General features: G+C 31.9%; 87 protein-coding genes and 18 pseudogenes. 34 read left to right on the plus strand and 71 right to left on the minus strand.

The annotated features are described in order from the left end of the window. The 29 genes and pseudogenes from IGJ11_RS13195 to IGJ11_RS13335 form a co-directional block, all read right to left on the minus strand. Nucleotides 1-197 (minus strand): hypothetical protein (locus IGJ11_RS13195; protein WP_438772584.1); only part of this gene is annotated, 197 nt, incomplete at its 3' end. A 21-nt stretch (nucleotides 198-218) separates the two neighbouring features. Next, complete coding sequence (gene ssb / locus IGJ11_RS13200) at nucleotides 219-701, minus strand: single-stranded DNA-binding protein (RefSeq protein WP_438772585.1); 483 nt, start codon at nucleotides 699-701, stop codon at nucleotides 219-221. A 2-nt stretch (nucleotides 702-703) separates the two neighbouring features. Continuing rightward, nucleotides 704-1603 (minus strand): annotated as a pseudogene (locus IGJ11_RS13205) (nucleotidyl transferase AbiEii/AbiGii toxin family protein). 12 nt (nucleotides 1604-1615) lie between these two features. Further along, entirely contained in the window at nucleotides 1616-2212 is a 597-nt protein-coding gene (locus IGJ11_RS13210) for a type IV toxin-antitoxin system AbiEi family antitoxin domain-containing protein (protein WP_438772587.1), read from the minus strand. 80 nt (nucleotides 2213-2292) lie between these two features. Continuing rightward, nucleotides 2293-2442 carry a hypothetical protein gene (locus IGJ11_RS13215; protein ID WP_251844873.1) on the minus strand — a complete coding sequence of 50 codons (150 nt, stop codon included), beginning with the start codon at nucleotides 2440-2442 and terminating at the stop codon, nucleotides 2293-2295. A gap of 20 nt (nucleotides 2443-2462) precedes the next feature. Beyond that, nucleotides 2463-4667 (minus strand): DNA topoisomerase 3, encoded by a 2205-nt coding sequence (locus IGJ11_RS13220; protein WP_438772588.1) that lies wholly within the window; start codon nucleotides 4665-4667, stop codon nucleotides 2463-2465. Between the two features lie 10 nt (nucleotides 4668-4677). Then, nucleotides 4678-6138: a toprim domain-containing protein gene (locus IGJ11_RS13225; RefSeq protein WP_438772589.1), complete on the minus strand. Its 1461-nt coding sequence runs from the start codon at nucleotides 6136-6138 to the stop codon at nucleotides 4678-4680. A gap of 58 nt (nucleotides 6139-6196) precedes the next feature. Further along, nucleotides 6197-6517, minus strand: a pseudogene (locus IGJ11_RS13230) (hypothetical protein); the annotation flags it as partial. 319 nt (nucleotides 6518-6836) lie between these two features. Next, on the minus strand, nucleotides 6837-9209 hold the full coding sequence (locus tag IGJ11_RS13235; RefSeq protein ID WP_438772590.1) for an ArdC-like ssDNA-binding domain-containing protein: 2373 nt from the start codon (nucleotides 9207-9209) through the stop codon (nucleotides 6837-6839). 12 nt (nucleotides 9210-9221) lie between these two features. Further along, a complete protein-coding gene (locus tag IGJ11_RS13240) occupies nucleotides 9222-9416 on the minus strand; it encodes a hypothetical protein (protein ID WP_438772591.1) in 195 nt (64 codons plus the stop codon). Nucleotides 9417-9566: 150 nt separating this feature from the next. Continuing rightward, complete coding sequence (locus IGJ11_RS13245) at nucleotides 9567-9902, minus strand: hypothetical protein (RefSeq protein WP_438772592.1); 336 nt, start codon at nucleotides 9900-9902, stop codon at nucleotides 9567-9569. Between the two features lie 11 nt (nucleotides 9903-9913). Further along, entirely contained in the window at nucleotides 9914-11506 is a 1593-nt protein-coding gene (gene mobP2, locus IGJ11_RS13250; RefSeq protein ID WP_438772593.1) for a MobP2 family relaxase, read from the minus strand. 19 nt (nucleotides 11507-11525) lie between these two features. Next, entirely contained in the window at nucleotides 11526-11948 is a 423-nt protein-coding gene (locus IGJ11_RS13255; protein ID WP_438772595.1) for a hypothetical protein, read from the minus strand. Between the two features lie 22 nt (nucleotides 11949-11970). Next, complete coding sequence (locus IGJ11_RS13260; RefSeq protein ID WP_438772710.1) at nucleotides 11971-12246, minus strand: hypothetical protein; 276 nt, start codon at nucleotides 12244-12246, stop codon at nucleotides 11971-11973. A gap of 420 nt (nucleotides 12247-12666) precedes the next feature. Further along, complete coding sequence (locus IGJ11_RS13265) at nucleotides 12667-12897, minus strand: hypothetical protein (protein ID WP_438772597.1); 231 nt, start codon at nucleotides 12895-12897, stop codon at nucleotides 12667-12669. 18 nt (nucleotides 12898-12915) lie between these two features. Further along, nucleotides 12916-13722: a hypothetical protein gene (locus tag IGJ11_RS13270; RefSeq protein WP_438772598.1), complete on the minus strand. Its 807-nt coding sequence runs from the start codon at nucleotides 13720-13722 to the stop codon at nucleotides 12916-12918. A gap of 10 nt (nucleotides 13723-13732) precedes the next feature. Then, nucleotides 13733-14377, minus strand: coding sequence for a hypothetical protein (locus IGJ11_RS13275; RefSeq protein ID WP_438772599.1), 645 nt, complete (start codon nucleotides 14375-14377; stop codon nucleotides 13733-13735). Nucleotides 14378-14391: 14 nt separating this feature from the next. Next, entirely contained in the window at nucleotides 14392-15588 is a 1197-nt protein-coding gene (locus tag IGJ11_RS13280; RefSeq protein ID WP_438772601.1) for a glucosaminidase domain-containing protein, read from the minus strand. A gap of 72 nt (nucleotides 15589-15660) precedes the next feature. After that, on the minus strand, nucleotides 15661-15996 hold the full coding sequence (locus IGJ11_RS13285) for a type II toxin-antitoxin system PemK/MazF family toxin (RefSeq protein WP_174123815.1): 336 nt from the start codon (nucleotides 15994-15996) through the stop codon (nucleotides 15661-15663). Further along, a complete protein-coding gene (locus IGJ11_RS13290; RefSeq protein ID WP_438772603.1) occupies nucleotides 15996-16259 on the minus strand; it encodes an AbrB/MazE/SpoVT family DNA-binding domain-containing protein in 264 nt (87 codons plus the stop codon). The genes IGJ11_RS13285 and IGJ11_RS13290 overlap by 1 nt, the downstream gene beginning before the upstream one ends. Nucleotides 16260-16317: 58 nt before the next feature. Continuing rightward, nucleotides 16318-18342 carry a VirB4 family type IV secretion system protein gene (locus tag IGJ11_RS13295; RefSeq protein ID WP_438772605.1) on the minus strand — a complete coding sequence of 675 codons (2025 nt, stop codon included), beginning with the start codon at nucleotides 18340-18342 and terminating at the stop codon, nucleotides 16318-16320. Nucleotides 18343-18363: 21 nt separating this feature from the next. Then, nucleotides 18364-18957 carry a hypothetical protein gene (locus IGJ11_RS13300; RefSeq protein WP_438772606.1) on the minus strand — a complete coding sequence of 198 codons (594 nt, stop codon included), beginning with the start codon at nucleotides 18955-18957 and terminating at the stop codon, nucleotides 18364-18366. After that, nucleotides 18958-19290: a hypothetical protein gene (locus tag IGJ11_RS13305; RefSeq protein WP_438772607.1), complete on the minus strand. Its 333-nt coding sequence runs from the start codon at nucleotides 19288-19290 to the stop codon at nucleotides 18958-18960. Nucleotides 19291-19340: 50 nt separating this feature from the next. Then, nucleotides 19341-21698, minus strand: coding sequence for a pLS20_p028 family conjugation system transmembrane protein (locus IGJ11_RS13310; protein ID WP_438772609.1), 2358 nt, complete (start codon nucleotides 21696-21698; stop codon nucleotides 19341-19343). Then, nucleotides 21695-24304 carry a VirD4-like conjugal transfer protein, CD1115 family gene (locus tag IGJ11_RS13315; RefSeq protein WP_438772610.1) on the minus strand — a complete coding sequence of 870 codons (2610 nt, stop codon included), beginning with the start codon at nucleotides 24302-24304 and terminating at the stop codon, nucleotides 21695-21697. The genes IGJ11_RS13310 and IGJ11_RS13315 overlap by 4 nt, the downstream gene beginning before the upstream one ends. After that, complete coding sequence (locus IGJ11_RS13320) at nucleotides 24304-26367, minus strand: hypothetical protein (RefSeq protein ID WP_438772611.1); 2064 nt, start codon at nucleotides 26365-26367, stop codon at nucleotides 24304-24306. Before IGJ11_RS13320 ends, IGJ11_RS13315 begins: the two co-directional genes overlap by 1 nt. A gap of 68 nt (nucleotides 26368-26435) precedes the next feature. Continuing rightward, nucleotides 26436-26738, minus strand: a complete 303-nt coding sequence (locus IGJ11_RS13325) for a hypothetical protein (protein WP_002302862.1) — start codon at nucleotides 26736-26738, stop codon at nucleotides 26436-26438. A gap of 23 nt (nucleotides 26739-26761) precedes the next feature. Continuing rightward, on the minus strand, nucleotides 26762-27004 hold the full coding sequence (locus IGJ11_RS13330; protein WP_438772612.1) for a DUF5415 family protein: 243 nt from the start codon (nucleotides 27002-27004) through the stop codon (nucleotides 26762-26764). Then, entirely contained in the window at nucleotides 27001-27468 is a 468-nt protein-coding gene (locus tag IGJ11_RS13335; RefSeq protein ID WP_438772613.1) for a hypothetical protein, read from the minus strand. Before IGJ11_RS13335 ends, IGJ11_RS13330 begins: the two co-directional genes overlap by 4 nt. Before the next feature lie 187 nt (nucleotides 27469-27655). Here IGJ11_RS13335 and IGJ11_RS13340 point away from each other — a divergent pair, with 187 nt between their 5' ends. After that, nucleotides 27656-27865, plus strand: coding sequence for a hypothetical protein (locus IGJ11_RS13340; RefSeq protein WP_002311538.1), 210 nt, complete (start codon nucleotides 27656-27658; stop codon nucleotides 27863-27865). A gap of 119 nt (nucleotides 27866-27984) precedes the next feature. Continuing rightward, nucleotides 27985-30042 (plus strand): CAP domain-containing protein, encoded by a 2058-nt coding sequence (locus IGJ11_RS13345; protein WP_438772615.1) that lies wholly within the window; start codon nucleotides 27985-27987, stop codon nucleotides 30040-30042. A gap of 35 nt (nucleotides 30043-30077) precedes the next feature. Here IGJ11_RS13345 and IGJ11_RS13350 read toward each other — a convergent pair whose 3' ends face one another. From IGJ11_RS13350 to IGJ11_RS13400, 11 genes and pseudogenes are all read right to left on the minus strand, one after another. After that, a complete protein-coding gene (locus tag IGJ11_RS13350) occupies nucleotides 30078-32147 on the minus strand; it encodes an isopeptide-forming domain-containing fimbrial protein (RefSeq protein WP_438772617.1) in 2070 nt (689 codons plus the stop codon). Then, nucleotides 32144-32404, minus strand: a complete 261-nt coding sequence (locus IGJ11_RS13355; RefSeq protein WP_438772619.1) for a hypothetical protein — start codon at nucleotides 32402-32404, stop codon at nucleotides 32144-32146. Before IGJ11_RS13355 ends, IGJ11_RS13350 begins: the two co-directional genes overlap by 4 nt. 12 nt (nucleotides 32405-32416) lie before the next feature. Beyond that, nucleotides 32417-33178: a pilin N-terminal domain-containing protein gene (locus IGJ11_RS13360; protein WP_438772621.1), complete on the minus strand. Its 762-nt coding sequence runs from the start codon at nucleotides 33176-33178 to the stop codon at nucleotides 32417-32419. 16 nt (nucleotides 33179-33194) lie between these two features. Then, on the minus strand, nucleotides 33195-33941 hold the full coding sequence (locus IGJ11_RS13365) for a class C sortase (protein WP_438772623.1): 747 nt from the start codon (nucleotides 33939-33941) through the stop codon (nucleotides 33195-33197). 14 nt (nucleotides 33942-33955) lie between these two features. Continuing rightward, complete coding sequence (locus tag IGJ11_RS13370; RefSeq protein WP_438772625.1) at nucleotides 33956-35932, minus strand: pilin N-terminal domain-containing protein; 1977 nt, start codon at nucleotides 35930-35932, stop codon at nucleotides 33956-33958. A 52-nt stretch (nucleotides 35933-35984) separates the two neighbouring features. Then, the gene (locus tag IGJ11_RS13375) at nucleotides 35985-36656 is read right to left on the minus strand and encodes a class A sortase (protein ID WP_438772626.1); all 672 of its coding nucleotides are present in this window, start codon (nucleotides 36654-36656) and stop codon (nucleotides 35985-35987) included. Nucleotides 36657-36736: 80 nt separating this feature from the next. Further along, complete coding sequence (locus tag IGJ11_RS13380; protein ID WP_438772628.1) at nucleotides 36737-36976, minus strand: hypothetical protein; 240 nt, start codon at nucleotides 36974-36976, stop codon at nucleotides 36737-36739. Nucleotides 36977-37371: 395 nt separating this feature from the next. After that, entirely contained in the window at nucleotides 37372-37551 is a 180-nt protein-coding gene (locus IGJ11_RS13385; protein WP_438772630.1) for a hypothetical protein, read from the minus strand. 731 nt (nucleotides 37552-38282) lie between these two features. Beyond that, nucleotides 38283-38615 carry a type IV conjugative transfer system protein TraE gene (gene traE, locus IGJ11_RS13390; RefSeq protein WP_438772631.1) on the minus strand — a complete coding sequence of 111 codons (333 nt, stop codon included), beginning with the start codon at nucleotides 38613-38615 and terminating at the stop codon, nucleotides 38283-38285. Nucleotides 38616-39395: 780 nt separating this feature from the next. Beyond that, nucleotides 39396-40442 carry a replication initiator protein A gene (locus IGJ11_RS13395; RefSeq protein WP_438772632.1) on the minus strand — a complete coding sequence of 349 codons (1047 nt, stop codon included), beginning with the start codon at nucleotides 40440-40442 and terminating at the stop codon, nucleotides 39396-39398. 1182 nt (nucleotides 40443-41624) lie between these two features. Next, nucleotides 41625-41829: pseudogene (locus tag IGJ11_RS13400) on the minus strand (zinc ribbon domain-containing protein); the annotation flags it as partial. Nucleotides 41830-41855: 26 nt separating this feature from the next. Here IGJ11_RS13400 and IGJ11_RS13405 point away from each other — a divergent pair. The 7 genes from IGJ11_RS13405 (at nucleotide 41856) to IGJ11_RS13435 (ending at nucleotide 47878) form a co-directional block, all read left to right on the plus strand. Then, nucleotides 41856-41990 carry an addiction module toxin RelE gene (locus IGJ11_RS13405; RefSeq protein ID WP_438772712.1) on the plus strand — a complete coding sequence of 45 codons (135 nt, stop codon included), beginning with the start codon at nucleotides 41856-41858 and terminating at the stop codon, nucleotides 41988-41990. Nucleotides 41991-42245: 255 nt separating this feature from the next. After that, complete coding sequence (locus IGJ11_RS13410; RefSeq protein ID WP_438772634.1) at nucleotides 42246-42500, plus strand: AbrB/MazE/SpoVT family DNA-binding domain-containing protein; 255 nt, start codon at nucleotides 42246-42248, stop codon at nucleotides 42498-42500. Next, nucleotides 42501-42818 carry a type II toxin-antitoxin system RelE/ParE family toxin gene (locus IGJ11_RS13415; protein ID WP_438772636.1) on the plus strand — a complete coding sequence of 106 codons (318 nt, stop codon included), beginning with the start codon at nucleotides 42501-42503 and terminating at the stop codon, nucleotides 42816-42818. It abuts the gene before it with no gap. Between the two features lie 758 nt (nucleotides 42819-43576). Then, the gene (locus tag IGJ11_RS13420; protein WP_438772638.1) at nucleotides 43577-44431 is read left to right on the plus strand and encodes a ParA family protein; all 855 of its coding nucleotides are present in this window, start codon (nucleotides 43577-43579) and stop codon (nucleotides 44429-44431) included. Nucleotides 44432-44434: 3 nt separating this feature from the next. Further along, on the plus strand, nucleotides 44435-44983 hold the full coding sequence (locus IGJ11_RS13425) for a hypothetical protein (protein WP_438772640.1): 549 nt from the start codon (nucleotides 44435-44437) through the stop codon (nucleotides 44981-44983). 945 nt (nucleotides 44984-45928) lie between these two features. After that, the gene (locus IGJ11_RS13430; protein ID WP_438772641.1) at nucleotides 45929-46477 is read left to right on the plus strand and encodes a hypothetical protein; all 549 of its coding nucleotides are present in this window, start codon (nucleotides 45929-45931) and stop codon (nucleotides 46475-46477) included. A 990-nt stretch (nucleotides 46478-47467) separates the two neighbouring features. Next, nucleotides 47468-47878 carry an Ohr family peroxiredoxin gene (locus IGJ11_RS13435; protein ID WP_438772643.1) on the plus strand — a complete coding sequence of 137 codons (411 nt, stop codon included), beginning with the start codon at nucleotides 47468-47470 and terminating at the stop codon, nucleotides 47876-47878. Between the two features lie 91 nt (nucleotides 47879-47969). On the opposite strand, the gene IGJ11_RS13440 is transcribed toward IGJ11_RS13435, so the two are convergent. After that, nucleotides 47970-49424, minus strand: coding sequence for a helix-turn-helix domain-containing protein (locus tag IGJ11_RS13440; RefSeq protein ID WP_438772645.1), 1455 nt, complete (start codon nucleotides 49422-49424; stop codon nucleotides 47970-47972). A gap of 638 nt (nucleotides 49425-50062) precedes the next feature. Here IGJ11_RS13440 and IGJ11_RS13445 point away from each other — a divergent pair. From IGJ11_RS13445 to IGJ11_RS13485, 9 genes and pseudogenes are all read left to right on the plus strand, one after another. Next, complete coding sequence (locus IGJ11_RS13445; protein WP_438772647.1) at nucleotides 50063-50779, plus strand: WxL domain-containing protein; 717 nt, start codon at nucleotides 50063-50065, stop codon at nucleotides 50777-50779. A 172-nt stretch (nucleotides 50780-50951) separates the two neighbouring features. Continuing rightward, nucleotides 50952-51917 (plus strand): DUF916 and DUF3324 domain-containing protein, encoded by a 966-nt coding sequence (locus IGJ11_RS13450; protein WP_438772649.1) that lies wholly within the window; start codon nucleotides 50952-50954, stop codon nucleotides 51915-51917. An 18-nt stretch (nucleotides 51918-51935) separates the two neighbouring features. Beyond that, a complete protein-coding gene (locus tag IGJ11_RS13455; RefSeq protein ID WP_438772651.1) occupies nucleotides 51936-52145 on the plus strand; it encodes a hypothetical protein in 210 nt (69 codons plus the stop codon). Nucleotides 52146-52397: 252 nt separating this feature from the next. Further along, the gene (locus tag IGJ11_RS13460; protein WP_438772652.1) at nucleotides 52398-53816 is read left to right on the plus strand and encodes a helix-turn-helix domain-containing protein; all 1419 of its coding nucleotides are present in this window, start codon (nucleotides 52398-52400) and stop codon (nucleotides 53814-53816) included. Between the two features lie 515 nt (nucleotides 53817-54331). Beyond that, nucleotides 54332-54688: an LPXTG cell wall anchor domain-containing protein gene (locus IGJ11_RS13465; protein WP_438772653.1), complete on the plus strand. Its 357-nt coding sequence runs from the start codon at nucleotides 54332-54334 to the stop codon at nucleotides 54686-54688. Nucleotides 54689-54793: 105 nt separating this feature from the next. Continuing rightward, a complete protein-coding gene (locus tag IGJ11_RS13470; RefSeq protein ID WP_438772655.1) occupies nucleotides 54794-54985 on the plus strand; it encodes a hypothetical protein in 192 nt (63 codons plus the stop codon). A gap of 42 nt (nucleotides 54986-55027) precedes the next feature. Then, nucleotides 55028-55261 (plus strand): hypothetical protein, encoded by a 234-nt coding sequence (locus IGJ11_RS13475; protein ID WP_438772657.1) that lies wholly within the window; start codon nucleotides 55028-55030, stop codon nucleotides 55259-55261. A gap of 3 nt (nucleotides 55262-55264) precedes the next feature. Then, nucleotides 55265-56737 carry a BspA family leucine-rich repeat surface protein gene (locus IGJ11_RS13480; RefSeq protein ID WP_438772659.1) on the plus strand — a complete coding sequence of 491 codons (1473 nt, stop codon included), beginning with the start codon at nucleotides 55265-55267 and terminating at the stop codon, nucleotides 56735-56737. A gap of 259 nt (nucleotides 56738-56996) precedes the next feature. After that, nucleotides 56997-57141: pseudogene (locus tag IGJ11_RS13485) on the plus strand (IS200/IS605 family transposase); the annotation flags it as partial. Nucleotides 57142-57312: 171 nt separating this feature from the next. On the opposite strand, the pseudogene IGJ11_RS13490 reads toward IGJ11_RS13485, so the two are convergent. Continuing rightward, nucleotides 57313-57417 (minus strand): annotated as a pseudogene (locus IGJ11_RS13490) (IS3 family transposase); the annotation flags it as partial. Between the two features lie 284 nt (nucleotides 57418-57701). On the opposite strand from IGJ11_RS13490, the gene IGJ11_RS13495 reads away from it, so the two are divergent. Then, complete coding sequence (locus IGJ11_RS13495) at nucleotides 57702-61736, plus strand: toxin Cry1Ac domain D-VI-related protein (RefSeq protein WP_438772661.1); 4035 nt, start codon at nucleotides 57702-57704, stop codon at nucleotides 61734-61736. 1051 nt (nucleotides 61737-62787) lie between these two features. On the opposite strand, the gene IGJ11_RS13500 is transcribed toward IGJ11_RS13495, so the two are convergent. From IGJ11_RS13500 to IGJ11_RS13510, 3 genes are all read right to left on the minus strand, one after another. Further along, a complete protein-coding gene (locus tag IGJ11_RS13500; RefSeq protein WP_438772663.1) occupies nucleotides 62788-63045 on the minus strand; it encodes a hypothetical protein in 258 nt (85 codons plus the stop codon). A gap of 93 nt (nucleotides 63046-63138) precedes the next feature. Beyond that, nucleotides 63139-65628, minus strand: coding sequence for a phosphatidylglycerol lysyltransferase domain-containing protein (locus IGJ11_RS13505; protein WP_438772665.1), 2490 nt, complete (start codon nucleotides 65626-65628; stop codon nucleotides 63139-63141). A 1189-nt stretch (nucleotides 65629-66817) separates the two neighbouring features. Continuing rightward, nucleotides 66818-67132: a transposase gene (locus IGJ11_RS13510; RefSeq protein WP_438772667.1), complete on the minus strand. Its 315-nt coding sequence runs from the start codon at nucleotides 67130-67132 to the stop codon at nucleotides 66818-66820. A gap of 505 nt (nucleotides 67133-67637) precedes the next feature. Between IGJ11_RS13510 and IGJ11_RS13515 the strand changes: the two genes are divergently transcribed. The 5 genes from IGJ11_RS13515 (at nucleotide 67638) to IGJ11_RS13535 (ending at nucleotide 70158) form a co-directional block, all read left to right on the plus strand. Beyond that, nucleotides 67638-67862: a hypothetical protein gene (locus IGJ11_RS13515; protein WP_438772668.1), complete on the plus strand. Its 225-nt coding sequence runs from the start codon at nucleotides 67638-67640 to the stop codon at nucleotides 67860-67862. Nucleotides 67863-68058: 196 nt separating this feature from the next. Next, the gene (locus IGJ11_RS13520) at nucleotides 68059-68328 is read left to right on the plus strand and encodes a hypothetical protein (protein WP_438772670.1); all 270 of its coding nucleotides are present in this window, start codon (nucleotides 68059-68061) and stop codon (nucleotides 68326-68328) included. Between the two features lie 341 nt (nucleotides 68329-68669). After that, nucleotides 68670-68849, plus strand: coding sequence for a hypothetical protein (locus IGJ11_RS13525; protein ID WP_438772671.1), 180 nt, complete (start codon nucleotides 68670-68672; stop codon nucleotides 68847-68849). Between the two features lie 35 nt (nucleotides 68850-68884). Then, nucleotides 68885-69301, plus strand: a complete 417-nt coding sequence (locus IGJ11_RS13530) for a hypothetical protein (protein WP_438772673.1) — start codon at nucleotides 68885-68887, stop codon at nucleotides 69299-69301. A gap of 791 nt (nucleotides 69302-70092) precedes the next feature. Beyond that, on the plus strand, nucleotides 70093-70158 hold the full coding sequence (locus IGJ11_RS13535) for a transposase (RefSeq protein ID WP_438772714.1): 66 nt from the start codon (nucleotides 70093-70095) through the stop codon (nucleotides 70156-70158). A gap of 859 nt (nucleotides 70159-71017) precedes the next feature. Here IGJ11_RS13535 and IGJ11_RS13540 read toward each other — a convergent pair. Then, a pseudogene (locus tag IGJ11_RS13540) lies at nucleotides 71018-71548 on the minus strand (transposase); the annotation flags it as partial. Between the two features lie 272 nt (nucleotides 71549-71820). Beyond that, a complete protein-coding gene (locus IGJ11_RS13545; protein WP_438772675.1) occupies nucleotides 71821-72318 on the minus strand; it encodes a hypothetical protein in 498 nt (165 codons plus the stop codon). A gap of 901 nt (nucleotides 72319-73219) precedes the next feature. Here IGJ11_RS13545 and IGJ11_RS13550 point away from each other — a divergent pair. After that, nucleotides 73220-75355: a BspA family leucine-rich repeat surface protein gene (locus IGJ11_RS13550; protein WP_438772676.1), complete on the plus strand. Its 2136-nt coding sequence runs from the start codon at nucleotides 73220-73222 to the stop codon at nucleotides 75353-75355. A 690-nt stretch (nucleotides 75356-76045) separates the two neighbouring features. On the opposite strand, the gene xerS is transcribed toward IGJ11_RS13550, so the two are convergent. Next, nucleotides 76046-77131, minus strand: coding sequence for a tyrosine recombinase XerS (xerS, locus tag IGJ11_RS13555; protein WP_438772678.1), 1086 nt, complete (start codon nucleotides 77129-77131; stop codon nucleotides 76046-76048). Nucleotides 77132-79206: 2075 nt separating this feature from the next. Between xerS and IGJ11_RS13560 the strand changes: the two genes are divergently transcribed. Further along, nucleotides 79207-80385, plus strand: coding sequence for a nucleotide sugar dehydrogenase (locus IGJ11_RS13560; protein WP_438772680.1), 1179 nt, complete (start codon nucleotides 79207-79209; stop codon nucleotides 80383-80385). A 31-nt stretch (nucleotides 80386-80416) separates the two neighbouring features. Next, nucleotides 80417-81610: a glycosyltransferase gene (locus IGJ11_RS13565; protein WP_438772682.1), complete on the plus strand. Its 1194-nt coding sequence runs from the start codon at nucleotides 80417-80419 to the stop codon at nucleotides 81608-81610. A 140-nt stretch (nucleotides 81611-81750) separates the two neighbouring features. Here the strand turns inward: IGJ11_RS13565 and tnpA (IGJ11_RS13570) are convergent. From tnpA (IGJ11_RS13570) to mazE, 3 genes and pseudogenes are all read right to left on the minus strand, one after another. Continuing rightward, a pseudogene (gene tnpA / locus IGJ11_RS13570) lies at nucleotides 81751-82068 on the minus strand (IS200/IS605 family transposase); the annotation flags it as partial. A gap of 232 nt (nucleotides 82069-82300) precedes the next feature. Further along, nucleotides 82301-82642, minus strand: a complete 342-nt coding sequence (locus tag IGJ11_RS13575) for a type II toxin-antitoxin system PemK/MazF family toxin (protein WP_438772684.1) — start codon at nucleotides 82640-82642, stop codon at nucleotides 82301-82303. Continuing rightward, complete coding sequence (gene mazE / locus IGJ11_RS13580) at nucleotides 82642-82872, minus strand: type II toxin-antitoxin system PemI/MazE family antitoxin (protein ID WP_438772686.1); 231 nt, start codon at nucleotides 82870-82872, stop codon at nucleotides 82642-82644. Before mazE ends, IGJ11_RS13575 begins: the two co-directional genes overlap by 1 nt. Nucleotides 82873-83113: 241 nt before the next feature. Here mazE and IGJ11_RS13585 point away from each other — a divergent pair, with 241 nt between their 5' ends. The 3 genes and pseudogenes from IGJ11_RS13585 to IGJ11_RS13595 all read left to right on the plus strand — a co-directional run. Beyond that, on the plus strand, nucleotides 83114-83686 hold the full coding sequence (locus IGJ11_RS13585) for a recombinase family protein (protein ID WP_438772688.1): 573 nt from the start codon (nucleotides 83114-83116) through the stop codon (nucleotides 83684-83686). Nucleotides 83687-83725: 39 nt separating this feature from the next. Beyond that, on the plus strand, nucleotides 83726-83920 hold the full coding sequence (locus tag IGJ11_RS13590) for a helix-turn-helix domain-containing protein (RefSeq protein ID WP_438772690.1): 195 nt from the start codon (nucleotides 83726-83728) through the stop codon (nucleotides 83918-83920). An 18-nt stretch (nucleotides 83921-83938) separates the two neighbouring features. After that, a pseudogene (locus IGJ11_RS13595) lies at nucleotides 83939-84742 on the plus strand (transposase); the annotation flags it as partial. 164 nt (nucleotides 84743-84906) lie between these two features. Here IGJ11_RS13595 and epx read toward each other — a convergent pair. Next, nucleotides 84907-85914 carry an enterococcus pore-forming toxin Epx gene (epx, locus tag IGJ11_RS13600; RefSeq protein ID WP_438772692.1) on the minus strand — a complete coding sequence of 336 codons (1008 nt, stop codon included), beginning with the start codon at nucleotides 85912-85914 and terminating at the stop codon, nucleotides 84907-84909. Between the two features lie 175 nt (nucleotides 85915-86089). Between epx and IGJ11_RS13605 the strand changes: the two are divergent. Continuing rightward, nucleotides 86090-86786, plus strand: a pseudogene (locus IGJ11_RS13605) (transposase); the annotation flags it as partial. Nucleotides 86787-86835: 49 nt separating this feature from the next. On the opposite strand, the pseudogene IGJ11_RS13610 reads toward IGJ11_RS13605, so the two are convergent. Beyond that, nucleotides 86836-87181, minus strand: a pseudogene (locus IGJ11_RS13610) (C39 family peptidase); the annotation flags it as partial. A 24-nt stretch (nucleotides 87182-87205) separates the two neighbouring features. Here IGJ11_RS13610 and IGJ11_RS13615 point away from each other — a divergent pair. After that, nucleotides 87206-87322, plus strand: a pseudogene (locus tag IGJ11_RS13615) (transposase); the annotation flags it as partial. Here IGJ11_RS13615 and IGJ11_RS13620 read toward each other — a convergent pair. The 13 genes and pseudogenes from IGJ11_RS13620 to IGJ11_RS13680 all read right to left on the minus strand — a co-directional run bounded on the left by IGJ11_RS13620 (nucleotide 87311) and on the right by IGJ11_RS13680 (nucleotide 97364). Then, nucleotides 87311-87939: pseudogene (locus tag IGJ11_RS13620) on the minus strand (recombinase family protein). The pseudogenes IGJ11_RS13615 and IGJ11_RS13620 overlap by 12 nt on opposite strands. Before the next feature lie 80 nt (nucleotides 87940-88019). Next, a pseudogene (gene tnpA, locus IGJ11_RS13625) lies at nucleotides 88020-88494 on the minus strand (IS200/IS605 family transposase). A gap of 299 nt (nucleotides 88495-88793) precedes the next feature. Beyond that, nucleotides 88794-89108 carry a DMT family transporter gene (locus tag IGJ11_RS13630; RefSeq protein ID WP_010719551.1) on the minus strand — a complete coding sequence of 105 codons (315 nt, stop codon included), beginning with the start codon at nucleotides 89106-89108 and terminating at the stop codon, nucleotides 88794-88796. Nucleotides 89109-89111: 3 nt separating this feature from the next. After that, nucleotides 89112-89441 carry a DMT family transporter gene (locus IGJ11_RS13635; protein ID WP_438772694.1) on the minus strand — a complete coding sequence of 110 codons (330 nt, stop codon included), beginning with the start codon at nucleotides 89439-89441 and terminating at the stop codon, nucleotides 89112-89114. A 209-nt stretch (nucleotides 89442-89650) separates the two neighbouring features. Further along, nucleotides 89651-91267 carry a hypothetical protein gene (locus tag IGJ11_RS13640; RefSeq protein WP_438772696.1) on the minus strand — a complete coding sequence of 539 codons (1617 nt, stop codon included), beginning with the start codon at nucleotides 91265-91267 and terminating at the stop codon, nucleotides 89651-89653. Nucleotides 91268-91738: 471 nt separating this feature from the next. Continuing rightward, the gene (locus IGJ11_RS13645; protein WP_438772698.1) at nucleotides 91739-91939 is read right to left on the minus strand and encodes a hypothetical protein; all 201 of its coding nucleotides are present in this window, start codon (nucleotides 91937-91939) and stop codon (nucleotides 91739-91741) included. A 166-nt stretch (nucleotides 91940-92105) separates the two neighbouring features. Next, a pseudogene (locus tag IGJ11_RS13650) lies at nucleotides 92106-92812 on the minus strand (hypothetical protein). Continuing rightward, nucleotides 92805-93239 (minus strand): annotated as a pseudogene (locus IGJ11_RS13655) (hypothetical protein). Before IGJ11_RS13655 ends, IGJ11_RS13650 begins: the two co-directional pseudogenes overlap by 8 nt. A gap of 4 nt (nucleotides 93240-93243) precedes the next feature. Then, the gene (locus tag IGJ11_RS13660) at nucleotides 93244-93444 is read right to left on the minus strand and encodes a DNA helicase UvrA (protein ID WP_438772716.1); all 201 of its coding nucleotides are present in this window, start codon (nucleotides 93442-93444) and stop codon (nucleotides 93244-93246) included. 400 nt (nucleotides 93445-93844) lie between these two features. Then, nucleotides 93845-94107: pseudogene (locus IGJ11_RS13665) on the minus strand (hypothetical protein). A gap of 365 nt (nucleotides 94108-94472) precedes the next feature. Beyond that, nucleotides 94473-94715: pseudogene (locus IGJ11_RS13670) on the minus strand (single-stranded DNA-binding protein); the annotation flags it as partial. 963 nt (nucleotides 94716-95678) lie between these two features. Continuing rightward, entirely contained in the window at nucleotides 95679-95783 is a 105-nt protein-coding gene (locus IGJ11_RS13675; protein WP_438772700.1) for a DUF3789 domain-containing protein, read from the minus strand. Nucleotides 95784-95837: 54 nt separating this feature from the next. Beyond that, the gene (locus IGJ11_RS13680) at nucleotides 95838-97364 is read right to left on the minus strand and encodes a peptidoglycan DD-metalloendopeptidase family protein (protein ID WP_438772702.1); all 1527 of its coding nucleotides are present in this window, start codon (nucleotides 97362-97364) and stop codon (nucleotides 95838-95840) included. 475 nt (nucleotides 97365-97839) lie between these two features. Between IGJ11_RS13680 and IGJ11_RS13685 the strand changes: the two are divergent. Continuing rightward, nucleotides 97840-98633, plus strand: a pseudogene (locus IGJ11_RS13685) (glycosyltransferase family 2 protein); the annotation flags it as partial. Nucleotides 98634-98847: 214 nt separating this feature from the next. On the opposite strand, the gene IGJ11_RS13690 reads toward IGJ11_RS13685, so the two are convergent. The 5 genes from IGJ11_RS13690 to IGJ11_RS13710 all read right to left on the minus strand — a co-directional run bounded on the left by IGJ11_RS13690 (nucleotide 98848) and on the right by IGJ11_RS13710 (nucleotide 101256). Further along, a complete protein-coding gene (locus IGJ11_RS13690) occupies nucleotides 98848-99048 on the minus strand; it encodes a hypothetical protein (protein WP_438772704.1) in 201 nt (66 codons plus the stop codon). 164 nt (nucleotides 99049-99212) lie between these two features. Continuing rightward, entirely contained in the window at nucleotides 99213-99920 is a 708-nt protein-coding gene (locus IGJ11_RS13695) for a hypothetical protein (protein ID WP_438772706.1), read from the minus strand. After that, entirely contained in the window at nucleotides 99913-100350 is a 438-nt protein-coding gene (locus IGJ11_RS13700) for a hypothetical protein (RefSeq protein ID WP_438772708.1), read from the minus strand. The genes IGJ11_RS13695 and IGJ11_RS13700 overlap by 8 nt, the downstream gene beginning before the upstream one ends. A gap of 4 nt (nucleotides 100351-100354) precedes the next feature. Beyond that, on the minus strand, nucleotides 100355-100555 hold the full coding sequence (locus IGJ11_RS13705) for a DNA helicase UvrA (protein ID WP_081123580.1): 201 nt from the start codon (nucleotides 100553-100555) through the stop codon (nucleotides 100355-100357). Between the two features lie 440 nt (nucleotides 100556-100995). After that, nucleotides 100996-101256 (minus strand): hypothetical protein, encoded by a 261-nt coding sequence (locus IGJ11_RS13710; RefSeq protein ID WP_207414733.1) that lies wholly within the window; start codon nucleotides 101254-101256, stop codon nucleotides 100996-100998. Nucleotides 101257-101410: 154 nt separating this feature from the next. On the opposite strand from IGJ11_RS13710, the gene IGJ11_RS13715 reads away from it, so the two are divergent. Further along, nucleotides 101411-101533 (plus strand): putative holin-like toxin, encoded by a 123-nt coding sequence (locus tag IGJ11_RS13715; RefSeq protein ID WP_002295624.1) that lies wholly within the window; start codon nucleotides 101411-101413, stop codon nucleotides 101531-101533. The last annotated feature ends 219 nt before the right edge of the window (nucleotides 101534-101752 follow it).

The following is a 101752-nucleotide window of genomic DNA, read 5'->3' on the forward strand; positions in this document are numbered from 1 at the left end:
GTCAATCGCCAAAATGAATTATCCTTTTCTGCTCTTTTTAGAAGATAAGAACAGACAAGATACACGAATACAAGAAATAGTGATCCTTTCGCAATTTTATTTACCAAAGGATTTTCAGTGATACCCAAAGAAATACCGTCTATAAATGCAATAACGGGTATCAATAGATCCATCGTCAGACTAATATTTTTTGCCATGCTTACTCCTTCTTCCTCGAACTAAAACGGTAGATCATCATCGCTAATATCAATTATTTGTCCATCAAATGGATTTTTTGAATCATTAAAATCGCTATTATTATTAAGTGTTTCACGTTGTTCAATAGTGTTTGCTCCTGGTTTAAATTGAGATTGGTCCTGGTGCGCACGGGTTTCTGTCGCTGCTTTGCTTTCTAACAATTGGAAATTATCGACCACAACTTCAGTCACGTAAACACGCTGCCCTTGCTGGTTGTCATAAGTCCGCGTTTGAATTCGTCCCACAACGCCGATCAAGCTACCTTTTTTAGCTAATGTCGTCATCGTTTCTGCTGGTTTGCGCCAAATCACACAGTTAATAAAATCAGCTTCTCGATTGCCACTTTGATTGGTAAAATTACGGTTAACGGCTAGGGTAAATGTAGCCACTGCTGTACCACTTGCGGTATAACGTAAATCGGGATCTTTGGTTAACCGTCCTACTAAAGTTACATTATTGATCATTTTTATCCCTCCATTTCTTGATCCAGATGTTGGTGTTTTTGATAAGCTAGTTTTCGCTCTTTTTCTTCGACGTGAATCACTTTTTTCATCAAATTACTGATCGAATTCATTGTCTCTTCGTACGTGATCGATGTAGCATAAGGATTGCTTTTTTGATATTTCTTCCAAGTATCTTTTAATTCGTGACTATTTTTCAGTACATCCATATCCTTTTCGTAGTAAGTCTTTAACGGATCAGTTTTTCCGCGACGTGTAAATGTATTTCTCACACTATCTTTCAAGGTCTTCTCATCGATCTTCTCCATTTTAGGAATGGTATAGAGATCATAAAAATCTTTTCCTCTCGAATTATCTGTTAAAAAATCAAAGGTTGCACTTAATTTTTCGGCAATAATTTGTTCTGTAGGATAAGATTCCAAGGGAATCGTTCGATCTTCAAACATCAATTTATGACTGTGAGTGATCGTTGCAGGATAGATCGAGTCACCTGTAGTCACATCTACCTTAAAATCTGGCCGCATGTTTTCCAAATGTGCTAGCACACGTAAACTAAACCCTGGATAGTAATCGGCTTCTCTTGTTTCTTTCATTCCTTAAATCTCAAATTGAATGCCTTCTTTCGTCGGTGTAGAGAAAATATCGTTTAGAACCGTTGTCAATGTTTCTTTGGTTACTTTCATTTCCCGTAAAGTCGTATCAATATCTTTAGTCGTCCGATTTTCAATGCCATACTTTGAGCCAATTAAGAAGCCGCCTTTTAACACAAAATGTTCACGATAGGGAGACTCTGAGATTTTTTCCAAGAATTTTTCCATCATAAAATGTCTTAAAACGAGCTGCGGATCAACTTCTTTTTCTCTCGAAATATTCTTCACTTTTGCTTTTAACTGCGTAGGTGTCATGTTTCTTCTCCTTTAATTTAAAGCCATAATATAAGAGCGCATCGTTTTGTCTGTTGGCAAAATTCGTCGATACTCATTCAATTTTCTAAGATTTTTTCTGTCCGACTCCATGTAGTTTTTGATTGCCTTTACTTTGATTTCATCCTCAACGTTATACCAAGGATTCCAAATATCACACAAGGTTCTTTCTGGATCATAGGCTATAACAGGATTCCCATAACAACTTTTTATTTCAACCTTACCTAGTTCATACCATTCCGTTTTTGTATAGTGTAGTTCAACTGCAAATTCCTTCAACCCTTTTTCAGAAACGTGATAACCGTAAGGTGCGGTTAAATCAATCTGTCTAGGGATCATATATGTTAAATCATACAAATCTAACGCGGTAATATGTGAAATAATGCCGCGCTCATATTTCTTTTGTGCCATAAACAATTCATCAGGAAATTGACCAGGCAAGGTGAAAAAACCTGGATACTCCCGATCCAGCTCCCCTTGATCTACCATACGTTTGATCGTTACAGGAGAAATGCCCACTTTTTTGGCATCCTTTAAAGCCAATGTTCCGTGGAATTCTTCTAGCAGCTTATAAACCATTGCTTTTGTCATTTTCTCCCTCCTTTGTATACGTATAAACTTATAAATACAGTGTAACATAAGTTTATACGTATACAACAGACAGAAAGATTTTATCGATCTAATTCAAGTTCTTTTTGAATCCGTTGTTGGTTCTTTAATTGTTGCAGTCTTCGTTTACTGGCACGCATTTTCTCCTGTTCTGAACGGATTTTTGCCTTTTGATTTTCGATTTCTTGTTCTTTATACGTCGTATTTCTCATCGTTCTTCCCCCCGTCAATTCTAACTAGTTTTACGCTTTGCTTTTCTTTTGTAGTTGGCCTTTTCTTTTTTAGAAAACTCAAAGCCTGTTGTGAAGTCTTCTTTTAAAACAATCGTTGCTTCAAACGAACCCTTATGACCTTTTAACCCTTTCACTGGTTGGCTTGTTCGACCATTTTGAATGATTTCCTTCAGCTGTGTCGCTGTGAGTTTCTTTTTGGCAATTGTTGTCCATAATTTAAAATCACAGGCTTCAGACGTGCAAGTCGCCACCTTTTGATAAAGTATGACTTCTTGTTCCTGGCATTTTGGACAAATTCCTAAATGACGCGCCGCTTCTTGCTTTTCACTGGCTGCTTTCACCTCTTGTAACGTTGCTCCAAAATCAGTGGCTTGGATTTGTCCTGGGACGACTTCCAACAAGTGAGAGACAAATTTTTGGATATTAGCTAGAAAAGTAGCTTGTGTCCCTTTTTGCTCGCCAATCTTTAATAGGTAACTTTCCCATTTTGCGGTCATCTCGGCGCTCGTAAGCAGCGGCTCTTTTTCTACGGCCTGACAAAGCAAAATTCCTTTATTCGACACCACAAGCTTATTTTTCTCTACCTTGATATATTCCTTTTGTTTCAAAGTTTCAATAATATTGGCACGTGTCGCTTCTGTACCGATTCCTTCTACTTCTTTCAATATGCTTTGTGCTTCTTCGCTATCCACGGTTTTCCCAGCTGTTTTCATCGCAGTGATCAACGTGCCCTCCGTATAAGGTTGTGGTGGCTTCGTTTCTTTTTCAATGACTTGTAAATCTACTGTCACCGTTTCTCCTTTTGTCACTTTAGGAAGGAGTGGCTCTTCATCCTTCTCTTTTCTGTCGTTCTCTTTGCTAAATAATTTCTTCCAACCTAGATCGATCGGTACTTTTCCGACTGCCTTTAGCTGAAGCTGTTGAACTTGTGTTAAGATTGTTGTTTCTTCATAGGTATATTTTTCCGCAAACATCGCCACGGTCGTTTTTAAAACTTGTTCATAAATAGCCTGCTGCAGTGGACTTAGTTGTTCAAAATCCACTGCTGTCATAACCGTTTTTGTAGGAATGATCGCGTAATGTTCCTGGACTTTCTTGTTGTTCACATACCGACTATTCGGTGTATGAATAGGAATAGGAATCGCTTCGGCTTTTAAAAAATGCTTGTATTCATCTAAGTGATCCAACAGATACGCATATTCTCCTTCTGTAATATAAGGGGTATCCGTTCGCGGATAGCTTAGATATTTTCCTTCATACAACCCTTGCATGGCTTCTAAAGTATCTTTGGCACTAACTTTCATGAGTTGATTCATTTTAGACTGAAGGCTCGATAAAGAAAAAAGACGTGGGCTAGCCGCACTTTTTTTCTCTGTTTCAACTTGAAGGATCGTACCTGGTTGCTTTCCTAATTGAACACCTTTTTCTTTTAAATAGGCTTCAAATGCTTCTTGCGTCGCTTGAGTTTCATTCGGATCAAGCTTCGCATCAAATAAGCCATTTTGAGCGATTACTTGGGCTTTTCCTTCAAAATAAGGTTCTTTCTTGAAATTTCTAATCTTTTCCTGCAACTGATAAATCATGTAAAGCGTTGGAGTTTGGACTCTACCTAAGGAAAAACTTCCTGGTATGCCTTTTTGCCGCAAGAGTAAACTATACAGTGGGCTGCCGTTCATCCCAATTAACCAATCGGCGATCTGACGTGCTTGTGCTTCTTCAAATTTGTGATAGGTCTCTTCTGCGTTTCTTAATTGCTGGAATCCTTGATAAATAGCTTCTTTTTCTAAGGAGTTGATCCAAAGTCTTTTAAAGGTTTTTCCTTGATTGGCGCCTGCTTGTCGAATGATCGTCCAAGCTATCAGTTCCCCTTCACGATCGCTATCTGTCGCAATAATAATGGTGTCGGCCGATTGAAGTTGCTGCTTCACTACGTTAAATTGCTTTTTCTTATCTTTAGGAACATGATAGCGATAATGTGTAGGGAAAATAGGCAAATGTTCTAATGACCATTGTTTCCAATTTTCATCGTACATATCTGGCGAATCTAACTCGACTAAATGACCAAAGCCATAGGTGATCACAGTTTCACCAGGAAACAATCGATCATGAATCTCAAAATACCCGTCTTTTCGGGTGGCTTTAGAGAAGCTATCGGCATAAGCCTTAGCTTGTGACGGCTTTTCTGCTAAAATGACAGTTTTCATCGTACTTCCTTCACTCCCTTTCTTGTTGCCTGCTTTGCTGAAACAACATGGCACGTTTTTGCTTTCTGATTTCTTGTTGCTGGATCTCATGCTTCAATTGATCGTTCCAATCTTTTTTCACTTCAGGTACAAATTCATGTTCATGATTTTTATAACCTTTATAGTATTTTTCTGCTTTATAAGAGAAAAGAATCTGAGCATTAATATCTCCTTTTTTTTGATAAAAACGATCAAAATCGTACGTACCATCCACGCGTTCACAAGCTTTTAATTCTTTTGCGACTTTTCTACAAATATCTTTTAAGTTAATGGCTTCTATTGAATCGTTAACAGAAAGCTGCTGACCAAAAGACGCCTTTACTTTGTGAGCGGAAACCAGTTGGTTCGTTAATTGTAGATTGTTTTCTGTCTTGTGTATGGCCATAATCGCTTCTGGTGTAACCTTTTCTTCTTTTGCTACTTCTTCATAAATGACTTTGTATTCTTTAGGCACTTGCCAATCATTAGCGATTCCTCTTTCACAACGTACTTTCTGATTTGTAAATGGATCAACCGCTCCCATTAATTGTTCTTTTTCGTAGAAAATATGTCCTGCACGGTCATTATCCACACAAATCTCGATGGATTGAGGAAAGGCTTGTTTCTGACTAAGTTCAGAAACAGCTTCTCCAAAATAATGACTTATTACGTTGTGTTTTAAGCCTTCCATAGAAACTAACCAGGTATTTTGCAACTTCTCACGATTTAACGCTGCATAACTAAGCATATCAATACTACTTTCAAAGAATTTTAAGTTTTTCGGATCACCAATTTTTAAATTGAATCCATGATTCGCTGTTGAGTTCTTATCAATATGTTTATACGTTCCTCTTTCACCGAACCGCTCAAAGTCTATCTTCGTTCCTTGATAACTTGCTCCAACCGTTTCTTTTGTTTGTGGGTCTTTCCATAAAAAAGCAACCGCATGATCTAAACGATCGTCTCGAACTAAGAAATTTTGCCGTTCATGTTTTGGTTTTAATTCAGCAATCAATCCTGCTTTTTCTGCATAATCAATGAGCCAATCTGGCAGTTTTCGTTCTTCCTTCAGATAATTTCTTCCTTTTTCTGTAAGTGGCTGATAATCAACGGGGTGATCTTTGTACTTTTCTGTCTCAAAATGAAGATTGTCTACTCGTTCGAACTTATCTTCATTTTTCAGAATAAATCTTGTTGCTGCTTTAAAACGTTCTTTTTTATCTGTGATTGATGAATCAACAAAAAATAGATCTGCTAGTTTAATAATATCTCCATGAATATTACGACTATTCCAGTTAAAAAATTGCTTTTTCCGATCAAAAACAAAAGAAGAGTGATCTTCTAACCGATAGTCTCGTCCTTTATTAACCACAGCTAAACCATTGTTACGAGCAAAATCCACGATATCGATTTGTTTACATCGATCAATGAGACTCATTTTTTTCTTGGTCATTTCCAAACCTCCTGAAAGAAAAAAAGACTATCTGATTTTTCAGATAGTCTTTCTTGTTTTATACGCGTTCTTTTTGTGACAATTGTTGTTCATGATAAATGGCGTTTTTTCGTTGAGCTACTTCTGACACCATTTCAATCGGAAAACGAAATTGAGTTCCTAATGCAAATTCTTCTGAAGGTAATGCGGTTTGAATCTCTTTCCCATAACTTTTTCCTTTTAAAATCACTTGATTATTTCTGGTGTCTTCCATAAATTCTGCTTCTTTTAAGCATAGAGAGTTACTGCTTTTTGTTTCGTTCACTTCCCCATTATTAACATCAATCCATAATTTATCAGAAGTGATAAATGGTTTTAAATCTAATTGTTGCTCTTTATTTATTTCTATTACTTCTTTTTCCCATTCTGCTTTTAACTCTGACATTGATTGATCATTATCATCTAATGGTTTCCACTCTTGATCAACGGGATCTTTATACTCTAATCCAAATGGATTTAGAGAATATTGATAGAAATGTTCTCCTGTTGGAGATTTTAAATATCCGTCTCCATTTTCTTCATTACTGTACCATTCCCAGCCTTCTAATTCTTTTGCTTGTGCTGGTGTAACTTTTATTAAATCTGTTTCATTCAATTCCATTTTATTCAATTCCTTCCTATCATTTAAACTATTCTTGTATTTGTTGATGCATACATCATTAAACTCTTTCTACATTTTTCAATTCTTGAACATGGTACATTTTGTTTTTTCTTTGTTCGACATCTGCTAAAGTTTCTTGTGAGAAACGAAATTGTGTACCTAACGCAAATTCTTCTGAAGATAATGCGGTTTGGATCTCTTTTCCGTAACTTTTTCCTTTCAAAATCACTTGATTATGCTGCGGATCTTCAATAAACGCTGCGTCCTTCAAGTGTAACGTTCGACCCGTATCTTCTTCCATGACTTTCCCGTCTTTCTTATCGATCCAAAGTGAACCAACAGACACAATATTTTTTGGTTCTACTGGTTCTACAGTATTTTTATGACCCTGCTTTACTTCTGTTAGTTGGATCTCTGGTTCTCTTTCTCTGTATTGATTGATTTCAGTAGAAATAGTTTGAATGAATTCATTTGCGACACGACTGACATCATTCATGATTTTCCCACGTTCCGCGGCTTCCTTATCATCCAAAGTCTGACCATTCTTCGTCCATGTCGCAATATAAGGAATAGCTTTCTCAGACGTGTCCATTCCAAAGTGCTTGCACACAATATAAGAAGTCATTTCCGCCTGCAGTTCTTTGGTTGCGGTATCTAATTCTGAAAATTTGTGCATTCTGACATGCGCTAATTCGTGAATACTTGTAGCTAAATGCTGCGTAGGAGTATTTCTAGTATTCATGACAATTTCTTCTTGGCCAGTAAATTCGTTATGAACATACGCTCCATGCGCTTGTCCTAATTCTCTTTGATAGACTTCACTCTCTGTCATATCTCGAATTTGTATCCCAATATTGTTGGCTACCGCTTGAATCCCAGCTTGAAGTTCTGACTGCCCTTGTTTATCCAATTGAAAATCAAAGACACGGTTCGGGAAGATTTTCGGATAGTCTTCAGGTTTCAACTGTGTTTGTGTGATATCAAACACTTTTTCAATCGTGTAGTAAGGTTTTTTGATCACTTCGATTTGACCACTTTCGATTCGTTTTTTGTCTTCTGGTGTAGCCTCTGTTTCTCGAACAAAGCCACGTCCTTTATCATAAAATCCTTTGACCGTTTTTCTGACAAAGATCTTGTTACCTTGTTCCCCTTTTTTGATATAGATTCCTTCTTTTTTCAACGCGGCACGACCTAAACAAGCCGTTGCTCCTGGAAATTGTTCCTCGATCAATAATTGATTTCTAAAGGATCGTTCTGGAAAGCGGGACATAAAGTTCAAAAGTTCTTTAACGTCTTCAGGAGAATGGGTATGCTTTTTCACTGCATCCAGCGCCTGTTGTGAAAGTGATTTGACTTCTTTCTTAATCTCTTCTGCCGATCGTTTTTGATATCCCTTTTGTTTTGTTTTTGTTTCTTTCAACTGCATTTGTTCTTTCGAAACAGGTTCATTTTTAACCGATTGTTTTTGTTCTTTCTCAGGTGCTTGTTCGCACAATTTTGCTAACTCTAAATAGATGGGTTGATTACTGTTGACGCCATCCCCTAGATCCATTCGGATCTGATCTACTACTTCTCCGTTCTTCACTTCTTCAAAATAGAATTTATAATAACCTGCTTCTGCGGCGTATTGGTTATCCAATGTTTTGAGTTGATCGATCAATTCTAATGTGACGATTTCCCCACCATAACTTTTCAATCCTTTTTCTGGATCATTTTCGTTGAATTCTACTCGATAAAAATGATCGTTTTCTTTCTCCTTCAAAGAATCAGTTGGTGCAGCCTCTTCAAGTAATTCACGAACAGCTGCTTTTTCCTCTTCCGACGTGGCTTGGTATTTTTTAGATTCCTCAAATCCCCCATTTTCATTCAGTTCTAAAGCGACTTTTCGATAGCCTTTCAGAAAATATATGGTGGGATTCTTTTTCCATTGCGTCACTCGTCCACTATCAATGATCGCTTGTACTTCAGGGAGAATGTTTTCTTTTCCTTTTTCTGATTTTTCTTTCAGCTGTTCTAATGTTTCCAATTTCCGTTGATATTTTCGGATCGTAGCGGCTGAAAAAGTCGATTCACCTTTTTCAAAGCGTTCGATCTCTTCTTTGATTCTTGGAATATTATCGATCGTCATATCCAGTCCGCCATACTTGTTATAGCCCATTTCCTTTAGCTCTTCTTGTCTTTCAAGTTTCTCTACCTGTTTTTCTTGTTGCTTGATCTCTTCTCTAAGACTTTGGACTTTATTTTCGATTCGTTCTTGCTGGTTAAACCATGAACGGCCATTCCTCTTGTCGTTCATTGGTTGACCATTAGTCTTTCTTTGGTGTTCAAACATCTTTTCAATTTGTTCGTTTAATTCATTTTGTAACCGTACTAATTTTCTTTTGGATTTTCCCAAACGACTATTGTCTAGTGGTTCTTTTTCTTCTGCCATGTTCGTTTCCTCCTAAACAAATGGATAATCTTCTGCCGCATCGACGAACGTCTTCGTAGTCAGATTTAACGTTAAAATATCGCCATTTTGATAAGCTTTTGCAGCTTTGTCTGTGACTACAAAAGCTTTACCTGTTTGAATTTCTGTCACAAAAGCGAGATTGTCTCTGCTTTTTTCAACAACGACACCAATCATTGAATGAGCCATTTCTTCTTCCTCCTTTCCCTTTGGAATCTCACTTTCTTTTGATATAATAAATTTGGAAATCGCATCACTCAGTGAACTGTCGGAAAACAATTCACTGAAAAAAGAGTCTTGAACAAATTATGTTCAGGACTCTTTACTTCTTTTATTCAATTAACATTCAGTGAGTGAGATGGACGCTTTAATGCTTTTACATGGGAAGTTGTTGATTCCCTCTTCATTCATTTCCCAAGTAGTATAATAAGGAACTAAATTCCCTTCATACTCTTGAATAATAAAATATTTTTCACCGTTCACATGATTACAACAGTACACGCCAGTAGCTGGGTACTCAACGACTAAAAATTGATCTGGATCAAACTGTTCGTTTCTCAACATTTCTCTTATTTGAAACAAATGTTCTTTTTCTAAACAATCGGGAAGTTGTTCGATTTGGTCTTCTTTTAGTGATCCTTCTATGACTTTCCATTGATCTAAATATTGTTTCATTTCTCTTCCTCCTACTGTCTTTCTTGTTCCATTTGAATTCTTCGTTGTTGCTCTTCGTATGCTTTACTTGCATGGTATTTTTCTTCATGTGCATTAATTGTTCGATTTAATTGACGCAAGCTTCGCTGCGTGACAACTCTTTGTTGGAATTGTTTCCTACGCTTTACGAATTCTTCGTAACTATACTTGTATTCATTTGTTGGCAACTGTTTGAGTGTTCGAAAGGATCGTTCGTTGTAAATAGATTGCATCTGATCGACACTTTCTATTAATGGTTTTATTTGACTATCCTGTCTCTTCAGTTCTGTTAAAATCGCATTTCCTGTGCGCTTTTTTAAATCAAAGAGGGTATTTTTTTCTGCATCCTTTGATTCTCTCTTACTTTCCCCATAAAGACTTTTTGCTTCCTCTTTCAATGCTTTTGAAATCTGTATATATTCTTGATATTCAGGTTCTTTTGTTAATACATATTGGGTGAACTCATCGAGTTTCTCTCTTGTGTATGGTGAAAGTTTGGTTCGATTTTCATCCCCATAATTCCATTCAGAACGTTTGTCAGGTAAAGTTTTATATACTTCACTTAATAAGTTCATTGCGTGTCGATCATACCGTGCTGGCTCTTTTATCACTTTGGTTAAGGTGTTACGCAAATCACTTTTCCGCGTCAATAAATTTCGTTTCTCCATACCAATCATTCGATCCTTTTCATAAGAGAAACGTTCTAATTCATGAACATAATTGGTCTTCATTGCGTCTAATGTTGCTTGCCTTCTCTTACCTTTCGGTACGATATAACTCACACCATTTTCAATCTCAGTGTAAGGTTTACGCGTATTTTCTTTTTCAACAACTGCAAAATGAGTATGGATATGCTTCGTGTTCCGATGAATTGTTGCCATCCAGTAACCTGTTTCATTCAATTGCTCTTTCTCGAATAATGTCTCCATCATTTTTCTTCCTGCTACTTTCAAACCTTCTTCATCTAAGGTATCTGTTTTGGGATCGTACAAGCCCATTTTTTCAAGATATGAATTGTCGTGAGAGACAACATCTTGATAAATGATTGAGCCTTTTTGTTGCCCTCTTTGAAAGATTTGCTTGATCTCTTTAAGATCATTTCCTTTTACTTCGTCTGAAGCTATAGAAAAAACTCCAGGAAGTTTTCCTGAAGCTTTTTGGTGGGGTTCTGTTTGATATTTTTTCATTGCTTGGTTCAAGCGTTGGTATTCTTTTTGTTCACTATGCGTCAGTTCTTTCTTTTGTTCTAACGCATAGTGACGGGTCATATAAGAAAGATATTTGGTAAAATCTTGTTCCTCTAACTTGTCAAAATTGATTCCATGTTCCATCAACGATTGAGCTTCATTCGACGTTTCACTGAATTCTTTACCCATCTTACTCTCCGAAAAAGTTTCTCCTTCAGGGATATAAAAATCCTCTAAAGCATTCTTGATTCGACGCAGTTCCTGTTCTTCTTCGGGCGTACGTCTTTCCATTTCTTCTAATGCTTTTTCTCTTGTCATATAATCAATGTACGTTGAAAAAGATTTTTTATTGGGCAAGGTAAATTGACAAGTAAGAATGACTGCAGGCGATTTATTCATCATATTCCCCTTCTACTTTTTATCTTTTTAAAATTTTCGTTGGATCAAATGGATCTACTCTGGCATGAACAGATTCATCCACGGGTTTCTTTAACTTAGGAGAATATTTTTTGGTTTGATTGGATTTAATTTTCCCTTCCACACGTTCTTTTGCTTCTTGATAAACCGTTGAATTTGTACCAATTAAAATCCCTGTATCTTTCAAATGAAGATCTGCAAATTCTGCCATAATTTCAGTCATAGTAGATATTTCTTTACTCATACTATTTAATTTTGCTTGATTTGCATTTACTTTTTTATTTATTTCTGGATCATAATTCATACATAAAAATCGAACAGCTTCACTATAGTTTTTAACCTCTGCATGAGTAGAAATAATTTCATCCAGTACATCGATTTGTGTTTGGTAAAAGTAAATGTGTTTATCTATAACCTTTGCCATATCAAAATTCACTTCCTCTATTTTATTCTATTAAGATTTCTAAAATACGATTATTTTGGTCAACATATTCTTCTAATATCTTTGTGTTGTAGCTTTGAATTTTTGAAAACTTTTCTAATAATTGGTCAAATTTTTCTTGTTTATATTCCATCAAAGGACGATCAAAATCGTTTTCGACGAGCAACTTTAGATAATCATTACGACTCCATTTATTTCCTGTTCGATTGCTTAGTTCTTTACACCTTTGATCAATTTCTGTTATATATTTTGGATCAATGTTTCTTAAAATTAAATCCATCATTCATTAGGATAGCGAAAAGGAGCCTATCCTTTTCGCTATCCTATTACCCTCCTTTTACTATCCTAAGCTATCCTTTTACTATCCCAAATTAGATAATTTTGATATCAGATTTTTTTCTTAGAAACGTGGTAGGCACAGCCTACCTATCACCTTTTTTTAAAAGGTGATATCACGTTTCCTTATGCTCTTTAAAAAATAAGAAAAAACTTACTGTTAAATTATTTTTAAGGAATAGCTTCAACAATTTTTTTGATTACATCAAGTTCTTGTTTATCTGGTAATGAATCATATTTTCCGTAGCATTGTACCACTTCATAAATTCCATACTTTCGTTTCTCTATTTCAACTGTATAGGTGATATAGCTGAATCATAATATTTTTTGACATACTTTTTTCATACGGCATCCTCCTTAATTTTTATTTATCGTCAGCTATAAAATATTTTTTTGCTGCTAAATAGAGTGCTTCAAAAGATCTGAATTTTAAGGTGTCCAAATTCTTTCTACCATTCTTCAATTCAGATATTGTCGTATTAGATAAATTCACTTCTCGACATACTTCTTTGGCTTTTACAACTTTGAGATAGGCTTTAATTAATACTTTCTGCTCAGCGAAAGTATCTTTGCCGACCAAGTTCGTTCGCTTCATTTCTTTCCACCCGTTTTTCTAAATATTTTCTTTTTTAATACGATCAATTTTTTCTTGAAGTTTTTGAATGTTCTCTTCTTGATCTTTCATTTGCGTTTTCGATGTTTCAATTTCTTGCTGGTAACCATTAATTTTGTTCTCGGTATTTTCCTGATCATCTGTGACTTGATAAGGCAATTGATCTTTTAGTTTCTTCACTAATTCTTCATTCAAATCGATGGTTGCTTGTAAGGATTCAATCTGTTGTTGTGCTGCTTTTTGTTCTTTCTTGTATCCTTTCACTTTGTAATTGATCGCATGTTGTTCATAATCATTATCTTTCACTCGATCTTTGACCTTATCTTCGTGAATATAATAGATCAGATCTTGTGGTTCTTGCATATCCACCTTTGGATCAATTTTTTCGGGAATAATGGTTAAGCGCATAGCGATATATTCTTCTGGTACATTCGTTAACTTCACTACAAAATAATCATCGGACACCTTGATCACTTTTGCTTTTATTGCTTGATAATCGCCTTTTGCTGTCTTTACTTCTACCCGATAATTAAAATTAGCGAGTTCTTTTAACAAGCTTTGATCCTCATCGTCGATCGCAAATTCAAAAACTAATTGTTGATTCGCTCCTTTTTCTTTTGAAACCATTGTCAATTCTTTCGTATTTAAAAATACGTTCGTACTTACTTCATCTGGTACATCTAATTTCTTATGCGTATAAATCGGACTAGCAAGGATTAAAAAGCCGAGAATCATAAAGATTCCCAGCCATTGAAGATAACTTTTTCGTCTTCTAAAACGTTCTCTTGACTTTTTTTTCTTACTCATTTTTCTCCTCCTATCTAGTGAAATAACTAAAGTCTGTGACTTTCCATTGCCCATCGACCTGTTTTTCAGTGACAGTCAGCCCACCTTTTATTTTTTGTGGTTTAACATCTTTAAATTGAGGATTAGCGATCGTATAGTCAACAAAAATCACAAAATTTTGTTCACCGTTTTCGCTGCTTGTTTGAGCGTAAGTTTGTACGTCACCTAATGTAAAGGAGTAACTTCCGTAATCATCATGTTGGTGATCATCGTCTTCAGGACTTAATTTGTCGATCACTTCTTGGGTTGCGACATCTTTTAGTTTTTCCGTCAATTCATTTCTGCTTAATGATTTATCAATGGCCAATTGCCCAAACGTTTCAGCTGTTTTTCTTTGCGCTTCAGTTACTTCCTCTTTTACTTTTATGCCATCTTGTTGCTTCAGCTGATCGATTTCTTGGGTTTTCTCATGAATGGTTTGATTTAACTTGTCAATCTTCGCCTGTGCCTCAGAGGAATTTTTTTTGAGCCTCTCAGACGCGTTTTTAGCTACTTCTTCCATTTTATAGGTATTTGTTGTCTGTTCTTCTTTCAGCTGCCAAAACAATGCGATATTGCCGATTAAACTAATACTAATTGCACTTGTTAAGATGATTTTTAACGTTTTATTTTCCATTTTTTTCTCCTGATCTATTTTTTGCTGCTATTCAAAAATGGTAATGGATCGATCCACGTACCATCATCAATGAATGCGTGACCTTGTGCTTGACGCCAATCCATTCGCGTAAATCCTAAATGTAAGTGTTCCGTATCTCTAATTGCAATTACTTGACCAACTTTCACTTGATCTCCAACCTTTACACGAGAATTTCCTGTACTATTCGCAAATTCTTGGTACACCATGTTCAAACCGTCGTAATTAATCACAATCACACACGTACCTAAACCTGAAATACCAGGATTACCAACGTACACCACTTTTCCTCCATGCACCGCGTGAATTTCACTTCCTGGATGATCAACTGAACCAAAATCTAATCCGTCATGGAAACCATTTGGTCGGAACTCTCCCCCTGGATTCGTTCCAAATAATTGCCCACCACTAAAGGAATTTTTATCTAAACTGCTACCAGGGAATGGGTTCGTCCACTCACCAGTTATTGTTCCGTTATTATTACCACCTTCACCCCAATGTTTGATCGCAAATTCATCATATTCTGTTAATTTATTTTTATTAATAATAGACATACAATTTTTATAATACGCACTATCTTCAGTAATCCCTGCAGCTGCATAACCACCTCGTCCTAAGATCAACAAGCTTGCGCCAGGGCTTTTATTTCCTACACAAGCATTGAAATTTGATTGTGTGGCTACCATAAATCCGTAATATGAGAAGGCTGCTTTAGAGTTAGGAAACTTCATGTACCAACCACCTTCAATACCACCAATTCCTCGTGCAGTTCCTTTTGGAAATAAACAGCCATCGAACCAAGTAATCCCAAAATAATTGAGATCGTTTCTTGCGGACACCGATGTGCCAAACGCTGATTCATAACCGTATTGAGAGAGGATTACACTTGGTAATAATTTATATTTCACGGCTGCACCTACAGCGTATTGTGCGATTTCATCTGAAAATTGACCTCTTCCTTTGATTTCTTTATAAATGGGTAATCCTTCCGAATATTCTCCTGTAAAAGCTTCGCCACCGCTACTTGAATCAGAATTATCAATAGAACCCGCCGCAAGTATTAGAAAAAGGGTCACAAACACTGTGATCAAAATAGTAATCAAACCTGCAGAAGTACCAAACAGCCATAAAAATAAGCGCCGCTTCGCACGACGCTTCAAATGTTCCATAACTATATTTGTATCGTTTTCCATATAGTCAGTACTCCTAACTTTTTAATTTTAAACAACAAAAAAGCGAAGAAATGATACTTATTCTTCGCTCTTTTAATAAAATAATTTAATTTTTTCAATACATTCTTCTAAAATTTCTTTTGGTGCAGCTTCCACGAACTGAAATCCTCTACTCTCAATGTCAATCATTCGATGGTGTTCCAAAAGAATTTGTCCTTTAATTTTTTGCGTGCCATTCAAATCAACATGTACAGGAAAAGGTTTCGCTTTTGTTGTTATCGGTGCCACACCAATCATATAGTTCAAATATTTATTAGGTTTAGACAAAATAATACACGGTCGCTTTCCTCGTTGTTCATGTCCTTTGGTAGGATTTAAATCAATATACACAAGATCTCCTTGCGATAAATCTTGATAATTCTTTTTCATTAAATGATCTCCCTACCTTGCAGATGTCCCCATTCATATTTGTCTTCTTTTCCTAAGGGTTCTCCTTCATAATTGGCGAACAATTCATCTAAAGTTTCTGGCTTTTTATTTTTAGGAGTTAAAACGATTTTCCCTTCTGTTACTACCATTTCGAATTTTAAATTTTCAGGATTAGATTCTCCTAGCACTGACAATTCTTCTCTTCCAAAACGAATACCTTGTGAATTTCCCCATTTTTTCATTTCGATTTCTTTTACTAACATGGAATCCCTCCTTTTATCACATACAAGTATATACTTGTATAAACAAAAATACAAGAAGTTACTTTCCTCCATCAAACAATTTTAATTGACGTTTATTCGGACTAAAATGAACACGAATGGTTTCATTTGAGCCAAAATTGATCACAGCGTCTCCTTGATTTTGTTGAGGAATGGATTCTAGTTCTGAATTCGTCATTGATTTCCCCACTAACCCTTCTATATGACGTAAAATAGATTCGTCCATACGCATAAAGATTTTCGTAGAAGAAAATTCAAAGACTTTCTTCAGTTTCGAGAAATTATCAGAAGACATATTTTCTGGTACCATTTCTTGTGGGGATTGTGTAGCTAAAACAGTCATTGCTTCTACTTTACGCATTTCTCGTTGAAAATTTGTGACATAGTTTACTGTTTCAATAAAATCTGGATTAATCGCATTATGACACTCATCAATCATGGCCAAAAAGCGTTTGAAGTCTTGTTCTTCCATTTGTTTTTCTTTAATTAAGCGTCGCTGTCTTCTTCCTTGAATCAATGCCTGATTCCAAATCAATGTCATAGCCATGTACATTTGGCATTGTTGTACCCCGCGATCCAAACCTGTAATAGAGTCAATATCAAAGAAGACCAACTGTTGTTGGTCAAGATGTCGAATCGTACTATGACCATCAAAGATCATGCCATACGTCTCACATAAGGATTCCACAATGGATTCCATTTCTTCTTTACGATTCTTTTTCTCTTGGGAAGCACCTGGTAGTTCCAATTGTTCCAAAAAGGCTAAAAATTCTTTGAACGTCGGATAAGCTTCTGGATCTTTCCCTGTCACTTGTGCCTCAGTATTTGAACGCGCATTCGAGGAAGTAAAGCCACGTGGTACTGTTCCGTATTCTTCATAAAAACGGTTCAAGTAAGTCTTAAATTCTGCTTTCATCGTTCCTTTCAACTGAGGACTCACTAACTGTACCTGATAGACCACTTTATCTAAGTGTGTTTGATAGGACGCTGCTTCATTGATCTTCAAATCTTTGACTGAGCCATTATCATACAGACTAGAAGCTTCATCATACGTCCGTGTGGCAAATATTTCTAAAGGATTGATCATTCCGTCAGACCCATCTAAACGCACCATAATGCCGTTATATTCCTTTAAGAAAGGAATAAAATCTTTCCCCTTTTCAAAGCCCCAAATAAAGTCTCCTGCAGCTAAATGGGCTTCCGCAATCATTTTAAGAACCGTCGATTTACCAGCCCCCATCATTCCTAGAAGCAACGTATTGGTAGACAGACGTATACTATTTTTATAGGTGGCATTCCAAACAAACGGACCACCTGTCATGGTTTCACCATATTGTGTACCTCCTGGATCTTTTAGCGTCTGATGGTGGAAAGGGAATCCACCACCAATATTTAACGCTGGCAGTGATTGGCCTTTGATATTTCCAAACCATTCGGCTTGTTCATCGAACATGGTGAACATCGATTGCCAATCTCTTTTGGTTTTATGCAAATAAGTCACTGCACGGTAATCCATTCCTTTTAAATTTTCTATCAACTCCTGCGCTCGTTCATCTACTTCCTGAATTGTATTTCCGTAAACATGTACTCTCACTTTGACTTGTTTAGAAATTTCACCATTTGAGGTCAATTTTCGAGCATACTCTGATAATTCTAGGTATTCTTCCGCACTTTTATTTCGGTCAGTTGCTTTTCGTTCATTATCTGATCGATCATTTAACTCATCTAATGCACGATTGATTTGATCAATCACTTTTTGCTTTTCATCTGTAATAACATCGAGTGTTGATACAGTGTGAGGATTGTTCATCAGGTTGGCTAACCAAAAAAGAGTTGGATTTTTTGTGTAATGGTAAACGGTCACGCATCGTGAGTAACCATTGCCATAAGTCACATATTCTTCATCAAAATTTAACCCACCTTGTGGCATCACTCGCTTTAAAAAATCTAAATCATAACCTTTGGATTTTAAAATCTCTATTTCACGATTGCCAAGTTGTTTTAATGGATCAATCACCTTTTGGTTACTTTGCGGTGAAAGAACTGTTTTTATCACATCTAGCATGAATCATTTCCTCCATCTTTTTTATTCGTCATTCATGTTGTTCATTCGATAAAGAATTTTGATTAATTCTTTTTTGTAGAGTGGTTTTAACCCTAATATGCCACTGGATCGCATTAACTGACGGTTTCTAGTTTGTAAATCCTTGATTGTCTTTCCTTCAATAACGAAAAAGAAGCTTAAGTCAGGACGTTCTTGTTCTGCCCGTTTCAATTCCTGGATTTCTTCGACTAATTTCTTTTCATATTTTCTTAACCGTTGTAGATTTCTTCCTAAGGACTGTTCCATACGATTTTTATCTAATAATTGCCGCTTTTGCACGATTTGTTCCGTTAGATCCGTCTCTGTGGTCAAACTAACTAACTTAATTGTTGGCACATACGTACGCATGACGGTGGTCAACTGATTCATTCGTTCCAGTTTCTCTTGTTCATTTAATCCTTCCACGTCGGTTGAAACTACACGATAATAACGTTGATAATGATCTTCTTTGGTAATTAAGACGCCCTCTTCTGTACAAGATTTATAAGGAAATAAATCCAAGATTGATCGTTCTTCGGGTTTTCCAAACTGCAAGATGGATTTCTTATCAACTGAATTTTGTCCTTTGACTCGCATTTATTCGTCCTCCTTATACGTACCATGATAATTTCGATTAGGGTCTAACGCATGATAGTGATTCTTATCCGTAAAGAAAATAGACTCGATAATCGCAAAAATTTGTCGTTGACCTGGATTATTATAGGGTCGCCAAACAATCACTAGAGCTATCGCAATCCATAAGCCATAATTCAAGATTGCAAAAAGGAGCGGTAGTTGGACAAGATTATTGACCATTTTCGCCCAAAAAAAGCAGCCACCAAGCGTTAATAGATCTAAAAAGAAAAAAGCGAAGAACTTCCATTCTCCACTAAATCTTGGAGGATTTTTCATGTTAATATATTTATCCATAAATAGTTTCTCCTTTTCATATAAAGAAAAAGGCCTAACTCGTAGGCCTTTTATGGTTTGATATCCTTCAATAGTTGTTCTTTCAATTCATTATTCCTATTTTTGGTTTCTCTTGTCACATTTATTTTTGTTGGTGCAGTAAATGCCACGTTTGCTGGTTTGTAACCTGTATGAACTTTTTGAATAGGTTGTGGAGCGGCTTCTCCTGAAACGATATTTTGAACGGACGGATTCCCTGTCTCACCACTTTCAGATAAATTATAAGAAACAGTTGTTAGATTCCCGTTTTCAGGTAATCGACTTGGCTTCATTTGAACAGTACCTGCAGTTGATTGATGAACAAAGCTTTGATCATTCTCCTTGAATTGATTCAAACGACTATCTTTCATTGGTAAATTTTGTGTCTTAGGCAAACCAATTTTCTTTGATTTTTCAGTTCCAACTTCGATTCCATTATCATTTGGCAGATCGATGGAATCATCATCCGTTTGTACTTCTTGATTTCGTTTTGGTAAATCTGAAATACGCTTTTCATTTTCAGAATTAATGTTAGATTTATAACGATATTGTTCTGGATCTGTTTTTGGTAATTGACCATTTTGTTCTTCTTCTGAACTTTCGTTAGATTGCAACCCATCTTGGTGATCTTTGGCTGAAGGAATCGCTACGCCTTCTTTGTTTTCTGTTGTATTTGCCTTGACTGCTGCATTGACTTGTCCTTCACCATACGCATCTTTTAGTCCTTCTTTGACTTCTGAAGCTTTTTCTTTTTGTTTTTCTAGTGCTTCGGATGGATTCTTCACAGTTTCAGCCAATTCTTTAGCTCTCGTGCCGTCTAATTTCTCTTCTAAGGTATCTTTGGCTTTTTCTGTAAGATCTTCAGCTGTTCCTTTTAACCCACGTTCATTAACGTAACCAAGACCTTCTGCGGCTTTAGAAACACCATTTTTCGCTTTCCCGAACATTTCGGAAACTGTTTTCTTACTATTAGGTACAGTTGTAGCTTTATCATCTGATTGTTCTTCCCCGTTATCAGGGTTAACATCTTTTCGATTGCCAAATCCATTTTTCCGAATATCATTTAAATTGCTTAAACCACTCTTACCAGCACTTGCAAGGTTTTTAGCTCCGCTACCCACATTTTTCGCAATATTTCCTAAGGCAAACATGCTAAGAAGAGAATTGCTACCGTTTTTCAGGCTCGTATCAACGCCGAAAATCTTCGTAACAGATTGAGATCCTTTGAATAATGCAATGGTTAACACAATTAAAGCAACAACATACAAAAATCCGTTGATCTTTCCTGCCGCATGTAAATCACCGATACCCGAAAGCATCAATGTATAGATTCTTAATTCTAAAATCGTAAACGCCAATAACAAGAAGGACTGAGAAATATCTTCTATCGCACTTTTCATCCGTTGTCCTGTTTCAAAGTCCGTTGACGCGGCAATCACTAAATAGAATTTTTTAAATACCAGCTCAATAATGCAAGTAACAATCGTAAATAATATAAATAAATAGGCCACCGCCAAAGAAGATTCACCAGCTAAAATAATTCCTGGTTTACTAATGTATCGACGATAACCTGAAGTATAGACATATTTTGCTAAGCCTTCATCATTAATTTTAACAGGAATTTCTTTTCCATTATCATCCAATTCCAGTCGGTATTGTAACGCTCTTAACCGATCCTTTTGTATATCTGATAACCCACTTTTATCGTTATCCGCCATCTCAGCGGCTTGATCAGGAGTAATAATCCCATTGATATTCGCTGTTTTAAAATTTTTCGCTGTTAAAGCATTTCTTTTATCTGTTGGTAGGGATTCTACTTTATTCGGATCAGTTGCTAGTAATGTACTTACATCGATCACATTATTTTGAATAATTTGAAAAGCGGGTGAGCTAGTTTTATCTGCTTTATTTGCTGCAGTTACGTCCCCATAGAAGTTTTTACTGATATTTAGCCCTTCATCGATTAAAGAACTACCACCAAAAATCAAAATCATGGCCATAAATAAATTGACCAAGATATTTTTTGGTTTTGGTGGGTGCTTACTCATGAAAAATTTTAAACCTAAATAGATTAACGTGACGACACAGAAAAGACCTAAAACTTTACTAATTAAGCTCTGAAACAATTCATTAACACCAGCGGCTTTCAATATGTCCTTTAAGTCAAAACTCTGATAAATTGTTTTTTCTAGCAATGTATTAAGATTATATAATCCTTTAATCAATCCCCATAAAAAAGTATTACAAATCCAACTGAACACATCTTGATATTGCAGATAATGACTATACTCTTGTAATACTTTCGTTACGACTTTTGGATTTGCATCACCTTCTCCAAACAAGCCAGACCACCAGTCGGTAATACCAGAAAAAATTCCTCCAATAATCATTCTTTCACCACCTTTTCAGCTTCTAACAAAAGTCGTTTCCTTATAACCTCTGTAATTTCTTCATTTTGACGCAATTTTTCAAGGTATTCTTGCAAACGATCTATTTGCTTCTCTTCATAAAATTGAATAAGTAACTTTTGTGCTGTTGAGTTGTCTAAAGATTGAACGATTTTAATAAAAATGTTTTCTTTAGCTTCCTCTTCTATTTGATCGTGCATATTGTGATAGAGTCGACGTGCATAGATATCAGGTAAAAAATAATCGTAATCAATTTGCAAGGCCTTAAGATCCAAGTCCGCATGTGTACAATGTATGTCTATATCATTGATATCCCACGATGGATTGAAATCTTCAATATATTGATAAGCATAAGGAAGATTCGTTTCCCCATGATTAAAAATAGGATACGGACGTATTTTATGACCTTTTAAATCTTGTCGTTTTAAAGGGGCAAGTACAATCGTTTCACCTTCTAAAAATGTAGATATTCTTTCAGGCGTTAAGATACGATCTGAATCAACATTGCGATTGATATGAGTATTCATACCTAATGAATTGATGGTACTGTTCTCTTGTTCAACCGTCTTATTCCCCACTTTTTTAGAAAATTCTTCAATCGTATTATCGTCTGTGGACATAATATAGATATGTGTTTGGCAATTTTCTTTGATAATCGCTGCATTTTGTTCCCCATACTTCGCATAAAGTTGCTGATAGGACTGAATAAACAGATCCCACAACATGTTTCGACCAGCTGTGACTGTCATGATTCCTTCCATATTATCCATGGGGGGCATATTCCCAAATTCATCTAAAATAAAATGAATTCTGCGGTGGCATTTATCTCCTTTAGTTTTGACACATTGTGTAGATAATTCTTTATATAGCTGACTAAGAAAGATGCTAACAATGATATGGTTAGATGGATCATAATCAGGCGTTAACATAAAAATAGCCATGGGTTTATCGGTATAGTGCATCCGAATAGATTCTACTAATAAGTTACTTTTATCTTCATCTAATGTTAGAACTGCTTCTTTTTCTAATTCTGGCAAATGGGTCTCTCCTCGTTTTTTTCGATAAACAATATTTCCCTCTTCGTCTTTCAATACTCTTTGAGAAAACTCATACCAGGACACATATTCTTTTCCTTGATGGTCATATTTTAAACAAACACAATCACCTTGTTTTAAATGACAATCAAAGTTGATTTCACAAAAACCTCTATAACCAACTTTTACTCGTTCTTCATGAAATTTTTTGCCTTTATGATAAAATTCCACTACGATTCGTTGATTTAAAAGACTTTCATGTAATTTCAAATCCAAATATTTGGGAAAACCAATGGACTTGTAATCAATCGTTGATTGAGAAGTCATTTTGGCTATTTTCGTCAGTGTAAATGGATTTAGTCCTGTGATCGCTGTTGATAGAATATTGCCTTTTGCTTTATCAGAACCAATTTTTGTTGCCCCATATTGTTTCTTTGCTATGTTTCCAGGTGGTAACTGATTCATGAATTCATCTAAAGCATTGAGTTGCTTGAATTCATTCTCAGGATCTTGATAATTAAAACCACCAATCTCAGAAAGAAGCTCAACGAGATTATTAGGTGTTAATTTGGAGTAATCCCCTGTTTGATCTGCTTGTTCTAACAATGCAAAAATAAGCGCATTGACAGCTTTCTGCGCATTTTCGTTAAAGTATTTGTTGTCTGAAGCATTGGCATCATAATAAATCGTATTCGTGAAAGTATTGGTTAACTGTGTTGCTGTGTCTATGTCTCCTCGTTTCCAGTATTTCACAATGAGTGCCAATGGATTATCACTCATTGACTGTAACGGATCAGTGATATTAAAAGCATAAACATCATAACCTCTGGCTTCTAGCTCATCTTTGCTAGCTACATACAATTCAGTTTTTGGATCGTTAACAACCATTGAACTTTGTCTTTCTGCACGCGACAAATTGTCAATGGTTGCTAAAACTTCTATCTGTCCTTTCCCTGAACGGGAAGTACCAACAATACAAGTATTTACTGTATCCGTCTGAATATACCAGTACTTTTTATAATGAGTAATTGGTATTCCGCCATAACCAGGAAAACCTCCCTTTGATTCTGGTATTTGTGGATAAATTTGTTGGATTTCCTTTAACGTTTTTAATCGGTTATCTCCTTTTTGCCCGTCTGCCAATGGACGAAACCACATGTCCATTTTTAGCCCCAACAATACTGCTGGAACCACACAAACTGTTGAAATTACTAAACGTGTACCCAAACTAGTTGTAGAAGTAAACGGATTCCAAAAACCTGTAGAATCGAATTGAAAAACCTTTGGTACTTCATCTAGTTGGAATATATTTATACCTTGTAAGCTTCCCTTAACAATTTCCAAACGGTTAAAAACTTCTGGTACTCTTGTTACTAGATACTCTAAAGGAAGATATACAAGCCCACTATAAAAAAATTTCTGTGTTACTCGTTTATCATGTTTTTCTGGTAGTTCTTCTCCTGAAGGAGTGTAGCGATAAAAATGTGATAAATATTTCTTTTTTTCTAAATTAAAATGTTTGTCTTTTCGTCTCGTTTTTTCTCGAACACGCATTATTTCACCTCATTTGATTTTGAACTTTCGGAGGAGTTTGATTGTGTCGTTAAATCGCTTGATCCTTCTTTACTTTTACTAGAATCACTATCTTTATTGCTTTCCTTACTTGAATCTAGTGTTGACTGATTGGTACGATTCAATAATTCTTCTAATTGTTGTTCATACTCTTTTCTTGCTTGTTCCTGGGCTTCTTCCTTGATTGACGCCGTTGTGGCTACAGAATCATCCTGTGAAGATCGATTGATATGATTAAAAGCAAATACTGTTCCTCCACCTAGAAGCAAGCTTAAACTTGCAATACATCCCACCATCCATCCGTTAAAGGAACGCTGTGGTGAAGGAGTTAGATTTGTTTGATTGTTCACTGGCGTTTGAATAGCAGCTACTGAAGGCGTTGGTTGAGGTTGTGCTAGATAATTTAACTGTGCTTGTCGCAATGTATCCATTTGTTCTTGACGTTCCTTACGAGCAGCTGCTTCTTTTTCCTTTTCTTGCTCTAACCGTTGTTTTTCTATCACCATTTTTTGTTCAGCAAGATCCTGTTCCCGTTTTTTTAGCTCTAATTGTTCGCGCTCTTTTTCTTTTTGTCGTTGTTTTTCTTCTTTTTCTTTCAATTCTTGTTGTTGAATTGCATACTCTTTTTTCCATTTTGGAATTTGTGCTTGTAACTCTTGCTGAATCTGCTCGTGCTTTTCCATAAGAACTTCAGCCGTTGTTTGATAAAGTTTAGTCAGTTGTTCATTTAATTCTTTGCTAATTTTTAGCTTATCTGTACGTAAACCTTGATAAAATTCTTCTTTTCTTTCTCTTATACGTTCTTTTAACAAGTTTTCTTTTTCTTTCGATAACGCTTCTTGATTCGTCTTAGTAAAATTATTGATCTTTTCGACACATAAAGAATACGCATTTTCCCGTTTCTTTTCATACCGCTCTTTAATTTTTTGTACTTCTTCTTCGACCACTCGCTCTTCTTCTTTAGTTAATTCCTCTTTGGATTTTTCCCAATTAGACGACTGTTCCGTCGCATACTCATTAATTTCTTGATCTGTTTCCTGTTGACGTTCTTCAAAAGTGGCTAATAAATCTTCTTGTGCAAGCTCATGCCAATTTGTTGATTGAACAGACTCTAACTGTTCTAAAAGTGTACCTTTACCCTGTGAGATTAATTCTTCTTTACTCTCTAAAAATGCTTGATAGGTTTGAGGTAATTGATATTTCGAATAAAGTTCATTTAAAAATAATTTGTTTTTTTCTTTCATCCATTCATGTTCTGGAGGATATTGATCCAAAATATAATCAAATCCAGTTGCCCTTTGTATCTCTGTTTCGTTTTTCTCTACTTCTTCACTAATAACTGGTTTAATATACTCATGAGAATCCACTTCAGTCCATGTTGGTTCTTCTTTAGCTTCACCTGGGTCAACTTCTACTTCAGCCGTCTCTTCATCCTCCATTGTTTCCTCAAAGAGATCTCCATCCAATTGATCCATCACCTCGTTTTCCTCCTCAAATATCGATTCCTGAGTCGGAATGCCAGCCTGTTCGCCAACATTCACTGTCTCTTTTTCTTTTGGTTCATCTTTTGGAAAAATTGGCCGTTCCCATGGTACTTCTTCGTTTACTTCGACTTCACTCACTTGATTCACTTTTCTTTGATCGTTCTCTAGCTCTTCTTCTAACACTTGTAGCAGTTTTTCGTTTCGATAAGACTCTTCCACACTCATGTTTTCATCCGTTTCTTTAAACACATCAAGACGGATTAAATCCATTAATGTAGGATAGAAACCTTCTGATATTTGATAATCCAGCGGGCCAAAAACATATTCTGTACCAGCTTTCTCTATTTTTCCTTCTGTGTCATGTAACGTAAGGATCAAATTAACAGAAGACTGATTGTCTTGTTCCAGTACTTCCCCTAACACATGTAACTGTTCTTCCGTTTCAATGACAGAATATTTAATTGCTTTTGGTAAAAAAGAAGTACGCTTTCCTACTTCCCTCGTTGCTTTTTTTATTAACTCTTTATCTTTTTTGGTATTGCCTGCAATCGTAAAGTACATGAATATTCTCCTTTCATAAAAAAAGAGTAAAAAGTAGATTTGTACTTTTTACTCCTTCATTTTGTTTTTTACAGACCTTGCGGAGTTTGTCCAAACATGCCAAATAATGAAACCACAATAGAAGCAGCAGCTAAAATAACTCCTACCCCCATCAATACATAACCGACGTGCATCTTCCCGTTTTCAGCTCCTCTTCGCCCAAAGAAGAAGAAAATACCTCCAAGAACAATAGAGGCAACGGCCGCAACAGCAGCAAAAATCATCAGATTGTTTTTTAAACTAGTGGCTGCACCTTGTAATGCTCTAAAAATATCAACCGCAGCTACTACTTTCGGTTGTGTTAAAAAATTCATTGTAATTGATTCAAACATAAGATTGTTCGCTCCTTTTAATTTTAATGTTTAATAATTTCATCGAATACAAGTTTTTCACGTTCACGTTGATAGATATATCCTTCTAGTTCCTTATCTTTTCCTCGCAACAGATCAAATTGTGCTTTTTCAAGAACTTCTTGTTTCCACTGTGTTTCAGAAACACCACGACGTTCTAAGATTTTAGACGCAGCTTTTTCAAATGGCGTTTTCGCTTTTGCCACTGTGATTCCTCCTTTAGGACAAATAAAAAGACTAGTAATCACTCACTAGTCTTTTGTAATTTGTATTTATTTGATTGTGATCCATCATGAATTAATTTCTCTTTTGTTCGTTTTTCATCCTTACTAGATCCAAGAAAAACAATTTTTTTTACGCCATCCTTCTCATAAGGAACAACAATAAATAAAGAATCAGGTTTATTTATAAATTGTCTTATGTCTGCAGAATCTATTATTTTGTATCTTTCTAAACCTTCATAGTCTTTTTGTCTCTTAACTGTTATTTGTACAGGATCTGGATGCCATACACTTTCAGAATATTCCCAAGTAGTATCGTCTATAATTTTTAAATTATGAACAAGCCCACCTACTTCTTCTTTCCAAACAGTACCTGGTTGCAATAAACTATTATCTTCTTTAGCTTCAGATTTCTTGTTACTTGAACATCCACTTAAAATAATAAAAAAAATTGCAAATATAGCGACAAACCATAGTTGCTTTTTCTTCATTTTATTCCTTCTTTCGTTGTTTATTTTTAGTATATCAAATAACGAAAGTAGCAACAAACCACATTTTGATACACGGAGAACGGATACTCATAATATTCCACCTTTCTATAGAGTCTTTTTCTCTTGATATTGTGATTTATTACAAAAAAGAGCTATAATAAAGAAAAACTCAAGAGGGAGCATTTCAATGTACGCTGATAAAAAGAAAATCGAATGGTTGCTGTTTGATAGTGGTAAATCAGTTCGTTCTATATCTATAGAATCTGGCGTACCTTTAACTACGGTCAGTGATCTCGCAAATAAGCGCTCTAGTATAGACAATATGAGATTCATCAATGCTATAAAATTAAATAAATTAGCTGAAGAAACCATCGATACTAACGCTTCAACTAAGTAACAAATTAAGAAAAGCCTCATGTACTTCTGGCTTTTCTTAATTTTTTTATTGACTATATCGGTTTACCGATATATAATGGTTTTGTAATCGATTTTAACTAATTTTTAGGAGTTGAAAACATGAAATTATTAAACCAAAAAACTGTTATAGCTATTGGAACATTTGCTGCCACACTTGCTCTTGCTGGATCTGTTGACGCTGCTTCAACTAACGTCATGTATCGCCTTTATAATCCAAATAACCATGAACATTTCTACACCTCTAGCAAAAAAGAACGCGATCACCTAGTAAAAATCAAGTGGGGTAATTATGAAGGCCCCGCTTGGGAAGCACCGACTAGCGGTGGCTACCTTGTCTATCGTTTATACAATAAAGGCCTTCGTGATCATCACTACACAGCTAGTTGGGATGAAGTGAAATGGTTGACCAAAAATTACGGTTGGACTTATGAGGGACCTGCATGGCGTTCTGCCGAAAAAAATAATAAACCGATCTACCGCCTTTTCCTTCCTGGTGTAAAATCTGGTTCACATCATTACACAGCCAGTTGGAAAGAAGTAAAATGGTTAACCAAAGACTACGGTTGGAAATACGAAGGAATCGGTTGGTATGGCGCTGACAACTCTACACCCAAAGTGAATAAATCAGCTTTAGAAGCCCTTTATACGAGCGTTAAAGGAACTAAAAAAGGTGACTATACCGACAATACCTGGAACGCATTTCAAACTGCTTTAAACAATGCTAATAAAGTATTAAATGACTCTAAAGCGACTCAAAAACAAGTGGATAGTGCCAAAAATACATTAGATTCTGCTTACAAGGGATTAAAGAAAAAACCAGCTCATACTGTGAACAAAACAGAATTACAAGCCTTGTACAACCAAGTAAAATCAACTGCTAAAGGAGATTTTACAGAAGGATCTTGGAATAATTTTCAGACTGCTTTATCCAATGCCAAAAAAATACTAGACAATTCTAAGGCTTCTCAAACACAAGTGAACAATGCTAAAAATAATCTTGATTCTGCATTTAAAGACTTGCAACACAAACCTAAACCTTCAGACTATGCCGTAACAGTTCGTCATATGAATCGACAAACTGGAACGCTGCTAAAAGAAGAACATCTCTCAGTAAAAGCTGGTACAAGTTACACTGCAAAAGCTAGAACCGACTTGACTAACTTTGAAGCACCACAGTACCAAGTAAACGGGAATGAAACACAAACACAAACGATTAACACAAATACCACGTTTACTTTTTACTATGATGAAGTCTTTCTAGTTGAAGTGAAAGCTCGTCCAAATAAAGTCTCTGATGCTGATCCAAATATCCAGGAACTCTATAATTACAGTAAGAGTTATCCTGTCGTTTATGGACAAAGCATCACAATTGAAGCACCTACTTTCACTGATTTTGTTCTTGATCCTAGAGAAAGTTCCAGCAACACTGTGACTTTAAAAAACGTTACAAGAAATCAAGGAATCAATTTTGCCTATACTCATCAATACAACGTAACTGTGAACCATATAAACGTTGACACAAACACTGTTTTATCTACTGAAACACAAACGGTTTACGAGGGAGATAGTTTCTCTACTTCTTGGAAAAATATGACCGATCAAAACTACTTCTTGTGTAGAAATGACGATTCATCTGTTACCGTTGATAAAAATGGACAACGTGTAATCAATAATGTTGACCAAAATCGAACGATCACTTTTAAATACAAAAATATCTCATTAAGCGATTTAAACAACTATGTGCGTCAAAAAGAACTTGTTTGGTTAAATAACTACCGTCAACAAAATGGCGTTACCCCAATGCAATTCAATAATATCGTTCAACAAGCTGCAGATATTCGTGCAAAAGAATTACAAGTAAGCTTCAGTCATTATCGTCCTGGCGGCGGTACTTTCCAAGATCTCTTAGAAAGTTTAGGCTGCTACGGTGCCAAAGGAGAAAATATCAATAGTTTCTACCTTTACGTTGACGATATCCTTTCAGATACAGGAGCAGTGAATGCCATGATTATGTGGAAAGATAGTCCTGCTCATAACGCAAACTTGCTTTACAACAATCAAAGCATCGTTGGTCTATCCCATGCTTATAAAGTTTCTGCAGACGGATCACTTTCTTCAGACAACGTATTTATTAGTGCTAATCCAATTTTCAAATAGAAAAACAAGGCTGAAAATCAGCCTTGTTTTTTTGCTTAATTGATCTTAAGAATTACATAACTAAAAGTAGCTAACACAAGTAATAGTAAGCTGACCACTAAAGTTGTTACTAAATGTGTAGAACCTGTTTTAGGAACAATGACTTGTGGCAAGTTAGGATCAACACCAATTGTCACTACATTCGTTTTATTTGAAACATTATCTACTGATACTAACGCTTGGTTATCAATATTTTTTTCTGATTGTAATGGGGTTTTAGCTGTAAATATCAGTTGAATTTCTCGTCCATCTAAAAGATTATTACTTAAGAAGTCAGCGGAAGCTTCCCACTTCAGCGTTCTTGAATTGCTATCATAGGTTAGTGTGCCTTCAGAAGTAATATCTTTTCCTGTACTCTTATCGATCACTTGCGCAGAACCTTCTTTATACGACAAACGAGCTTCAATTGGATCTTGAATACTAAATTGCTTGTAGTGTTCTGACGCAGAGTCTACGCCTTTTGTGTGCCATTTTTGTGTAACTAGATATTGTACTTCAGAGCCCGCGTTTAAAGGAGCTGTCGGCGTACCCTTCTTACCGTCATTTCGTCCGTTTACATCCTTTCCATTTTGTTGTACTTCTTTCACTGGAATTTTAGGGAAATAAACAGTAATAATATTTGTATCCTTTTCTACTTTATTAATGATCGACGTTCCCTGATTTTTGGCTACACTATTTTGATTGGCCAATTCATTGACTTTTACATTGATCACTAATTCGTAAGTTTCGCCGTTATACTTCATTCGATTTTTTAATGTATCAGTTTTCGCTACATATTTTACCTGGTGTTTTGTTTTGTCATAGGTCACTTCACCAGAGATATCGAACTTTTTATTTGAACCACATTCTACATGTGCATCGATGTAATCTACTTCTTTTGGTAAATTATCAATTAATTCAAATCGATCATAAACTGCTAGTAAGTCCACTCCCAATCGGTTTACCTTTTGCTTGATTCGATATTGAATCGTTTCTCCTACTTGCAACATTTTGTCGTTCACATTATTTCCATTTTTATCTATCCCTGTTTTTTCAGGTTGATCAGGAACAACACTAAAGATTGTTGCAGATGATAAACTTGACCATGTAGCAAAATTTCCACCTACAACAAATAAAGGATTCGATCCTTTTATTCGGAAAGATACTGTCGCTTGATTGAACTTTTCACTTCCTAATTCATCATAATGATCATTCCAATAAAGCCCTTTATCAAATGGAGCCTTGTTATTTCCACCAACTACAGTCAAATTATTGTAATAGGATTTCTGTTCAGTTAACACGGTATCTTTCGTTACATACCAATCAGAATTATTCATACCATGATAGTAAGCGTATTCCCCTCTTTGGGTATTATTTGAATTCTTCGCAATTGGATTTAAAGAATTAAAGCTAATAAACGTATCTCCATCAAATATTACTGGTGAACCGTCATCATGTGTAACTACTAGTTGTACGTTCATTTGTGAAGCATGATAATGAAACCCACTATATAGATTATCTGAGATATAAAATAGTAGTCTTTTTTTGCTTTTACTAATTGAACTATTCGCATTATTAAACGCTGCTTTATAAGGATTACCTAAAGTAGCAAAAGGAAATTCATCAGATAACAGTTTAATATCAGAAAAAACAAGCTTTACATTAACTTTTTCTCCTTTATAGGTTGCAATTTTTCCGTAATCTGCTTCAATTCGAGTTTTTGAGGTCACATTATCAATAATTAATGAAGTTTGTCCATAATTCTTTTGAAAAGAAGGATAACGCGTGTTTAGAGCAACATTATTATCAGTTAAATAGTTGATATTACCCCAAGCACTGCCCTGATTTGCTGCTAAATGCTTTTTCTGAACAGATCCTGAATCATAGACTTTGATTGTTGTGTTAGCATTCGGTACATCTTTTGGAATAATAAAATTATTCTTTACGTTCTGGATTGGATTTGACGGATCGACAATAACTTTTTCAGCAAAGGTATTGGTTGTTTTTAACCCAAACAATACACTTAACATCATCATTACGGGAAAAACATATTTTAACCGTCTTGTCCACGAATGTTTAAAATTCATCCCTTCATCCCTTCTTTTTTATAAATGACTAGTGAAATTCCGACAATAACGATCAAGTTGATCGTAAAAAATAATGGACGCCTAATGAGTTTTTCCATGATATCTAGTGGCATAGAAGCAGCTGGTATGCTTAAGATCTTCATTAGGTATGGTTGATATGTTGGCAAAATAGATAGTTGAGAAAATAATAAACCGCAGTACAAAAAGACTGTGGTTAAACAAGAAAGATTGAATAATAATAGTTTGATCAGTTTCATCTTATGTCTTCCTTAATCTCTAGAAAATATGTGAGTAATAAAATCCACACAATTCTCAAAGAAATTTTTCTTTATGCCAGTAGAAACAATTTTTTTCACCTCTTCTTTAGGTTGTGAAGCTTCTGATTTGGGATAGATCCACACATCCTTTAAGAATTCACCATTTTTATCAGAAACAGGTGTTAATAGCAAAATACCCTCACTATTAGAAATATTTTTAGGACTGGATTCATTGACAATATAATAAGCTTGTTTCTGATTGGCCTGTACTTCTACCGAGAATTCAAACACACCTGTTTGTTGATCAATTGTCTTTGTTTCTCCATTAGAAACTAGCTTCAATTGATCACTGGATAACTTTTTTACTCGATCTCTCAATTGAGATTCAATTTGATCCGTTGAGAGATCCTTAACATCCATCTTTTGTAAAATGTCCGATACATCATAAACAGAAAACTTCGCACCATTTATTCCTTCTTGTTTTTCAAGCTTTTGTCCCTGGTTGTCTAATTGTTCGGAAGAAATAATCTTTTGAACGTGAATGGTCTGTTTGACTACTTGACCGTCTTCAGCAATTTTCGGTTCTTCTGAAGAATCAACTGTTGACGAATCGACGGCTTCATCGCTGCTTTGATTTGTGCTACTATCTGACATTCGCACCGTTTGTTCTGTGCTATCTGTACTTTCTTGTTTGTCTGCAAACGTCAAGTGTGTATAGGCAGTAAAAGAAAAAAGAGCAGCTGCACAAACAAATAACCATTTTCTATTCCTCATGCTGGTTAACCTCCTTTTATTTTTTCTTATGGTAGACGAAAATTGAACCACTAATTACAAGTAAAATAAAAATAGCCCCACCAAAGAGCCATTTACTAGAAAGAATTTTCTTTTTCTCATGCTTCAATTCAGATTGATTGAAAGTTACTCGTTTACCATAAACAAGAAAACGGTGGGTGTTGATTCCTTTAGGCGTACATGTCATTAGCGTTACTCGATCTTCATTGGGATTTGGTTCTAAATAAGTGACAAAATTTCTTTGTAGTTCATCTTTTTGCACTTCCTCAATCCGATCGATTTGATAAGCGTGTTGCTCACCATCAACTTTTATATAAAACTTTTCTCCTTTTTTTACTAAAGGTAAATCATCAAAAAGGCTGTCTTTATACAGTCCGCTATGTCCTGCAATTAAAGGATTCTTACCCTTTCCTCCTGTAATATCACCAGTTCCTTCCGTAATCCCTACACCATTTTCTAAAATTTTGTTAGACGTCCCATTATAAATTGGTAATTTCAGAGAAATACTAGGTATAGAGAGTATTCCAATTGGATCACCTAGCTCTAGTTTAGCAACGTCTAAAGAAGAATCAGCTTCTGCTGCCGTTCCTGTTCGATCGATTGCGGCAATCTGCTGATTTTGCTGGTATCTTGCTACGCTCGCCTCAGCAGGTATCAAAAGTAAGACACCTGCAGCTGATAGTAACCAGAAAGCAATGATCCACTTCCCCATGATTCGCCTTTTTTTAGGCTTCCTGATAATCATTGGTTTTGATCCTTTTAAGCTTTCTTCTTAAAGTAAACAACTGCAGAAAGTGCCCCTACTCCTAGCAACAAGCAAGAGATCAATATATACATATGGAAACCATTGCTACCAGTCATTGGTACGGAAGCTTTTTGATTGTTTTTGATCGTGATTCGGTTTTCTTCTTTGTATGAATCTTTGTCTACTTTGAAAGAGATCTCTTTCGTTAATTTTTGATAGTTTTCAGGCGCTTTTGTTTCTTCCAGTGAATATTCACCTGCAGCTAAACCTTTGATTTCAAATTGACCTTCTTTGTCTGATTTTAGGATCGTTGCATTTGCTACATCGTCTACCCATATTACTTCTTTGATACCGTCTTTATCCGTATCAACTAATCCGCCATAATATTTTCCTTCTGCGTTTTTAGCAGCAAATTCTGCGCCTTCAAGCGGGGTTGATTTGATACCAGTTCCAAACAATCCGCTATCGACTTTTAAGAATTTTGCGCCATAAGTTACAACGTCTGCTTTTGTTTTCTCATGGTGTTCTTCCTGGTTAAATGGATTATTGTTATAGACAAAATCAACGCTATTGGTTAATGGATTGGCAACAGCTGCGCTGTCATTTACATACATGTTATAAGTCATTTGAAGATCTTGGCCGTGTAAACTTGCGACAGTATCACTTACTTGACCATTATTCACGATAAAATCGATCACAAAGCCGTTTTCTGAATTTTGGATCTTATAATCTGTATTTTCTTTTAATACCACTGATCCATCTTTGTTTGTTACTTTGATATTTGCTTTAGCAGCAACATAAGAAAGTCCTTTTCCTGCTGTATCCCTCCATTTAAATACACTGTAAGGAGAAGTTTCACTTTTTACACCGTTTACTGTGATACCGTCTACTCCACCTGCAATGTCTGTTGGAATGTGAATCGTTCCTTGATAATTTACTGCGTCACCAATTTGGAAAGAATGTTCTTGTCCTGTTCCATTTGTTACTGTTTTATCGATCACTGGTGCTTTATAGTTTACGTAGGAAGCTTTTAAATCACTTATCACACCGTCATTTGTAATCTCAAAGGTTAACTTATTGTGTTCGTCGTTTCGAGCATCAGCGCCCAATAAATACTGATTAGCAGTAGGTTCTTTATCTGACCCAACTACAACTTCCGAAGGAACTTCCACAAAATAGTATTTTCCTAACGTCAAATCAGTCGCAGTCAATTTTCCTTGATCATCCGATACAAGATCTCCTAATTTTGTTCCTTTTCCAGGTTCACCCTTGTATAACTCAAATTTTGCCCCTTTTAAAGGTGTTTGTTTGCTTTGAGCTGTGCCATCGTCACCAAATTTCGTTAATTCAAAACTCAACTTAGAGACAATGTTCTTAGGATACAAATGAATATCCTTTAAATATCCTGATCCTGTATTGTCTGTCATTGGTGCAAGCACAACCATTGGTTTTGCTTTCTGTGTAACTAATCCAGCAGCAGATTTACTTTCATAAATCACATAAACATTTCCCTTAGAATTGACATAGGCTGGTTGATCAGCAAAAGTAATCTCGCCATTTTCATCTACAGCTGAAGTAATTTTGTTGGTTGCATTCTTGACGTACTCACTGTTAGATCCCTTGTTTTCTACATCTTTAACGATTTCGTCCACTTTCGCGTTGGTTAGATCAGAATCTTCAGTCGGTAATACTTGATCCGTAATATTTCCTAACGTAAACTCAACATCACCATAATCTACTTTATTGTATTTCGTTACACCTGTAGGATATTGATCACGCGTATAACCATCGTTTTTGATCCCGTCAATATCAACATTCAATTGCGTTCCTTGATCGTACATTAATTTATGAACCGTGATATTGACCTTCTCTGGTGGCGTTTTTTGCGTGACATCTTCTGCATGTGCTTGATACCCCTGAAAGCAGCTTGCAATGATTCCTAACATTCCAACAAGCATTCCAGCTTTTTTTACATACCGATTTATTGCCATTTTTTACTCTCCTTATTTCATATTTCAACGACTCGCGCTGATTAAAACCTTGTTATTGTAGCTCTCCCTGTACCACGTATCTTTCTTTTCCTTGTGACGTATAAACACAAGTAAACAACGTTAATAAAGGGTTCTCTCCTTTCTTCGGTAAAGACAAGAAAGAGTTTTCTTCAGGAATACCATCAATTAATTTAAAGTACTCAGGTACGATAAATTTACGCGTTACCTTGTAACGATAGATGCCATCGTTACTAACTAAGTTCATCACCTCCCCTAATGACAACTTTTGAATATCAGAAAACAAAACACCTGGCATTTCCATGTTATGACCTGCTAGAACATAGTTTCCTTTGCCCATTTCAGCATCTTCATAAAAATAAGTAGCTGCTCCAAGACTCAAAGTATATTGATTTGCCCCTTTAAAAATCGGCAATACTAAACCAAGTGCAGGGATATGAATTTTTGCAAATACTTGTTTATTGATACCCATTTCAATTGCTCCTTTTTGTATGGACAATATTTGCTCCAAAGACATATCATTATTGACGTTCGTTTCATCGTCCTTATAACTCTTCGCATGTGCATTGATTTGATCTACGGGTATCTTTTTTTCTATATTTTGCTTAAACACCTCTCCTTCATGTTTTTGATAGCTAACATAGCCACACACACTGCAAAAGACGATTAAAGTAACTCCTAAAAAAACAAATAACCATTTTTTCATCCATCTACCTCCTTTCGAACAGAAAAACTTTTCCTCACTTCCGTAGAAAAAGTTTTAAAAATGAAGTTTATTAATTAATGTTATGAAACTTCTAATAATAGTTGGCAACTAGAACCTTTTTTTACATAAGTTCGTCTCAACTGTTCAAAGTTTTTCATTGAACCTAATAAACAGGCTTTCTCTTTTCCTATTATCTGCATATCATTGATATATTGCATGACAGATAGTCTTCTAAGGTATTTTTGTTTCATCGTTTTTAGCAACTTTTCTTCCATTTCTTTCGACACTTTTTTTCTATCTTCGATTTCTTTATCATTCATGAGTTTTCCTACTTTCCTTGTTTTTTACAAAAATAAAAAAGCCTATGACAACATACGCTTTATACCTCACTCTTATACTTTCATTTCACTACTGATCGAACAGGTTTCAATTCTTTAATTCCATTTTGTATTTGCCAATAATCCAAGTCTTTTCTCAACGTTGATTATTGAATTGATTCAGTGTCTTCATTTTTTCTCTCCTTATGAATTGCTTCACACAATCATTCGTTCTTTCCTTGTTTTTTGTTGATATATATGGATAACTGCATTTGCTAACTCGAATTGTCGTTGTTTCCAATTTTTTGAATCTCGGCACCAGTTCACGAATTCACTACTCATATAAAAATAGGAGCTATCAAAAATTTCTTCAAACATTGTTGCCAGTTCAGCTTCATCTAACTCAGCTGTAACAAATACAAATCTGAAAATATCATTCCTTTTGAAAGATATTTTGCAAAATAATCGATTCTTTCTTGTACAAAACTCGGCATTTCAGCTTCAGTTAATTCCTTTTCATACTCTTTACTCAACCGAAATTTAGTTAGAGAAACTGTCCTACTTGTATTTATTTTCATATCTTCATATCTCCAATCCAATTAAAATAGTTTTCTTTTACTTTTCGTATTATTTTCCATCTTGTACAAAATATTTTTTCAATGTTTCAACTAAACTTTCGTATAGCGATTTAAATGATTCATTCGCTATTAAGTCAATATTTTCTAAATTAGTGAAGTGCTCTTTGAGTTCTTCATTTAGTCTACAGTGAATATTTTTATCGCTTTTCGTTCACTCAAAAATATATAAAATAAATCAACTCGTTTATGGCGTCCGAAACGAGAAACCCTAGTAGAAAACGGTAAATGCTCGATTGATCCAAATATCAACGTCCTCGCAAGTATCTACATGTGCTGCAGCACACGACACAATTCCTTGTGCATCCTCTCCATTACGAGAAGACCTACTCCTTATTCCATGAGTTTGCGTCAAAGCCTAAACCCCTTAGTAGCTGCTCTGATTAGTTTAGGCGCTATTCAAACTTGTCTAACTTCTAAATTCCCTTTTGTTTACTCTGCGCATCTAATTTACACAAATTCATTTCACCACTATCCAAACAAAAGCATTTACTCGACTGACCAATTTTTTACGTTATCAATCGCAAAAACCTACCCCGTCACTTCCCAAAGAAGTTGTTGATAGATAAAGTCTACTCATTGTTTTTTTAGTGATTCTAAGTTCGTCTAGAAGTCTCGACAATATTTTCAAGCAAGCGAAAAACGATAAAATACAAGTTATGAGAATGGGCAAGTCAGCTGATCAAACGCCCCATCCCTTTTGCGGTACACCGCAAGACCCCATTTTTCCTTCGACCAATCAATACACCATTTTGGTCATAAACATGTTTGATTCTTGGATATAGCTCTTTTAAAGCAATAGGATCTTTTAAGATTACTTGTTTTCGTTTCCCAATGTAATAAATCATTTCTTCTGAGACTTTGTCTTTCTGAATTACATATTTCTTACACTGCACTACAGTTTTGCTTTGACCTGTTGATAGTTTCTTAGTGATTTTTTCTGTAGCGGTACACCGTTTACCGTAGTGACAAATATCTTCGATACTCAAAATTCCTGTATATGCCATAATTTAATCCTTCCACTTTCTTAAATTTTTTCTGTTATTTTAAAAAAACAAAGAATTGATTTTCGTTCTTGACAAACAAAAAAGAGGGAACGCATCCAAACATGCGTTCCCTCTAAATTCAGCGTTTATCATACAGCAAAGAGACCCTTGGACTTTTTTCTAACCTATGACCTGACATAGATCCATCGTAATATCACGTATTTTTAACCTTAATGCTGCCAAAAAAAGTGGTATCACTTTTGAATATCTGTTATACTAAGTCCGTTGCGGATCATACCGTAACACTGAAAGGTAAACGCATTAAGATGACGACTTAATGCCACCTGTGGACGTCGACGAAGGTTACCAGCCTTCCGAGTCTCACAGGGCCTTTCTTTTTTTGTATTTTCAATTATCCCAATGTATCGTCCAAAAGTGCAGAACGAAAATCAATTCATCACAAGCATAGCAGACAATTAAATTTAAAACAACTAAAATTATACAAAAAAATGTAAATGAATATTGTTAGTACTGCTTGAAAAGAAGTAATATCGGGCTTTTCAGCTTGAGGAAATAAGTAAATTACCTCTTTTCATAAATTATTATAACTCAAAAAAAAACGCATGCAAACACTAGTTCCCTATTTTTGGCCAAAAAATCGTCTTAAAATCTAACGATTATGAAGTTAAAATCTACGTTTGGGATTATTATCATAAACTTTTAATTTTGATAATCCTTAATTACAATTATTACTTTGTAACATTTGTAATTCAATTAAAAACATAAAAAATTTCTAATTTATTATAGAGAATCTAACCAGTTTTCCGTGCTAACTGGTGGTATCCCTTCAAAAGTTGCTTTTTGTTCTTTTGCAAGTTTTGCAGCAATAGCTTTCTCAGCAAACCAATTTTTAACATAAACAAAAATCAGATTCTGCAAATTATTTACTTTTTCAGTTTTTTGTTTTTGATAAGCTTTTAATAAAGTCATATATATTCCTTTGTCAGCATCGATTCCGTAAGATTCAATTTCTTCATAAACGACAACTACTTGTTCTGATTCCTCAGCTTTGCGTTTTGCATTGTGTATGGTTATGACAGTTTGTTGTGCTTCTTCGTAGGTATTGGAAAATGTTTTTATCAAGCTTAATACCCTTTCTGGTACAAAGGTGTTTATGCTATCCTCTTTCATGATACCGACGAAGTTATCTAGCAAAATTTGATTTTGTAATTGGTCAGTTTTAGTGTCTATTAAGTGTCTATTAGTGTCTAATATATTATTATTAAGTTCTGGTATGATTTTCATACCCTCTGATTTATCAACGTTTTGACACGGTATGATTTTCATACCATCTTGAGTCCCAAGGGATTTAGCCTCTGATTTTTCTTCTGGTGAGGGTATGATTTTCATACCCTCTGATTTATCAACGTTTTCTTTATTTTCTCTATCAAATTTTTCGAGCAAGTAAATATCATTTTCTGAGACTTTTAATTCTGCTAGATATAATCTATTAGGATTATTTTTCCCTAACTGTTTGTTAAATCCCATCTGCTTTTGTAATAATAAACCAAAGGATTCCAACTCTTTTTTGATTGCTATTGCTTTTTGTTTTTGGCAGTTTAATACGTTGCATAATTCATTTGTCGTATAAGTAAAATAAACATTACCTTCTTCATCTATTTGTCTCTTACTAATCGCGATCTCTAATCTTGCTTTTAAAAGCATATAGGCAATCTTAGTTGAATCTTTCATTTTTTTGTATTCATTAGAAACAATAAAGACTTTTGGAAATTGATAAAATAATTCGTTGTAAATCCTATCTGCTTTAAAAAAATTAAATTCAGTCATTGTAGATCCTCTACTTTCACGTTGGATTATTTATGTAAAATTTCCTACTCTTTTCGAAAATAGCAAAGATAAACAAAAAATGCAAACGCATTAAAACTATTTTTTTATTAAGTACTACCATAAATCAGGAATAAAATTAATTATGTACTACCTACAAACCCATTAAGAACTACTTTAAATAAATATTATTTATAATTAAATACTACCAGAAGAATATATGAATAAAATTTAGTTTGAAAATTAATGATGATTAAGTACTACCAGTATTAAAGAAAAAATGAATTAAGAACTACCTAATGTATATGAAACATACTACCGATAATAACAATATATACTACTAATAAATGGTAGTATATATTGTTATTATTTCTATAAAACAAGGCTTTAAGTTAGAAAACAATAGATTATGTACTACTAAAAAATACAATAAGTACTACCAATGTCAGATATATATGATGATTATATACTACCATTAAAATTAACTTATTCAATTACATACTACTGTATTAATCTAAAAAAAAATATTTTGAAGTAGTTACATACTACCTTTTAAATAATATACTATCATTAAACTTCAATTATATACTACCTATGTTTCTATTATGTGCTACCGTTATGGGAATAAGATAATAAAAAAATACTACCAAATTACTATTAAATACTACTTAAAACATAAAAAATAAACACTACCGAAATTAGGTAGTGTTTAATAAGAAAATTTGTACAAGTTATAAAAAAATTAGTCTTAATTTTTTTATGTACATATTTATTAATTGTATACTACTTTATTTAAGTAGTACATAATTAATGGATAAAACTATATGGATGTATTTTGTCTAGCTAATGAGTTGCATATGTTTATATAAAGGTGTTTAGCATAATTTAGTTGGAGTTAATAGAATTGAATAACTATTTTTTTAGATTATTTAAGTAGCTCTTAAATATGGTAGTACTTAAATAGTTTAAGGTAGTATATAATTAAGAATTAATATATATCTTCTTTTATAACAGAAGGGGAGGGGCCTAGGTTAGCTACCCTCACTTAGCTAAACCTAACGTTTTTTAACGCTTGAAGTGAAAGCTTCTTGGGAAGAGAACAGCCTTGATAGTTTATTCTTCACTAACAGCGGTGTCTCTTATTGACCAAGCTATCCCTGTAGTTGCTACGGTACTTGATTTTATCTAAGCTAATGATTGTATCCTTAAACCTTCGGTCAAGACATTGATACTAGCGTTGATATCTCGATCTTGATGGGTGTGACAAATGAGAAGTTCATTCTCGAATGTCGAGCGGTTTCTTGCCGTTTTTGTGTCCACATTCTGAACAAATTTGACTAGATGGAAACCACTTATCTATCTTAACAATCTCACGTCCGTACCAGTCAGCTTATTATTATCAATTACTTGTCTACGATATTCAGTTACGAGATTCAAGAAAATAAAGTTATTCCAGTATGGTTACGTGGAACACATAACCATTTTTATGAATTAGCAGAGAGCACTCGCGACTTTATTCGTTTAGATGAATCGGCTTCGGTTGAATTATAACTTTAGCTAGATCAATCAACCGACATATGTTAAATCTATATATAATAAAAATACTTAATTAAATGGATGTTAACGGAAGTGTATGGTGAGTAGTTTACTAATGTTTTGATAGCGTTTTTATATGTTTTCAGCGTTCTAAGTGGCTTATTTAATCAAATAATAATATGGACTGAGATCCCTTAAATAGCACCGTTGGCAATTGATGTTATAACGTGTTATAATCTGTTCGTCAAAAGCTAAGAGGAGCGTGATAACATGGGAAAAGAACTAAAGGTTAGAAAGATCGGCAATAGCGTGGGAGTGATCCTTCCAAGCTCTCTTGGTTTAAAAAACGGAGACACTATCCAAGCCAAACAAGAAGGCAACTTATTTATATTAGACACCACTCAAATAGCAAAAGAACACGATCGAAAATTAATTGAAGAAAGTTTTCAGGACTTTGAGAAAGGTTTAATAGTTTCAGAAATTGAAATGGTAAAAGCTTTCGGAAAATACGGCTGGAGTGAATAGATGGAAGAATATACGCTAGTTTATTCTAAAAGTTTTCAGACTAGTCTTGAAACGATAATAGAAGAATGGGAAAATGAGCTTACTCTTTCTCCAGTCAGCATAAAAAGATTTGTAGGTGCGATTCAGAAGGCTTTAGAACTAACCAAAAATTTTCCAACTATGCATGGGGAAGTTTCCGGAATCTATGGAATGAATATTCCCACATATCGGATCGTGATCGGCAAAAGCTATGCCTTATTTTATCGGATCGACCCTGAGAAAAAAGAGATACTTGTAGGACGTATTTTCCAATCTAAACAAATGAAACTAGAATTTTAATATAGAAGTCCTTGGGCGCTGGTAAAGTGATTCTAAGGGCTTCTTTTTTGATCAATGGAAAAGAAGAAGCCCTTCGTAACGGCTCCAAAGGCTCTAAGCGTCGCATACGGTATTGTGGATGGAAGCTAATAAAAAAATGATATGGTTCCAGCGCTTAGGGATCCCCAGATCGTTCTTGTTATGCTCTCATTCATTTTTTTACTGAAAGCTCCAAAAATCGCAATAGAAGGGCTCAAACTTTTCTTATGAGAGACACATAGAGACTATGAGCCAGGAAAGAATATGGTAGTGGCCGATGGGGTACTAAAAAATAAAGGGATCTTATAGTTCATTTTATTTAAATGTAAGCTGATCTTTTTATTTATGGGATCCAGTTGCTACTTTTTTACAAGCTAGCTGGTTCGTCCAATTTAGGGTGGATGAATTAGTAAATCATGTGGTAAATATTATTTACTGGAAATGGCTCAACAGTATATTAAAATATACACTAAATAGCGTCATTACTTTGAAGGACGCTATATAATAATATATTTCTTCTTTTTCTTATTCATGTAGTTTGACATATTGTCTATAGTTCTTTTTATATAAGAAATGTAAGACGAGAAATAAGTACATCGGTTCTCTTTTTTAGTTATGTACTACTTTTCGCCTATTAATTATAAGGTAGTACATATTTTCTTTTTTTACGGTAGTAAATAAAAATAAATATGTTATAATAGTATCAAATATAATATTAGTAAAAGAAAAGAGGTAAGAATGTGGTAGCGAAGAAATATGTGATTGGTAATTTTAAAGGTGGCGTAGGTAAAAGTACGTGCGCGCAAATGCTAGGGTTTGAGTCAGCAGTTAATGAAGGAAAAAGAACCTTGATAATTGACTTGGATATGCAAGGAAATACTTCTGATGTAATGAACTTAACACATATGAATTTTACTAATGAAGAAGGAGGTGGAGAAGGGGAACCAATTGTTTACGAAAATACTGTGACTGACGTGCTGATAAATAATCTTCCCCCTAAAGAAGCAATCTATAAAGTGGTTAATAATCTTTATATACTTCCAGCAGATATGTCTTTTGAAATGTATGATGATTGGATCAAAGAACAATATAACGACTCATTGTCCCAATTCAATTATATGAAAGCAAAACTAGAACCATTATTTGATGAGTTTGATGTCATTTATTTAGATGTTCCACCTTCAATCTCTGTATATAGTAAATCAGCAATGTATATTGCTGACTGGGCAATCGTTGTTTTACAGACCCAAGTAAAATCGATGAGAAATGCTATGCAATACTTAGAGTATATGGACTTTTTTGTAAAAGAGTTTGATACGAATTTGTATGTTGCTGGCGTGATTCCGTTTATGTTAGAAAGTGGCGATGCAGTTGATCAAGAAATGTATAAACAGGCTCAAGAGATTTATGGAGAACATCTGATTAAAAATGTCGTACTTAAAAATGCTCGTTTAAAACGATATGATGGTTCAGGTATTACGATGGAGAAGACAAAGAAAGGTCTTTTAAAACAGTGGGATCGAAAAAGTCATGAACTATTTATCAGTATTTTAAAAGAACTGGAAGAACACGAGAATTGGTATACGGAGGTGTAGTAATTGGCTGACATCAAAGGACTTGATATTTTTGGTAATAATAAAGGGCTTGCTAAAATAAAAAAAGAAGCAGATGCAAAGAAAATGCAGCAAAGAATTACTCCAACTGAAACTATGCAATCGGAATCACATCAAATACAAGAAATAAAAACTTCATCAAATATTGAAAGACAAAGTAGAGGAAGAACAAGAAAAGTTGGTGCACCAATCAGAAAATTTGATAAAGTTTATTCCACAAAACATCCTTTAAAATTGTCTACTTTGTTGAATGCTACTTCCAGAGTTTTAGTAGAGAAATATGAAACAAATATGACGAGAGATGAGTTGTTGAGAAAAGCTCTGGATGAATATATCAAGCAAAACTTTACACAAGAAGACAAACAGGACTTATTTAATGATGTGATGAAAGAATTAGATTTGTTTAGAGAGAAGTATCCAATTGTTCCAGAACTTGACGACCACGGGGAAATAGTAAGGACGACAGTTCAAATCAAGAAAGATACGGAGGAGTCTATTCGGAAATGTTGGGGAATGAATAATAAAATTAGATAGAATATATAAAGTACTACCTTTTTTAGGTAGTGCTTTATTTGTTTCTAATATTTGAAATTACATATTTATATTGAAAATTAGAGATATGTGAAATAATTATAAATTACCTAAAAAAGTAAGAAGAAATGAGATTGTGAAATAAAGTTACTACGGTCTAATATAGATTGGTCAATGTGATGATAACAGATACTAATACTACCATTTATTATTTGAGAAACAGAAGATCATCGGATGAGTAAGATTATTATATTTTTGTTAATAATACATACAAATATTTAGTGGTAAAATATTTATTTTTAGTAGTATGTAAATGTTAATTATATAATATAAAACTAATACGTTTAATTTTTCTATTTTTTTGTTGCTATTAGTTTTTAATATTTATTTTTTAGATATGATAAAAAAAATAAAATTTTATAAATACTGACGTTATGTAAAATAGTTACTATAAATGCTGACTTGATTTTGTGACATGTTAAATTGGACAAACCCTTAATTAATATGTCTTTTGAAATGCACCAGGAGTGGATCAAAAATCAATATAATGATTAACTTTTACAATTCAAATATAAGTAAGAAAAAATAGGACATCACTTTATTAGTTTTATGTTATTAGATGTTCCACCTTGTATCTCTGTATATAGTAAATCAGCAATGTACGTCGCTGATTGGTTAATCGTTGCCTTGAAGATTCAAGTAAAATTAAAGATAAATTCGATGTAAGTATATATGGTCTTTTATGGAAAAGAATTCGCTACAAATTTATATGCTGTTGAGGTAATACTTTTCATAGTAGAAAAATCGGGACACAGTAAATATATAAACAGGCCCATGAGATTTATGGTGAACATCAAATTCAAAACAATGTGAAAAAGCAATAAACTATTTATTAGTATTTTAAAAGAACTGGAATAACATGACAATGGATATGCTGAGGTGGAATAATTGGCTGATATCAAAAGGTTGGATATTTTGGGAAGCAACCAAGGGCTTGCAAAAATAAAAAAAAAAGCAGAAACGAATAAAAAGCAACGAACAACTACTTCAATCAGAAGTAAACAATTGGAAGTGCATCAAGTACAAGAAATAAGAATTTCCTCAACTACTGAAAGACATAGTAGGAGAAGAACAAAAAAAATTGGAGCGCCAATTAGAAAATTTGATAAAGTATATTCTACTAAGCATCCTTTAAAATTGTCAGCTTTACTAAACGCCACGTCCAAAGTTTTAGTAGAAAAGTATGAGACAAATATGACAAGAGATGAATTGCTGAGAAAAGCTTTAGATGAATATATCAAAATGAATTTAACTCAAGAAGATAAATTGGATTTATTTAATGATGTAACTGAAGAATTAGAAATATTTAGAAAGCAGTATCCCATTATTTCTGAATTAAGCGATCATGGGGAAATAATAAGATCTACAAGTCAGATTAAGCAAGACACTGAAGAAACCATATGCAATAGTTGGGGAATGAATCATAAAAATAGATAGTTTTATAATTAAAAAATGAATATTCCATTTTAAGATCTGTTTATAAGGAAAAAATAGGTACTTTCTTTTTAAGAACCAAAATTATTTTTTTAAATTAATTTATAAATATTTATTATTTTTAAGGTAATATTATTTATTAAATTTTCAAATAATGATGAAATCATATGATGGTTGTTTTATCACTTACAATTGATGTAGAAACAAAATGAGATAGTAAAGTCTTCTCATTTTAACCTCCAAAATTAAAATATTTAAATGGACTGTTTTCAATATGATCCATTTCACTTTTTTTAAATATTTTTTATCTTCCTAGCCCAACTAATACAGTTATTTGATTATTTTCCAAAAAATTCAATTTTTTTCGGTAAAAAACTGATTTAAGAACATCCAAAAGCTGGATAATACAGAACTGTTTAAAAATTTTTTTATATTAGATATGTTTTTAATATATTTATTTAATTTTTTTGTCTGTTAAATTATTTTTTAAACAATTTTATTGATAGAGTCAGTAGATGTTCTATAATCGATTATTCATCCATTAATAAAGGCTTTTTGTCAAATTAAAATAATAATAATTCAGTTTCGTACAAACAAAAAATGTAAATTATATGATAGTTATGAAGTCCTATAACGTAGAAAAATTATTATTTAGAATTTTAAGATGCTGTACAAGGGGTAGCCGAAGAGATAGTCAAGCTAAAGGAAGAGACAGCAGAGATGATTTCTGTTTTAAAAATAAACGTTATAGAAATAATTCAGATATTCGAAAGTAAAAGATAAAAATGGATTTTTAGATAAGACAGTTCTTATTTTTGAACATCTATTAAAATTTAGAAGCAGTGACCAACTAGTAAGATAAGCGATTGATATTAGAATAATAAGTATTTATATATTTTTATTGAAAGTCCACAAAAATAAAAAAATCAAATGAATGAAAAATAATTTAAAATAAAATTACTCTATTCTATAAAAAGGAAAGGAATTTCTATTATGAAAAAGATTTATTCTACTTCAATTATCAATAAAAATGGGAGATCAGGTAGTACATTTTTGCCTTCAGGCAAAAAATTTATGGACATTGTTTCTCCGGGGGAAAGATTAGATCAAAACATATCGAACCCGGAGCAATTATTTGCTGCAGCTTACAGCGCATGTTTTAATCAAGCGGTCAAAGCATGTTTAGAAAAAAATAATTTGATGAATAAAAGTGAAGTAAAATGTACCGTTGATTTATTTCAATTAGAAGATGGAACATTTACTTTAGGAATTACTTTAGCAATTAATATCGTGGGATTAAATGAAATAGAATCTCGCGATATTATCAAAGAAGCAGATAGAATTTGCCCTTATTCTCGCGCATTGAAAGGACAAGTATCTATTGATATAAATCTTATCAAATAAATATAATTTAGACTACCCAAATAGTTTTTTTCTTTATTTTAAAAAGTGATATTTGGGTAAGTCTATTTATGTTTTTGATATTTAACTTAATTTATAATGAAAGGTTTAAAGAAAGGTGTTCTATAATTGAGCTAATTTTTTTTAAATCTGTTTGTGAACCTAAATTTGAGATAAAAAAGTATTTATCAGTATCCAAGGTATCATTATATTTTACATTAGTAATAATCAAATCATATTCTTGCTTGGAAGAATATTCATCTATGTGTACAGATTGATTACTGTAAAATAGTTCATTTAACCTTGTTGAAAAAGCATTAGCTAAAAAGGGGGAAGTATCCAATAAGAGTGCAATATTTATATTTTTGCGATTGTATTTTTTCAGTGTAAAAATGAGTGAATAAAGAATATATTTGAAGTAATTTAATTGAAATGAATTAAATTCTTTCTCCAGTACAGGTTCATTTCTTAGAATATTAGCTACTATTTTTTCTTCAAATGGTGTTTTGTATTGATCTAAATAAGAGTTCAATGTAATCCTATCGATGGAAAAAATAGTTCCTTTAAAGAATAATAATTTTCCTAAAAGATAGAATAAACTAGTATGAATTTTATCATATAAGCTATCCATATGAAATCTTTTTTGTAATAAAATCAATACTTTAGAAACTAATAGGTTACGTTTATCATTAATGTGTACAGAATAGAGATTAATTGTTGCACTATCAAGTATTTTAAAACTGTTAAAAAAAAGAAAAGTAATATAAGCAACATTGTCTATTTCTTCACAAGCAATTTCTTTCCAATATTTTTTAAAAAATATTTTCAAATCTTGAAATAATTTTGTATCTTGAACGTTGGGGATATAAGAAAAAGAGAGCCTATTAATAATATTTTGATTTAGTCTTTTTTTCTTTTCTCTCAGCAATACTAACCATAATGCTAATTTTTTTTGTTCAATAGGTCCGATATTTTCTTTATATGTTTCTAATATAAAGTTATTTATGTCGTAATTGGTAATATCTTCCGATTTATATAAAGGATTAGAATCGGTACCCCAATAAAATAAAAAATAAAAATACAGATATTGAAAGATATTTCCTTCTATCTTCCCGTTACGTATACGTAAATCAAATTCTTTTAAAAAATTATTGCACTGAGTAATTAAAATATTTAATGAAGTGGCGCTAATATTCATGTTATCAGCTATAGAAGCTCTCGATAAATAAGGTTGCTTATATAGCATATCTATTAATTTATATTTATCAGAGTTAATAAAAAAGTAATAAGTTAAGTGATCAACTGGAGTGTTAGGAATATTTTGAAAACAAATATCATGAGTTTTACTGATTAATGATAAATCTTCTTCCGGATAATAATTTTTTAAATAGTCATTGGTTCGTTCAACTATTTTTTTTAATGTAGGATAAGAAATTCCTAGTTTTTTACAGATTGTATTTTTATCTAATTTATAATTATTTATGTATAGTATCCTAAGTAAAAGATACTCCTTTTCTGTTTGATAATCTAAAAGTTGTTCTTTAAACATAGTTGTCTACCTTTCTACATAATTAGCGAATAACATTTTAACAAGATGTTTTCTTTTTTTAAAGTTTTTTTTTAAACTTTTTTTAAATAATATAAAAACATGCTAAACACCTCCATTACCTAATTTTAATTAATCATATAATAAAGGTGTTTAGCATGCTTTATAAGTAAAAATAATTTTTTATTATATTCAACCACTTTCTATTTTGATATTGTAATGTTATTCGTAAATGTGATTGTAAAGTAAGGACCTATAGTATTCGTTGTCCATATGATCATTTCAATCTTTTTATTGTTGGTATTTTTATAGGATGAAATGTTATGTAAATCTCCCACTTGTTTAATCGTATCTTTTTTAATTAAATAATCATTTATTTGATTTCTTTTGCAGAAATTTTTTAATATTTAATAAATGTGATATTTCCTGTTATTATTATCGTTAATAAATAATCCTCCTACCAAGCAGTTGATAAGGATGTTTTTTCGATTTTTATAATTAAAATATTTCATTTTTATAAAAAAAAAAAAAGAGCAAGTAGCTCTTAAAAATATTATGCTTTAAATTGAATTTAGCAAGTAATTAAATTTTAATTACTTTTAAATTCCTAAAAATATATCTTATACAAAGGAATGATAAACATGAAAAAACAAGCTTTACTAGCCGCTGTTGCACTAGTAGCACCGGTTATGTTAGGGACTGGTGTATCTGCAGCTTCTACTACAGCACCAGCAGCCAACGCTAACTCTGCAAGTACGACAATGAGTGCTACTTTTACAGCCCCAACTAATGGTGGTACGAACCCAACTCCACCTAGTCCGACAACACCTGGTGGTAATCCTTCACAACCAGGAAACACCCCACTAAATCCTACCGGATCTTTTGGTATTGCTTATGTACCGGCTTCTTTTAATTTTGGTTCATCAGCAATTAGTGGATCAGGGGAATTAAACGTCCAAACTACTGTTGCTAACGGTAGAACATACAATGTTGGTGTAAAAAATAATACACACAGTAGCGATGGTTGGACTTTAAATGCTAATCTTACGGGAGATTTGGCACAAAAATATGGTGCAAAAATCAAAACACAAACAACACTTAATAGTGTTAAAGTGAATAATGGAAATAATTCTTTGACTAACGTACCAACAAATACTGTTACGAATACTGCTAACTACGCTATTACTGCAAATCAAACACCGGTTATGCAAATTGCATCCAATAAAGTTTTAGCAGGGACATTTGACCTTAATTTAGGTAGTTCAGTTACCTTAAATATTCCTGATTCTTCTACGTTGAAGGCAGGTACTTATAATGGAACAGTTAATTGGAATTTGGCAACGGTACCTACACCTTAAATATAATATATGCCAAAATAATAGAAAAAACAGGAATAAGTTCCTGTTTTTTCTATTATTTATCATAATTTGCAAAATGATAATAAGGGGAATATTAATGTTGAAGAAAAAATTATCAAGATGTTTATTGCTACTTACTATAGTATTTTCTTTTACACAAAGTAACATAGTATTGGCAGAAGATAAAGTTAATGAAACTGTAGGAGGTTTCTCAATTGAAGGAATTCCCAATTCTAATCAATTGGATAAAAACTCTAGTTACTTTTATTTAAAAGAAGAACCAAACACTACAGACAAGTTGACTATCAAATTAAACAATAGTTCAAATAAAGATAAAGTATTGGATATTAAAGTAGTAGATGCTAATACCAATAGCAATGGTATCATAGACTATACAGGAAGTTTAAAGAATAATAAGGCATTGAAATTGCCACTGACATCAATGGTAAAACCCAAAGAAAAAGAAGTGACTGTTCCTAAAAATAGTTCTGTAGAAACGAAGTTAACTGTAAGTATGCCAGCAGAAAAATTTTCTGGGGTAGTTTTAGGTGGAGTTGTTGTGTCTGAGAAAAAAGATAAAGAAAAACTAAAAGAAGGAACTGTAGGAAATGAGTATAGTTATACAATAGGAATTGTTCTAACCAATGAGAATAAAGTGGAATTATTCAAAAATATTTCAGTGGAACTAGAAAAAGTAGGTCCGGTACTATCTGCAGGAAAAAAAGTAGTTCAAGCTGATATTTTAAATCCGAATCCTTATGTTTTTTCTAAAGCAGAAGTAACAGGAACGGTTTATGAAGAAGGTAGCTCAACAAAATTAAAAGAAAGCACAATGCAAAATGTATCAATTGCACCATATTCTACTTTGCCATTCCAACTAGACTGGCAAAAAGAAGATTTAAAACCAGGAAATTATGTATTTAAATGTTCGGTGAAAACAGCTGAAAATACATGGAATTTTGAAAAGAAATTTGAAATAAAAAATAATGAAGCAAAAGAAATCAACACAGAATCTGTGTTTAAAGTAATTTTACCTAATTGGTTCAAGTACAGCAGTGCTGGTCTCATCGGTGTCATTATTGCAGGAACAGTATATGTTTATATTCGATCATCTAATCGTAAAAGTAAGAAAAATTAAAAAAAGGGGGATTTGATTATGTATATGTGGAGTATCGTTACGATAGGATTAGGTTTTATTTTCTTAGGTATCAATATTTACTTTTTACTTCAAGATTATAAATGGGTTATAACAAATAATGGGAAATTTAAATATTTAGGTTATAATTGGCTTTTGATTATTTTAAGCTTAATTTTATTTATTTTAGGAATAAGTTCTATTTTCATGATTAATAATCAATTACAGTGAACATAAGAAATTAAATTAAGGCTTTTTATCGTGGAAATATCCAGATAGGAAGTCTTATTTTTATAGTTATAGTACTTTTTTATCTTATCTTATATTTATTTAGATTATATATAAGTTTTTATTAAAATAGTTGAAATTGAGATAAATAATTTAAGTAATAGATTTCTTTTTTTTGTTTGAAATAAAAAAAAAATAATTTTTCTATAGTCTGATTGTTTGTTATCTTCAAAACTACATGGGGGGATATTACAAATGATGAAACTTATTTATGAAAAGTCTTCATTTTATAAAACAGAAATTATAAGGCTAGTTGTTGAAAGAGGTGGCAGGATGACTAAAAATAGAATTATTGAAGAGTTAAGTATCTCTAATGCTACAGCCAATAAATATTTACATGAGTTAAGTAACGAATTGTCGGATAATGCATTGATCATTACAGATAATATTATCATTTTTAACGTAAAGAAATGTTCACTTTATGATGTTCAAAAATACTATTTTTCACAAGGAGTAGTAAAAGATGTGTTGACTTACTGTTTTTTTTATTCTAACGTTACTTTTGAACGTTTGGCTGGAGAACTCTATATTAGTCATTCGAAGTTGTTTAACATTCTTAAATTTATGGACAAAGAATTGAAACACATAGGTGTGTCTATTCGTAGAAGACCATATATTAAATTAGAAGGTAATTTTGAGTCAATTATGGTTATCTATAATTTATACTTACAAACAGAAAAATCGCCATTCGAAAAGTCTTTTTCTAAATTAAATGTTACTAATTTAAGAAATACAGTAATCAATTTTTTAGATTCTTATGATTTTAAAATTGAACATTTTGTTGTAGAAGAACTATGCTTATGGGTATTAACTGTAAGTGATCGTTTTTATTTAGAAAAAATCTGTTTTACGGAGAAGAAACTAGCATATGATAAATTTATCAACTTAAATAGTCCTCTACTTAATCGAATTAAAGAATATTTTTCTCCACTTAGCGAAAAATATTTTGATCGAAATGGTTGCTTATTGATTCTTATTTTTTTGATATTTAATATGACAAGTCTTCATTTTGCAAATGCTGAAGTTGAAAAGAAATTTTTTGCAAATGAACTGATTGAAGATTATCAATATCAATCCTTTATTTTGTCCATACTTATGAAAGAACCTTACAATATTTCTTCTAGTTCTCTTGAAGTACTATCTGTAAAGATTGAAGGGAGTATCCATTTCTCTAGTCTTTTATATCCATATTATTACTTTTCTAGATCGATATTAACCCCTAAATTAAATCGATCTGATTATTTAAAAAAAATAAAAAAAGCGTTAAAACAAGATTTTAAAGACTTATTTAATACGAATAATTTACAAAAAGAATGGATTTATGAATTATTAGCATATGTCGCTCTTTCTTTTCAAAAATCATACGTGGAAAATACCAATATAAATATTGGGGTTTATTCAATTAGAGGGGGAATATTCGAGTCACAATATTGCTGTGAAATAAAAAAAGCAATTAATATTGTACCTTATTATGAATTACAAGGTAAAAAAGCAGATATATTAATAGTCGACGATATTGAATTGTTAAATAATACTACTAGTTATGAAAAATATCTAATTGTAGGAGATGCGAGATACAAAAATGATAAGGAAAAATTTCTTCTTTTCCCATAAATGAACGATCAGTTAATATATTAAAAAATGTATTCTATTATTAATTTATTAAAGTACATGAATGATGTAAACATACTATAATAAAGTAAAGGTAGTTATATAAATTTACTATCTTGAGTGCTCTTTAATTATTATCTCTCTGTTTTATTCTATTCTATACGGTTTATAGTATAGTAGAAAGCGTATAAAATGAGATTTACTCGTTTTATACGCTTTTTTAAAGAAAAAATCTAAGGGAAAATTTTCTAACTATTAAATAATGAATAATTTTATAATTTTGTAAGTTAGTAAGATTTACTAGTTTTGATGTCTATTTAAGCTTTATGATATGTGGCTTCCTTACTTGATTTGAAATACCATAAGTCCGGTTACTAACATTAATTGAAGACTTTGCTAAATTATTTTTTTTAATAAATAAAAAAATAAAAGTTATCTAAAATGTATAGTTACTATAATATAAAAGAGAAATTATGATATCCATTGTCACATAAATATATATTGAAAGGAGCTTTCATATGCAAAAAACGAGGTTAAAACGACATTTAAATAAGTTGGTAGTAGCAACCTTACCGTGTATTTTTAGTTTGACTTCATTGCCTGCATGGGCTGATACCTCTCAATCTACTGCAGTTACTGTCACGTTTATTCGGCATATCACGTCAGAAAGTTTACCTGGACGGGAGGATGTACAGCAACAGCAACAGGACAATTTAGCAATTTCCTATGTTAATCCTAAAAAACAGGTTGTTGAAAATCGATTACCTCAAACTGGGAGTACTAGGAATTATCTAGTAATTGGAATCGGGACTAGCCTGATAACTTTGGCCTTTACAGGTATATTCAAAAATAGAAAAGAGGAAAACATAGAATGAATAGAACAAGATTTAAATTTATTTGTTCATGTTTAGTAGGAACTGTATTAGTTGTTAATATTTCTTCTTTTTCTCTCTTATTTGTTTCTGCTGATGAACAAACAGATGGAATCTGAACGTTCAGATTCTTCTACAGTAGAATCTAGTTCTGTACATTCTGAAGAAAGTAATATTCACAACGATAAAAGTTCAGACAACAACCAGACTTCATCTTTTGAAATAAAAGAAAAGGCAAAAAATTCATTTCCTGAAGCTTTATCTCAAGGTCGGAAAGAACAGATTAATCAGTCTTACTAAGCTGAAAATTCAAGTAGTAATGTTTTAGTAGATGGTACATGGATGAGTCCGCAACAAGGAGATGTATGGTTACAAAATTTTGATTATGGGGTGGATAACAATATAGGAGGCGTTTCCTATATTCGTCTTTTAAAATACAAAGGAACTAGTCCAAATGTAGTTATTCCTGGAATAATAAATACTACTCATGGTGGTATACGTAGAATTAGTGTTAACAATTTAAATGCTAATAATACTACTAACTACCTATTTAGAGATCGATTACAAACTCTATAGAGCGTGAAATTTTTAGAAGGTAATTGGAATGGACAAAATTATAAAGTAGGAATCCATACAGGTGTTGGTGCTGCTCTGGCGTTTAGAGGAGCAAGTAATTTGAAAAATATTTCTTTGGCTGGACTTGATTTTTCGCCGACAAATTTCCCAGATCCAAATTCTAATGGTTATAAGAAAACAATAACAGATACTTCTTATATGTTTCAAAATTGCCCTAAGTTAACTAGTATACAATTTCCCAATATGTCTACTAATGTTTCAAACGCTAATTATATGTTTATGAGTTGTACATCCCTTAACAACAATGGTTTAATTAATATTGAAAAATTTTTTAGCTCAAGTTTAATAACAACTCAAGGCATGTTTTATAATTGTAAGTCGTTGACAACTGTTCCGGATATTGTTACTAGCAATGTAACTAATATGCTGGATATGTTTTCTGATTGCTCTTCTTTAAATAATTTTGATAGTACTAAAATGAAAAATTTTTCTACATCTAGTGCTACTAATATGCAAGGAATGTTTAGGAATTCTCCAAATGTACAAATTTTTGATGCATCTAATTTGAGAGTAATGGCTGCGACAAATATGAATAGTATGTTTTCATGTTCTAAAACAGCCTCTCTTTTGATAGTCGCACCAGACAATTCAGGTTCTTCATTATATAACTATAATGATCAAGCAATACAAGGGAATAGAACACCTTATCCATTCCCTGAACTAAACGCTGATGGTGGAACCTTTGAAGGAAATGTCTCTCAAAGAAATTATTTTAATAGATGTACGTATTATCAAAAAGACATGCAAATGAGCAATATTAATTCTTTTTTAAACAATAATATACCTACTAAAACAGGTACGATCTTTGTTCGCTGGGAACCTAGTATCAACGTAAATTCTTTATTAGACGCTGCAAGAAATAAGTTAGTATATAAAGCGATTTGGAAAATTAATCCTAATATATCTCCTGATAATCAAAAAGTAAATAGTAAGGGCGTATTAGGGTTCTCATATGTACCTACTGAATTTTATATTGCTAATGCTGTTTTAAACAATAATGAGCAACAGTCATTTCCATTCCAGAAAATAGATTCTTTAGACGTCGGTGTGCGTGATCAAACTAATACAAATACATCTTGGAGAGTATGTGCACAACTAAAATGGGGCTCTGCTAATATTCCAAGTGGCGCATATATTCAAATAGGAAAGCAAGCTAAAGTTACTCAGAACACAAATAATGGCTCTACTTATAATCCAAGTACTAACTTAGTAGCAGTTTCTAATCCTGTAGGAATTCCGAATGCAATAATTACTACTTCGTCTACAATTATAATGTCAAACAATGGAACAACGACACTAAATGGTGTTTATGATTTAGATTTAGGAAATATCTCTCTTGTTTTACCAGAACCTCAAAAAGTATCAGTTGGTTCTTATACAGCCACGGTAACTTGGAGTTTAGTTACTGCACCATAATTTTTGTATTTATAATATTAATAATATTTATTAAATCTATGTGTAAATAGAAATGAATATAGTGCCTAACTGATTTTACATTTATTTTATGTATTTTTGGTTTTTTTTGCGTGTACTAAGTAGCTTTAGCGATAAAAATTTAGCGTATACTAGATGGCATTGTGAGTATTGTATAGTTTCTAGCTTGAATTATCATTCAGATATTAAGGAAGTTTTGTGGAAAATGAAAGAAGCTGTACTTATTGAATTTTATGCAATCTTAATTCATGAAAAAACATGATAATTTGAAATATAAGTATGAAAATAAATGTTTTTGGTTCTCAAAATACTATATAAGTACAGTTGGATTAAATCAAAAAACATTTGAAAACAGAAAGCAGACAATCGAATTGGAGGTAGTATGAACAATAGCTAATTAAATAATTAAAATAAATCGAGTAGTGAGCTGACGTAGAAAGTTAAAAAGTTAACAGCCTTTAGAAATAGAATTTTTGAATAAAAAAATTTTATTTTTTAACGATTTCAAACGATATTTTTAATCAACAGTTATGCTGTTTTATTTGTTTATTATTTTAGTTATAGATATAGCTGTCGATTGGTATTTTTAGCTCCTCAAAGCTGTTATAAATTTTTTTGTGGAAAATTTCTTGTTTTAATAAACTGAAAAAATTCTCTATAAGATAATCAAAGTAAAAGCTGGTCACTTGTTTTATCTATCAAAGCATATGAAATGTTTTTTAGGCAAATTTTATTTTTTGTTACTCTTATGCTTTATCTTATTAGGGGCGATTGAGAAAGGGCAATAATTTTTCAAATTTTTTAATTACTTTTCTTTTTTAGCGTATCATATCAATTTAGTAAGTTGTGTAAAATATATTATAGTTGTTAAAAAAAAAATTATACAATAATGAAATTATTTTATAATCTATTATCATAAAATAAACTTAAAGGAAGGAAAATAAAAATGGATGAAAAAATAGAAAATAATAAAATAAAAAAAATAAAAAAACAATTTTTGACTACTTCGGTTGCTAGCATGATGTTGTTTTCTGGTGTGACTGGAACCGGAACAGCATTAAGTTATGCTGCTGAAAGAGACACTACTAGTCAAAAACATAAGGAATCTGCTTTAACATCTTACACATATGATAGTGTTAATAATGAAATAAATAATTTATATGATGGCCATGGTTTATTAAAAAGTTACGTTACTCAAGATACACTTGATGCTATTCAGAAAAAGATTTATTCATTAAATGGACAAAGCGTAACTTTACAAAATAAATTAAACAGTGTTCAAAAATTATTGCAAGAATTGCAAATTAAAACAACGAGTGGACAAATTGTCGCACAATTAGATGTAACACCTGCTGAAGGGAATTCTATTAACGCCTTTATTAAAACATTTGCAGCAACAATTAATAGTACTAATTCTCCAATTGGTAGTATTGAAGTTAGTCGTATTGTTAATGGTCAAGAAAAAATTCTATTTCAAAAAGATTATGTTTCAGGGACATATACCTCTACTAATGAAAAAATTCCTGTAGATATTAAAATAGGAGACAAAATAACAATAACTACGCATGATATTCCATTGACAGTAAACAAAATGATTAATTTACCAAATAAACTAAGCAGTCGATATACTTTTAAAGTTGATGAAAACAAACAATTAGTTCCTACTTATTCTGATTATGATATTGTAAAAAAAACAGTAGACAGTTTTTTTAATGGAGATTCTCCTAGACCGTTTGTAGCGCAATCTCAAATTTCTATTGCAAGAAAAAATGTAGAATCTCTACCAAATAGTTCGGAAAAAGAAAATTTATTAGCTAAAATTCAAAGACTGCAAGAAGTTAATGGGCAAGATGCACAACTAGTGGAAATTACAGGATTGATGAACAACTTGTTTGATGGTAAAGTACCTAGACAGGGAAATACACAAAATGAAATTACCGAAGCAAAAAGAAAAATTGAAAAACTACCTGATAACCAAGAAAAGGTAAACTTACTAAGTAGAATAGATTATGCACAACGTGTTTTTGATGAAAATTCTGCTGTTCAAGCAGTCAATAATCTATTTAACGGGGATACTCCTAAAGACAGTAACACTCAAGAACAAATAAATGAAGCTAGTAAAAAAGTTGAATTGCTTTCAAATAGTGCACAAAAAACAGATTTATTAAATAAAATAAAAAAAGCTCAAACAGAATTAGATAAATTAAACAAAAAGAAAGAAGCTGTTCAAGCTGTAGATAACTTGTTTAGTGGAGATACTCCAAAAACAAATAATACAGCAGATATGTTTAATAATGCTGTTAATTTAGTAAGTACTCTTTCTGAAGAAGATGCTAAACCATTAAAAGTTAAACTGTCTAAAGCTTTTCTTGAGTTATCTACTTATAAACAGGTGATTAACACAACGCCTTATCCATCAAATAACGAAAAAGCTGGTATTATGATGGGGCAAGGGCACGATAGACAAGACCTAGGGATTCAAATCCAAAAAGATGCAACGATTACAATTAGGCAAATAAATCCCAAATTCCATGGTAATTTAAAATTAAGACTATTAACAAATGATTCTCGTACAGAATCCTCTATTGATTTTTCTCAAACAAATGTTACTTTGAAAGCAATAGATCTAGCTACTCCTTTTATTGATACACCATACAATCAAGAGAACGGTGAAAAACCAACGATTGAATTTTCAGTAAATGGTCAAAAATTACTGTTACCAAAATTTAATAAGCAAACTTCTATGGATGATTTTATAAATACTTGGAATCAAACAAATGGGTATGCTTTAATTCAAGGTGATAGATTTCAAACATTCTTACCTAACTTGAATAAAAATGCAGCATTAAGTATGGATTTAAATAAATTAATTGATCTCTACGACAATGATATTATTGGATTTTATAATGAACTGATTGGATTATCTGATAATGACAAAAATCCTTTGAACTGTTCTTCGAATAGGAGATATTTTTATAAAGCTGATAAACATGGAGCAGGTGCTTTGTACTATGGAGGATCATGGGCAGCTCAAACTAGTGACTCAGCTTCGGCTTGGTTATCTGATGGATGGGGTGCACTTCACGAAACCGGACATGGTTATCAAGGAAAGTTCATGAGTCGTGGAATGAATACTGGTGAAGTTTGGAATAACATATATGGAGTTATCTATCAATACAAAAAACTCGGAAAACAAAAAGCAGATGAACAAGGATGGTTATATGGTGGTCATAAAAATGCTTTTGAGCAAACTATGATAAACATTATAAATGGAAATAATCCACAATACCAAACACTAGATGTAAGAAAACAACTATTTATTTTATCTCTTATGATAGATAAAGCAGGTGATGAAGGATTAAAAAACTTTTATATAAAATATCGAAAGTTAGCTAATCAGCCAGGCTTCAATGCTGATAACCACCCTCTTCCAAATTTATTAGTTTCTAACCTAGGTGAAATTAACAAATTTGATTTCTCCGCTATTTTATCATCTTGGGGACTAAATGTATCAAATGATATTAAAAATCAAGCAAAAAATAACGGTTTTGTTCCAGTTGCACATTTGGCACAAGTAGTACCCGAGAATAAGCTTACTGAAGCAGTATCAAAACTAACTAAAAATAATCGTTTAAGTTCTGCTTTATCTTTAGTTACAAATGAAGAATTAAAACCATTGAACCTAACAAGCAACGTTACATTGAAGTTTAAAGATGGTAACTTGTTCGAAGGCATGAAATTGCGTATTTTAGATGGAAATAAACTTTATAAAGAAATTACTTTAGGTAGCGATCCAGTTACGATCAACAACATGCCAAATGGTGTATACTCTCTTGAATTGGGAACAGACACTGGTTATATCCAAAAACCATATCTTTTTGTGAAAGACAATGGTACAGTAACTATTTCACTAAATAACTATCTCAAAGAAGCCACAGAAGCTGTTGACCACTTATTCCAAGACAATGATCATTCGAAAATCAAGACAAATCTGATGCAAAAAGATATTGATCAAGCCAAGAAAAAAGTAACGGCTTTACCAAACAGTAGCCAAAAAGATAACTTATTGACACGATTAAATAATGCTTTTGATCAATTGCAAGAGTTTACTTTCAAAGGATTAGGAAACTTCCATTTTGCTTCCTTTGACGTAGCAAATGGCGTAGCAACCGTACGTACAATAGCTGGTACTCCGCATAGTTACTTCCATGATCGTTATGCAAGTATCACTATTTCACGTAATAATGAAACGATTTATCAAAAAGAATACATTGGTGATCGTCATTATGATGATAGCACGGATACGATCAATTTGAATGAGGGCGACATAGTTACTGTGACACACCGAGAAGCAAATGATATTCGCTTAACAGTTAACCACAACACTTTAAAAAATAATACAAGCGGAACATATGAGTATATCGTCAAAAATGGGCAATTAATGATTAACTATGTAGGAATAGCAACTGCTGCTGTTAATTCATTATTCCAAAACCAAGATCAAATAAAGCCAACGATTATGCAAAAAGACATTGATGATGCAAAAATAAAAGTAAATGACGTTCCGGATAGTCAAGAAAAACAACGATTATTAGATAAAGTGGATAAAGCTTACAATTCTTTACAAGAAATCACTTTTAAAGGGTACTGTAATAACACTTTTGCTACTTTAGATGTGGCTGACAGTGTAGCAACTGTGAGAACGAATGCCGTAACACCACACACATACTTCACAAATGTATATGCAAGTATATCAATAAGTAGGGATGGTAAAGATATTTATAAGCAAGATTATGTAGGAAATAAAAAATATTCAGCTAAAGTAGAGACAATAAACCTTCAAGAAGGGGATATCGTTACTATTACACACAAAGAAGCCAATGATACTCGATTAGTAGTTAACCATCGAGATTTAAAAAATAATACATCAGGTACTTATAGATACATGGTGACAAATGGAAAATTAATTTTAACTAAATAATTCTTTTATCTATTCAAGATAAAATTTCTTGGTTTTTCATTACTATTAATCTACTGTACTAACTATATCGTGTATAAATTAATTAACTGCTAAATATAACCTTTTTGTCAACGGACTAATAAGGGGTATCTATAAACATCAAAGTTAGTATGATTTGCTAGCTTTGATGTTTTTTATACGTCTCTAATTAAGGGATTGATTAGAAAAATTTTCATTTAAGTATTGATGAAATTGCAAAAGATATAAGCCATTTTTTGTGATATATATGTAATGATTCTTTAGTATTGCATTATAATACTTGTTTTATGCTAGCTGAATCCCTGTTTTGTTTTTTGAGAACGGTTTCCGAGGTTGTAATGATAAGATATTTTGATTTCATAAGAGAATGAGAGTGGATGATCAACTATTTCACTTTCTGTTAAATATAACCATTGAAAATTTTGATATTGATTGAATGTAGTGTAATCTAATATGTCTTCTGTTTTTAGAAGTAATTTATGTAAAAATTTTTATTGTCATTGTGTATTATCTTTTTTATTCAGTTGTTTCATCACGTATTTTTGAGCAATGTCGGAAAACTTGTTCAGTTGTTATAAAATATGGAAGTGATCAGTGATGGTTTTTACATAAAAAATATGGATCTGCTATAAAGTTCTATAATTTATAGATTATAAATATAGTGAAATAATGTCGTATTAATTATGATAGCTCACTATATTATGAATTTCACTAGCTATAATAGGGGACTAGGGATCTTTTGTCATATCAACAGAAAATCCGTCTAATATTATTAAGTGAGATTAGTTAACAACGTAAAAAGAGGAAACGTCGAAACGTTTCCTCAAGGTAACTTTATTAAAACAGTACTATTTGATAATGAGCCAGTGATTTAGATTAGATTTTCAAGTGTATGCATTTCCCCCCATACTAAATATTGAAGAGTCAGAATATTTAATATATTAAGATTCGTTACAATGCAAAGCGTATACTGAAAAATTTTATTGATGATGTATTCTTTTTTGTGATAATTGAATATTTAGGATAAATTTGTTCACTTACATATAAATAATGTTTTGAGATTACCGTTAGAGTCTCTATAGTAATTAATTGTTATAGTTTTTTGTCGGGATAAAAAAGCTCTGCATAAAGCATACTCTGATTCTCCTGTTTTCTTTCCCAAATTGTTGGTCACAGTGCCTAAAGGTCTTTTTATTGTTTTTTCGATTAATTCATAAGTAATTATTTCATTTTGTTCCATCAAATTAGTTATTATGGAAAATAAGAAACAACTATTTTTTTCTTCATACATAATCTTTACCTTCTTATATACATAAAAAATGTTATTTTTTTAATAAGATAACCAATTCTCTAAAATACAGTGAGATATAAGCTAACTAATTTTCTATGGTTTACTGGAATGAATTAGTTTATAACATGAGTATAAATTGAGAAATAATGGAACTTTACGATTATATATTAAATATTTGGAACTCCAGGATGGTTTATATTTTTCTTTATAATTTCGTAATCCACGAAAAGAATATAAATAATTAGTGTTAGAATATATGCTTGTTATAACAGTATTTTTTAGATTTATATTATTTTCATGTGAATTAGAGAAAGGAGCCATTCCTATATTAAATATTAGGTATCCTTCATCTTTAGCCCACAAGATTGTTTTTAAATAGAGTGCATCCATGGCAGCAAGATTGTATGAATTGTCCCATCTGATTAGGTCAATTGAAATTGTTTCATCATTATATGTTGGCATAATAGAAACAAAACCAATTATGTGATCTTGTTCGTCTTTTAAAATACCAATTGGAGCTTTATTTAAATAACTTTTTTCAAAATTACCAACTGAAAAAGACATTTCTTTTTTTGTATCAAGCCACTTATCAGATACTTCTTGTAGTTCTCGTAATAACTCTGTCGAATAAGGAGGATAAACAATTTGAAATTTATAATGGAATTTATCTAGTTGGTTTAAGGTAGCTCGAAATCCTCGTTTCTTTTTACCAGATAAAGAAAATGTAGTTAAATCAATTGTTCCTTCTTCTCCTAATTTAAATATTTTACAACCTAAATCGTTGAAGTATTCTAAATAGTTTGTAGAAGTTTGATAAAAAATTATTTCTTTCCCTTTTTGATTAGCGGCAAGAAGTAGTTTTTTTAGATATGGAAATATATTTTTTTTGTTACCTAAAGGATCTCCTAATACAAAAATAGTATGTGGTGTTTCCTGAAAAATAATTCCTACTTCATATTGATTATCGAAAGATACCTGATTATCTTCCAATAGAGCTAAATGAGCTAAATTATTTCCATCTATTTTAGAAAACACTTTTAAGGTTTCTTCTTTAGTTAAAATATTTAGGTCTAATGTAAGTTGAGAACGTAGACTTTGTCTATTTAAATATGAAAAAACTATACAAATAAGTAAAGCTATAAAAGTACATAAGATTTGATAATTTTGCATAAATTTCATGTTTACGATGATTGTGTCAAATATCAGATAATATATCATTATCCATGTCACTTTTTCCGTAATGCTCTTTTTTATAACAGTTACTTCAGTAATTTTTTTCAAAAATGCCCATGCAATCCATAAAAATAAGACTAAAATAATTCCCAGTAATAATCTATATTGATAGAAGAGATATACCTCACCTGCAGATAAGAAAAATAATTTTATACGAAGTAAATTATAAGTTTCTTTTGATCCTACAATAATACCCATACTATCTGTGAAAATTAGGGTACTACAACACAAAGTTAGCAATACTACGAAGTATAAATAGATGCTTTGTTCATTGCCAATAAGTAAGAGAAGAGAATCACTTATAAAGTAAAATGAAATAAATGAAAAGATAATAACAGTTAACGATCTTCCTAATTGTTTGATTTGCTGTTGTGTAATCGAAAATACTATTGTACCGATTTCTTTGGATAATATAGTTATTTGACTCTCTTTTGCAGTATTCAACAAAGTATGCTGTAATTCACTAACTGATAATACTAGGCCAATAGCAAATGGTACAAAATAATAAGAAATACGATATAAAACAAGTGCCGAAACAATTAAACTTTTTTCAATATTTAGCTCTTGTGTAACACCTAATAAAAAGATAAGATCAAAAGCACCTAATCCTCCAGGAACCATACTGATAATTCCGGCAATTGTCGCTATAATAAAAATACTTTCCATATCTATGAAACTTATGTTAATATTCATAAATTTCATAGCTGTGTACATAACAATTCCTGATGTTAGATAGTCAGTAGAAGATACTATAACCAATTTTAACCCTAACCATTTGGCATCAATAATTGGCGGTTTAATAGTAATATATATAAGATAAATAGGCAATAAAATAACTAATATAAACAAAAATATTTTAAGTGAAATGTTATTTTTTAATAGATTATCATTATTGAAAATATTGCATACTACTAGTAAAGACAGTAAACCTACTCCAGAGATTGTAGATATCATCAATAATGAGATTGCTTTTTTTAATTTACTTTTTTCATTGTTATTGATGTATAATTTATAAAAATTATATCGAATATTTGCTCCGATAATACCTCCAAATCCTAAGAGAACATTAAAAGAATTAGCTATCCAGCTAATTTTCATCAGTTTGGAGAGAGATAGATGAACAGTCTTAAATTCTTTTATGATTATGAAATCATACATACATAATATCAAGATACAAAAACAACCAATTAAAAATACTCCCGCAGTATGTGTTAAAGGTTTAGATCCTAAAATTTTGATTAATTCACGCCAATTTATAGAAGAAATTTCATTTCTCAACTTAAAAAATGTAAATAAAAAAATTGACGATGCAAATAAAAATTTAAAAATATTTGAATTGATAAACTTCATTATAAATTATTCTCCTTATTATCCATTGATTATTGGAAGAATTTGAAAAATTTATTAATCATGATACCGCTATATTAATTTAAATTATAGAAATAATTGAGCGTGACTTTCATAATAAAATAATCAATATGATTTTTCAAAACATTAATAGATTCTATAAAACTTCCTATATAGTTATAAAGAATATAGTCATACAGCCTGAAAGTTAAAATTTCAGTGAACTTTGCTAGGTGTATAAACAAATTTTATTAATAAATACTCAAATTAAATAAAAAAGTGTTGGTATTCGTAGATGGTAAACTGCAGAAACCATGAAAATTTTTATGGGTTTTAATGTGTTAACATGCAGGAAAACATTATAAGTGGTTAAATTCTTTGTTTGCTATTTAAGTTATTAAATAACCATAATAATAATAATATAAAATGGCGGTCAGCTATTTTTTTATATTATGTTTATCTTAAAAATTATAATTCAATAAAGAGATACTAGTTTTTATAGATAGCATGAACATATATGGAATTAAATATCTACGAACTAATTAAAGATCAATATTTCAAGGAGGTAAAAGAAATATTTGGTTAAGAAGGAAAGTTAGTTGCACTGATTTCATAAAAGAAATTAATCCTAGTAACTGGAATAGCGATAGACATGGATAAATCAATGGTGAAGTAGAAGAAGGAATACATGGAGTATTAGAGTTAGAATAAACAAAAAGATGAATATATGTATGAATTAGATGAAAAGTTTTAGATTTTCGATACAGCTCTTTTTTATTTGTTTTTTTATCAAATGATGTTGGTAAAGAGAAATCTTAGAATAACAAAGAAAATAGTACATGGATTATTTTTGATAAGCTTGCAAATTCAAAATATAAATTTGGCAATCGACACTTTTGGATAGGTTGTTTAAACATTCTAGTGGTCCGTTTGACTAAATGTAGTAGAAGGCATTTTGGATTTATGGCAGAAACTTTTTAAATGTATGCATAGGTTTCATGTAGTTGGCTGATTTCTCTGGTTAAACAGTCCGTGAATGCTCTATTTTATTTAATGCATAAAGAATACCTTGGTATAATTATAACTGATAACTCTTCTCTCAAGTTGGGACAAGTAGCTAACAGTCGATCGATAATCTCATTTTTAGTCAAATAATCTTTGAAATTAGCATGATAAACCTGTTTTTCATTGTTCAACTTTCCTTCTTCTGTTTGTAGCAATAATCAAGACTATATTGGCATTGAGAAGTATTTTTAAGCCATGCATTAGATTCCTTCACTCGGTGGTTAAAAAAAGTTCTTCCTATATGTTGGACAATATGGAAACGATCAATAAGCAACTGAGTATTTAGGAAAAGATTTTTTATCAATGAAACATACCTATCAATAATAATGAATTCAACGGATTTTCGATTCGCTATGGAAAGCCGAGAAAAATAGAGTTCTAAATAAGGTAATAGTCGATTTTCGACAATATCTAATATTTCATGCGTTTGTCCTTTCGTCATAATAAAAATTGTGACACTTAAACGTAGAATGGTTACTTAATGCATAATCCTAGAGGGGATTACACAAAGACAGTGTGAACATTCTTCTGGCGTGTACTAAGGTAAGAGACATCAAACATTCATTTAGATATTTAGAAAGATAAGCAAAAAAAGCAGAGGCTATACTTAATGATTTAGTTCCTACTGAAAGAGGACTAGTAAGTGTTCAAAATGTAATTCAACAAAAATAATTGATGAGATATTTCATAAGAGTGAAGTATATTAAAGTTCTGATTATTTTTAGTATTTACTAGATCAAGTAAAACCATTAAACCAGTATTTTGGAATGTAGAATGAAAAATATAGCCTATCATAAATCCTATTTTAAAATGCTTGAGTTCTATAAATAATCAAACGAATTTTTTATTTATATTTTGAATGAAAAAACAAAGTAAGAACATAGTCTAATTTATTTATAAAATATTAAATGTACAAAATAAATTAACAAAAAGGATGTGTACATTTTATGAAAAAAGGATTTGCAGTATTTTTAGGGATGGCTTTCATATGTTTATCACTTGTAGGGTGCAGTAGCAATTCTAAAGATAAAGATACTGAAATTAAGACAAATGTGACGGAAAGTGTGGAGTTTAGAGGTGGTGATGGTAAATCAACAAGCAAGAATACCAATGACTCAACCAAATCTTCAGCTTCTTCTACTAATGAAACAAAAAACAGTTCATCAAAATAGATAATTTTTTGTAAAAAATTAAAAGAAAACAAGGATTGTTATTAGTAATTAATGTTTGTAACAATCCTTGTTTTTTATTTTAAAATCATACTAATAAAATATTAAGGATAAAAATGTGAAATTGAGTAAAACTGAAAAAATATACTGTGTGTTAATTATACTTATAAGCATAATCTTGTTGGTTTCATTACCAACAATGTCTTTAGATAATTATAAAATAGAAATTGAACATAATACAAATATAATGAATAATATTAAAAAAAGAGAGAAGAGAATAAATCAAAAAAGATTAAAATATGAAAGTGAAACAAATGAAGGATATAAAGAAGAAACTTTATATTCTACTCATAAGAAAATAAAGCGAAACACAAAAAAATTATTTAATACGACCATAAATAAGTTCGTTCCAAATTCAATTTTAAATTTTTTTTATTACCTTATGAAATTTTTAAAAGAATCGTTATAAAAATTTAGTGTGTACTAATATGGTGGATAGATGTCAATAAAGTAGACATAAAAAGAGTAAATACTTAAAGATTTTCAAAATAAATGTATTAAATAAAGTAGTTAAGGTAGCCATTTGGTTTCTATTTTAAATCACTTTTAATGAGTAGTGAGTATTTTTATTATTTACTTTATCATATTTTAGTGAATATGTAACTAATGCTAAAATAAAATTTATATTCACTTAATTTTTTTACCCATATGAAATTTTTAGATGATTATATATGAAATTTTTATGATAATTTTTTACTATAAAATTTTATGTTTAGATATTTGAGTTATTATTCAAAAAAGGGGAATGTAATGAGTAGCAATAAAGAGAATAAAAAAGAAATTATGAAAAAAATTTCTATATTGACATTTGATGAGCATTGGATGAAAGACATAAATAAAGTTAAAGAAGTACAAAAGTTAAGTAAAATACTCATGACGAGGAAAGACAATATAGGGAATTGGAAAATATACCGAAATCGTATCATTTAATTTGAATTTATTTATGATAAGGAGAAAATAAATTAATGGAATGGTTAAATAATAATCAAATAGAGAAAAAAATACGTCAAGTAAGGAATGAAAATTTTGGAAATGAATGTAGCTGGATTGTAGATCAAAATATACAATATATATTAAGTAAAATATCTATACTAAGAGATAAAGGTAAGAATCTATTTATGAAAGAAAATCAAAATTTAATGATTATAATACCTAAATTACTAAAAATTGAAGCAAAAGTTTTAAATTTAGTAGAAATAGCATCATATGAAAAATTTCAAAGTGAAAGAGATGCCGAAAATTATTTGATCAGAGAATCAAAATTTTCTTATGTCGATTATCTTAGGGATATAGACTATGTAGCAGAAGAGTTTGAAGATATTAGTTTTTTAGCCAAATTTTGTGTCCAGGAAAAAAAGAGAAAAATATCCAGAGCATATTAAAAAATATAAAGATTGAAGAGCTTAACTGAATATATGACTATTCTCAACAAAAGCCTACTATATAGTAAATATGTAAGAATATATATATAAAGCATTGATGTTACATAGTTAACTAACAGTAAGGCAGTTACAAGTTACATGTATTTTTTATTAACAGCAATATTAATAGATTTTGGATATCCATATGTTTCAATTAATTTATATGATAAATTTAATTAAAAAAATATGTTGATAGCTAAGGTTGTAGACTATGGAAGTTTAGTTAGAACAACAATAATCATATGTATTATCATAGTTACTTTATTGTTGTGCTCTATTCTTTAATTATGAAGACGTCAAACGATATGTTTCATTTCATAAGGAGATTGCATTAGTATTATGCATATTTTTTATGATGTAAGTAAATGTTTTCTATTACCATTTGTGAATAGAAAGTTCACACAAATTTTTATAATTTATAGAAGAAACAAATGATGTCCGTTATTTTATTTTTAGTTTTCTGCAGTTTTTTTATAATATATATAAAATTCTCATGAAGTTGGATCAAGGGCTTAAAAAAGTTTTATTGATCTAATTTTTTTGTTTCACTCGCAAGGAATGCAAACAAAAATCGCGAAGTTTTATTTGTTGACGAATTAACTTTAATGATAAAAGTTTAGTATATACTAGATAAAGTATCATATAGTTTTTATCCTAAAGTATCTGCGAAAAGTGATTTGTGGAAAGTTATCGGATAGATATTAATAGAATTATGTGAAATGAAATATGTCAAAAACATTGAAGTTCACCTCATGCCTGACCATATCCATATGTTAGCGAGAATATCACCAAAAATCAGTGTTTCTAGTTTCATGTGATATTTAAAACACGAAGTGAACCCTTAACCTATGAAAAAAATACGAATTTGAAATGTAAATATGAGAATAAAAGTGTTTAGTCTAAATGGCACTATGTAAGTATGATTGGTTAAATTACAAGATAATTGATGTTCGAGAAATAAACAAACAAAGAGTACGTAGAACCATTTAAATAATTAAAAATAAATAAAACTGTGATCGGTTGGAGGTCATTTAAATATCCACTTATTTTCACTGGTGGATATTTACTCTTCTTTATTTTTGTTTTTTATCTATAGAATTGTTCAAAAAAGGTGTGCTCCGTTCCACTGGAAAACGACTTAAGTTTATTGAGAGTCAATAATCCTGTATTTAGCTTAAGAAAAAAGTGTTGTTGTTTGTTTATTTATTGAAGAACAAGTTACATATATAACTTGTACTTATAATGATTTTAAAGACACCAAGCCCCTAATTCTTAATCATGTTACATCTGCTTCAATTCAAACATTGCATAAAAGATTGGCTATCGTTACAGAATTAACTTTATATAAAGATATCCCAAAATCCAGAATAAAAAATTCTATATACAATATTATCAAAATAATCTTTACCGAAGCACTTATTAATAAAATGGGCTAATGTATACTAGAATATTTCTTTAAAAAAACGTATTTAAAAATCTAATTATTTACAGAGAACGGAGAAATTATGGATTTAAACTATGAATCGTTTAAAGAATAGTCATCTGAATTCGAGTTAATAAAGCACTTTTTAAGTGTATAGCCTCAAAAAGTCAATAACGGTTCTTTGTCAAATGATATTGGTAAAGAGAAATCTTAGAATAATTTGCAGAAAGAAGAAAAACTTCTTTCTGTTCTTTTTATTTGGTTAAAATAGTTTTACTGTGCCGAATCACAATCAGTCGTTTGAAATGATAAACATTTCGAAACCCATAAACATTGCGTTTTAATACTTTGATATGGTTGTTTAAACATTCTAGTGGTCCGTTTGAATAACTGTAGCAGAGGGCTTTTTGGATCTGTGGCAGAAACTATTTAAATGTTCGCAAAGTTGTCACATAAGTTTCAGGTAGCTGGCTGACTTCTCTGGATAAACAGTCCTCAAATAGTGAATGATTTACTTCTTGGTATAATTGATAGCCTTGTTGCAGGTTGGGACAGGTGACTAGCAGTCAATCGACAATCTTGCTTTCAGTTAAATAATCTTTAAAACTGGCACGCCAAACCCTTTTTTCGTCGTTCAACTTTCCCTCTTCTTTTTGTAGGAGTTTCCAATAACGTTTCATTTTTTTTCCAAGCCCATGTTGGGATTGAGAAGCACTTTTAAGTCTTGACTTGGTTTCCTTTACTCGGTGGTTTAAAAAAGTTCTTCCTATATGTTGGATAATGTGGATACTCTTCGGGCGTGTATTGAAGAGTATCTTTGTAAATCAAGCAAATTTGCCCTTTATATCTTTCTTTAGTTAAACAATTTTCCTCGAAATAGATAGTTAGGTCTAGAATATTTAGGGTATCTTTGATAAGCTGAATATAAGACATCTTGAATCCTCCTATGAATTGGTTTGTCAAATTAATTCTAAAGGATTTCAGGGTGTCTTTTCTATGCTTTTACATCATAAAAAAGATGTTGGTGAATTTCACCAACATCAAAAAGTATAGAGCCTCAATAACGAGTTTTTTTAATACGATATGATTCGTCATAAGAAAGATCTAGGTGGTTATAATAAATAATTTGAAATGGCTGTTTAGCAAAAAAAATTTTTTTAAAACCAATCAATATAGTTAAATCGGAAGTAGGAGAAGGAAGATTTCTTGCTGTTTTTTTAGTTAATTTGACAGGAGAATTAGAATCTATAATCAAATAATAATACTCAGATTCTTTAATTTTTTGTACCGTGAAGTTTTTATGATGATAAGCTAAAAAACTATGATAAATTACATCAAAGTTTTTACTTTGAGAATAATAATAGAAAATTACTCCAAAAAATACAGGAAAAACAAATAAAATAAAAATAGTTTTATCTAAAATAAAAAACAGAATGCATAAAGCTAGTAATATCCCCAAACAAATAGCTATTTGTTTTCGATAATAAGTGATGTATATATTTTTCATAGTTCTCTGATAATAATTGAAATCTTGTTCTACATTAAGAGACTGCATAGGATTGTTCCTCCAATTAATTGCTAATCTTAATTTTTACATTTCATTATAGTATATAATAAAAAAGATGTTCGTTTTTTTATTGACTGATTAAACAAATTATAAAAATATTTTATTTAATAGATTAAGTAGAATATTTTTTTATATAATCAGTAATATACAGCGGATCTAATTTAATAATAAATTAATTCGATTTTTTATTCCGAAAAGTGGATATCGATATTAACAAATATTTTTTTAGCGATGGCAATATATTTACTGCTTAAGAAGCTGAAAGCTGGCTTGAGGAGGACTTTTAGTTCTCTTTCAATATATGTCAAGAGAACGCTAAATAATGATCAACACCTTTTACTTATATCGACAAATGATCTGGAGCTTATAACAGTTATCTAATTTTTTAGTGGCCAATATTTCAAGAGTATAGGTGGCTTTTGACTAATAAAAAATCACTGAATCAACTAGGTTGTAATTGGCTATTCATCATAGCTAGTTTACTATTATTTATATTAGATATTAGGAATCAGCTCTCTTTTTATGATAAATAATTTAGTAGTCTTAAATTTATAAGTGATAGGAAGAAACTAAGATTTTTTATCTAGTAAGGGGAAAGATAGAAAGTCTTAGTTTTTTAAACGTTTAATAACGGAATATAAGAAAAACACTTTTTTTTTAGTGAAAAATAAAAAAAAAGTTTTATCGAAGGGCGTTATTTGATATCTTCAAAATTATATAGGGAGGGTAGAGATAAAAATGTTAAAGTAATCATCTTTTTATAAATCCCAAATTATACAATTGACGGCAGTGTCTGTTACTTCTATCAATTATATGGTTTCTAGTTTAGGTTCAAGTCTGGTAACCTTAGTTTTTATATGACTGGAAAAAAGAAAAGGAGAGAAAATAAATGAACAGAACGAAATATAAAGTGGTCTCTATTTTTTTAGTAAGTACGATGGTTGTTGCTACTATTTGTTCTTTTGCTACCTTTTATGCACATGCAGATGATGATCACACGAATGTATTGCAAGAACAAATCCAAAAAAGTAAGGAGCAAGTCAAAAAAGACGATGCTCTGAATATTGTTTCTAACTCGTCTCTTACTACTGACACACAGAAAATAACTAATTCAACCAATTATACAAGTACTAATGACGATCAGTTACAAAATGAACTCACCTCTTCATCAGAAGACACAACTGCAGAGAAAAGTAGTGCAGAATCAACTGAATCTTTACCTCAAGTTCGAAGAGAACGGATGAATCAGTCCTACTTAGCTAAAAATTCAAGTAGTAATGTTTTAGTAGATGGTACATGGATGAATGCACAACAAGGAGAAGTATGGTTAAATAATTTTGATTATTATTTAGATCGTAATGTGGGAGGCGTTTCCTATGTTCGTCTTTTAAGGTACAAAGGGAATAGTCCTTTAGTAGTTATTCCTGGAATAATAAATACTAGAGGAGGGATACGGAGAGTTAGTGTCAACAACTTAAATGCGAATAATACTAAGGATTACCTATTTAGAGATCGATTACAAACTATACAGAGCGTGAAATTTGTAGAAGGTAACTGGAATGGAACAAATTACAAAGTAGGGGTTCATACAGGTAGCGGTGCTGCTTTGGCATTTAGAGGAGCAAGTAATTTACAAACAGTTTCTTTGGTTGGGCTGGATTTTTCGCCGACAAATTCTCCAGATCTAAATTCTGGTGGTTATAAGCAAACAATAACAGATACTTCTTATATGTTTCAAAATTGCCCTAAATTAACTAGTATACAATTTCCTGATTTGTCTACTAAAGTTTCAAACGCTAATTATATGTTTCAAAATTGTACATCCGTAAATAATACAGGATTAGTGAATATTACTAATTTTTTTAGTACCAGTCTCAAATCTACAACTGGAATGTTTTATAATACAGCTTTGACTTCTGCACCTAATATTACGATGGAGAATGTAACAGATATGAGTTCTATGTTTCAAAATTGTAATAATTTGACTTCATTTGACGTGTCGAATTTATCTAATTTTAGAATATTGGGTGTAAAAACAATGAAAAATTTATTTAAAAATTGTCCAAAATTGAAATTGGTTAATTTTTCTAAAATAGTGTATGCAGGTGGGGGGACAATTGGCACAATTGATACGACAAATATGTTTTATACTTCCGTTGAGACACCTTTAATATTAGTAGTTCCAGAGTTCCCACCCTCTTTGAAGTTTAATAACTACAATTTTAATGGAGATAATCGAACGGTTAATCAATATCCGATGTTAAATGCCAATGGTGGAACTTTTTCATCTTCGAATAAGGAAACGTTAAGTTATTTTACCTCTTGTGCTGTAAATAGTACACAATTGGATATGAATATATTTAATAGTTGGTTAAATAAACAAGTTCCTAAAAAAACAGGAACGACTTTTCTTCGGTGGAATACGAATACAACGGCACAAACTGTTGTAGATTTAGTGAAACAACAAGCGATATATTCAGCAGAGTGGATTCAAATGCCTAAGACAGCAACTGATAATCGGGTGTTAAATACGCAGGAACCATTAGCTATTGCTTATCTACCTAATGTATTTACTACAGGAAATCAACCAATTCCTTTAAAAAATAGCGGACAACAAATGGTTCCGTTTGTAAAAAGTAGTACGCTTAATATTGGAATACGAGACCAAAGAAAATCAAATACTGCTTGGAATTTAACTGCTCAATTGGTCGGAAATCCTTCCAATTTTCCAGCAGAAGCCTATTTGCAAGTTGGCAACCAAGCAAGAGTGACGCTTAATATCAACAATGGAACTACTTATAATCCCAATTTAGACTTAAAACCGGTGAATAGTCCGGTAGAAAACTCAAATGCAAAGATTACTACTACTCCTACTACCATCATGTCTAAAAATAGTTCAACTGAGTTAAACGGTGTTTATGATTTGAATCTAGGAAACATATCACTTGTGTTACCAAATTCTCAAAATGTTGCGGTCGGTAATTATTCAACAACAGTTTCTTGGAATCTAGTTACTGCTCCTTAATGTATGAAATAAGATTGATTCTTTTTGCTGAAATGATAATTATCGATTGGATAAATATAGTTAGATTACTGCTATTAATAGTAATAAAAAATTTGAAAAGATATCAATTGAGTAACTTCACTCTAATTGAGGAAACGTATTTTGCATCAAAAAGAGAAGGAATCTTTTGAAATTTGATGAGAGAAATAAAAATTGTTTCGATGTTGATTGTCACCTAGATAGACATCCTTCAAGCATCGAGTGGCTCCGGTGATACTTGAACACCGTTTATTCGGTTTTACACTTACAAAATAGCTTGGGATAATTTTTATCCCAAGCTATTTATTCTCAAATTAATTTTAGTTAAGTAATTACTTTTTTAACTTATATTATATTGTGTGCATCAAGAGATAACAAATTCATTCATGATAAGAAATATTTAGTATCAATTGCTCCAACGATCCATAAATTAGTATCCAAATTGTCTTGATGATATAAACTACCATTGTACTTTTACTTTCCATATAATTCTTCAATACTCAATATATATATTATCTTTCTTTTTTCTTGAGAAAATATTTCTATTAGAAATCATCCGTTAATTCTTTTTTTCTCAATCTATTTCAACAATCTCTATATTCTGCTTTTTCAAAATCTTACTATCTCTCTTGAATGTATTAAAAATTATTTTCGTTTTCATATATAATTTTATTATAAAGAATTTAATGCATCAATTGTAGCTGCATTATCTATATGGGTATATAAAGTTGTTGTATTGGTACTGGAATGTCCCAATTGTTGTGCAGTTAATACCAATGAATTTGTTTGTTGATAGAGTCTAGTAGCTAACGTATGGCGTAATTTATGTGGGCTAACTTGAACTCTGAAACCTTTTGAATATTTTGCTACTATCCGTTCGATTGCAATACCAGATATACGTTTGGCTTCTCCTTGGTAAATTGCTAAAAATAATGCTTTTTCGTTTTCTGTTACTTTATATCGTTCTTTACGAATAGCTAGATAGTTAGCTAAATATTCCATTGCAAATGCTGCTATATTGACCGCGTCTCTCTTATTTCCTTTTCTAGTTACTACCACATTATTCTTATCTAAAGATAGCTCCTCTAAATTAATGTTTACAACCTCGGAGAGCCTCAATCCCGCCCCTAAAATCAATGCATTAATCGCAAGGTCTCTTTCTACATCTCGTTGGTAATAGATCAGAGCTCGTTTACTCAAATTATTTTTATATTCATTAGCAATATAATCGAGATAATTTTGTGTATCTTCGTCTAGAAATAATTTTTTCTCAATAGCATTTGCACGTGCAGCTAAAGTAGTTTTATCTGTGATAGTTGCTACTTGATTCATAGGATTATCGTCTAAATAAGGTTTTCCTAGAGGGTTATTGGAACTTTTCGAAAGATATTTAAATAGAACTTTCAATGCTGTAATATTTCTATTGATAGTAGAAGTGGATAGTCCTAAATTATTATTATCTTTGAGTTTAGATTTTGTTGTATCTTTTTTGACATTTTCTTTTGAGCGGCGTTTCAAGTGAGATTTGTACAAATTTAAATCATAAGCTGTCAATTGTCTTATTGATGTGATAGAAGTGTCAGAAACAATAGACTCACTTAGAATCCAATCATAAAATAGTTTATAATTTTTTAGGTATTCTAAAGTGGTAAGAGGTGATTGATCTTTATCCTCACGATCTTGAACAAAATCTTGTATATAATCGGGCATATTAAGTATAATTGTATCTATTTTTTGATATATTTCTGTATTTTTCATGCTATTCATCCTTTCAATAAATAGGGAAGAGGAGTACCTCTGCAATTGGACTATACCAATAATAGGGGGTGTTTGTCAATTGGTATACTATATTTTTTTGAAAAACATATAATATATAAGGTTATATATAATTATTTAAAATAAATGGTATATATAAATAGGTGAAGGAATAGTAGTTTGTATTCTAAAAATTTTTTATCTTAACTCTATAGAAAGAACGATTTTTCTATATAGTTAGACACAAGAGAGCGTATTCTTGATTTAATATTAACAATAGTATATACGGTATATGTAAAGAGAATAGAAGAAGAGAGAAGACTGTGCAATTAAACAAATAAAATTCCGAGAAGTGGAGAATTTAGTAGTATTAACAATTTCAAAGGCGGTTCTTAATAAAAATGGGTACATCCTGGAGATACAATTTTTTTAGATTTTTAGATGAAGAAAAACTTCAAGCAGAAATTCAAAAAAAAAATATTAATTGATAAGATGGATATAGCCATATCTCAAGCATCAACAAAGTACGATCGTTCTTTTCAATAACTTGTTGATAAATGATTATTCCTTTTTTCATAAAAGTGGTAATGATAATTCGTCTATTATCTATTAATTGTATTTTTTAGTAAATATGTTATAATCGTTTTAACGAAAAGGTGATTCATGATACACCAAAAACCACTAGCTGGCGGGCTAGTGGTTTTCTTTTACGTTCTATTCAGATTAACGGGTAGGCTTACTGTCTTTTTTGGCAATAATTTTGCAATCAAGCCATTTACAGATGTAATGTGCGGTTACTTCTGCTACGATTGCAAAAAACATATCGAAAAGGTAATTCATAATACAACCTCCTCCCCTTGCCAGAATAGGCCGGGGTAGCAGACAGCATAAATATTATATCATAACGGAAAATTTCATTTTAGTACATTTCTCTATATATAGTGATAAATCATCACAATAAACAATAAAACATGCCATGACTAAACGAAAAGCTCTTATTAAACCCAGTATAGCTTGTAAAACATCTAAGTATATAGAAAACGTAAATTTTCTATATAGTTATTCGATACCCAACTATGAAAAATAATATTATCTCTTTCAATTTTCATCTAATATACTAATCATATTTCTTGCGCAGAGTATATTCATATATTAACACTGTATTCGCATCATCTTCTTCCTTTAAGTTCAAAATACGAATATATTTTATTATTCAAACGTTTATATTTTTTTCCAAAACAGTAAAATATTTTAATTATCCTACAAGTTGCATATATTCTTTCGGATTTAAATTCATAACCTTGATGCAGTAATCCTAATTATATATCATATTCGAACTGTTTTTCTTCATAAGATTAACTAAACATTGTTCCATTTTTTTCATTAGTATTTTATATAAGTCCTTTCAAAAACACTAACTATCTAAGATAAGTAATGTAGTTAATAATCTTTATTAAAAAAAACTATTAACTACAAAAATACTATGTTTTAGATTAATATCATTTTTAAATTTTCCAAGATGATCCAGATTTATCATCATTTGTAGCGTTAGGAGCATATTTTATAGAACTGTCATCAGAAGAAAAATTCTATGTGTAACTTCCATCCCCTTCTAAAGTTTCACCTGATTTAATCTCTCCTACAAAATTTTCTATAAACCCAGTATTTCTTGCTTTTTATCTTAATTCACGATTTCAAAATCTCCTACACTTATACCAATAGATTGATTTATATTGTTTTTAAATCCATAATGAATGGTAATATATTCATTATTCCCATATTATTTTTGGTGGCTTTATTTATTTTAACACTAAGTCATTTAGAATATCAGAAATAACTTTTAAACTAATGCTATCTCTTTCATCACTACTTGTTATGCTACCTTTTGCATTAGTGTCAGTAATACTTACCTTTTTCTTTTTCTACAATAAAAAACTGTAGAATAAAAAAATTTTTATTATATATAAATAAGTATTTTTTTTATTTATGAAACAAAATAAACATAAAAATATTATAAATTATTTATTAATATATAATGATTTATAACATTTTACAAAAATAATCATAGGAGATTAAAGATGAATAACATATCAGTGATCGGATTAGGTTATGTAGGGTTATCCAATGCTCTTTTATTAAGTCAAAAAGATAACGTGTTTGCATATGATCTAGATAAATCTAAAATAAAAAAGTTAAAAGAAAAAGAATCATATATAGAAGACCCTTTATTTACCAAATATTTAAAAAAAAATGATCTAAATATTGAATTTACTAGTGTATTTAATGAAGCTATAGTTTCTTCAGAATATTCTATAGTGTGTGTTCCTACTAACTTCTCAGAGGAACTTCAATGTTTTGATACTTCTATTTTGGAAAATGTTATAAAAAAAATTGTTACTTTTAATAAAGAAATAAAAGTAATAATAAAATCGACAGTTCCAGTTGGATTTACTTCAAGAATGAGAAAAGAGTTATGTACTGATAATATAGTGTTTTGTCCAGAATTTTTAAGAGAAGGTAATGCTTTGAAAGATAGCTTATACCCTTCCAGAATTATAGTTGGTGATATTAGCAATTTAGGAAGAGATATATTTAATTTATTTCAAAGGAATTGCTTAAAATCTAATTTGGCAATTTCTTATGTTAGCTCTATGGAAGCAGAAGCAATAAAGTTGTTTTCTAACACTTACTTGGCTCTAAGAATTGCTTTTTTTAATGAACTAGACACTTTTTCCGAGATAAATAAGTTAAATAGTAAAAATATTATTGAGGGATTAGGGTTAGATAATCGAATAGGTAATTATTATAATAATCCTTCTTTTGGATATGGGGGGTACTGTTTACCTAAAGATACTAAACAATTAAATAAGAATTATGAAGGAATACCTAACAATTTAATAAGCTCTATTATAGAATCTAATGATACTCGAAAAAGGTTTTTAGCAGAGCAAGTATTAAAATATCATCCTAGGACAGTGGGAATTTATAGATTAATTATGAAACAAGGGTCTGATAATTTTCGAGAAGCGTCAATAACTGATATTATGGACTATTTAAAAATGTTAAATAAAGATATAGAAATTATTATCTATGAGCCTAAGATAAAAAATCAAACTATGTATCACAATACCCAAATAATCAATAATTTCGAAAAATTCAAAAAAAAATCTGATATTATTCTAGCAAATAGAGTGGATAATAATTTATCAGATATTATGACCAAAGTCTATACTAGAGATATTTTCCATAATAATTAAGGAAATAAATAGAAGGAGGAGAGTAGAAAAAATGCAGCTGTGGATTAAATTATTTTTAGTGATATACGGATTATTATCTATAACGCATTTATTAATACAAATTTTTAGGAGTGAAAAACACTATATTAATACCAACAAAAATAGTAAGAATGATGATTTAAAAGAATACATTAATGTATCGGTAATTCTTCCTATATATAATGAAAAAAAGGAAATTGTTAATAAAGTTATTCACTCAATCTTAAGACAAAAGAAAGTAAATTTAGAACTGATTATCATCGATGATAAATCTGATAATAGACAAGAACTATTTGAAAATGTTTATTCTTATTATGAACATAAACCATTTGTAAATATACTCTATCCTAAAAATAACATAGGTAAAAGGCATTGTCAAAAATTAGGATTTGATATAGCTTCTGGAGACTATATAGTTACTATTGATTCTGATACAATTTTAAAGGATGAATTATCAATTTATAAATTATCTAAAGGGTTTATCAAGGATAAAATGATTGGAGGCATCACAGGAAATGTGGAAGTTGAAAATAAATCACTAAATTTATTAACTAAGCTAATTTCTTACAGATATTGGATGGCTTTTAATCAAGAGAGAGAAGCTCAAAGTCTTAGCGGTGTAGTTATGTGTTGTTCAGGACCTTTTTCAATATATAAAAAAAATATTATTGATAAAATCAAACATAAATATACTACACAAAGATTTTTGGGAGTAAATTGCACATATGGAGATGATAGACATCTCACAAATTTAATACTCGCAGAAGGATATAAAACTATTTATGATAATACTGCTACAGCATACACCTATGTTCCAGAGAATATAAGAACATATATTAAACAGCAAATTAGATGGAATAAAAGTTTTTATAGAGAGATGTTATGGACTTTTAAATTTTCTTTGGAAAAACCTTTTTATTTATTATATGATTTATTAATGCAACTGATATTACCTATTATGTTGCTTTTTGCAATATTAATTTTATTTTTCCAGTTTTTTTTAACAATGAATTTTAGTATTTTAATAAATTATTTTATTATTTTAGTATTAGTTGCGCTTGTTAGAATTATTTATTCAATATATAGAACCAAAGATGTAGGATTTTTAACGTTTATTATATATGGTTTTATTCATATAAGTATATTGTTGCCTGTTAGAATATATGCAATATGCAATTTAAAAGATAATAAATGGGGTACTAGATAAACTATAAATTCTTCATTTAGAAAAATTTTTAATGCCTTTTTATATAAACATATTTATTTTAAGCAATAGTCCTTCTTTTCAATCTAAAAGAAAAAACAAATTTTTTACATTCAATGAAAAATTTGTTTTTTTTCTACCCCAAAATGGAGATTCCCAAACTTATATTTTAAATTCGCATGTTTGTCAAAAATCATTAACGCACTTTTTCCTTTTAGATAGTCCATAAAACTGGGCACATTTATTTTTGATGGAATACTCAATAACAGATGAACGTGATCTGGCATCATATGTCCTTCTAATATTTCCACCCCCTTATATTTACATAACCGTTTAATAATCTCTTGAATGCTTGCTCGATATTGATTATAGATGATTTTTCTTCTATACTTTGCTGTGAATACAATGTGGTATTTACATAGCCACTTTGTATTGGCTAAACGATTTGCTTTATTAGCCATTTCCTATCCCTTCCTTTCCTGAACAATCATATTTTAACGATATGAAGGGATTTTTGATAGAACCATTTATTCCCCACCCGCATAGCAGCTGGTTTTATGTTTCACTCGCTTTGCGAGTGAAACTAAGTCTAAAGACAATTTGTATCAAAATATTATTTACTAAAATATAAATAATTTATGTTATAAAAAAAAAATTAAATTTATTTTTCAAAACTAATTAAACTTATGATGCTTAAAATACATACTGAATAATCTGCTCGATTTTAGCCACATCTTGTAAGGGTAAATTTTCTACCTTTTTGAGTTTTCTGTTCTTGATATCGAGGGAGTTTAATTGAGAAATAAGTACTTGTCCCTTTGTATCTAAATCTTCAGGAAGAGAATAACGCGTCGGTAGCTTTTTTATAGTAGAAGTAATGGGACAAATTACTGCAACCATGGTTTTACGATTAAATTCAGATCGAGATACAACTAGTCCTATTCTTCTTTTTTGAATGTCTTTTCCTGTAGAAGTATCAAAATCAATCCAAACGATATCTCCTTTTCTAGGAATATATTTTCTTTCTTCTAACATTATAAAATTTCTCTCCCTTCAGGAGTTAAATATTCCCATTCATCTTTTTCATAATACTCCGCTTCTTCTCCTCCACTAAACGGATCTTCAATTTTAGGAACTAATATGATTGTCCCATCATCAGAATATACAACAATGTATTCTTGATTATCTGAAGGTTTTTTACCATTATCAGATGGTAGTGTAATTACTACAGAACTTCCTTGTAATCTAGATTTTGTAATAAGCATATAAACACCTCTTTTTATTTATATTACTATACAACACTAAGTAACGCAAAGTTTTACAAAACATTTATTAGTAGATATTAAGTGTCCATAAAATGACCCGTTTCTGAACACTTTGATTTTTGTCTTTATTTTTCAAAAAAACAGTTCATTTCGTGTTCATAAACCCATGCCAAAATCTATGTTCAATTAAACTATGCGGATAAAGTTATGTTACAATATATTTTAGTTAGGAGTGATTTTTTTGAAAATAGGATACGCCAGAGTATCTACAGGTTTACAAAATTTAGATTTACAAGAAGACAGCCTAAATAAATTTGGCTGTGAAAAAATTTTTACCGATCATATGAGTGGGGCAAAAAGTAATCGACCAGGATTAGAAATGGCGATCGATTATGTTCGCTCTGGAGATACACTGGTTGTTTGGCGTTTAGATCGTTTAGGTCGAAATATGGAAGATTTGATTGCAATCGTTAATCGACTGAATGAACGTGGTGTGAGTTTTCATAGTCTTCAAGAAAATATTACGATGGATAAATCAAGTTCTACAGGACAACTTATGTTTCATTTGTTTGCGGCATTTGCAGAATTTGAGCGTAATTTGATCTTGGAACGATCTGCAGCAGGACGAGAAGCGGCTCGAGCAAGAGGGCGCTTTGGAGGACGTCCTGAAAAATTAAAAGCACAAGACTTAGAATTATTAAAGACACTAGTTGATAGTGGAACACCCATTAAAACTATTGCCGAACGTTGGAATGTTTCTCGAACAACGATTTATCGTTATTTAGATAAAATGGACGAAAAAGATGGAAAATAAACGCTCACTAGTTTTTCAGAATAGCAAAGAATAGATGCGATGAAAAAATATAAAATTATTGAGCCTTATCTTAATAAACAAGAAACGATAAAAGAAATAGCTATAAAAAATAAAGTACCTACTCGTACACTCTATCGCTGGGTACAAAAATATAAACATGATGGTCTAGTTGGTTTAGTTAGGAAGACACGAACTGATTTCGAGCAAATTAAGGTTCCAGAAAAAGTTCGATAAAAAATAGAAGAATTTGATTTACCAAAGTCTTCTAATAGGATTCTACCTCGGGTTTTGATGGTCGATGAATTTCGTTCTCACACTTGCATGGAGGATAAGATGAACTTTATTTGTGCAGATGGCGAGTCAGGCAAACTAATTAATATTTTACCGACACGCAAATTACCTTATTTAACCAACTATTTTCTAAACTGTACCAATCCCGAAGCTGTAGAATACCTAGTGACAGACATGAACGACGTCTACTTCCAGCTCACCAAACGCGTTCTACCAAATGCGAAACTTGTGATTGATCGTTTATGAATCAGGCATTCAATGATCTTCGTATCCGTGAAATGAAAGAGCTGCGTGAAGTTGGTTACTCTCGTGAAGCCGAAAAACTGAAAAAGAACTGGCGTTTTCTCTTAAAAAATCGTGAAAATATTAATCATTATGAGTACAAAACCTGGCGAAGTTTCCAAACACCTAAATACCCACTTCTCACTGAAGCAATGATGATTGATCGATTACTTGCTTTTTACACACCGCTGAAAGAGGCATATACAGTTTTTCACGAGTTGACAGAACAAAGATTCTATCTTATTCTCCTTATTAAAAGAACTTCCAGAAACGCTGGATGACCGCTTTCGAGCGAAACTTCAAAACCTTCTGTCTTATGAAGAAGGAATTACTAATGCACTGATTTACCCTTACTCTAATGGAAAAATAGAAGTAAAGAATACCCATATAAATACAATCAAACGTGTAGTTTACGGATTTAAATCATTTGAGAACATGAAAATTAGGATCTTTTTGATCAATCAATTAATCAATGTGAAATAACAAAAAATCTGAGACAGAATGGGATTCATTCTGACCCAGATTTGATTTTATACCACTCATCATTCCTTATTGTCAAAGAGCCACTTTTCTTTTATGATTAGTAATCAGTCAAATTAATAATACTAAATACAATAAAAATAACTATTCATCCTATAGATTTTTAATTATCCGAGAAATCTTATAGTATGCTTTTGCCAGTCAATTTCAAATGTCAAACAAACATCTGAAGACCAATCAAGATTACTTTGATCTAAATAGTTTCTTCCATACCAATTAAATCCTGACCATGTCTCACTATATGTTTCGGATTTTCTTGACAAATATACTTTAATATGTGATTTTTTGGTATCTTTAGGAGCTTTAAGAACTAATCCATAACTAGGTGAAAAACCTCCAGTGATTAATTGGGAAAGTTGATAATCAGGAGTAAAGTTCTTCTTAACATCATACATATAACGACCGACCATAAACATTTCATTACCATAAGTAATGTTCCAACTGTCTCTTGTATAACCATTCCTGGTCTCAGTAAAAGTAGTTTTCCATGAAGCAGTATTAGTTGTGCCAGTAGTTTTAACTGTTTCATAATCTGGTTGCTGATAAGAAATTGTTTTTGTAAAAGCTGCATTAGCATCTACATTAGCACCTGGAGTTTTTCCTTCCACTTTTACACCGCCTCCTATACCATAAGTAATTGACTCTGAAACTTCCTTGTTTCTTATTGAATTTACAGGAGTCGAATCAGAAATTTTTACCTTGTTATCTGGAGAAATATTTCTAATTGTGGTTGTATATTGATATGGCCACAACATCGATCCGTACCACGAATTTCCTGGAGGAAAATTAAATTTCCTACCTGAAGGAATAAACCCATTTACAGAAAGTACTGTAGTTGCTTGACTTGAATACTTATCATTGAAAAATGTTCCATTTACTGATACAGAAGAATTATTAGAAGCTGTTGCAGAATCAGATGAATTGTAACTTTCAATTTGTCTATTTTTTACAGTAATAGTTGTTTTTATATTACCATTTTCATCTGTTTCTGTAGTAGTTGTTCCTAAAATATTATCTTCGTTAAAATCTGCAAATACTGGTACACCAAATGACAAATTAACTAAAAAACTCAAAATAAATACTTTTTTACATAGGATTTTGCTTCTTTGTAACATCTATATCACCTCTTATTTTTCTTTTAGTATCAATCTTATTATATATTTATATATATATTTTTTTATTTGATAGCGTAAAATATTTTGTGTAAATAGATATTTAGGATAGAAAAAAAGAAAGCCCATTCTGTAAAATTAATGTTACCACACAGAAATTTTATAGGAGGACTTTCTCATACCCAATTTTACTATAGAAATTATGGAGATACTAATCAATAAAGGCAATTTAGATGATTTATTTCGGCATTACCTAGAATTAGCTATTAACACATTGTTACAAGCAGAGTTAACTGCTTTTCTTGATTATGAAAAATATGATTGTGCCGGCTTTAATTCAGGCAATTCTCGTAATGGGAATTATTCACGTTCATTCAAAACAGAATATGGAGAATTAAATTTAGTCATTTCTAGAGACCGAAACGGAGAGTTTTCTCAACAAACATTACCTGCTTATAAAAGAACCAATGATAATTTAGAAACAATCATCATTCAGTTATTTCAAAAAGATATCACTATGTCTGAAATCTCTGAATTGATTGAAAAAATGTATGGTCATTACTATACACCACAAACTATCTCAAACATGAGCAAAATTATTTATGAAGATGTCATAGCTTTCAAAGAAAATTAGAATCAAAATACTCGGTCATTTTTAATGTTGCATTCATATTTCTAGAAATATTGCCTATAAAGTTCGTGTTAGTGACCGAAAAGAAATCTGTGATGATTTTAAATTAATTTATCAAGCAAGTTCAAAAGAAGAGGCAAGTAATCAAATTAACTTTATGATAGATAAATGGAAAAAGCAGTATTCACGAGTGGTTAAGTTACTCATGAATCCTGCCATATTAACGTTTTACAATTTTCTACCTTAAATTATATGAACGATTTATTCAATTAATTTGATTGAAGGCTTTAACAAAATTTTTGTCCCCAAGTAGTCAGTGAGGCAGGATAGATAGCAGAATACGTCCATGAATTTTCGACAAATGGACTGCCGAAAAATCCATTATTGGAATTGCCATTTGGTGACTTAGATATCATATTTAAGAATTGTCTCAAACTCCAGTTTGTCAACTTTCCTTTATATTGCAAAGCCTGCAAGAGAGAAGCTCCTTCACAACCACTAGGCGCACCTAAAACGTACTGATTGTAGTTTTTCATTTTCATCCAGCGTATAATGATACCAATCAACTTTTTTATTGTACAGATGACTTACTGGAATCCCATTCGCTCCTTTGTATGAATACCAACCAATTCCCTCATAAATTCCAACCGATTCTTCTCAAATGACAGTTTAAACAATCATATCAAAGTATTAAAACGCAATGCTTATGGCTTTCGCAGCTTTTATGATTTCAAACGACGAATCATGATTCGTCATGGCAAAACTTTTTTAACTAAATAAACAGAACAGAAAGAGTTTTTCTTCTTTTGCTTGTTTTTTTATTCTTTTCAGTGTAGATAATGAAATATTGGTTTTCTGCTCCACTACCCTCATGCTATTTGCTTCCATTAATTCTAATGCATGTTTTTATCGATCATTCAGAATCCTTCTCGGACGTCCTTAACGATAATTTTTATTATTCGCTTTATGCCATTGTTTTCCTTCTTGTGTTCGAGTCGCAATCAAGTCCCTTTCAAATTGTGCAAAGCTACCAAGCATGTTCATCATCAATGTTTGCATGGAATCATTTTGGTTTGGTTCAAAAGTTAATGCATTATCTAAAAATGTAATTGTTACTCCTGCACTGTTTAGATTTGAAATAAACTTGTTTAGGTCAACGATACTTCTTGCTAAGCGATCAATTTTCGTTACTAAAACTTGATCCCCACTTTTTACAGTAGAAAGTAATTCTTCTAACTCTTTTCTTCCTTATTTTTTGGTTCCCGTATATTTTTCACTAAATATTTTTTCTGCTCTAGCATTTTCTAGTTTTTGAATCTGTGTTTTGTAATCTTGATTACTAGTACTTACTCTCGAATATCCATAAATTGCAAAATTCCACCCACCTTTCTGGACATAAGTTTCTGACACCAGTTAAATCTAAGTATATCAAGAAAAAATCAAAACCACATTTACTCGCTGCTTCTCAAAGAAGCTCTTAATGCTTCTTACGATTTTTTTCTCCAGTAAACGGATCACTGCTTCAAACAATGTAAGCTGATCTGCTACGTGGTCTTCTCGTAATTGATTACGAATATATTCTGCAATTTTTTTCTTGTTTCGTCCTACCGTGTCCACATAATATCCTCTACACCAAAACTTTCTATTTCCATAACGATATTTAAGTTCTGCATATCTATCAAAAATCATTAAACTACTTTTTCCTTTTAAGTAACCTAAAAATTGAAAGACCTTATTTTTGGTGGGATACTGACTAACATATGTATATGATCTGGACAAGCATTTGCTTCTAAAATCTCAACGCCCTTTCTTTCACATAATTCACGTATAATCTCTCCAATACTTGCTTTGTATTTGCTATAAATGATTTGGCGGCAATATCTCGGAGCGAATACTATATGATACTTACATTTCCAAACAGTGTGTGCTAAACTTTCTGTAGCCTTTTTCATAAAAAGGTACCTCCTAAATTTTTTGATATGGTGGTCGGGAAACCTACTTCACCTTATCAGTTTAGGAGGCTTTTTTATACCTCGCTGGAAGCTTTCCGGGACCACCTGCATAGCAGGTGGTTTTCAAAACGCACAATAAAAGGGTCAAAACTTTTTAAGTTTTTGACCCTTTTATAAGAATGTAGACTATTTTTCAAATTTTTATGTGACAAATATTGAGAAAAATTTTTGCCATATATAAAGAAAAGTTACAAGGTATATCCCGTTGGTCATAAATGGCAATAGATTCTTCAATTTAATTAGCTAACTAGTTTTAGGCCAATCACAGAAAACAAAATAATAATCATGGAAGTAAATTGTAGCCAGTTCATTTTTTCTTTAAATAAAAATACTCCAAGGATCATTGAACCAATGGAACCAAAAGCTACCCAAATACTATAGCTAACCCCAGCTTCTAATGTATTCATTGAATGCGATAAAAGTAGTAAACTAGAGGCTGCAGAAATGATAGTTATAATACTCCAATTTATTTTTTTAAATCCGTGTGAATTTTTAAGAGAAAAGACCATTATGATCTCTGCTATTCCTGCTAGTATAAGATAAAGTATATCCACAGATTATTCCCCCTTTGTTGTGATTTTTAGACCCAAAATCCCTATAACTAATAATGCAGAAAACAATATTTTTTGCACAGATACACTTTCTTTCAGAAATAAAATACCCAAAATGATTGTTCCGACTGCACCTATTCCAGTAAACACTGTATATGCTGCTCCAGTGGGTAAGCTTTCCATACCTTTAGCAAATAAATAAAAGCTAATAACAACGAGCAAAATCGTCAAAATGGAATAGAAAAAATGATGGAAATTCTCTGATTTTTTTAAACAAAGTACCCAAAAAATTTCTAAAAAACCTTCGAAGATAACGTAAAACCATTTTTTCTCCATTTCGTACCTCCTTAAGAAAAATTAGATATCAGAATACAAAAAAGGGATTGGATAAGAGTAATCTTATCCAATCCCTTAGAATCCTCCGATATTCGAAAAAAATTGTAATATATTTTTCTATTAATGTAAACAAGGTATTTCATCTAGTCTCGAAAAATCAAGTAAAGTATGACCTGTTGAACTCTAAGATACTCCTTTGAAGATATACGTCATTTTTTATTTTTTTCATAAAGAACATATTTCAAAATATGTCCCTCACGATCCTGGACATGAACAGCAATCGGGTGATAGTTCAAGTGTAACCATGGTGTTCCAAACTTATTTACATCTTCGTTTAGTTTGAGACCAGCAACTATATAATCAGTTTTCTTTTCTTCTACATATTTATTTTGTTGATCCATACTCTCTGGATAAACTTTGTATGGGATATTTATATTCATAAAATACTTAACATTTGGAACAATATTGGGTATTACTGAAAATCCATAATCAATAAACTGGTAATTTAACAGAGTTACATTTTTCTTTCTCTTTAAATACTGAGCAAACTCTAGCTGCGCTGGAACTTTAGCATTTGGATTTGTATTTTCAGCATTTTTTATTTGGATACTTGGCCGATCAGTAAAAAATCGCATATCTCTAAAAGTATCATTTGAATTAATCATTAATATAATCCCCAAAATAATACCACCTGATATTATAAAATTAGTTAAAATAGGCCTTTGAAATTTATATCTATTCATTAAGTCTCTCAAAAAAACAAAAAATCCTAAAAATCCAACTAGTAATACGACTAAATCCAGAAGAATATAGTACTTCAATGGTATACCACCATAGAAAATAAAAAAGTTAGTACATACGAATATAAATACACATAATACTTTAAAAACACTTTGTTTAAAGACTGCCTTTGTAAATAAAAGATAGCCAGATCCTACCATTAAGATAGCTATAATAATTTTGTTTGGCCATATTAATGTAGTAAATATCTTTATTGTATTAAAAAAACGACTAACTATATTCATATTATTTCCTTGATCAACTAATTTTGGATATAACATCATATTAAACTTGAAATAAACAAAATACATTTCATGTAAAGTATGGTTAACTAAAAAATACAGAATAATTGGAATACTAACTACTAAAAAACCTAGTAAACTACAAATCACTGCTTTAAGTACTTGGCAATAATCTTTCTTTATTAGATAATATATTGCAAAAAAAATAAAAAAACCTATCCAAGGACTAATCAACGTATACTTTATCCAAAATACACATCCCATAAGCAAACCTTGAATAAAAAATTGTTTACCTTTTATTTTTTCATCAGTATTAGAGATAGATATAATCAAATATAAGAGTCCAAGTACAAAAGGAAAAACAAATTCTTCTGCGCTATCTCCTGCACGGAAATAGTCCTTATTTAACAAAATTAGTGGAGTTAAACAAGTGATAACACAGGATATTTTCTCTGAAAAATAATAATTACAAATTTTAAAAAATAAAACCAGCGAAGTAGCAAATGAAATGCTTTCTAATAAATAAACACCCAAAAAAGAAGTTGAACTTAATTTATAAGCAATTGCATGAATGAAATACAAGAGTATGCCTTTTTGTTCGAATAGATCTTTATACGGTACCTCACCGTGAGCTATCCCTTTTCCAACCGAGAAAAAAGCATTAGCATCTACCCAATCATTTATGAAATAAAGTGGAGAAGACTTAGAAAATATTAATATGATAAAAAAACTAAACAAGGCAAGAAACATATAGTACTTTTTTTCCCACGACTTATGCTTTTTGATTTTGTATAAAATTGCCATAATTCTCCTTTCAAATTAATTTTTATAATACAGATTTTATTATTTTCTTCTTATAAACTGTAATTACCAAAATACATTGGTAATAAACCTAACACTAAAAAAGCAATGCAATCTAACACTAAAAAAATTGGTATAAATACTGAAATCTAAATGGTATTTACTTTACCTTTAATTTTTAATAATTCTGACACTATACTTATTACAATAGGAACAGCTATAGCTAGAAATTGGTAAAAAATATTGACATCAGCAAAACCTACTTTTCTATTTTTTTCGGTATAATTGCGTTACTATAATTATACCGTCATTATTATTCTAGAAAATTTTTTCTTTAAATAACATTATACAAAATAATATTTCAAAGTGATGTCGCTTTGATTAATGTGGCAGAGACGTTGTAATTCTTTTTGTCTATTTTCGTCTAGTGTAACGGGCAGATGTTTATTTTCTGGTCATTGGTACTCTCTCCTTTCATCGAAATAGACCTATAAAGAATACGACTGCAATCATCTTGAATATTAGACTCACAAGGGCTAATACAAATCGCCAAAAGAGCAAACAAAACATCAATATTACCAAAAATACTACGAAGCTTAGATGCACAGCTTCAGCATGACGCATAAGTATTTCGCCAACAAATAGTATTAATAATGAGGGGATAATCTTGTACATATAGATCTCCTTCTTTCTCTTAGATTAATCTGGCTTTGCTCGTTTATTTCGCACCACTTAAGCGGCGGGGGATGATGGAGCAATTGGTGCGAAATAAGAACCCTTCCCTTAGTTACTAGGTTTTTTTGTCTTTATTTCACACATTCTCACTTTTCGGTATAAATGATTATTGACCTTTTTTTCTTTCAAAACGTTGGTACGGCATTCGTTTGCGGTCAAGTTCATTTTGAATTTCTTCTGTATCGTTGTAAGTGTAAGTATCTAAAAAATCAGTTAAAGTCGTGTACCAGTCGTCCCCTGGATTGTCTACTTCTTCAACGTATTCCCTCAAAAATGCTTCGGGTACAGCGAGTTCGTAATCCATCCCCATTAACACGATAGATTCCGTTCCACACGTTAAAAATCTAGTAAATACAAGGTAATAATCGTCTACCGTCGCATCTTTACTGTTTAACTCTTCCATTTCTTCTTCCATTAATTCCATGCTCTCAAAAATTGAATAATATTCTGATTCTGAGTAATATTGTTTCCGGCAAATCGTGTAACTGACAAAGTTTTCTACCAGCTCACTCCTTTCTAGGTAAACATTCATGATGTATTTTTTGTTTCTAGACATAGAAGCTCCGCTCCACGCTTTAACATTTCAGGACGACGTTTATACACTTCTAAATGATTATTGCTGACTGTGACCTTTGTTTGACTCGTGTCACTTTCCAAATATAATTGTTCTTCGACTCTTTGAATAAAATACTTCATTTCTTCCTTAGAACTAAAGTCTTTTTGAATCTGTCTGATTACTTCATTCAAATGTTCTTTGTTTGTTAAAAAGTGAGAAATATCTTCCATTGTTAGTTGATAAACCACATTACTCATTTTCGTTGTCCTCCTTTTTCATGATGTAACATGCGCCATGCTTGTTGACATTTTCAAAATAGTCTAGTCATTCACTTGAAAAAATTTTGGCTTTTTTTTTCGACAAATTTCGTATAAGTTAGTTCTAAAGCTTGGTATTCAGAAGGTTTGATTGTGCTTGGCATGACGCCTGCTTCCAAGCATAGTAAGGCTTGGAAAAACCATTTTCCATTTTGCTTTTTTAGTTCTTCAAGCGTTCGATAGTAGGTCGCAATGAGATTCATTTCGACACCTGATTCAATTATTTCTTCCACAGCTACCGACAATTTTTCCTTATAATGTTTTTTTGTATGCGTGTTTCGTTGTATAGGAACGTCATATCCTCCATTTTTTGTGCCATTTTATCCAAAGGTAATTTGACAAATTCGTCATAGTAATTTTGAGCCATAAGTTTATCTTCCTTTCTCTTCAATCAAAATGTAATCACCGTAAGACAAGGTATTTTTTTTCCCACATGTTTGATATTGATAAAAACGATAGCTTTTGATACATTTTGCTCTTTCTCCGCAATCACATTCGACAGTATGTGGTGCATGGTAGTTTGGAAATAATTCGCTGAAAGGAACACCCCAATAATCAAATTTCTTTCGTATGATTGATTCTGCCTCCTCTGAGGAAAGGTTTCACTTCCTTTCGTTAGTTCTTTCTTTATTGATTTGTTGGCCAGAATGAATCAACGAAAAGCGACAAGGGCGCGTAGCGTGCCATTTACCCTTGTCCTTGTCGCTTTTTGGTGATAAAAGGCAACTTGTTGCCGGTCTGGCAAATCAATAAAGAGATAACGAACAGGAACGAGCCTTTTGGTGAGAGGAATTTTTTTCTATTTTTTCTTGCAAAGCAAGACACCTTATCTTCTCGAACGGCGGTGGCGGTTGGAGTGAGAGAAAGATTTTTCAATTGAGAAGGCGTTTGTGCCTTCCTAAACAGGCCTTTTCCTGTTTCTATGTAAAATAAAAAGAGCTGCAATCCTCATTTAGGACTGCAGCTCTTCTTTTATATGCCCATCGATCGTGTAAAATGACCGGGATTTCTAACATACATGCTAGCAATAGCCAGCTGATTTCGTTTATTGAAGTGACCTGTTACTGCAATATTGTATTTTCTCCATCATCCATAATTAACAATTTATCCGCTATTTCTATTTTGGCCACTACACAATTAATTAGTTCATGACTCGTGCATAATGTAAATCGCACAAGCAACGTCTGTGTCTTGATCACCCGAATTTTATCAAGTAAACCAATATATTGTTCCATCACGATTACCTCGTTAAAATTATAGCAAAAATCAAATCATTGGGATATTTCAATTATGCTATAATAGTTTTGTTGTCTGCTACCCCGGCCTAATCTGGCAAGGGGAGGAGGTTATAGGTTTGAAAATTCTTTTTGATTTTATTTTTGCAATCATGGCAGAGGTAGCCGCGCACTACATCTGCAAATGGCTTGATTACAAATTTGCCAAGAAAGACAGTAAGCCTACCCGTTAATTCTTATAATAGAAACGTAAAAGAAAACCACTAGCCCGCCAGCTAGTGGTTTTTGGTTATAGATTGAAAATTCTTTTTGTTGTCTAAATTATAGCATAAACCGTGGCAAATGCAACTAATAGAAAATTCTATTTAGAACGGTAGATCATCATCGTTAATATCAATTATTTGTCCATCAAATGGGTTTTGTGAGTCCTTAAAACCGATATTATTAGTTTTCGTTATATCATGTTGTACAACGATTTTTGTTCCTAGTTCAATTTGAGATTGACCGTGGTGTACAAGGATTTCTATCGCTTCTTTACTTTCTAATAGTTGGAAATTATCTGCTACAACTTCCGTCACATAGACGCGCTGTCCTTGCTGCTTGTCATGTATTTGAATTACCAGCATTATTCACTGAACTTTGGATATCAGCAGCGGGAAATAATAATTGAAATAGCATAATAACCGCTAATGCGTTTAAACAAAATTTCATGAAGAAATTCCATATTTATCCCCTTGTTCTAAAAGATTCATTTAATTATTTTTCATTATGTTGTCCTTTCTGAAATTATTTCGTATTTGCTTATCTTTTCAAGGTTTTTAAAATCAGTTCTTGATTTTCGGAAATAATTTTCTGGTGGAACTGGTCTAATGCCGTATCATAATCTTTTCCATTAGTTTCTAAAATTTCCATTGCGACTGCTTTTGTTTTTCGTTGTTCTACTGATCATTCCGTATTTATTTCTCCTTTAATTTTTTATAAAAAAATAGAAGACATAAAATTTTATACTGAAAAACACTAGATTCAATTATTTTCGTAATTCAGGTATTCATTTTCCTGACAATCGTTGTTCTTTTCTAAAAGAACGTACTTTATCATATTCCATACTTGGAATTTTCTTTAACCACATATTTCAAAGTGTATTCAAGCATTATGATCACTTCTCTGATTTTTGTGTCACCAATTTTTCCGTCAATGTTTGCCAATCAATTCCAAAATTCAATGCCCCGCTTCGAGACTGAGTAACTCTCAAAATAAGAATTTCTTGAACTACATTTTTCGATCATCCAAAATACACAAATTCTTAATATATCGGGTATTCGGCAATTATTTTTGATAGTTTGGTTGACTCTTAATAGTGTGGTCAGGTAAGCAATAACAATATTCAGTTTCAATTATTCCATTCTTTTTCTTTCTCAATTTTCTTGAAACTCTAGATTTAATAATACTTTTACTATAAACGTAAAAATTGTAATATTTCTCTTCTAATAACAAATCCTTCACAGAATATAAATTTTATTTTTGGTTTTCCAAGATAAAACTTCCTCCTAAAAATTGGATAAATATATTTTTCACTCTCTTCTAAATTGTTTATCTTCTTGTTTTCCTGCAATTAATAATGCCATTATTCCTATTCCAAACATAATACCTACAAATAGACCTGCACAAAATAACATATGAATCGTCCCCTACTTATTTAGTTTATTAAAATATAAAAAACAGCCTTATTTTTAAAATAAGACTGTTTCTGGATCAACCAATTGTGATTGACTTAAACTATGATCTAAACATAATTCAAAATGCAAATGGCTACCTGTGCTATTTCCTGTAGAGCCAACATAACCAATGATTTGACCTTGTTTTACTTTGTCGCCAACTTTGACTTGATATTCTTGTTGGTGGGCATATAAAGCCGTTGTACCGTCTTCATGCTCAATAGCTACATAATTCCCCCATGAAGGATGAAACTCTGCTTTAACGACCGTTCCTGCTTTGCTGGCATAGATGGGTTCGCCTTGTGCTGCTGCCAAATCTAATCCTCTATGAAATTCTCCCCCACGAGTATCAAACGGACTAGAAATCGTATAGTTTTTCACCGGTACAATATATCCTTCTTTACTTAATTGTGGTCCTGCGACTTCCTTGTCATAGTCCGTTAAATGATAGGTCTCGATCAAACCATTTAATTTTTGATCGTATTTCGTATCCGTTGCATATCTACCAGTTAAGAATTTGGTTGCTTCTTGATAAGTTTTTGCGTTTGTTTTCCATACACCACTATAAAATTGACTATTACCAGTCAAACCTTCTTTAAGCAGCTGTGCATAGTCATTTAAGCTATCTTCATAGTTTTCATACTGTCTAAAAGTGGCTTGTGTGGTGTAAAGAGTGCCATCACCTAAATCCTCTTGTGTGGCAAAAGAAACACCTTTTCCGTTATGTGTTCCTTTGATCCCGAACAAGTTATAATTTGGCGCTTGTGCTAACTGACTTTGACCGCTAGCTGATTCCAAAATGGCTTGCGCAATCATAACAGAAGCATATAAGTCGTTCTCCTGTCCTACTTTGCGAGCAGATTCGCCGATTTTTCGGACAAAGCTTTCTACAGACTCATCTTTTTCAAAATGAATGTTTCCTTCAGCCGTTTCTTTGCTTGAAGGAACTAATTCTTGAATAGGGGCAGTTGACGTTTGATGATACGGTTTTGACTCGCTTTCTGCTGATTTAGCTTGCTGCTGTTCATTTGTTATCCTTGCTTGATTGTTTGGATCAACAAACGGTGCTTGCTGATTGCTTGAAGGTTCAGTTGTTGACTGAGTCTGTGATTCATTCGTAGAACTACCAGTGTTCGGCTTTTCTGGTTTCGATTCACTCGGCTTTGTTTCGCTAGGTTTGGTTTCATCAGGTTTAGACTCACTATTGGATTCCGTTGTACTTGTTGAATCTGTCGTGCTGTCTTCTGTAGGCTTTTCAGCCGATTCTGTTGTAGACGTCGTATCTGTCGAGCTAGTTGTTGTATTCTCGGTTGTACTTTGATCTGTACTACTTTCTGTGGAATCAGTCGTTGTTTGCGTAGTAGACATTCCTGTTTGTTCATCACTACTTGAAGTAGATTCTTCAGACTGATTATTCATCTTGCTAGATTGACTGGTTGGAGTTGAAAGCTGTTCATCTGCTAATAACTGTAACGGTGCTGTCAATAGCATTTGAGAAAGAAGAACAGCGGAAGCTACTTTTGAAATATGCTTTTTTTTCACTTTTTCTCTTTCCTTTCCTGTATTACATTTAAGATAACTTTATTTTATGAATTTTTTATAAAAATATATATAAGTTTTTTCACCCATTACGCTCTATTCAATAGAATACAACTTGAAAGATCAACAAAAAAACTAAACCAATCAGAATATGATAAGCATTAGCTAATTGAAATACTAGGATAGAAAATACTTGAACGTTAGAATAAATAGCTTTCTTTTCTGTGAAGCGCCATTCTATTTTATTTGTTTGTTTTGCCTTTTTAGTATCATTATCGAGAGTAATACTTTCCTTTGCTGCTTCAGTTCTCTTAGTTGAAGTCGCTTGTTGGTCATTTAACCGTTGTTTATTAACTGTCTTATTTCTCGTTGTTTCTAATCCTAAAACTCGTTTAATATCATGTGAACCATTTTCAGCTGAGTAAGATCGAACATACCTAGCTTGAATTAATGTACGATTAGCTGTGTGTAATCCTCAACAGCAAATATGGATGTCAAAAACCGTACTTCTCTTATAGCTAAATCTCAAACTGTTGAATTTTCCAGTATTGTTGGAATCATAAAACGAACGCAAGCAGCCGTTTGTGGCGGATTATATGCTTATAGTGGTGCCAATACAATGTATCGAAAAGATGCTTTATTTGATGTAGGTGGGTTTCGTCAAGACCGTGCAACAGAAGATATCAGTATCGCGTGGGACCATCAAATGAATGGCTGGCTATCAATTTTTGCACCATCCATTATTTTTTTTATGGAAGTCCCAGTAACCTTATCTATGCTGTATCGGCAAAGAAAACGTTGGGCGAAAGGTGGCACGGAAGTGTGGTTGACCAACTTAAAAAAAGTGTTTTCCCCCCTTTCAAAAATCTTGGTCAAACAGTGATGTTCATGGATCAGACACTTAGCATTATTTGGTCAACTTTTTTCTGTATATCTTCTATTATTTTTCTTCTTCTTGTCGGGAAAGCTTTAATCCAAGATTCAGAAGTAACAATCTATCGCACATTTACAGTCAGTTTTATTTTTATTTGTTTTGAGATGCTTGCGGGTATTTTACAGTTAGTCACTTCTTTGATTGTAGACGATCAGGGAAGAAAAATGAAATATCTATTTTTTGCACCGCTTTATATGTTATTATTCTGGGTAGTCAATGCAATCACTATCGTGACTACATTTATTCCTGCAGTGAAAACTATCCTTGGTTATGGAAGTGGTGTATGGGTAAGTCCAGAACGGACAGCAAAATCTCGAAACAATGGTGATGATGATTAAAAAGGAAAGAATATTATTGAATATACTTTCTCATCACATTAGAACTTATTCCTCTAATACATTAAGCCCGATTACCCGATCACGAGTAATCGGGTATTTTTATTCTATAATCAATTTCATTAAATCTAGTACAATATTCTTGGAGAGACAGTGACATGATTGAAGCCTATTTTCGTCTAGTGTAACGGGTAATTGGCATTGGTACTCTCTCCTTTCATCGAAATAGCCCTATAAAGAATATGGCTGCAATCATCTTGAATAGTAGACTTACAAGGGCTAATACAAACCGCCAAAAGATCAAACAAAACACCAGTATTGTCAAAAATACTACGAAGTTTAAATGTACAGCTGCAGCATGACGCATAAGCATTTCGCCAACAAATAGTACTAATAATAAAGGAATAATCTTGTTCATATAGATTTCCTTCTTTCTCTTAGGTTATCGGGCTTTGCCCGTTTATTTCGCACCACCTAAGCGGCGGGGGTGGTTGGAGCGATTGGTGCGAAATAAGAACGATTACCTTAGTTATTAGGGTTTTTGTCCTTATTTCACACATTTTCACTTTTCGGTATAAATGATTATTGACCTTTTTTCCTTTCAAATCGTTGATATGGCATTCGTTTACGGTCAAGCTCATTTTGGATTTCTTCTGTATCGTCGTAAGTGTAGGTGTCTAAAAAAACAATTAAAGTCGTGTACCAGTCGTCACCTGGGTTACCTACTTCTTCTACATATTCCCTCAAAAATGCTTCGGGTACAGCGAGTTCGTAATCCATCCCCATTAACACGATAGATTCCGTTCCACACGTTAAAAATCTAGTAAATACAAGGTGATAATCGTCTACCGTCGAATCTTTACTGTTTAGCTCTTCCATTTCTTCTTCCATTAATTCCATGCTCTCAAAAATTGAATAATATTCTGATTCTGAGTAATAGTGTTTCCTGCAAATCGTGTAGCTAATAAAATTTTCGACCAACTCACTTTTTTCTAGGTAAACATTCATGACGTATTTTTCTGTTTCTAGTCGTAGAAGCTCCGCTCCTTTTTTTAATGGTTCAGGACGACGTTTATACACATCTAAAATATTATTGCTGACTGTGACCTTTGTTTGACTCGTTTCGCTTTCCAAATATAACTGTTCTTCAACGTTTTGAACAAAGTACTTCATTTCTTCCATACAACTAAAGTCTTTTTGAATCCGTCTGATTACTTCATTCAAATGTTCTTTGTTTGTTAAAAAGCGAGAAATGTCTTCCATTGTTAGTTGATAAACCACATTACTCATTTTCGTTGTCCTCCTTTTTCATGATGTAACATGCGCCATTCTTGTTGACATTTTCAAAGTAGTCCAGCCATTCACTTGAAACAGTCTTAGCTTTTTTCGTTTCGACAAATTTTGCATACGTTAGTTCTAAAGCTTGGTATTCAGAAGGTTTGATTGTGCTTGGTTTGACGCCTACTTCCAAGCATAGTAAGGCTTGGAAAAACCATTTGTTATTTTGCTTTTTCAGCTCTTCTAGTGTTCGATAGTACGTCGCAATGAGGTTCATTTCGACACCTGATTCAATCATTTCTTCCACTGCGACTGACAATTTCTCTTTGTAATGCTTTTTGGGTACACGTGTTTCGTTGTATAGAAATGTCATATCCTCCATTTTTTGTGCCATTTTATCCAAAGGTAATTTGACAAATTCATCATAATAATTTTGCGCCATAAGTTTATCTTCCTTTCTCTTTAATTAAAATGTAATCGCCGTAAGATAAGGTATATTTTTTCCCACATGTTTGACATTGATACAAATAATAGCTTTTGATACATTTCGCTCTTTCTCCACAATCACATTCAACCGTATGTGGTGCATGGTAGTTTGGGAATAATTCGCTGAAGGGAACACCCCAATAATCAAATTTCTTTCGCATGATTGATTCTGCCTCCTCTGAGGAAAGTTTTTTTCCTTTCGTTAGTTCTTTCTTTATTGATTTGTTGGCCAGAATGAATCGACTAAAAGCGACAAGGACAAGGGCGCGTAGCGTGCCATTTACCCTTGTCCTTGTCGCTTTTTGGTGATAAAAGGCAACTTGTTGCCGATCTGGCAAATCAATAAAGAGATAGCGAACAGGAACGAACCTTTTGGTGAGAGGAAGCTTTTCCTATTTTGTCTTGCAAAGCAAGACACCTTATCTTAGTGAACGTGTAGCGTTCACTTCCTTTCTTCTCGAACGGCGGTGGCGGTTGGAGTGAGAGAAAGGTTTTTCAATTGATAAGGCACTTGTGCCTTCCTAAACAGGCCTTTTCCTGTTCCCGTTTCTATGTAATACAAAAAGAGCTGCAGTCCTACATTAGGATTGCAGCTCTTCTTTTATATACCCATCGATCGCGTAAAATGATCAGGGTTTCTAATTTGCATTGATTCAATGACTAATTGATTCCGTTTATTGAAGTGACCTGTCACTGAAATAGTATACTTGCCTTCTTCCAAAATCAGCAATTTATCTGCTATTTCTATATTGGCCACTATACAATTGATTGGTTCATGACTCGTGTGTAATGTAAATCGCACAAGCAATGGCTGTGTCTTGATCACCCGAATTTTATCGAGTAAACCAATATATTGTTCCATCACGATCACCTCACTAAAATTATAGAAAAACCAGCTAAAATTGAGAATTTTTATTCGATTTTAGATATGCTATAATAATCAAGACAGTAAAGTTTGAAGACGGTGGCGACTTCTGGAAAGGTGGTGGTGCTTATGAATGTAAGTGCTAAAATCTATGAAAGGAGTAAGCCTTTTGTCCGCATATGAGACAATTCAAACCATTCTTGGTTTTGGTATGTTTACCATTGCTTTGATTAGTTTGATTGTAAATATGCTTAAAAATGACAAAAAGAAATAACCGTCTACTTTAGCAGGTCAGCGGTTATTTCCAAATAACTAATATTCTGCCACCGTTCTTTAATCGGTGCTGTTAATGAGGGGTTGTTCGCGCAACTCCTCTTTTTCATGTTCATTATAGCAATATTTCGCAAGAAGTTCAATGATTTCCCGTTAACCCTACATATAAAGCGGTAGAATAGCCGTAAGTATAACAGCTGTCGCGCCTATTGTGACTTTA

This window comes from Enterococcus sp. DIV0691 (assembly GCF_051711145.1).
GTDB lineage: Bacteria > Bacillota > Bacilli > Lactobacillales > Enterococcaceae > Enterococcus_B > Enterococcus_B hirae.

Excerpts from the sequence above, each read along its gene's own strand:
- IGJ11_RS13370 (WP_438772625.1), bottom strand. The coding sequence starts at position 35,932 with ATGGCAATAAATCGGTATGTAAAAAAAGCTGGAATGCTTGTTGGAATG.
- IGJ11_RS13515 (WP_438772668.1), top strand. The coding sequence starts at position 67,638 with ATGAAAAAAGGATTTGCAGTATTTTTAGGGATGGCTTTCATATGTTTA.
- IGJ11_RS13295 (WP_438772605.1), bottom strand. The coding sequence starts at position 18,342 with ATGCTAGATGTGATAAAAACAGTTCTTTCACCGCAAAGTAACCAAAAG.
- IGJ11_RS13220 (WP_438772588.1), bottom strand. The coding sequence starts at position 4,667 with ATGAAAACTGTCATTTTAGCAGAAAAGCCGTCACAAGCTAAGGCTTAT.
- IGJ11_RS13275 (WP_438772599.1), bottom strand. The coding sequence starts at position 14,377 with ATGGAAAATAAAACGTTAAAAATCATCTTAACAAGTGCAATTAGTATT.
- IGJ11_RS13340 (WP_002311538.1), top strand. The coding sequence starts at position 27,656 with ATGTACGCTGATAAAAAGAAAATCGAATGGTTGCTGTTTGATAGTGGT.
- IGJ11_RS13240 (WP_438772591.1), bottom strand. The coding sequence starts at position 9,416 with ATGGCTCATTCAATGATTGGTGTCGTTGTTGAAAAAAGCAGAGACAAT.
- IGJ11_RS13325 (WP_002302862.1), bottom strand. The coding sequence starts at position 26,738 with ATGTTTGAATCAATTACAATGAATTTTTTAACACAACCGAAAGTAGTA.
- IGJ11_RS13710 (WP_207414733.1), bottom strand. The coding sequence starts at position 101,256 with ATGGAACAATATATTGGTTTACTCGATAAAATTCGGGTGATCAAGACA.
- xerS (WP_438772678.1), bottom strand. The coding sequence starts at position 77,131 with ATGAAAAATACAGAAATATATCAAAAAATAGATACAATTATACTTAAT.
- IGJ11_RS13530 (WP_438772673.1), top strand. The coding sequence starts at position 68,885 with ATGGAATGGTTAAATAATAATCAAATAGAGAAAAAAATACGTCAAGTA.
- IGJ11_RS13305 (WP_438772607.1), bottom strand. The coding sequence starts at position 19,290 with ATGGATAAATATATTAACATGAAAAATCCTCCAAGATTTAGTGGAGAA.
- IGJ11_RS13465 (WP_438772653.1), top strand. The coding sequence starts at position 54,332 with ATGCAAAAAACGAGGTTAAAACGACATTTAAATAAGTTGGTAGTAGCA.
- IGJ11_RS13235 (WP_438772590.1), bottom strand. The coding sequence starts at position 9,209 with ATGGCAGAAGAAAAAGAACCACTAGACAATAGTCGTTTGGGAAAATCC.
- IGJ11_RS13460 (WP_438772652.1), top strand. The coding sequence starts at position 52,398 with ATGATGAAACTTATTTATGAAAAGTCTTCATTTTATAAAACAGAAATT.
- IGJ11_RS13245 (WP_438772592.1), bottom strand. The coding sequence starts at position 9,902 with ATGAAACAATATTTAGATCAATGGAAAGTCATAGAAGGATCACTAAAA.
- IGJ11_RS13335 (WP_438772613.1), bottom strand. The coding sequence starts at position 27,468 with ATGAAGAAAAAGCAACTATGGTTTGTCGCTATATTTGCAATTTTTTTT.
- IGJ11_RS13345 (WP_438772615.1), top strand. The coding sequence starts at position 27,985 with ATGAAATTATTAAACCAAAAAACTGTTATAGCTATTGGAACATTTGCT.
- IGJ11_RS13445 (WP_438772647.1), top strand. The coding sequence starts at position 50,063 with ATGAAAAAACAAGCTTTACTAGCCGCTGTTGCACTAGTAGCACCGGTT.
- IGJ11_RS13290 (WP_438772603.1), bottom strand. The coding sequence starts at position 16,259 with ATGTTAGTAAAAGAAATCGAAATGAAAAAATGGGGAAATTCACAAGGT.
- IGJ11_RS13700 (WP_438772708.1), bottom strand. The coding sequence starts at position 100,350 with ATGGCGCAAAATTATTATGATGAATTTGTCAAATTACCTTTGGATAAA.
- IGJ11_RS13225 (WP_438772589.1), bottom strand. The coding sequence starts at position 6,138 with ATGACCAAGAAAAAAATGAGTCTCATTGATCGATGTAAACAAATCGAT.
- IGJ11_RS13435 (WP_438772643.1), top strand. The coding sequence starts at position 47,468 with ATGAAAAAGATTTATTCTACTTCAATTATCAATAAAAATGGGAGATCA.
- IGJ11_RS13455 (WP_438772651.1), top strand. The coding sequence starts at position 51,936 with ATGTATATGTGGAGTATCGTTACGATAGGATTAGGTTTTATTTTCTTA.
- IGJ11_RS13310 (WP_438772609.1), bottom strand. The coding sequence starts at position 21,698 with ATGATTATTGGAGGAATTTTTTCTGGTATTACCGACTGGTGGTCTGGC.
- IGJ11_RS13675 (WP_438772700.1), bottom strand. The coding sequence starts at position 95,783 with ATGTTATTTTGTGCAGGTCTATTTGTAGGTATTATGTTTGGAATAGGA.
- IGJ11_RS13590 (WP_438772690.1), top strand. The coding sequence starts at position 83,726 with ATGAAAAAATATAAAATTATTGAGCCTTATCTTAATAAACAAGAAACG.
- IGJ11_RS13510 (WP_438772667.1), bottom strand. The coding sequence starts at position 67,132 with ATGACGAAAGGACAAACGCATGAAATATTAGATATTGTCGAAAATCGA.
- IGJ11_RS13690 (WP_438772704.1), bottom strand. The coding sequence starts at position 99,048 with ATGAACAAGATTATTCCTTTATTATTAGTACTATTTGTTGGCGAAATG.
- IGJ11_RS13520 (WP_438772670.1), top strand. The coding sequence starts at position 68,059 with ATGTCTTTAGATAATTATAAAATAGAAATTGAACATAATACAAATATA.
- IGJ11_RS13640 (WP_438772696.1), bottom strand. The coding sequence starts at position 91,267 with ATGGCAATTTTATACAAAATCAAAAAGCATAAGTCGTGGGAAAAAAAG.
- IGJ11_RS13715 (WP_002295624.1), top strand. The coding sequence starts at position 101,411 with ATGAAAGGAGTAAGCCTTTTGTCCGCATATGAGACAATTCAAACCATT.
- IGJ11_RS13575 (WP_438772684.1), bottom strand. The coding sequence starts at position 82,642 with ATGTTAGAAGAAAGAAAATATATTCCTAGAAAAGGAGATATCGTTTGG.
- IGJ11_RS13270 (WP_438772598.1), bottom strand. The coding sequence starts at position 13,722 with ATGAGTAAGAAAAAAAAGTCAAGAGAACGTTTTAGAAGACGAAAAAGT.
- mazE (WP_438772686.1), bottom strand. The coding sequence starts at position 82,872 with ATGCTTATTACAAAATCTAGATTACAAGGAAGTTCTGTAGTAATTACA.
- IGJ11_RS13705 (WP_081123580.1), bottom strand. The coding sequence starts at position 100,555 with ATGCGAAAGAAATTTGATTATTGGGGTGTTCCCTTCAGCGAATTATTC.
- IGJ11_RS13215 (WP_251844873.1), bottom strand. The coding sequence starts at position 2,442 with ATGAGAAATACGACGTATAAAGAACAAGAAATCGAAAATCAAAAGGCA.
- IGJ11_RS13500 (WP_438772663.1), bottom strand. The coding sequence starts at position 63,045 with ATGTATGAAGAAAAAAATAGTTGTTTCTTATTTTCCATAATAACTAAT.
- IGJ11_RS13255 (WP_438772595.1), bottom strand. The coding sequence starts at position 11,948 with ATGGCAAAGGTTATAGATAAACACATTTACTTTTACCAAACACAAATC.
- IGJ11_RS13550 (WP_438772676.1), top strand. The coding sequence starts at position 73,220 with ATGAACAGAACGAAATATAAAGTGGTCTCTATTTTTTTAGTAAGTACG.
- IGJ11_RS13320 (WP_438772611.1), bottom strand. The coding sequence starts at position 26,367 with ATGTACTTTACGATTGCAGGCAATACCAAAAAAGATAAAGAGTTAATA.
- IGJ11_RS13545 (WP_438772675.1), bottom strand. The coding sequence starts at position 72,318 with ATGCAGTCTCTTAATGTAGAACAAGATTTCAATTATTATCAGAGAACT.
- IGJ11_RS13385 (WP_438772630.1), bottom strand. The coding sequence starts at position 37,551 with ATGAAAATAAATACAAGTAGGACAGTTTCTCTAACTAAATTTCGGTTG.
- IGJ11_RS13315 (WP_438772610.1), bottom strand. The coding sequence starts at position 24,304 with ATGCGTGTTCGAGAAAAAACGAGACGAAAAGACAAACATTTTAATTTA.
- IGJ11_RS13525 (WP_438772671.1), top strand. The coding sequence starts at position 68,670 with ATGAGTAGCAATAAAGAGAATAAAAAAGAAATTATGAAAAAAATTTCT.
- IGJ11_RS13560 (WP_438772680.1), top strand. The coding sequence starts at position 79,207 with ATGAATAACATATCAGTGATCGGATTAGGTTATGTAGGGTTATCCAAT.
- IGJ11_RS13645 (WP_438772698.1), bottom strand. The coding sequence starts at position 91,939 with ATGTACAAGATTATCCCCTCATTATTAATACTATTTGTTGGCGAAATA.
- IGJ11_RS13265 (WP_438772597.1), bottom strand. The coding sequence starts at position 12,897 with ATGAAGCGAACGAACTTGGTCGGCAAAGATACTTTCGCTGAGCAGAAA.
- IGJ11_RS13395 (WP_438772632.1), bottom strand. The coding sequence starts at position 40,442 with ATGACTGAATTTAATTTTTTTAAAGCAGATAGGATTTACAACGAATTA.
- IGJ11_RS13375 (WP_438772626.1), bottom strand. The coding sequence starts at position 36,656 with ATGAAAAAATGGTTATTTGTTTTTTTAGGAGTTACTTTAATCGTCTTT.
- IGJ11_RS13300 (WP_438772606.1), bottom strand. The coding sequence starts at position 18,957 with ATGCGAGTCAAAGGACAAAATTCAGTTGATAAGAAATCCATCTTGCAG.
- mobP2 (WP_438772593.1), bottom strand. The coding sequence starts at position 11,506 with ATGAATAAATCGCCTGCAGTCATTCTTACTTGTCAATTTACCTTGCCC.
- IGJ11_RS13470 (WP_438772655.1), top strand. The coding sequence starts at position 54,794 with ATGGAATCTGAACGTTCAGATTCTTCTACAGTAGAATCTAGTTCTGTA.
- IGJ11_RS13350 (WP_438772617.1), bottom strand. The coding sequence starts at position 32,147 with ATGAATTTTAAACATTCGTGGACAAGACGGTTAAAATATGTTTTTCCC.
- IGJ11_RS13410 (WP_438772634.1), top strand. The coding sequence starts at position 42,246 with ATGGGAAAAGAACTAAAGGTTAGAAAGATCGGCAATAGCGTGGGAGTG.
- IGJ11_RS13495 (WP_438772661.1), top strand. The coding sequence starts at position 57,702 with ATGGATGAAAAAATAGAAAATAATAAAATAAAAAAAATAAAAAAACAA.
- IGJ11_RS13440 (WP_438772645.1), bottom strand. The coding sequence starts at position 49,424 with ATGTTTAAAGAACAACTTTTAGATTATCAAACAGAAAAGGAGTATCTT.
- IGJ11_RS13565 (WP_438772682.1), top strand. The coding sequence starts at position 80,417 with ATGCAGCTGTGGATTAAATTATTTTTAGTGATATACGGATTATTATCT.
- IGJ11_RS13355 (WP_438772619.1), bottom strand. The coding sequence starts at position 32,404 with ATGAAACTGATCAAACTATTATTATTCAATCTTTCTTGTTTAACCACA.
- IGJ11_RS13210 (WP_438772587.1), bottom strand. The coding sequence starts at position 2,212 with ATGACAAAAGCAATGGTTTATAAGCTGCTAGAAGAATTCCACGGAACA.
- IGJ11_RS13380 (WP_438772628.1), bottom strand. The coding sequence starts at position 36,976 with ATGAATGATAAAGAAATCGAAGATAGAAAAAAAGTGTCGAAAGAAATG.
- traE (WP_438772631.1), bottom strand. The coding sequence starts at position 38,615 with ATGGCATATACAGGAATTTTGAGTATCGAAGATATTTGTCACTACGGT.
- ssb (WP_438772585.1), bottom strand. The coding sequence starts at position 701 with ATGATCAATAATGTAACTTTAGTAGGACGGTTAACCAAAGATCCCGAT.
- IGJ11_RS13415 (WP_438772636.1), top strand. The coding sequence starts at position 42,501 with ATGGAAGAATATACGCTAGTTTATTCTAAAAGTTTTCAGACTAGTCTT.
- IGJ11_RS13475 (WP_438772657.1), top strand. The coding sequence starts at position 55,028 with ATGAGTCCGCAACAAGGAGATGTATGGTTACAAAATTTTGATTATGGG.
- IGJ11_RS13285 (WP_174123815.1), bottom strand. The coding sequence starts at position 15,996 with ATGAAAAAGAATTATCAAGATTTATCGCAAGGAGATCTTGTGTATATT.
- IGJ11_RS13360 (WP_438772621.1), bottom strand. The coding sequence starts at position 33,178 with ATGAGGAATAGAAAATGGTTATTTGTTTGTGCAGCTGCTCTTTTTTCT.
- IGJ11_RS13260 (WP_438772710.1), bottom strand. The coding sequence starts at position 12,246 with ATGGATTTAATTTTAAGAAACATTGATCCAAAATATATAACAGAAATT.
- IGJ11_RS13280 (WP_438772601.1), bottom strand. The coding sequence starts at position 15,588 with ATGGAAAACGATACAAATATAGTTATGGAACATTTGAAGCGTCGTGCG.
- IGJ11_RS13695 (WP_438772706.1), bottom strand. The coding sequence starts at position 99,920 with ATGAGTAATGTGGTTTATCAACTAACAATGGAAGACATTTCTCGCTTT.
- IGJ11_RS13635 (WP_438772694.1), bottom strand. The coding sequence starts at position 89,441 with ATGGAGAAAAAATGGTTTTACGTTATCTTCGAAGGTTTTTTAGAAATT.
- IGJ11_RS13365 (WP_438772623.1), bottom strand. The coding sequence starts at position 33,941 with ATGATTATCAGGAAGCCTAAAAAAAGGCGAATCATGGGGAAGTGGATC.
- epx (WP_438772692.1), bottom strand. The coding sequence starts at position 85,914 with ATGTTACAAAGAAGCAAAATCCTATGTAAAAAAGTATTTATTTTGAGT.
- IGJ11_RS13505 (WP_438772665.1), bottom strand. The coding sequence starts at position 65,628 with ATGAAGTTTATCAATTCAAATATTTTTAAATTTTTATTTGCATCGTCA.